Here is a 113,654-nt window from a genome sequence, read left to right on the forward strand (position 1 = left end):
TGAAGCCTATATTCAATTTTATAACGAACATCGACCGCAACGAAGACTAAATAAGCTGCCTCCGGTAGAGTACCGGAGGCAGCTTATAGCCTTGGGTCTTTTTTCAGTGTCTATAAAACAGGGGCTTGACCATGACAAGGGACCGGGCCTATTTGTATATGTTCCGTTGAAATTCCTGCTAAATCCAGCCCTTCTCTTCTGCCAACCGTACGGCTTCGATCCGGCTCTTCACTTCCAGCTTGTTCAGAATTTCCGATATGTAATTGCGGACGGTGCCATAGGAAAGGTGAAGCGTAGCGGCAATTCCCCCCGCACTCTGGCCGGCACCTGCCAGCTTCAGGATCTCCTGTTCCCGGGAAGACAGCGGGTTCTCCTCCCGCAGGCTGCCGAAGACCAGCTCGGGAGACACCTCCCGGTGGCCGTTCATCACCCGGCGGATCGCATCCGCCAGCTTATCCACCGGTTCATCCTTCAGCAGATAACCTTGAATCCCAGCCTTTACGCCCCGCTCAAAATATCCCGGACGGGCAAAGGTGGTCAGGATAATGATTTTGGTGGCAGAGCCCTTAGCTTTCAGAGTTTCTGCTACCTCCAGCCCGCTTTTATATGGCATCTCTATATCCATCAGGCATACATCCGGCTGCAGCCGTTCGATCACTGCAAGCGCCTCTGCTCCGTCTCCGGCTTCCCCAACCACTTCAATATCGTCCTCCAGATCCAGCAGCGAAGCCATGGCCCCGCGCAGCAGACGCTGATCCTCAGCAATCACGATCCGTATCATGCGGTCACTCCATCCTTTCTCTCCTTGACTACTCTCGGGACGATTGCCGTTAAGACAGCCCCCCGCTCTGCTCCTGAGCGAAGCGTAAGCGATCCATCAATCAGCGACAGCCGTTCGGCCATCCCTTTGATCCCGTTACCTTCGCTCCGCCCACGGCCGGTCAGATCCTCGCTGTGCAGACCGACTCCATTATCCTCAATGGTAATCTGGACATCTCCCTCTGTCATGCTAATGGCAATGCGGCACCAGTCCGCTTCACTGTGCTTCACGATATTGGTCACCGCTTCCTTGATGCAAAGACTCAGAATATTCTGCGTCAGGTCGGACACACCCTCCAGCACAGTATCCCCCTCGATCTCGAGGGTAATCTCCGCAGTGCGCAGCATCTCTCCCACTTCAGCCAGCTCTTCGGCTACGGATATGGCACGCATCTCTGACACCAGCTCACGAACCTGCCGCAGCGCCGCGCGTGAAATCCGCTCGATCTCTCTCGCTTCAGCCTGGGTACGACCGGTATCCTTGGCCGCAAGCTTTTCCACCAGTTGACTCTTAAGGGTGATCAGGGACAGCGTATGCCCCAGCGTATCGTGCAGATCCCGGGCAATCCGCATCCGTTCCTCACGTTTGACCAGCTCCTTGATGACCTCATTGGCCTGATCCAGCTCCTTTTCGAGCATTCTCTTGCGGTACAGCGAGCGAATGCCAAATGGAGTGACCAGCATAATAATCATAAAAGGGTAGAGGAACAGCAGATCCCCCACAGCCATCCTCCAGGTAGCCATAATTAACGGGATAATCACCATGGCAGCAAAAGCGGTATAAGCGACTTTAAAATGCTTTTTATCTGTATACCAGCCGATGAAATTTGACGTGAAGAAGCCCATAAACAGATCATACGGCGTATAAGCTACACTCAAAATCACAATAATCAGCATCTGCACCGCCAGCCACAGGGTAAAGTCTCTGCCAGTAACCCAATAGAGCTGACGGTAGGTGATGACGAACAAAACCAGCATGACTGCACCCAGCACCAGCTTGACTCCCTGCTCCTCCTGCAGGTTGATGGCCGGAAACAATAAATACAAGAGCCACATATAAGGGAAAAAGCCGAATCTTTGCGGAAACAACCGGAACTGCCTGCGCGTCATTGTAGATTACACCGCTTCCTGTTTTTTTCGGATATAGACCGATAGTATCATAAATACTGCCAGATATCCGAGCAAAATCAGGATGCTGCTCCACTGCGGGTGATTCCCTGCTACGATCCTCCAGGCCCCATCCCCAAAATTATAGGAAGGCAGCCAGCGGCCAATCCGCTGCATCAGCTTCGGCATAATATCAAGCGGCATCCACATGCCTCCGGCAACCGCCAGCCCCATATAGAGCACATTACTGACCCCGCTTGCCGTATCGGCACGCTTCATGAAACCGACCAGGGTGCCTAGGGCCAGGAAAGGCATAGATCCAGCCAGAATCCACAGTCCGCACAGCAGCCATTGTCCAGCCGTCAGCGTTACGCCGTTCATCAAATATCCCGCGGCAAAAATGCAGAGTACCGAGAACAGATGCATGAGGGTCTGGCCGAACATTTTACCTGTAAAATATACCGAAGACGGCAGCGGGGTGATACGGATAAAAGTATTCCAGCCCTGGGTCCGCTCCTGGACCAGACGAATGCCGAGTGTCATAATGGCCGAACCCATTACACTGAAGGTAGCCATAGACATCAGGTAGTGCGCCTGCCACTCTGAGACATCGTCTTGCCCCGTACTCACTACTCTTGTAAAAATAAAGTAGAACATGATCGGCATCAGCAAGGACCAAATTACATAATAGGGATTACGAAAAATCCGCAGCATCTCCGCTTTGCACTGGCCGGCAATAAGTCTCATCATTTCGCATCTTCCCCCATATTCAATGTTAACTGCTCGAATGCTTCATCCAGGCTTCCCTGGTGAATACGTATGTCCCTCACGGCAAGACCGCCGGTTACTATCGAACGGAGTGTCTCATCCGTATTCTCTGTTGTCACATGGATGCGGCCATCTTTGTCGTAGCAGTCTTCTACAGAGGGCAGTTCCAGCAATTGTCCGCGCAGGAGTTCGGCATTTCCGTCCGGGAGCAAGGATAGCGACTGCTTCACCATTCTTGCCTTGATCTCTGCCGGACTGCCGTCTGCTACAAGAGACCCTTGGCTGAATAGCAAAATCCGGTCGGCAATATCCTCGGCTTCCTGCAGATAATGGGTCGTGAACAGGATCGTTGTGCCCCGGGCGGCCAGCTCCCTCACTGTATCCCAGAAATGGCGCCGGGCCGTGGTATCCAGTCCAACCGTTGGTTCATCCAGGAACAGCAGCTGCGGGTTTCCCGCCAGCGCAAGCGCAAAGGACAGACTCCGCTTCTGGCCACCAGAGAGCTTCTCCGCATAGCGGTTCAGATCCTGTGGAGCCAGCCCTGTCGCCCCCAGCAGAAAATCCATATCCATCGGTTGCGGATAATAGCTGCGGATCAAGGCGATAATCTCCCGGACCTTAAGCCGGTCCATTACACTTACCTCCTGCAGCATAGCCCCGCTGCGCTGCCGCACCGACACATCCCGGGGTGAGCTTCCGAATACCTTCACCGTGCCTTCCGTCGGTTCCAGGAGCCCTAGAAGCATCGAGAGCATCGTTGTTTTCCCTGCACCATTGGGTCCAAGGACCGCTGTAATCGACCCCTTGCCGATGGTAAAGCTGATGCCATCGACCGCCTTTTTATCATTGAAGACTTTGCTGACGCCATTCATCTCAATCACATGGTTCATGCTTGATTCCTCCATTACCGAATGTCTTTGCCGTACTTCCATAGTAATCATTAACAGGAGAGGACATCAGTATGGACTGTCATTTTTTCCGTGTGACAATTGTCATCCGGCTTAGAGCAAGCACAGAGAGCAAGCCCCCTGCTCCGCCGGGCATGTCAAAGAGCCTTCCCGCCAACGTGCAGCGTTGACAGAAAGGCTCCTTCGACTCTATGAGATTGGCAGCCATGAGGCAATCCTGCCCTATTTCTGCATGAACCCTTTTTGCAGCAGGAACTCCTTCATCTGCAGCCGGGAAGGCTGGGCGAGACGCCCTGCCATCATCTCGGACCAAGGCGTATCCTTCTGCCCGCCGGTCCGTTCAAGCATGTAATCCTTCGTAATTTCATCATACAACTTCACCTGTCCTACAGATGCTTCAGCCTGATAGCTGTTATGATGCAGCACAGCCTGGAGCGGAAGACGCGGGCGGATGCCGTTCACTCCGGCGGGATATCCAAGGCACATACCGAATACCGGATAGACCAGTTCTGGCAGTCCCAGCAGTTCAGACACTTCCGCAATATGATTGCGTACTCCTCCGATATAGACAATACCAAGGCCAAGCGACTCTGCGGCAACTGCTGCATTCTGCGCAGCCAGCGCTACGTCAACGGTGGCTACAATCAAATTCTCGGTAGAATCCTCGTAGGATTCGGCTCCCTGCAGATAAGGTCCGCTGATCTCACGCAGACGGTATAGATCGGCACACCAGACCAGGAACACCGGGCACTGCTTAATGTAGGCCTGATCTCCGGATAGCTTGGACAGCTGGGATTTGAGGTCCGGCTCCGTCACAGCAATGACCGAATAAGCCTGGACACTGCTGGAGGTTGAAGCCATCTGGCCCGCTCCGATGATGGCGGCCAGTTGTCCGTCGCTTACCGGCTTGTCCAGAAACTGGCGGACAGAGGTATGCCGGTTCAGCAGCTCAAGCGTTTCGTTATTGGGTTTCATGATCGATTCTCCTCGCTTTGCTCTATTTATAGGGTTGTTCCAGGTTCCTGGCTATCTCCTAATCCTTCAAGGATATTATGAACACAACACAAAGGGAACACAACTGGAACTGATAACAAGGAGATTCACTCTATCCTCCGTTATCCACTTCACCTCTCTAGACAGACAATAGTCCCTTCTGATGAAACCGACTAGGCGTTTGAGAATGGCTTGAAGCTGATACTGCTCGGGATTGAGCAGGTGATAAAAGCGCAGGAGAAGCAGAACGAAAAAAACCGCTCATCCAGTTGTCGGATGGGCGGTTTCGCTTGTATTTCTATTTGAAAAGTACACCAAGCAGGTAATCGCAGTTGATACAGGATAATCCGGCCCGCGGCCGTAATCTACAGCTTCACCCGCTGCAGCCGCAGCGCGTTCAGGACAACCGAGACCGAGCTGAAAGCCATTGCAGCACCGGCGAGCCATGGAGCGAGGAAACCCAAGGCAGCAATCGGAATGCCAATTGTATTGTAGGCCAGTGCCCAGAACAGATTCTGCTTGATGTTCCGCATCGTTCTGCGGCTCATCATGACTGCATCCGGGATGCTCATCAGGTCACCGCGCATCAAGGTGATATCCGCTGCTTCCATGGCCACATCGGTACCGGTACCGACGGCCATCCCGGTATCTGCTGTCGCCAGAGCAGGGGCATCGTTGATGCCGTCGCCGACCATGGCTACTTTGACTCCACCGCTTTGCAGCCTGCGGATCTCGGCAGCCTTGCCTTCTGGAAGCACCTCGGCCAGCACTGTATGGATGCCGGCCTGCTCAGCGATGGCCTGGGCCGTAATCTTGTTGTCCCCGGTAATCATCACCACTTCAATGCCCATTTCATGCAGCTTGGCTACCGCTGCCCGCGAGGTTTCCTTGATGGTATCAGCAACCGCTACAACCCCCGCGATCACCCCTTCCACAGACACAAGCATCGCGGTTTTCCCTTGCTGCTCCAGCTTCGTCATGAGCGGCTCCCATGGACCAGGCAACGCGCCGCCTTCCTCCATCATTCTGCGTGTACCTACGCTCACAGATTGTCCGTCAACCACTGCGGAAATCCCACGTCCCGGAACCGCCTGGAACTGTCCTGCTTCAGGCAATTCCAGACCTCTGGCTTCAGCACCGGCGACGATGGCATCCGCCAATGGGTGCTCTGAGAGCTTCTCCGCAGCCGCCGTAAGGGAGAGCAGACGGTTCTCGGCATTCTCCCGGCCATGCGCTGCTATGCCTGTTGTGGTAAGAATATCCGTCAATACCGGCTTGCCGCTTGTAACAGTTCCTGTCTTGTCGAGCACCACAACCTGAATCCCCTGGGCCGCTTCCAGATGCTCGCCGCCCTTGAACAGGATGCCGAATTCAGCTGCACGGCCCGATCCGGCCATAATCGAGGTAGGCGTGGCCAGACCCAGTGCACAAGGACAGGCAATCACCAGCACAGCAATAGCCTTCTCGAGCGCCTCAGCGAACTGTCCCGGAGCACCCCATACGTACCAGATTACAAAAGTCACTGCCGCAATCGCCACCACAATCGGCACAAAGATCCCGGAGATCACATCAGCGATCCGCTGTATTGGCGCCTTAGAGCCCTGCGCTTCTTCGACCACTCTAATAATTTGCGCCAGCGCGGTATCTCGGCCTACCTTGCGGGCCTTGATCCGCAGCATGCCGTTTTTGTTCAGTGTGGCTCCGATTACACTGTCTCCCGGCTTCTTCTCCACCGGAATGCTCTCTCCGGTCAGCATGGATTCATCCACAGAGGACAGCCCGTCAACAACCTCACCATCCACAGGGATCTTCGTACCCGGCTTCACGAGAACAAGATCTCCCGGAACCACTTCCTCTACAGGAATGCTAAACTCAGCGCCGTCACGAATTACCAGTGCAGTCTTGGCCTGCAGGCCCATCAGGCTGCGGATCGCATCAGAGGAACGCCCTTTTGCCAGAGCTTCGAACCATTTCCCGACCAGAATCAGCGTAATCAGAATCGCACTGGTCTCATAGTACATATCCACGGCATGATTCATTCCGGTCATGCTCAGGGAATCAATCGTCAGATACAGACTATAGAAATAGGCCGCTGAGGTACCCAGCACTACCAATACGTCCATATTGGCGCTGCCGTTCTTCAGAGCCTTATAAGCACTGACATAGAATTGCCAGCCAATGATGAACTGCACCGGTGTCGCCAGCACCAGCTGGAACCAAGGATTCATCAGCAGCTCCGGTGTCCAGATCCAGTCTGTAAAAGAGAAATGGCCTGCCATCGCCCAGAGCAGCGGTAACGAGAGTATTGCAGCAATCATCCACTTATTCCGCTTGCGGAGGATCTCCAGCCCGCGCTGGTCAGCCTGTTCCTTGCGGTCCTGTTTCAGCGTTGCCTTGTACCCGATGCTGCTTACCTTCTCCATTATGTCGGATACGCCAACGTCTCCTGGCGAATACTCCACATGCGCCGTTTCCAGCGCCAGATTCACGTTCACGTCCGCAATGCCCGGCATGCGTCCCAGCACCTTCTCAATCCGTGCAGAACAGGCTGCACAGGTCATGCCTGAGATGTCGAAATCCACGGACTCCTTGCGGGTATCATACCCTAGCGAACGGATCTTCTCCTCGATTTGCGGCACTCCCGCAACTGCTGGATCATAGCCGATTGTTGCCTGCTCCAGCGCCAAATTCACATTCGCCTTCGATACCCCCTCCATACGGGAGAGCCCCTTCTCAATCCGTGCCGCGCAAGCAGAACAGGTCATTCCTGTAATCTGCAGCGTGGTGTGCTTAAGGGCGGGATCAGCTGTCTTCTCCATTTATACGCACCCCCATACCCCTAAGGGGTATAATATTTTGTAAAATAAAAGGCATTGGCGCCTCTGAAATCTCAAGGATTCCCTGCTCCAAGCCTTTATATGCTGATTTTCTATTAGACTACGTCGTATCCCTGATCCTCAATGGCCGCTTTAATTGCGCTTAGGCTCACTTTGTTCTCATCATAATCAACGGCTACCTTCTTAGCCTGCAGATCCACCTTTGCTGTGGCGCCCACTCCGCTTACCGCTTTCTCGACCGCACTCACACAATGACCACAGGACATTCCTTCTACATTTAATGTTGCATTAGACATATTAACCCTCCTAAAAGTTTTGTTAGACTTATTTCATCAGCTTATTAACCGTGATCAGCAGCTCGTCGATAACCTCATGTTCTCCGGCCTCAATCCGCTCGATAATACAACTCTTCATATGCCCTTCAAGCAGCAGCTTGCCGACGCTATTCAGTGCCGCCTGGACCGCCGCCAGCTGGTTGAGCACATCATCGCAGTACGTATCCCGCTCGATCATGCCTTTGACACCGCGGATTTGGCCCTCGATCCGGTTGAGACGGGTAGTGAGCCCGCTCTTGAACTCCGCTGAATGATGACTTTTACGTACACCGGGAGCAGAAGGATGACCATCATTTCCGCAGGAATGTTCCGCGTGCTCCTTCTCATTTGTAGACACAGGAATCAGCCTCCTCAACATCAATATAATATACCCCCCATGGGTATGTCAATACCCAATCTGTCTTTCCTGAACTTTCACGAACAAACCCTATTTTTGTCATGATTTAGCAGGATTTTCCGATTCGGAATCGAATGTATATTTCTGAGGCTCCTTTAAATCCGTTTGGTCGAATTCTACAATTTCACGAACGCAGAGGAGGGGTAGCATTGTTCAAATGCATAACCGGCAACCACTTGAAGAACAAGGGACACTTGTACTCCTTAATAATATGCTCAATCGGTCTGGGCTTGTTTGTAATTTATAGTAAAAGTTCACTGCAGCACTTCCCTTCCGCCACTTGGGGCTGGATTACCGCCATGGCGGGGGCGGCAGTGATTCTGACGATCTTCACCTTTCAGCTTCCTCCACAGGGAAACGGGCTGTCGCTCGACTCCTCTGTTTACTTGGCCTGTATTTTTGTCTATGGCCCTTCCTTCAGTCTTACGGCTCTGCTGCTGAGCTCCCTGATGCTTGTTCTCGTCGAATGGGGGAGAACAGCGTGGTGGAAGCACCTCAATAATTTTGCCGTATACTGCATCATGATTACATCCGCTTCTTCTGTCTTCAAGATGCTCGGCACCGTGCCTGGACCGCTGCTCAGCCACCACCTGGAGGCCTATGTAAGCGCTATGGCTGTATATTTTATCCTGAACACGCTGCTGATCAGCCTCTATTATTTCATTGTTTTTCACAAAAATTTGTACGACACCCTCAAAGGAATGCTGACAGATACCCTCCTGGCCTATTCCAGTACCCTGGTGCTGTCCCTGGTCTTGACCATTCTGCTATATCACAATCACATGGTGGGGCTTGGCTTGTTCCTGTGCCTCAGTATTCTCATCTCCTATGCCTTCAAGCGGCTGTTCAGTATGTACCGCGATATCGAGGAACGCTCCAACCGCGACCAACGGACAGGATTGTTCAACCACAGTTACTTTGAGCTTGCGCTGGAAGAAGAAATGCGCAGTTCGCAAACCGGCGGCAAGGCTCTTTCCCTGGCGATGATCGATATTGATGATTTCAAAAAGTACAATGATCATTTCGGCCATCTTAAGGGCGACGGGTTGATCGTTTTTTTGGCGGAGCTGCTGAAGCGGGAGACCCGGAATACGAGTATTATTCTTTCCCGCTATGGAGGGGAAGAATTCACACTGCTGATGCCCGGCTATGACGCAGCAGCGGCCAGAAATTTTATCGAATCCCTGCGCAAAACGCTCAACCATTCCCGATTTGAAGGCAGCGAAATTTTCCCTCAGGGCTGTCTGGCCTTCTCTGCCGGCATCGCCGCATACCAGCCGGATGTCCATTTCAAATCCGAGCTTGTTGACCATGCAGACCAGGCACTCTACTATGCCAAAAAACAGGGAAAAAACCTCGTTCATGTCTATGGAAGCCAGTCGCTGCTGGAGCAAGACATCGATTTCAGCCAGGATGTGCGGGATATTGAGCAGCAGCTGAACCTGTTCATGTACAAGGATCTGGAGACCTTCAAGCATTCGAAGCGCGTCTTCCGCTATGCGGTAGACATCAGCGAGCTGCTGCAGCTCGACCCTCTCACCAGACGGCAGTTTACACTGGGCGCACTGATTCACGACATCGGTAAGCTGGAGATTCCCTGGGGAATCCTGAACAAAAAGGACAAGCTGTCACCCGAAGAGTGGGAAATGGTCAAATGGCATGTCACCTGGGGCAGAGAAATGGCGTTAACTAATGATAAATTCAAGGAGCTCACCCCCTACATTGAGCTGCATCACGAGCGCTACGACGGCCAAGGTTATCCTTACGGCTTCAAATATGAAGAAATCCCCCGGCTATGCCGGATGCTGACCATCATTGACTCCTTCGACGCCATGACCACCGAACGGCCCTACCAGCCGACGAAGTCATTCCAAGAAGCCATTATTGAGCTTCGCGCCTGTGCCGGCAGCCAATTCGACCCTGACCTGACCGAGCTGTTCATCCAGTACATCCAGAAGCAAGACTCCATCAGTAGTGAAGCGGCGATCCACATAAGCTGAACTATATAAAAATAAAATTGTTGTTATTTATATCCCTCATTATTGCAATACTTAGTTCTACTGCCGTTCTTGTATAAGGGCGGCGGTTATTTGTGTTTTGCGTTTTGTATGATTTCAAGACCTGAACAGAAAAAATTTTTGTTAAAAATGAAGTAAAATAAGGCTTGCTACCCTATTCAAATTTGACTATAATAAGGCTCTCAAAACATTTTCAGAAGGAGTATTCAAACCATGAATAGTAAAGAAAGCAACCTGAAGCTTGTTGTTGTCGGTCTGCTGCTCGGTATTCTAATGTCCGCAATGGACAATACCATCGTAGCTTCAGCTATGGGCACTATCGTCTCCGACCTTGGCGGACTCGATAAAATCGTCTGGGTAACCTCGGCTTATATGGTTATGGTTATGGCCGGAACGCCGATCTTCGGCAAGCTGTCCGATATGTATGGCCGGAAACGTTTTTTCATCTTTGGCCTGATCGTATTCCTGGCCGGCTCTGCACTATGCGGAACGGCAACCAGTATCACACAGCTCAGTATATACCGGGCTATTCAGGGTATTGGCGGCGGGGCACTTATGCCGATTGCCTTCACCATTGTGTTCGATATCTATCCCCCGGAAAAAAGAGGCAAGCTGACCGGACTCTTCGGTGCCGTCTTCGGGATTTCGAGCGTGCTTGGCCCCTTGCTTGGTGCTTATATTACCGACTATGTAGGCTGGCAGTGGGTATTCTACATCAATCTGCCGATTGGTATCGTCGCTTTTATTCTGATCACTGTGTCCTACAAAGAATCCGTCTCCCACTCCAAGCAGCGTATTGACTGGGGCGGCGCCTTCACTCTGGTGGGTGCCATTATCTGCCTGATGTTTGCCCTGGAGCTGGGCGGCAATCAATATACCTGGGATTCGGCTCAGATTCTCGGGTTGTTCGCCGGCTTCGCCGTACTGCTGATTGCCTTCCTGTTCATTGAACGGGTAGCGCCGGAAGCAGTCATTTCCTTCGCCATGTTCCGCAACCGGTTATTTGCAACCAGCAGTCTGCTGGGTTTGTTCTACGGCTCCGCCTTCATTGTCGCCACAGTATACATTCCTATTTATGTACAAGGGGTATACGGTGGTTCGGCTACAAACTCAGGGCTGATCCTCATGCCGATGATGATCGGTACAGTCATCGGCAGCCAGGTTGGCGGACTGCTTACCACCAAGACCAGCTTCCGCAACATTATGCTGTTATCTGCGGTATGCTTCGTGGCTGGAGTGTTCTCCTTAAGCACGCTGACCCCGGATACTTCCCGCCTGATGCTTAATGTGTTCATGGCGCTGACCGGATTTGGTGTGGGTTTCTCTTTCTCCGTGCTCAGTATGTCCTCAATCCACCATTTCGACATGCGTCAGCGCGGCTCCGCTACTTCGACCAGTACCTTTATGCGTTCACTGGGAATGACGCTGGGCATTACAATCTTTGGGATTATCCAGCGCAACAGCTTCACGAATGAGCTTAGTAATGCTTTTGGCGCAGGTGCAGATACTTCGTCCTTCGGAGATCCCCGGTCGGCCTTGACTCCGGAGGCCAGAGCCCAGATTCCTGCTCCTGTGCTGGAGAAGATCACGAATGCACTGTCCGGCTCAATTTCCCATACTTTTATGTGGGCGCTGGTTCCAGCTGTGCTGGGATTTGTTTTTGTCCTCCTGATGCCGGGCGACCGTCTCAAGGTTCACAGTAAAAAGCAGCAACCGGCTGGCAATCAGGGTTAAGCCGTTATGTCCATGAAGATGGTGATTCTCGGTCTGCTGCTGGAACGGGATATGCACCCCTATGAGATTAAGCTGGTAATGAAAGAACGGACGATGGACCAGATGATGAAGCTTCAGATGGGGTCTTTATACTATGCTGTAGACAAAATGGCCAAAGAAGGCCACATTGAAACCGTAGAGGTTATTCACAGCAATGACCGTCCGGACAAGACGATCTACCGCATCACCGATAAAGGCAAGGACCTGTTCCAGCAGTTGATTCTGCAGCAGATCAAAAAGAACGAATTGATCTTCAACCCGCTGTATACTGCGCTTGCGTTCTCCCGTCATATTGATCAAAGTAAGGTCGAGAAGTTGCTGGAGGAACGGATTCGGGAAACCGAACATAAAGTGAATTTTGCCTATCAGGTGTATGAGGAGCATATTGCCATCGTCCCACGCTCGGTGCTTCATGCGATGTATGGCAAATATGAGCATAGTCTTATCGAACTGAAATGGCTGAAGCGCCTCTACGCGGATGTGTCCGAACGGAAAATGAATGATATCGGTACACCGCTTGATTTGTAGCATGCATGCTTAGGTTTGGAAAGAGGCCCCCGGGGGCCTCTTTCCTGTTTACAGGGGAGGAAATCCGTTTATTAATGAGCAAACTGCCGAAAGTGAGGAGAAGCCACATGGACAAAGATAAAAAGCTCCAAGGAGATAACCGTGATCACCCTGAGCAATATCCCACCGAGAACCCCAGTCTGTTCGATCTGGACGAAAGTGAACAGAATGTTGATCCGATCCCCATGGAGGATTTGAATCTGGAGAAGCAGGAAGAAAAAGATAAGGAAGGCACCAAACACCGTTCCTCCAGTGACAAAAAGTACCATACCGGATTCTAAAGAGGTACACTATGCTCAGAGCTGTCATTTTATCGTTACGGAGGGATCATCTTGCTGAGAACGCTGCCACTGAACCAACGCGGAGTCCCGGCCAGCCGCATTGCCTTGGGCTGCATGGGACTTGGCGGAGGCTGGGATCATGAACCGATTACAGCTGAACAAGTAAAGCAGGGCCATGAAGCGGTAGAAGCCGCGCTGGACATCGGCATCAACTTTTTTGATCATGCCGATATTTATACCCGCGGAAAAGCTGAAAAGATCTTCGGACAGATTTTCAAGGACCGTCCGGGCCTGCGGGAAGAGATCATTCTGCAATCCAAATGCGGAATCAAGCTGATCGAACCGGGAGAATCCTCCAATGTCTTCGATCTCTCCCGGGAGCATATCCTGAGCAGTGTCGATGGGACTCTTGCCCGCCTGGGAACGGAGTATATCGACATCTTGCTGCTCCACCGGCCAGATCCACTAATGGATCCCGAAGAAGTCGCCGAAGCGCTGCACCAGCTCAAGGCGGCGGGAAAGGTGCGGCATTTCGGGGTCTCTAATATGAGCGCAGCCCAGATCAAGCTGCTTCAGACTTATTGCGATGAACCCTTCATCGTCAACCAGCTGCACATGAGCCTGGCCAAAATCAGCTGGGTCGATGCCGTGATCAGTGTTAACCGGGAGCCCTGGAAAGATATCACTTTCCCGGAGGGTACCATCGAGCACTGCCGCGCTGAGAACATCCAGCTTCAAGCCTGGGGCCCACTGGCCCAGGGAATATTCAGCGGACGCCCTCTGGACGGGCAGCCGGAGAATATTGTGAATACCGCCGCTATGGTGAAGGCGCTGGCCGAAGAGAAGAATACAACGCCGGAGGCGATTGTCCTCTCCTGGCTGATGAGTCATCCGGCCGCCATCCAGCCTGTGTAAACGTAGGTACGGTTATTATGTCCGTTATAACAAAAATAGCCCCCCAATAAAGGAGGGCTTGTTCTATGTTCATTTAGTGTTACCCGGATTATTCTTAATCAGCTCAAACAGTCCGGTGGAAGCCAACCCCGCAAATGCTCCGGCCCATAGCCGCGGCGCTAGATCCAGATCAGTGAAGATGTAGCCAGCCCATCCAACGATAAGGCCAATAATCAGCCCGATAATAGGCACAAGGTTCTTGGGTACGCTCACCGTGGCCTTAACCATCTGCAGTAGCGCCACAACCACGGCAGACAGCACCGTTGCGAAGATCATCACTTGATTCAACATATCATTCATTTGTCACACTCTCCTTCGGGAATATTAGTACTCGCTTGGTGTTGATAGCATCCGGGTCCATAAACACATTCTTGACCAGTCCTAGCGCCTGTAGGTCGATGGATTTGATATAACTGGTCCCATTAATAATCTTCGTTTCAACCGCAGTTCCATTAATGACGATGGATTTCTTTTCAAACACCCATGTTTTCACGCCCAGAGTAACAAGCACCTGTTTAGCCGGAATCCAGCTGCGTCCGTCAATGATTAGGCCTGGGAAAGGATCATTACTGCCGATCACGATATCAACTGGTTTAACTCCGGCCGGCAACGGTGCGGCTGCTGGAGGGGCTTCTATATAAGTGCGGCCGAAGTATTGGCATATGCCCCGGGCAATCTCTTCCGCACACTCTGACCGGTATGCATCCGACTTTAGCAGCTGCGCTTCTTCTGGATTGTCCATAAATGCACCCTCGATTAGCACGGCTGGCATCTTAGCCTCCCGGGTAATGTGCAGGTTGTTCGTCTTCAGGCCGCGGTTAATCAGCGGCGTACCCTTCACAAGATACTCCTGGATATTCAGCGCAAGCTTCTTTCCGTCCTTGTACCCGTTACGGTAGAAGATTTCTATCCCCTTCGCTTTCGGGTTCCAGGTGCTACCCATGGCGTTAGCATGTACGGACACCATAGCATCTGCTGGGCGGCCGAATCCGTTGGGAATGGTATTGTTCGCCAGGTCTGTGCGCGTCTTCAAGGGTACATCTGAATCACCGGCTGATACATGGAGCACATCGAAGTCATTACGCTGAAGGTGAATGATCAGTTTGTCGATCACCGCGCGGTTGAATTCATTTTCGTGCATGAATGTGCCATCAGGGAACGTTGGTGTTCGCTTACCGGCCGTTTCCATGCCGTGGCCGTCATCTACGGCTATCAATAGTTTCGTCATTAGTTGCTGACCTCCCGGGGCAATAGCCCCCTGTGATTGTTTCGAAAACATACTTAAGTTCCTCGCTAGCGACTTCTTTGAACGCCCAGCACCACGGTATTCTCTTTGGGGTAGAAATGGCTCCCCGCCTAGCTTTGTGATCTGTTTGATGGTCCACGACTTGAATTGAACCTCCTCACTTTGGAAATACGGAAAATGCCTCTCCAGGTAATTTCTGAAGAGGCGCATTCCGCTGATTCGTCCGATTTGATACACACAAAAAATAATTACGGCGTCCCACTTGAAATTGTCTGCCGATTTGTAGAGGAAGTACGGCAGATCATAGAATAAGAACTGCATCATGCTCCACAATCACATCACCGCCATAGAGCAATTTGTTCCTACATTCAAGGCCACAAAAAAGCAGTACCAGATAGAGTGTCTCGTCTGATACTGCTGATTCTAAAAATTCGGCTTCGTCATACTGGATTAGTTCTATCATTTGATTACTCCTGCATCTTGCAACGCTGAATTGATCTCGATGTATATATTATTAATCTGCTTTTGAATCTCCCGGATCTTTTCTGTACGTTGCTTATCTGTCAATGATTTATCTGCGGTAACTTCCTTCTTATAATCACGAAGTCCGGCAAGTTGCTTAGATGCAGATCCCTTAGCAGACGAATTAAGCGCCTTTCTTAGGTCATCGTTATACCAGGAAGGTAATTCCACGCCAGCCTCGTTGTAATTGGCATACGCTTGATTAAGTTTGTCCTTAGCATCATAGAAGTCTTCAGTCAGCGTGTTGCTGAACTGCGGATCTACAATGAAGTTTTTAAGCAACGTATTACGTGTATTCCCCTGACCCAAGTCAGAAGTCAAAGGAAGTACCAACCGCGCCAAGTCTCCTCCATACGACTTAATGATATAATCGACCTTCTGCGGCGACATGTCCAATGACTTGCCTAGCTGTTTAGCTACTGCGCTGGTGCGTTCGTCATACTGATACGGTCTGCTGCGGTCTTGTAATGCTTTAGACACGATAGGAGCGCCGGTAAAGCTTTGGTTTGCTACTGAAGCAACAAACGGTGCTGCCACAGTAGAATTTACCACACCGGCAACGCTTGCTTCTGCGCCTCCACCTTTTGTTAATCCTTGTAACGCTCCGGTTATGAGTGGTGGTGTCCAGGCGTTTGCTAAGGCATCCATAGTTCCCTTGAATGCGTTTGGATCGTTGTCCTTGAAATACCTTAATGCTTCGATTGTCGCTTCTCCAAAGCTGTTGTACGCTGGCTCCATCGGAATACGGACGAATGTACCATCATCGTTTTTCTTGACGATCAGAAAGCGAGTGCGGTCCCGGGCTGGTAGTTGCTGATAGTCCGGATCATCCCTGAATTTTGCATACTCATACAGCTTAGGCAGCACAGCCAATGTGCCAATGGCAGCAACGGTCCGGACTGGGTTATTCTTGAATGCCTGTAGTACACGGTACGTACCTTGAATGGCTGGGTTATTATAGGGTATAAATGCTTCAATATCTCTGCTTAATGCCCCTTTTCGAGAAAAGTTTACAGTTATCTCTCTACCTGCGCTCATAGCTTTTCTTATATTATTAGGTGTAATTTGGTTACCTAAACTTTGTCGCTCAATTTTAGATGCTGCGATACGTGGGGCATTTTCGGCGATATTTCCGATTTCCTCTAGCGCTTTAAAAGGTGCTTTTATTGTCTTCAAACCGATTTTCGCAACATTCTGTGGTGAGAATGTAGGATACCGCGTCATATCAGATATGCCAGTGTTTAAGCGCCGATCTCCCTTAAGTGATGCCGTGTATCCACCTCCAGCACGCCGGTATTCCTGCGCCCACTTCCGTAGACCTGGAATACCCAAGGAATCTCCAATACCACTGAATATTGAATAAACGGTATAAGCGATCTGTTTCGGTGGGTTTTTGGACTGTATAGCCGACTGTGCAAGGTCCATCGTAGCGCCTTTGATCGCAAATGCTGGGGCCAGCAGACCGGTTGCTCCGCGCTTGGTCGCGTTTGAAAATGCGCTCATGGTATCAATAAGGATATTTGAAGCTTGCGGACCCATCCCAATCAGCGTTTTGACAATCTCCGGATCTTCTACCTTGATGTGTACTGGCTCACCATTGACCATAGCCCGGACGATATTGTCGCCGTCCACTTTTGATGTGCTGAATAGGTCTTTAAAGTCTGCGTCCAGCGCCTCTAGGAAGTCATCTTGTCCACCATTTGTGAGTACTTCCTTTAGATTCACCTTACTCTTTGGCTGCTTCACAATTTCTGCAACGCCTTTGAAAGCATCCGGATCTCGCTTAATGGCATCCACCATAGATTGCATCGTGCGATTACGGAGGGCGGCGTTTGTCCATGCTCCAACTGATTCGATAGTTGATTTGCGTGGATCTACGATATTCCGAACAGATCCGGTAGGGCTGACTTGCTGAATCGGTGCCTTTTGACCACTGAATGAAGATTTCGTGGTCTTCTGGATGAAGTTCTTCCCAGGCTTTTCAGAGCGCAGAAACTGCCGGCGCATTGGTGAATAATTCGGATTCTTCTCACGTAGTGCATTGTACAGATCATTCGATATCAATCCTTCTTTGACTCCGATCTCCCGCAGCACATTATCATTGAATTTATCCCATTCCTTTGCAATGTCTTCAAATCCAGGATAACGGGAGTTTAATGTATCGATGCGCTGCTGTACTTTTTCCGGAGTCATTTCCAGGTTCTCAGCATATACACGCTCTCCACGGGACATACGGGTTTTGGCATGTCGCAGCGTGATGTAATCAATAAAATTTTTATCCTGGCCGCGTGCGACCTTTTTGAAAATGTCGTCAAGGCTACTGCCGATTACTTGGCCTTCAAGATTGACAAATTCTTTGCGCACAATGTTGTTGGCAAGGTTATTGGCCCGGGTTGCGTCCATAGCAGATTCATATGTGTCACTACTGATCCGTTTCAACGGGTCCAGGTTATCTACGAGGTTTTGATATGTCGCCCGGGCCTGTGCTGCTGCAGCCTGCTTGATGCCCTGCTTATCGTTCTTGATTCCCCGGCGTACAATCTGGTCGGCAGTATCTACCGGACCGGTACCGACTCTGACCGTACTTCCTCCGGATGAGATGCCCAATCCCTGGTTACCGAACAGGTCCGTGAACATGTCCTGACTCTGCTTTTGAGCCGTTACATCCGGAGCAGCATCTACCAGTGGGACAGATGACTCTGCTTGATTAATACCGGATATTTCAGTAATTTCATTACCTGCATGAACTTTACTTGCAGTTTTCCCAAGTTGAGGATCACTCTTTAATCCCCATAACTCAACTGGAGAATCACCTACGCGAGGTGTTTTCGTAAACGGAATTGGTTTTCCATTGATTCCCCACCGCTGTTCTCTAGAGTTCCATGACAAAAGGTAAATACCATCATCTCTAACCACAATTTTAGGTCTAGCTTCTTTATTAAGTCCAAAATGAGAACCTACCCGAGAAGCTTCATTCTTATCAATATATACAGTCTGTTCTGAAGATTCCTTCAATCCGACATCTTTTGTATCATGACCTTCATGTAGCGTTTTGTTTCGAGTGGTGCGTCCATTTTTGTCGACTGAATAAGTACTTCCCTTAGATGTTTTAAACGTTGTTTTCCCTGAGTTTGGTGACTGATTAGGCTCTTGTCTGCTGATGGATGACACTTCCGGTGAAAGCTTCGTCTGATCAAACTGGCCACTCATGATGTAGTCAATATCGTCCTGTGTTAGATTGTCCACACGGTTCAAAATATCCTGTTCCCTACTGAGTGGCTGGGAAGGAACATTTTCCTGCGCCGGTCGCCGCGGAATAGTAGCAGGTGGCGCTTCTGGTGGCGATGTTATTTCAGCACGCGGTGTTCCTCCGGCACGTCCGGCTACAGTCTGAGGTGCTGCTGCTGGACTAATAACCTGCACTGGATTTCGTTCTGAACTGCTCCGCACCGGATTACCAATGCCGTACATTTCTCTTTGGTTCTGCAGATCGCGAGCGGCACTAACCATTCCCTTTGCCGGTGTAGATGTAGTTTTAGATGGATACGCTAAACTAATCAGCTCATCCAACCCAGGGTCATTGCGATCAGCCATCTGTGACCAAAGGTTCTCAAGCTCAATATCTTCTCGTCCTGGGCTGAATTCACGTTTTTGCGCCTCGCTGATGAGGTTTTCAAACTTCTGTCGGTAAATATTAACCGGAGCACCTTTACGTGCTACCGTAGGGCCCACAGTGTTACCCTGTGGAAGTGCGAGTGGCTCAGGCGTGAAGTCTGATGGGTTAATGATGGGATCATTACCAGCCGGAATATTAGAGCGTTCTGCTGCAGCTGATTGTCGTATGGTTCCACGGCCTTCTGGTAAGGCTAATACTTCGGTTATTGTTTCTTCCGGAACTCCTTTGTTCCTCATATATTTAGCTAATGCAGAACCACCGGTTAATCCAATGCCAGCACCGGCTAAAGTATATGACGCTACATCCTTTAACCTTCCTCCTAATGACTGCTGCTGTCCTGACATTGCCTGTTGCGCTTCATTAGCTGCACCCATAGCAGCACCTAAACTACCTACACCAATGGCACCGCCCACAGCCTTGCTTAATATTGGATTTTGAATTCCACGCGAAGCCAATCCGCCCACGTTAATTCCCAGGTCAGTGAGTCCGCCTAAGGCAGTAGAAACACCCACATTCTTCAGGCGCTGTGAAACGTCCTGCTGATTACCACCAAATCTCTCTTCTGCTTCTTGAACTGCTTGTCTTGGAGCTTCGTATGCTGCACCAGCAGCGGCGCCTCTCACAAGGCTCTGAATGGCGCTAGGAGCGTTCTTAATAATGGGAGCTGCAAGAGCACTACCGGCTTTATAGGCAATTTGACCGCTACCCAGAGAACCTATTACGTCTGCAATCACGCCACCTTTTACATTTTTAGAACGATCAATCTTGTCTTGGAACATATCTCGTGATTCCTGCGGTCCAATCTTTGTAAACATCCGATCTGCTAAGTCGGTTAATCCAAATGTCGCACCAGATTTTACGCGGTCCATGAATGCGTTGAATCCGTTCGCCGCATCTGTGAAGGAAAAGCCTTTATCTTCTGCTGGTTTTTTATCAATCTTAGCCACATTAACCCCGGTATCATTCAAATACTGCTGCGCCGCCATGGGTTCATTCCGTACCGCCTTAGCAAGTTCAGACTGTCGAGGATCTCCGATAAGGATTCCTGTTTGTTTCAGGAGCTCAGGCATTGGTGTGCTTGTGCTTGCGTTTGACATTGCTAGCTCAGTCTGTTTCTGTCTGAATTTATCTGCCCGGCTTGTTACCGATTGTGTTTGTGATGGCGTGGCGGTTAATGTGCCAGAAAGAGCAGAACTGCGGATTTCCGCAGCTCTTTTTCTCTGTTCCTCTATGAATTTTTCGTGTCGGGTTGCCATATTCCCACTTCCTTTAGCTCAACATTTTAAGGGCATCCTGAAGTTCGGATTTGAACCGGTTAACAACACCTTGACGCACAGCGTCGGATGAACTAGCAAAGTATTTCTGTCCGTTGTTCTTTGCTCTCTCTGCATACACCCGCAATATTATTTCTTTGTCACTCATGCCTGGGGTAATACCGGCATTTTTAAACACCGTGGCAGCTCCTCCGGATCCGTGCTGCACAGATGTGGACCACAATACATCCTGCAGCGCCGTTGACCGGTTCGATACATCTAGGCCAGTTGATTTTTCAACCTTGCTTACAGCTGGGGAAAAATGCGAACTTTGAATATAATCATGCTGAAGTTGTTCGAATTTATCCGGATACTTTGCGGCAATTGTTTTCCACGCAGAATCAAACGTGGATCCACCTACTGTTTTTCCTGCAAAAGCGTTGTATATTGAAGGATCTGTCTTCTTGAGATAGCTTAGAAAATTGTTCATGTTACTTTTGATAATCTGATACGATCCATACGACTTGCCGCCGATATCTCCAGGAGTATTTGCAATCGTGCCGGGGTTTCCACTTGATTCGTATTTCCTGGACAAGGCTCCAATAGATGAGCCTGTGGAACCCCGGCTACCTACTCCCCCAGGTATTGTTTGTCAAACGCTGCGATTTCTGCTGGAGTTAGGCCAAGTAATGCCATGACCTGTGTGTCCTGACCGTCCGGAAGTCCAACAGATAATACCTTTTGATACAAGGAATCTTTATCTGCTGATGTCAATGGAACTGGTTTACCCAGGGCATCTGTTTTGGTGAACTCAGATTTCAAAGAGTCATACACTTGATTTGCACTGATACCACTATATTTTGCTGTTTCCGCACTGCCGTTAAGACTATCACCATAATTTAGCCACGCCCGAGAATTTTCATCGTTTGATATCGCAAGATTAGCTTGTTGATACGCTGTTTGGTTCTCTTCAGATAGCTTACGAAGCGCGTAATCTAGTCCGCCCTGTTCTTTGTCATAATCAAACTTAGCTTGCCATTGCGTGTCTCCTATGGAATCTCGTGCCTTTTGGTATGCTTGTTGTTCCAACTGATAGTTCTGGTTAAATTGTGTATTCTGCTGATTGGATGTAAGAGGTGTTCTAGGGTCTGCGGCCTGTCTGTACAGACCTTTCCAGTCAGTTTGAGGAGTGACTGCACGTCCGGTTGTATTAGCCACTGTCGATGCAGCGTCCAAGTTAGCGCCCTTTGTTTGGAGATCCTGAGCCTGGCCACCGAGTGTGCGAATACTAGGATTATTTTGACTTGCCTGTGCAGCCGTCTTATTCGCTGCGTAGAAGCTTGGGTCAATACCTAGTGACTTCAGTTGGTTGCGGATCTGATCGGCCTGTGAGCTGAGCCCTGCACGTTCCTGCGCGGTGATACCCTTTACTTCTGCTTGATTTTTTAGCCCAAGTAGATTTTGAATGGCTACCTTCGCTTCAGCCGGTAGATAGTTACCCGTCAGTTGTCCTTCTGTAATCGGATTCTGGAAGTCCTGCTGGTTGTAATCTTGGTATAGGTTACGCTGGTTTCCTATGCTGTCCTTGTACTGCTGGTAGGCCTGTTGTGCGTACTGTGGCAAGATGTTATTTGCAACGTTCTCTTCACTCTGATGGGCTAACTGGTTAGCAACTGTTTCGGAGTATGAGGACTTCCCTTGGCCCGTTGCACGTAGCTGTGCGTTGGTGTTCTTCTGGTTGACCTGTAAGTTCTGCTGAGCCGCCCGAAGTGCCGCCTGATAAGCCGGATCTGTGTCAGCGTTGTAACTAAACGGTGTATTCACAAGATTAGCCTGTGCTGACAGGGCCTGCTCTGTTCGTGGTTGCGCGGTAGCTGTTACCATCTTCTGTGCGGCTGTTGTTGCTGCTGTCGGAACCGTGGGCACCGATGGTACGCCGGACTTTACATTATTGGCGGCTTTAATGGCCGCAGACGGTAGCCCGGTGGGCAGTGGCTGCTTCGGCATCTGGCTTACACCTGAAAGAGCGCCAACTGCTGCTGACGGTAGAGTCTGTGTCGCTCCTTTTTTGGTTTTAAACGTGTCTACAGCCTTTTTCCAGGATTCTGAATTGAATATGCTGGACATGCTAACCCTCCTTTTCAAATGCAAAAAGGACCCCATATGGAGTCCTATGGCCGATCTATGATTTACTTAAGTGTAACAGGTGTAGGCAATACCTTTTGATTATTTTTGTATCACATTGCCGTATAAAAACCGATATGCTAAGATACAATTAAAGAAGGAGCCGTGCGCTAACACGACTCCCACGTACAATCCGCTATAAGAGCGGTCGGCTTTCGGAAAAAGCGTCATAATAGACCGTTATCCTTCCACGGGGCGGTCTATTTCTTTTTGTTGAAGGAGAGAATAAGAATCACCAGTGTTGAGAATTGAATCATCAACAGTAGCGCATCTTTCACTTCCACAGGCATCACCTCCCTTCCGGGAGATTAGCCGACCGCCCTTATGCCATTGTACTGGATAATTATATCAGACCGTACCTTTGTTTGGTATGGTCTTTTTATTGACCTTGAATCTTGCGATTTTCAATTTCTATCCATCCGTTTTGAGTGGTAAATACTCGCGTTTCACCTGTAATAATGTTGTGTTTTACCGGCATTGTGTCTCCGTTATTCGATCTATATTCCATGTACTTATATGGCGTAGGATAGATCAGGAACGCGAATGCCACCATAAGAATCAGTCCACTGACAACGATGATAGCAGCCTTTTTCATTGTGCTTGCAGCTCTGCGAGTTGGGCTTCAAGAATTTTTATTTGATTTTGTGCATCAGAAACTCTTTTTTCCGCTATAGCTAGATGATCGTTTAAATATTGCAATTTTTCTCCAGTGTAATTACCTGAAGCTATTGATGCTTTCATGGTATCAATAGCTTCATTTGTTACTTTAATTGTCTTTTTATATTGCTCAATTTGCAAATTTATATCTTCAGATGTAAGTTTAGTCGATCTGGTTGGTGTTGCAGTTGGAATTGGTGCTGGAGTTGATGATGCACTTGGAGTTTCCGTTGGAGCTATAGTCTGTACTGGTTCCGTATCACTCAATATTACCACCCCACTATCATATCCGACATTTAACCCTGAAGCTTCTCCGACTACTCTTACAGGGGCATAACTTGTACCATTAATTATTACAGCCGACCCAACATCTTTTCCGTTTAGAGATACAACTGCAGTGCCTTGAACCTTTTGCCCAATCAAAGATTTAATTTCTTCTGCAAAAACAGAAGTTGACATGGTGAGAATTGCGCCAACAAGGAAACCCACAAAATATTTTTTCATGGTAAACTCCTTCACGTTACATTTTTCACCAATATACCATATTAACTATGGACCTTCTAGTGCTTCAAGCCGATCATATATCTCATTTAATTCTTGCTGGAGTGTTTTGCTTTCTTGTTGATTATATATTGCAGCCCAATTATTAAATATTACTGGTGTAGATGTTAGCGTTATTCCATTAGGAGCATAAATCTCCAAATCTCCAAATATTGTACTGAACCTCGCCCTGAGTGTTCCTCCTGTCCAAAATTCAATAGCTGGTGCACCACCATAATCTGGCGTAATTGATACATATGTGTTTGCGTTAAAGTACGCCTTAAATAGATTACCCTCTGAATCCATTTCCACACGTGGATAAGCATTAGCTAGGCTCTGCATCAGAAACTTACTCATGACCACGTAACCAGATTCATACACCCTGAACGCTGCTACTGGTCTGTCTGCATCTCCTGCCCATATTCGCAGATCGTCCACATCTGGATCAGGGTCGCGTTTGCTGGACAAGCCAACTGCTTTGTCCTTGGATGATAGGTCTGTTAAATCTACGTTAAACCCGCCAATCTCTCTGGTATTGCGGCTGTCCATATTACCGTTGATAGTAAAGTCCAGGTCCTTCGCCATCATTGCTACCGTATTGGCTAATTGTTTGACATACCTTTGAAGCTCCTGGACATTATCGGTGTTCGGTGGAGAAGCTATCTTTGGCGCTTGCCATATACCCATAATGCATCCTCCTTAATATAGTGGAAGTTGGCGCTGTTGTCGGGTGTGCTCATGCATCCGCATCCAGCCGGTTCCGTGGAATTTAATCCGGATGTAATTTTCACGAGCATACTTTGCTACGGGAATAATGATCCGTTGTATTTTAATGCCGCCAGTACCTGTTATGCTCTGCATGAGTTCCCAGTCACTGTCTCCACTGGCTGACTTGGAAAATGAAACGTTCAGTGTGCTTCCTGCTGCCAATTCCGCGAAGATAAACATTTTGTACCACCGCATCTTTTGGGCCATGGATGAGTTAGTGAATGGCTTGGTTATGGCATACCAGTTAATGGCCGTACCTCCGTCAGTCATCCCACCCAGCTTAAGCACACGGCCCTGTGAATCTCCTACGTATACTTGATTATCCAGTGTAGCAAACACCAGAGGATTGAAATCGCGCCATACGGACCATGCACCTACGCCAGAACGCGAATCAAAAACTAAAGTGGTATTTGTGTTTGTTTTGAAATAGAGTTTGTCCACGTCAGCGCCGGCGCAAGAATCTGATATTCCAGTCAGGTATCCACCGACAATGTCCGAAAAGTCATTGTCCGGTATCGTACCGCCGCCATAATCGTATATTCCTTGTTCATCAATGATCCGCATCAACCCGCGCTGCGTGGTCCATGACTGGTTGTTCATGATGCCCACATCATCTACGATCAGCCGAACAGTAAAGTTTGAAGGCAGCTCGCCATACATCTCAAATAGAGCATTTTTCATGCCTATGGTCAGCTTGGTTAAACTCCCGGACAACATGATGATACTTTCTCCGCGCATGGATTCTGTATCTTTTGCAAATGAATCTTCTTCAGTACCTTCGAACAGTTCCCATTGTTCTGGCTGATCCAGAGCGCAGGAGTGTAGCTCCTTGCCAATGGCACCCCACAACCTGTTTTGATAGGTCGTGATGTAGTTTAGCCCGGCTGGTGCACCAACTAGATCCGCAATTGTGGATCCATCATATTTTTTTGCGCTAATACCATTTGTTCCAACTAAATTTATTTCAGCGAAGTTTCCCTGAAATACAGTGAATGACCACTTTGCAGTTGTAGATAACCCCGATGCAAGCGTGGTCCATGTGCCGCCGACAAGTTTTCTCCAGGTCCCATCGTTAAAAACCGCATGTATTTCACTCTTCCAGAAGGATAATCCGAGTACCGCAGTGCCGAATGTTCCTAATACGGTGTATCCCGGACGAACGGTAAGCGCTGGGTAATCATCACTGGATACATTGGAAGAATCAGTAAAATAGCTATCGTCAAGCATGAACGGATCATAGGTGTTGATTCCTTGAAAGGTACGAATAGAAGCCGGGGGAAGAATGCCCCCCAGCTGCTGATACTCCGTTTTCCCGTATTGAATGACCATTATGTCACCGCCCCGGCGTAATTCTGTGCAGCCACGTTCCAGGCCGCTTTGTATTGCTGCTCGTAATTCCCTGCTTTAATGGCATCGTCTTGCGTGTTAGCCAAAAACGAAGCCAATGCGGGGATATAAGTCCAGTGATATTCCTCCGGCGCGTCAGGTGAAACTCCAATATATGATTGCGTGAAATTGGCTGTAGCTATTGTGTGAGATCGAACGAACCCGCGAAGCCCAGATTGGTATGGTGGTGGATATAAACTAATTTTATGTGTGCTGTCGCTGAAGCTAAACGTATTTTGCAAAGGGTTTGTAATTTCTGGAGTTAGTTCGCGGTATTTAATTAATCCGCAGAATACTAAGTCAATATTTCTTTTCCTTACGTAAATTCCAAGCGTGTACTGCTCTTGATCCTTTACAGATATAAACTCGTCCATTTCTGGTATCTTTACAACGTTAAAAAAATCTTGATTGATGGAGTTTAGCTGAAGAATCTTGTCTGACAATCCAACTTCATTCGGAACAAGTAAATCAGCTTCAGCGATGATTTCAGTTAATAACATAGTGCACCTCCTTATACTTCAGCCATCCATGACCACTTTAGTGTAAGACCCGCCACAGTTGGATTAGCATAATTAAAATAGATATATGTGGCATCCACAGTTACATTAAACTGGCCTAAATCTCTGGTCTGCGTAGATGCAGCAGAAGCCACGGCATAATTCGGAATAGCGTATAAACCATGGGCAACCTGATACGTATAAGTAGACGATGTACTACCTATGGAAAAGTTTCCTGAATTTTTACCAAAAAGGTCATCCACACGATTATTTTCTTTCTGTGTGCGTGTTCCTGTGTCTGTTATAGGTGTAGTAACGCCACCAAATTGGTTTTTATCAATCCGACAGTTTACTGAATATGTCCCAATATGAACTCCTTCTTTGCAGAGAGAAACATTATTGTTATTGATCTGTATGGAATAGGCGGTGAAGGTAAAATCCTTACCGTTTATATATACAGCAGTTGAAAAATTCCTAAAAAAATTATCATGTATCTTCACATGCTGTACTCCACCAGATCCTGCAGCTGCATCAAGGAAAATTCCCTTGGCGGTCATTGTCGGCGAGGTGTAAACACTGTATGTGAATATTTCGTTATCATGTACAGTGCCTTCGATGGTGTTTCCGTTCTGGCCTGTGATCAAAATAGCAGTGTCTACTTCATCCTTACAAGCAATGTAGTTGTCATGGATGTTAAACCCTCCCCAGTATCTCAGAATGATCGGGGCCTTACAAAAATCAAACATTCCATCTGCCCAGGTAAAAACGCCTCCATTTGCGAACTCCGCACCTATTACGCAAGCAATAGCTTGACAGTTAGAAAAATGGAATCCAGCAAATAGGTCCGGTCTTGTTAGTGAACCGGTTCCATACGCACCACGATAAATGTTAGCAAATATACAGGAAGTGAAATGTAGGTTCATCGCCCCTCCTAATGCATCACCAATCAGTTCAACGCCTACCGCTGTACCAAATGGTCCAAGCCAGGACAACCCTGCAGTAAATATGCAGTTTGTAACTGTACTTTCCCTGGATCCATAGATTTTCAGCAGCGATCCAGCATTACTCTCAGAGTGGAACCACACATTTTGCATCTTGAATGAGGGTATCGCCCCAGCGTTCCATATTTTATTGATGTAAACCCCGTTATTGCTTCCAGTCGTCACGATTTTACAGTTCTCTATGATGATTTTGTGGTCTGTATTAGTATCTGTTTGAATCAATGGGTTCGCACTGCCTTTGATGACCGATGTAAAGCCGTTACCCATGATCGTAAGTGTTTTATTCGCGGTTACTGTTGTATTGATGATGCACGTTGCTGGAATCAATAGTATTCCGCCAGTGGATGGCATCGCCGCAATAGCCGCAGCTACCGCAGAAGAGTTATCCGTCACGCCATCAAACAACCCATAATCCTCAACGTTGAATATTCTGCGGTTAATGAATCGTCGATCAGAAGCGTCTAACCGGTCCTGGAGCCAGCCATATGAGATGTTATACGGAGTACTGTACCTTGCTATTGCTGTTTCTGATCCATCACTCGATCCTGTTACGGAAAGCTTTAGCAATGTCAGCAATGATTCATATGCAGTATCTACTTTGTTTTGAGCTCCACCGGGAGTTTCATACCTTGAGTCCGATTGAGAGGATATCTCTTCAGTGGTCGCATCTCGCCAAGGGACATTAGTCATTATTTTCCTCCTTATAGTTCGGCATCAAATGCAATGCGCTTATTTACAGCGCTTGCGGATAGTCCATATGGTCTAAATGCTGTAAGTGTCGATGACGTACAACGTAATGTTAATATCCGCAATCCGTTCTTTCCTGTCTGTATGGTCAAATCAGTTAGCGCCGACGTGGCATTACCGTCATCTAAGCTGAAATCGGATGGTGTGACAACTAATGTCGGTGCAACTCTCATTTTAGTAGGTAGTACGCAGGTCACTAAAGCAATTGTTGTCGATGCAGCGTATCCAATTCCAACAGTGGCATTTGCATTTACAGCATCTGATATTTCAGTGTAATACCTTTGGCAAGCATACATTTCATCCGCGATGCTACGCTGTGCGAACGATAATGCAGTATCTCCTGCGCTTAGTTGCACCTGTGCGATATCAACCGTACCTGAACCTAAGTAAGTTTCAACACTTGCTGTATTCAGTCGAGCGTTGATTGTTGATCCCCACATATGCGCAATATTCACATCTAACACATCATCATCATTCGTTCCGAACGTCTTTCCTGTGAGTGTATTTGTGGTAAAGGTGTACTGGTATTTAGCCCAAGATGTTGTTAATGAAAATGTCGTTCCGGAAAGAGTTTCTATTGCTGTTGGGCTTCCACCTGTACCATAGTTTTGATTCAACCACACGCCCAGTCGTTTTGAAGCAATGGAACTCCTCGCCCAAAAGGAAAGGGTGACCTTTTTGGATGCCCCGCATAAATACCTTGTCCCATTCTCAATCTTTTGTGAGGTAATTCCGTACGAAGTGGTACCCAAAGACGTTCCCGCACCGCTGAACTGCAATCTTTGAGCGTAGTATGATCCATCTAACTCTCCCGGAGTTATGGCTAATCTGGACTTTGTTATTGTAGGTAGCGTTCCGCCATCTGGAACGTTGAATGATGCCCATCGGTCTGCTAAGTAACCTGTAACAGTAGTGGTTGATGTACCTCTTTGCCATACATCGAAATTCCCATTTATGAGGGCCTGTCTTTTCATGAGTAATGGTATATTTGTGAATTGCGTTTGAATCGCACTTGTGACTCCATCTAAGTATCCAAACTCAGTATTGCTCACAACTCCTGTACCGATCTTAGAGGCATCTATCGCAGCGGACGCATTAACATCAGCGTTGACGATTACACCTGGAGCAATTGCTGTAACTCCATCACCAAGACTGGTCACATCACCGGTATGATTAGGATGGGTGTAGTTGTTGGCGTTGTTAGCGATACCGTCAATCTTCGCTTTGTCTGGACCGGTCATGAGTCCGCTGCTCCCGCCAGCAACTGCCGCAGGGATTACATCTGTTCCTCCTGTAATATGGCTTAGAGCATGTGGACCTGGAAGGGATATTCCCGTTGCTGTGATAATCTTTGTGTTGTCACCATTAGTTACAGTAATTCCTACACCGCCCACAATTTCAGGCAAAGCTTCGATCTCCGCGTCTGTATACTCTTTGGCATCCATAAGCGATGTATCTGCCTTTTGCTGCGCCCCGCCCGGCGTCTCATAGCGCGGATCATCTGTATTTGCTATTTCATCTGAGGTATTACGTCCGCGGTTCCATGTGTATTGATCAGCCATGCAATCACCATCTTTCCTTCACGACATATCGTTCGTAACCGCTTGTGGCTGATGTGTACTCTTTATAAAGTTCTTGATACCTATTGTAGAAGTTTCCGTTGTCCGGCATGATGTCCTTCAACACTCCATACACCAGTAGCATGTCAAAGTCCGGGTCAAAACCGCTACCACTATTCAAGTCATCTATCGTCAGTTCGTTGAGGATCGCGGTGTAAAATACCTTGATTCCGTAGAACGTATCATAGATTGGTGGTGGATATACTCCGATCTGCCCGGAGACAAAATAGTAGTACGGCCCACGCTCACGCTCATCAAACTGCCGTAGGGGAATTCTGCGCCAATCAAGGGCATCATCACCGAATGATTGGTTTGTGTATATGGCTTTGCGTATAGCTACCTCTGTGACGTTGCCAGGAGGGCATATAAGGTCCGTTAGTCCATTACCTGCTTTCAGGTCGAATGCTTGGTTAAGTACGTCAGACTGAGCCTGTGCAGGGCTGAGATTACGCAATAGGCGGTCACGAACCTGTATGATCTTGCGTAGAAGGGATACTACCGGTGTAGTGTTCTCTGGTAACTTTTCAATGATCTCCTCAACAATTTCTTGCACTAACATGTCATCACCCCTTTACGCCGGAACGCGAGGCTTACGGCTTGTACGCTTACCCGTTTGCCCCTCCCGAACAATGTTCTTTTTCATCTCCGTTGTTTGCTGTTTCGGTGCTTCTCTTTCCAGCAACTTCTCTAATAGTTCATTCGTTCTATGCTGCGCTCTGACCAATGCATTTAAAGCATCCAGTTCCATGCGGTAATTTTCCATAGTAATAAAAGAAAAGAGGGAGCTAAAAAGCCCCCTCAGTCCTTGTCCTCCATTCCGCCGTGATTACGGATCCAGTTCACCATTATGTTCCATAGTTCAGCACCCTTCTTTTCAGAAGGGCTCATTTCTTTTGTTATTCGCTGCAAAGTGATGTATGGAACCTTTTCTGACTTCACTTCCGTTTCCCATCCAACCTTCTGCGGGTTACTCATTGCCATCACTTCCTAATCACTTGGATTGTCCACGTGCCAGAAGCTAGGTCGATGGTTCCCGCCGTGGGATTGTAAAAGGAAATCTTGACCGCATTTGCTGCGGATACAAACCCTTGATAGATCACGCCTTGAGTGTCGTATGCCGGTGGGAACACCTCCACACGATCACCCAGGGCTGCACCAGTAACGGTAATGGCCGCAGTTACAGCACCAGTTACAGTCGCCAAACTTGCCGGGTCAATGGTTGCATCAACCCGGATCAAGTTTGTGATGTATTTGGCAGTAGCTTTGCCGATGCTTTTAATACCAATTGAAGATACGTTCATGATAATCCTCCTTATAGTGGGAAATTCCCGTATCCCCAGGCCCAATCAACTGTACCAAACGAGCAGCGTTTCACGACTTTGTATTTAGCGACTTCAGTATCAAAATCAGTGATAGAACCCGTTTCAGGAAGTCGGCGGTTGAACCACTTCATGGCGTTCATCATGCGGGTGGAGTCTGCCAGCACCCAAGCTTTAGGGTTAGTGAAGAATGGATTGACCACGACCTTAATGCTGCCATCGGCATACACATTCAAATTGTGGTCGGATGTTCCAGGTTCATAGTTCATTTTTGATCCAGGGTCAGGCAATCCCGCAATCTGCAGCGCGGTACGTCTCATAGCCGGGGCCACAAATAGAGTATCACCCATTGCAGCCATCAGGTTGCCTTTGTCATCCTTCCAGGACTGCATAGCCACGAAAGCAGCGTCAAAGTTGTCAATGGTAAGATCAAGCACACCCTTGTTGGACTGAGTATCCACGGAGTTTGTAGGGCTGTATGGATGGTCTGTAGCAAACAGCGCTTTACCGTCAGGCAATGCGGCGTTGTACAAACGTCCACGGTAATCCACGGCTGTCGTGGTCTTGTCTCCGTTGTTCAACCATTGAGCGCCTTGCATTTGCTGCGTCTTGTACACGGCATCAGCCAGTGAACGGATACGGTCACGGATAGCAGTCAGTTTCAAATCATCTACGAAGTCACGGTCAATCTCACGGCCCAAGGAGTATTTGGAGTGTGTAAAGTATTTCTGCCAGAGTTGGTCCACATCTTCATACTTGACTTGGTTGTTCGAGAACTTCCAGTCTTCCATCAAACCTTCGCCGCCGATCATTTCAACGCTTTCAGTGGCTTTATCGGACTTTTGTACATCAAACATGGAAGGAATATAGTCCTTTTTGTTAGACATTTCACGCGTATATAGACCGCTAAATACGGATTCGAGTACATTTTTATCCCACTGCAATGCTGTAGTTGGCATTTGTATTCCCCCTTATTAGCTGAATGTCCGCAGTTTAACTTTTACGCGGCATGTAGTTTTATTGGTGTTAACTTCAAGAACGGAGAACGGGCCACCGGTTACGTCAGAAGCCAGTACAGTAAGACCGTCCGTGGATACGTCTGCTGTTGTCATTCCTGGGAGGAATGTTGCGTCAGCTGTTCCAGTGTAAGGAGCATCAAACCAGTCGCCTTCACGTGCAATAACTACCTCAAGGTACTGATCTGTGCCAGCTGCAAGGGTTTGGTTAGCGAAGCCAGCGACTGCCGCGCCGTTTGTTGCTTTGGTCCAGCGACCACTTACGAGTTTCACGGCTTCACCCAGTACGAAAGCTTCAGAGTTGGTTGCCAAGATAGAGCTGATTCGGTGCGTAGGAGCGCCGTAATCGTTGAATGCGAATTTAAACGCCATGGTTGATTACCTCACTTTTTGATATATTTTTTTGCTTCTTTAGGATCAAGACCGAATAATGCAAAGGCATCGCTTATTTCCTTTGGTACAACTGGTTCATCTTCGAAATTAGAGCTATTTCCGACCACTGCAGAGCGTTTATTAAGCCTTTGCTGCTTGATTACGTCTTGCTCAGTACGCTTGCGCTCGTCAGCAATGATTTTGTCGCTGTGTACCAGACGGTAAGCGTCAATAGGGTCATAGTTCCTGTCATGTACTAGGCGCTGCATTTCTGGTGTGAACCACGGTGCAGCAGATCCGTCTTCCGGGAGCTCTTCAGTCAGCTGCGGATACTTTGCAAACAGGTCATGCCAGCCTTGAAGCTTTTCCTGCTCGGCTTGCTGCTGCTTCTGTGCATCCTGTGATACCTTCTCGCGGTCCAAAACAGCCTTGGCTTCGGTAAAGAGTGGATGATTGTCGATCAACTCTTCAATCTGCTTGGGATCGTATCCATCCGCAGCATAGCCATCGATTAATTCCTGTTTCAGTGCGGCGAATTTGCTTTCTTTATCGTTAATGGCTTGCTGTTCCAAACGGTCAAGGTCAGCGACATACTCTGCATGGTCCTTATATCCGTTTAATTTTGCTGCTCGATCCAGTGCGGCTTCGTATTCTTTGGCCCGGCCTTCTACTTTTTCGTAGTTCAGACCCTTACGTGCATATTCAGCCACCTTTTCATCTTCAATAAACACGTCCTCTTTATTGAATTTCACGGTGATTCCCTTGCGTTCCGGTTCCTGATCTATGGGAGGATCTTCCTCGGTCGCGGGTTCTGTCTCTGCTTCAGGTTCTGTGGCCTCAATGCCAAACAATGCTAATGCTGCGCTGACTTCAGTGTCGGCCTGTGGGATGGCGGACGGTTCGACTTCTTCGCTTTGGGGGGCGTTGTTGTCAAGGTTTTCCATGGGTAACACTCCTTTATCGAATGGCTCCTATGGGTGGGAGCGAGGTAAAAAGCAATAGAAAAGGCCACCCCACGACTGGGAACGGCCTGCTATGCTGATTGTTTTGTTAATGCTGTGGCTGCTTTTGCGGCCTCTATATCAACCTTTTGCTGCTGGATACCTTGTTCGAACTGCTTATCTTGCTGCTGTTGCATGGTTTGCTGCTCACTGTACTGTGCAACTTGCTGCTGCAACGCCTGATTCTCCTGTTGCAATTGCTGCGCCTGCATCATGGCTTCCTGCTGTCGCTGTTGCATCTGTGAAGCCTCTTTTATCCGCTGCTGAATGACGTTCATCGGCTCCATGCGACCATTTTGCACCGTGTACCTCACAGCCTCAGCGTCAATCATCGGCATCTGTGTGATGGGGTCCAGCATCTGAAGCATGTTGAAGGCCATCTGAATCCAATACTCTCTATCAACTGGCTTGTCTGCTGCAATGTTTACCTGTATATCAAACATCGGTACATATTCCTCACTGACTTCAATCCGTTCGAATCCACCGTCTTCTAGTGGATTATCAAACTTCGTTGGAACGCTATTGACCAAGCTATTGCGGCTCATACCCACTCGGCGGCCCGTCACACGCGCGATACGTTCAGTCGTATAGAACTGAGCGATTAACTCCACATACTGCGCGTATACCTCTTGTAGCGTCTCCTGTATGGCATCAGTCACTGTATTTAGTCTGGTGCTTGCTGCAGATATCAGCGCCTTAGCTTGTTCACCACTGGTTACATTGCTGCTTGCTTGCCCGTTGGCCGAGTCAAACTGTCCAGGTATCTTCTGCAACATCTCAAGATAATGCTGGATCATGTTGAACACACTAGCCGGAACGTTTATGCCCTGCAATTCCTTCCACCGGTTCATGGCATCCGCTGCAACCGGAAGCATTGCGCCCGGCGTAGAACGTTGTTCTTTCCAAGTGCGCACCTGTTTCGAGTTAATAGCACCTTCCTCGTACACTATCCCGGCGTTTCCTTGCTTCGACATGGTTTCTACTGCAAGTTCAGCAAAGCGATTCAGCATCATTTGAGGCTTAATCATGTCCCGCATGAATCCTTTGCCCCAGATGCTCCCCTCAATAGGAGACAATGTGCGAGCGCTGAACGGGTATTTACCGTGATCATAGACATATGCCTTATGTTCAAGGAAAACGCCGCTGGCGGTCACGTAGATGCAGTGTACGCCCTCCATTTGTCCCTCTGCCTTGGCAATAGCTTCCGATGGGTCCTTACCTTCAGCAATATTGCTTTTGGCTTGCTCTGCAAATAACGCTTTATCTTCTGCTGTGACCATTTTGGGAAGTCCTCTGTACCAATATTCCAGCAGTCCGACAGTGTTCTGATGAGAACTATAGTTTTGCGTAGATGTTGATGTATGGTTGAATGACTCCTGAGATTCAAGTCCAGTATTAAATATGTCAGTGTCGTTTGAGTCCTGGTCAGGCAACACCTTCTTGCCCTGTTTAGGCCAGCGTTCTCGGATATACTCCATCGTTTGGCGTGTATTGATGATGATGGCGCCCATCTTTTGCAGATAGATGAAATCTCTCACCCTCGGATCTGGAAAGAAGCTACCTAATTCCACCGGGATGATATCGTTTTGACCGTCATACCTGAACTTACCTCGTCCACCTTCAACGGTGGGATCATATAAGGTCTGGAGGATCAACGGGCCATGTATGACAGCACTCTTCACGGCCAATACGTACTTTGACCTGAAGCCGATCTGCCTAAGCTCATAAGGGATGAAGTCGTTAAGGTCTTGAGCCTTTTCTTCGTCCCCTTCCTCTTGGGCTTCAAAGTCCGGGAACGGGTCCCATCCTGTGATTTTTCCCAGGATAGAGTCAATCTGAGCGCCTGCAATGTTGTCCACGTTACTAGGCCTCATCTTAATTGCCTGGTCTGAGCGTAATCCCTCCCAGTGGTCACCACGATAGAACCTTGCTTCAAGCCGCCATTGTTCTTCCATCGACTGCCGGTTCTCTTTGAACACCTGATAGTCGCTATCGACCATTGCATATATCCTTTGCTGCTCTGGTGTATTGATGGGTTCCTTCTCAGGCTTAGTGTCTGCATTGCCCATCACACCCGCTAGTATTTCTTTGCCCTTGTCCAGTAATGTCATGTGTCACCTCCTACTGTAGTTCATCCGTTTCTTCCTCGTAATGCACATCATCAGCCCAACTCTTAGGCTTATGCTTAGGGCCTTCCGGCTCTTCCCTTGCTGACTTGTCTAGCTGCTTATACTCCCGGTAGTCTTTTGCCATGAGCTTGTTGGTTAAGCGATCTATGACACGCATCTGATAGCCACTGAAGATCAGCAACATACCGATCACTAGCAATAATGGAACGGTTACCATTCTCCCCACCCCGATATCTTTATACTGGATTCGTCATCATCGTCTTCATCAAAGTTCCTGGGTTTCTTCTCGTCCGGCATCGCTGACCATGGACGTTCATTTCCACTGTTTTGCGGTCGGCTCATACACCAGTACCGCAGCGCATCAGGCACGTGATCCAAAGGGTGGGCTGCAACATCCTCCACCATCTTGTCATCGTGTACCATTGACGGTATCGCCTCGATGGCCTTCACGCATGTGCTGAATATCTTCAGGTTCGCATGCTTGTACATATTGCCCGTTACGTGATCCAATGTATCTGAGGGATGCAGCCACTCTCTCAGGCGCTTCCAGCCGTTCACACGTTCTTTCTTCGCTTGTATCAACGGTACGCCCATATTTCCAAATATCTCAGCTGGTGTGACGTTCTCTGTCTTGGCCCTGTTCCAGAAGCTTGTATCTGCTACGCTGTATTCGTATTCCTCCGCGCCACTGTTCAAACGAACCATTTCCACTTGCTCACTGGTCAGAAGCTTGCTCTTCACAAACTCGCGGTAAAGGTAAGCCGTACCCTTTGGATCAAGCGCCACCCATAGGCACACAAACGGGTCATTGTATCCCTCGTCCATTGCCCTGTACCGTTTCCAGTCCCTAGGAATGTCAAAAGGCTCTACGACGTGTAGAGCCCTGCTGAATTCACTGAAGTATTGACCGGCGAATGTGTCCCAGTCCCCATCAAGCAGCTGTTTACGCTCCTGTTCGGGTAGTTGCATCAATCTCACAATGTAATTCGGATCATTTTGCAGTAGCGCCGGGTTATCCTGCACCTTGGCTGGTATGAAGATACGCCTCGATATGATCGGCGCGCCTGTGTCCGGGTGGTACAATAGACCGCCCTCATCGTCTCTTTCATGGATATGGTGTACTTTCTCCCACTCTCCAATGTCGATGAAACGCTTCTTAACCCACGCATGTCCTACGCTGCCTGGGTTCGTTGTGCTTTTAATGTACCTTGGGTACGGTGTAGATCCCCGTAACCGGGAGAGCATGAATGTATACCAGCCTTCTTCAAAGTGGGTGACCTCTTCCCAGCGGATTACGTCATACTCAGCACCGGCATAGTTTGCTTTGTGCATGTCGCTGTCAAAGTAGGCCAGTTCAATCACTGAGTCGTTGATGAAGATCCACTCATGTTTGGACTGGTTGTACTTGCCCAGCTCCTTAGGGTAAGCCACAATCGTTCTGGCAATGATGGAGCGTTGTAAGTCCGGGAAAGTCCGTCTGAAGATGATCTGCCGGCTGCCAGGATACTCCAAGGCATATTGTAGCGCGTCCCATATCGTAGCTTCGGACTTTCCCCCACCAGCAGCGCCGCCGTATAAGAGTTCATCAATATCATTCGTCTGGTGGTAAAGTATCTGTCTGGGCTGCGGCTCATACGGTATGACTACTTTTGTCATGATTCCACCTTTTTCATATTGGAACTGAAAATAACCTGAAGTGCACCGCCACCTTCACCAGTTACCTCAACCTTATCTTTGAACATGCCATAATGCTTAGCAACACTATCAAGTGCTCCCTTGGCTACAGCTGGATCAACGTCCTCGTTTTTCTCGATGATCTTTTTGTACTTTTCTAGCACCCATTGGACACTCATGCCCGATTCTCGCTGCATTGTGTCCGTTCTTTGTCCGATTTCGGACTGAATGTCCACATTTGTCAACAAACGACTTGCGGCCCGTCTTGCGGCCTCTTCAGTACATTGGTACCCAGCACGCAGATAAGCTGCTGAGCCGTTCATATCCTTCATGTACTCGTTAACGAAGTTTTTCTGCTTATCCGTCAATGCCATTGTGTTCACCTCCCTCTAATCACTTATTTACGATATAACCCCCGTAATTTCGGAGACTCATTATTCACGTAACAACGTAATTGCGTAATAACGAGCTGTTCTTATGCCCCTTCTTGTATTTCTTGACCGGGATTTCAGCCCCGACCTGTGTATCTTGCACTTCCTTTTCCTCTTTTCTGTGCAACATTCGTATGTTTCTGGCTGAGGATATCTATTATCCATCTATCTCACCACCTCTATAAAGATATATATCATTACCATTAATACCAATGCTAGGTAACGTTCTGAATACCTCAATCTGATCCGGCCTCGCTTCGCTTAGTATTTCGGTCGTCTCGATGCAGAGATAAAAACAAAAAAGGCAACGACGACATGTCGTTACCTCTTGTTCGCTCGGGCCATCGGGTATGTGGTCCGAACATATATGCAGATCCACACCACCACTAGGGGTGAGTCTTTCCCTTTCGCGGTGTGTGGTTGTTGCTGAATGTTTTATACACTCAGGCTCTGAGCGTAACAGCATCGGTTGCTAATGGGACTGTAGGGCGGTGCACTCCCGTTTAGGGCAAACCCTGCGGCGTAGGTCGATGCTTTTTCTATGGTTACGACAGAGCCTCAATGTATAAAAGGTAGCGCCAGCGCCGAGTAATGAGATTGTCCAGTGAGGGAGTGTTGGGGAATCGGCGACAGGGGCAGTCCGCGCGTCACTGGTCGCCAATTCCTCATGAAACCATTATATCACGATGCTTTTGCACTTTGTGTTACCTGTTTGTTACCTGTTTCACTCATGTGTCTTCTCAGGTATCCCTCGCTGTATCCGAGTTCAGCAGCTATTACCTTGTAAGACTTACCTTCCATGCGTTTGCACTGTATTACATTCGCCAGCCCGGTAAACTTCACCATTTCGGCTTCCATATCATTTTTGATCTTTTGCAGACGGTCTGTCTCGGCCTGGGCTTTTTCCAACTCACTGACTGCTGCCAAGTATTTCTCTAGCCCTTTATCCAGAGGAATATGCACGTAGTCGCCAGAGGATGACATCTTGCCTGAGAACAGAACGTCATGAGCCAGTTCCACCCGCCGCCTGATCTCCATTTCATGGATCTGCACGATCCGCAGCTCACTGCATATGTCGTTGTATGACTCCTTCCAGTTCATGGTTATCCCCCCTATAGATAATATGAATTACTCCTTAATCACTTCCCACATACTTCCCGGCTCCCACCTTCTCAATCCATCTTGCATGATCAATATGCGGTAGCCTACTCCGAATCCGGGTACAATATTAAACTGGACCTCCATCACTATTGCGATATCCCTGTGATCCCGTTTGTTACGTACCTTATCGCCTTTTTTAAGAGGAGAAGAAGCAGCCATTTAGGCCGCCTCTCCATTTGTTGCTACAAATACGGCATTCATCAACTTTTCTACCTTCAACTCGACTTCCTGGAGTCTTTCTTCAACACTCTTTCCTGCCACTTCGCTACTAGCGTCTGTTTGATCCAGTCCACTGGTTGCGCTGTCCTCTTCACGAAAGGCCGGCGCCGTGTAGGTTACCTCGTCTGAGGAAGTATCGTGTGTATGATCGTCCACAACTTCTTCCGGCCCATTTGCCGCCAGGTATTCGGTTCGAAACGGAATTGCCTCTTCGGCAGTTACCTCCGTATACTTTGTGTCCTTGTATAAAGAGTAATCTTCGAATGATTCATCCGTGTCCGCAAACTTTGCTGTGAATTTCTCGTTACGTTTACCGATGTACTCTACGTCATAAATAACTCTTTTTTCTTTCTTCGCTACTTCTGCTCCATCAAGATTTGTCCGTGTTGGTGTTTTTGGTGCAGTCGCAGCAGTTAATTTATCTGTGAGCTCATCGATTGTCTTCTTCGCTTCCAGCAACTCATTATAAGCATTGTCTCGCTTCGCTGCATGGTCTTCTGCTTGCAATTGCGATTCGTACAGTGCTGCTTTTAATGCGGCGATTTCCGTATCTTTAGCCTCAATAACTTCATTCAGCCGTTGTGTCTCCGCTTCTGAAGTTTCGCTAAGCTTGTTATACCCATCTTCAACATCTTGCTTTTCCTGAATCAACTGTTTAAATGCAGGGATAATTACCGATCTTACAGACACGTGGTCAGCGATAGTGGAGAAGTATGCACCAAGAGGAACTCCAAACAGCGAAATTTCTTCTTCTCCGCGGGCAATTACTGGATCGACAACTGGTTGTTGTGCGTATTTCTCAGCCTGTTGTTCAACCTCTAATTCTTGTTGCAGATCCTCGATGCGTTTTTCAAGCTCGGCAACTTTTTGTTCATTCTTAACGCCATCACGCTGATTTTCTGCATCAAGTTCATACTGTAACTGCTCGATTTGCGCTTGCAATTCCGATATTTCCACGAATATCCCTCATTTCGTTCATATTCTTGACTATTACCTATATTATACACTATTTAATGTTGTTATTGTACTATTATCTTTGTTTTACTTGCGTTTTCTCACTGTTTAATCATGCCGTTTTGCGATTGATCAACCGTCTTTCCGCGAACTTATAATCGTCCGTTTTAAAGCCTATAGGAGGCTCATACAGCGCTCTTAGGTTACGCTGATGTATTTGCTTGTCCAACGTGATGATCGTGCCTCCACGGGTTCCGTACTCGCTGATGAGCTCATAAGATTCGCCTAGGTTGATCCATGCTGCTATCATGCGCTGACCTCCTTGATATAAAGATCTGGATGAAGGTTCATGAACAGTTTCCTTTTCAGCAAGTAAACGGGAGTCTTAACTCCTTTCACATCCTCAATCTCCTGGTGGCCGTCTGCATACGTTACAAGGAAGTCTGCCCTATACGTGATAGCTTGTACGCGCTTGCCTGTGGCCTTGTGCTTGAATCCGGGCATTAATACGTATGATGGCTGCAAAACTACCTCTGTGACCTCTCCAGCGCGTTGTAGGAGCATTAGCTCACGGTACCTTGTAGCCTCTGCTTTACTGTCGAAGGTGATGCCACTAACTTGCGTCTTTTTCGCTCCGTACTTGCTTCGCATCCTTTTTCCCGCCTTTCTTACCGCTCATGTAGTGACTTTTATTCCGTGGCGCTGGGTTAAGTGGTCCGTACTTCGCCCAATCCCCTGCGGTCATTTGGCGAGTGATGCATTCGCTGTGTACGGTTGCCCGGTTCGGCGGTGGGAAACTGGATGTTACCGGCATAGGGGTGATACGGCGGTGTTTCTTTTGGGCGCTACTCATTGTTTATTACCTCCATTCTCTTCACCATTCGCTTAAGGTTATCGTTTGTTGATTCCATTTGCGCTTGCATCACAGACAACATATTTGCCATTTTGTTTATATCTTCTTGGTAGGTATTGGTGTCTGGCTGTACTGGTGTGGGGTAAAAATGGCCTGAACTCACATAACTCACAACATCGTTAAATGCTTCTGCTTTTCCTTTGAATAAGGATGGACTAAGTGTCTGTGCAGCATTTGCATAAGCTTCATCTTCTCTGATTTTCAGCCATTCCAGTAGCTTTTCGCTGTCTATTAGTTTAGACATTGTCTGTTTCCTCCCCCAACTTCTTTTTCACAAAACCGCAGATTGTCTCGATTGCATATGCTTCATAATCGAATTTCACGCTTTTCAGTTCATCATGAGTTACGATGTACGTGGCACCCAGCTTAGACCTTTCGTTGAAATACACCTCAAGTCTGATCTCATACCCTTCTTGTCTATGCGCATGTACTTCTAACAGTCTTCCTTTTTCGTCTGGATGCTTCGGTAGTAACTCATATGTTTTCTTCAACTCATTGATCATGTGGGTTGTTCCTTTCTTTATGGGGAGCCAGATCCTATACGGCCTCCGGCTCCGCCTGAGTATTTCGGTCGATACGATGGCCTGACGGCCCTATTGCATCAAACTACTGTCATCCCAGCGTTACCTACGATAGTCCATAAGCCATCCGGGTAAACATCCAGCCAGTCACCCAGTCCAGTGATGTTATTCTCGACAGCAAGCCCCCTTACACCAGCCTTATTCCTAGTTTTAATAACCAGCGCCATCTCTCCAGTTTCCTCGTCCTTCAAAACATCATGTTCCTGGATAAGCTTGCCTGCTGTGTCGTGTCTTGGTTCAACGATTCTGCTCATTCTGTGGTCACCTTCCCGTTCTCGTCGTATATATCAAATAACTCATTTGTTGCCTTGAGTGTGAATTCCCGAAGCTTAAGGATTCGCTTAAGTTCTTTGCACTGGTACACCTTCATGCCTTGATAACGTCCATCAATCCCACTAAAGCTGGCACGGTAGAACCGGGAGAGGTCACGGGCCTTGTAGATGGCCTGGTCCTCGCTCATGAACTTCCTCTCGGGAATGGTGGTCCCATCGGTTTTAGCTATCTCCGGGATTGTATGCTCTTCCGGTTCCTTGCGTAAGTAGTACATATCCTCTTCTCCCCCTTAATCTATTCCATAAGTTCTTGTGCGTACTGAAGTTGCTCTTGCGTGATCTCCACATTCACTGGCTCGTAATGTTCGCACACTGCACCAAAATCCAGCGAGATAAACGGATCTGGCCCCCACTTCTCAGTAAGCACACGTTTCAACTCAGCATGCCATTTCTTGTGTTCCTCAAAATCCGCGGTTGTCGGAGCGATCTTGTCTTTGCGAATAATCATGTAGCCGTTCTGGATATTGTCCAAAGTAACGTCCAGGTTTTCATCGTCCCAATCCCCAACATCAGCGTTTGCTGCAAGGTATCTTTCCGCATTCGTCTTGTTGCGCATCACCATTACTGTAAATTTATCCATTCCTCTTCTCCCCCTTATACCTCTAGTAGTTCTGGATTCTCGTAGATGTTGCCGATGATTTCAATAAATTCTAGAGATGGATACAACATAGACAAGCCATTGAACATTCCGGTTTCTTGCAGTTTGAATCCATCGTTGTGAAAAACTACTTTTCTGATGGCTAAGTTATGTGTTTCGTGAAACTCACGATGCACAATATCCCCTTCGTAGATCTCCCGGCCGTTCTTGTCCTTTAATCCGGTGTATTGCATGACTTCAACTTCTCCCCATTTCCACAAGAACCGGTCGCAGTCAGTGATATGAAATGGATTGATGCTAATACAATTCTCCATTACTTTTCTTTTCGGGTCCCACGCCCGGAACTTAATCTCTCTGCTCATCGTGTATCGTCTCCTTTGATTGGGGTCTCAGCCCCCTTATAAGTTAAGCCCTATACGGCCTCCGCTAAGCTAAGCTGATTCGGTCGCTACGGAGTCCTAACGGCCGTTATGAGAATAGCTCTGATAAGATCCAATCATTGTTTTGCTTTTGCTGCTGATAATATTCCGTCTCTTTGCCCTTTTCCGTAAGTAGGTATCCCCAATACGGCGGGTATACTTCTTCTTCATCCGGGATACTAAAGCACTTTAATTCGACCATTCCTTTATCCCGGAGAATATGGACTTGCTTGCGGGTTTGATATTTGCTTGCTTTCAATAACCTCGATAGGTTCGCAATATTGATAGCTCCGCCGATTGGGTTCCAACTCAGTGCCAGATCAACAAATTTCGCATATACAGTTTCTTCAGTGACTATCTCTTCCCTTGTGAGTGTCATTGGGCTTCCTCCCCTACCGGTTCATATGTTGCTGTGAAAATATCTGACTTGCATGGGTAAATATCGCCATTCACGCCGCGAATGATGTAATCTCCTGGACTCGCTTGCTTTACTCCTTCCAGTGTTCTTATCTGCATAAACGTCCCTCGTTCTTCGGTATAAAACCAAACATCACCTGACTTTATCTTTTCAATAACCCATTCCGGGTCTTCTGTTTGATCTGGTCCACCGGTCCATATAAATGCCTCGATTACTACTGGTTTTTTACGAAATTTCATGTTTGTTCCTCCCTTAGTGGGAGAGGAGGGATACTCCTACTCCCGATCTGTTTCGGCCCCCGGCTAAAGCCTGGGTTTATTCCGCCGGATGGTGGCCTATCGGCCTAGTGCATCATCTATCGCTTTTATCGCAGCCATGATTGGGTAGATCTGCCAAGGAACTACGGCATTACCTAGGCCCTTCAGGCGGCCTACCCGGTTCTTTACACCGGTTGCTACTCTTGGTGGCTCCCAGTCATATTGTTCTGCTCCTTGTCCTGCGGGCCATCTATGTCCGTCCAGCCTTCCGGAAAACCCATCAAGCACTCTAACCAAGTCGGATTCAATTGACCAGTCTGCGTCCCCTGAATGTTCACAGTTGCATGCAAGTCTGGCGTTCTCCTCTCCCGTTCTGAGGGACAATCCCCTCTTAAACTGGATTTTGGTGTTGGCCACATCTTCTGATGATGAACTGCTCCTGGCAAAGCGAAATTCCCTTTGCTGTCTCGCTGGTTTGGTCCGCCTTTTTCCCCATCGCTCGCCTTCGGAGTTGGCCACAACGAAGATGCGATCTCTGCGTTGTGGGGCACCGACGGCCGCAGCTGGAATAACAAATGATTGTGCTGTGTAGTTCGCGTCTGCCAAGTCAGCAAGCACATCGTCGAGCCCCAAAGTGATGTGTCCAGCAACATTCTCGCCAATGAACCAACGGGGCCGGATTTCATGTATAAGTTCGATAACAAATGGCCAGAGGTGACGGTCATCTTCTTTGCCTTTTCGTTTCCCGGCGTTACTAAAAGGCTGGCAAGGATATCCGGCGGAAATAATGTCAATTGTTCTCCCATCTCCAATGATTCCATCTTCAATCAACCTCGCTTTTGTCAGTGTCTTCACATCATCGTATATGGGGATGCCAGGGAAGTTCTTTTGCAATACCTTCACTGGATATGGCTCTCTTTCACAAAACGCCACTGTCTGCATGCCAGCCCAGTGAGCTGCTAAATCAATGCCGCCGATTCCACTGAACAGGCTTAAGTGATTCATGTCTCCCCCTGTAGCGTGATATATGCCGCCTCTGCCCTCTCTCTGAGCGTGGGGTTCGCTAACTGTCCGGCTTCTTCTATGCTGATCCTTGCTCCTGCGTTCCATCCTTGTACTTCAGCAATGTTTCTCATAAACTCAATTGGGTTCTTGCTGTATGCTGCTGTCTGTACCTCTAGAGAGGCAGCAGGGTCAGTGCAGGGGCTGAAGAATTTCAATCCCTTAACTGCGGATGGATCTTCATACCTCACAACAAGCTCATGGCTGACACTAAATTCCTCAGCGTATATTTTGTATCCGCATAATTTAGCAAGTGCCACATCTATCTGTTTGTTGGTCATTGTCTGTACCTGTGTCATGGCTGTGTCTCCCCTTCCTCGCCTTCCCACTCAAAAGAATTACTTCGCCATATATTTCGGTCATCAGTCATTTCTTCAAGTTCCGACTCCAGCCAGGCTATGGTCTGCCTCGCTTCAAACAGTTCTAAACCCTTTTCCCTCGCTATATCGTCGGCTGCCTGCTGCGCGTTTTCTCGGCTTAATTCCAGTTTTTCAATGTACAACTGCTTTCGGGCTATGGTCTGTTGTGCCTCAGTTAACAATCTGCCGTTTCTGACATTCTCGGCGCTTTCTCTGAAATACTCTTCCTTATACGCCTCTTTCTGTTGTTGTGCCTCTTCTAGAGCAGCCAGCAGATCTATAATTGCTTCTTTTCCTGACAAAATATATTTTCTGTCTGTAATTCTTGCGCCTTGTAATGCAAACAAGAATTCTCCACGACTCATAACTACTTGCTCATGTTTGTCAAAGACCCATTCTCCTCCTGATACTGCAGAAACCATTTGTTTGATCTCTTCTATCCGTTCTGGTGTCATCTATATCTCTCCTTCGTTGTTAGAGGATGTATTAAGGGCTTTACGGGCGATATCTCCGTTATCTCTTTCCACGAATGTCAGAGGACTTCTACCGTCTGTAAAATAGTTATCTTCATCTGCGTAGAACGCTAGAGCTTTGTCCTTTTCTTCTAGGAAAGATAGGAGGTGAACTGCGTCTTCTTTGCTGATTACGATTGTTTGTTCATTGTGCTGGTTCGCCATCGAAATTCTTTTGTATATCTTCTCTGTTAGTTTATTCATGGGAACCCCCATACCCTTTACGGCCTTCACTTCGTTGAGTGGATTCGGTCGATTCGTAGATATTACCTAGAACCGTATACTTCTTATCTTGGTACAATGGTTCTGAAAGGTTCTTTGTAAACCTATCTGGCGTGTCGCTGGCTTTTCCACTGCCAGTGAAATATGAATCATACGAATAGTTTTCATCAGTTTTAACAATCAAGCATCTGATTTTCTTTGTGCTGATTCCCACTGCGTATATTCCCATCTCTACAACTCCTGTAACTTCTTTATCTCCGTATACAGAATAATCGTTGTAGGATCGTCCTTGTCTTACTCTCCGTGTTCCTGTCTGCACATTCATGGTGTGTTTTACGATATCCCCATCTTTAACATCCGCGCCCAACTTTACCTCTTCCATTCCCTTCACCCTCTCACCTTCTATAAGCCCCGTAGAGTGCTCCTATTTTAGATACTACCAAATACCTGTAGATACGTTTATAACGTCTGTGTGGGGCTTGTATTAGCTGTGCGCGCTACTTTCGTTCCTCTTGGTGGATCTTACCCGACAAGCAACTCTGGCACACCTTAACTTTCAATCCGGCAGCCCCCATAGTTGCAGGTCTTTTTCCTTCCCATCCGCATCCTTCTTTCTCACAAACCCATACCTTCATCCCTGTTCCCTCCCTTGTCCCATATCCAAAATGTATCGTTGTCCACCGATCAGCAGCACCGTTGGCAGATTCACCTTCGCGTTGTACCGTTTCACCTCAGCCAGTACTTCGATCCGTTGCCCTATTTTTAGATCCAGCTCTTTTAGCTCTTTCACGTGCTTCACGCTCCTTTATGATCTGTTCCATCATTTCATCCAGGCGCTGCTTGATATATTCCTCGCGGTATTCCTTGGTTACTCCGATCGTTGTGGCTTCCCGGCGCATCATGGTGAGAAGCATGTCCTGCGTTTCCAGGTTCTCTTTCAGCAGCCATCGGAAGGATTCAAACGTCTTTGGCGTCTCGCTGCTGTTCTTTTTGTTCTGCCGGTATTCTGTGGTTAGTTTTGGAGTTGGCATGTGTTCACTCCTTTTCTCGCGCATATAGTGGCTTTGTAAACTCCGTTAACCACCTAAGCCGATTCGCTTTCTATCACAAATACATGACTTATGGATTCTTCGTACTCATTCATCCCCCATTTAACTTGCTGCGTGGTAAGCATGGGGAACATTTTCCGTAACTCCTCGTACTTCAGTGTCCTTCCATACTCGTTTAAGTGGTTTACCATCGCCGCATACACTGACAAATATGTTGGACGGGAGTCATATTGTACGGTTTCAGGTGCATATGACAGTGAATCACTGATCTTGTTGTATTTCTCAACTGCCTTACCACGCCTTGCATCATCAGGTCCAATAGCTTCGATGAATTGAGCGCCTTTCACTAATTGCGCAAGCTTTTTTTCTCGTAGCAGTTCAATCATGTTTCCAATCCGGGTAGACACGTCCTCGCCTAGAAGCAATTCCCGGTATTCGTCCTCCATCAGCACCCCACTTTTCAAGGCTGACTTAGCTAACCGGTTGAACACTTCATCCCAGCTCATAAAACCTCCTTATCGGTAATCACTTATTTTTTGAGTCACTTTATCAAATCTCAGGTTTGCCCTGCCAATCTCACCATTTCGGTGCTTTACAATGTCCATTTCTACCAGCCCAGGAAATTTAGTATCTGAGTTGTAATATTCATCACGGTAAGCCAGCATAATTACATCTGCAGACGTTTCTATTCCTGTGCTCCCGGCAAGGTCACTTATCTTTGGCCTTTTGTCCTCCCGGGAAGCAATCGCCCGTGATACTTGCGAAAGACCCATAACGTGGCAATCATCATCAAGTGCTGATTTTCTGAGCTTCCGGCATATCCTTGCAATCGCGCTGCCGCCGTTGTCGTTCGTCTCTCCGGTTTCCCCTACATCCTGGATGTAATCGACCACTACAAAATCTAACCCTTGTTTGCGCTTCAGGTATTTGATCTTGTCGCATATCTGGTCTGCAGTTAGCCCGCGGGTATCGTCAATGTACAAGCTTTTTAACTGATCCTTGAAGTTCGGGATTTTCTGATACTGCTCTTTGTAAAGTCGGCCCATCTTCAAATCTCTGCTGTTCACCTGCATGAGGTTCGCCATCATCCGGTTATAAAGGTCGCGCTTAGACATTTCGAGAGAGAACATCGCACATTTGTATTTCGCTGCATTCATTCGCAGTAGCATTTCTATGACGATTGCCGTCTTCCCCATGCTGGTGTAACCGCCCAATACACTGAAGTGCTGCCGGTGCAGACCAGTTAAGATATTGTCGATGGACGATAGCCCCGTGAGCATTCCGAATGCTTTGCTGGGATCCTCGGCAATTTCCATGATGTACTGGAACCACTTTTCAACATCACCGGCGGTGTCTGAAATGTCCTCGCCATCGGATGTTTGCAAGTACATGATGTCCTTTTGTGCCTCTCGCAAGATATCATCTGCATCCATGGTTCCAAGCTTGGACATCATTTCCGTTCCAATCACGTACAGGTCCCGTTTAATCCGTGTGCGCTTCATTTCTTTAATCAGTGATGGCAGCCGGGCTTCGTTGAAAAATGTTTCCTTGAGCATCTTCACATCTTCCAGCCGTTCTACCGGACACTCTCTTGACCGGATCACTCCGGCGAAGGTCAGACCTTCTGATTCATCTACATTCCGCATCACACGGTACAGCCACTCGTAATCCAAGAATAATTCCGGTTTTAAAAGTGGCAAGCACTCTCTGAATAAATCTGGTTCGTTTAGAAATATGCCCAGTGTTTCCTCATGCGCTTCTAGGGTCCGTGCCCATTCGTTTTTCATATTCAGCCTCCAAATACGGATCAATAGGTGTTGGTTCTACAAGTGTCGGCATCGGAGATATGACTTTAGGTCTTAAAGCCTTACTCCATTCCTCATTCCATGCTTCTTGATTCACAAATGTCGATCCATCCTTAAATGATCTGTCTTTTGTTTTGCATGCTTCTGTGTACTCTTGAGTACCTTTGATGATTTGGCCTATGGTGATCTTCCCTTTTGCTATCTTTGGATAAACAGTGCTTGTCCATTTTTTCTTTGCTGATTGCTTACCAACTTTTTGAGGATACACTTCCCAAAATTGTTCAAACGTTCTGTCGCATTCTTCAGAATCGACAATATCTTTTATAGTTCTGTTAGGTACGGTACTGTTACCACCGCCGTCCCGTGTCTCTTCCTGCGCTTGTCCCGCGGGACACTCCTGTGACTTCCTTCGGTACTCCCTTTTCCTGTCCGTCTCCTTTTTTCTACGATCAAGAAGCCGCCCAATGTAATCATGCCAGTCGTGTATAAATAACTGTCCGGCAACTTCATCAACAAATCCAGTTTCGTGCAGTGCTTGCAATAGTTCTGCAGCGTCTCCACTCCACATCATTTCATCAGCAATGTCTTCTGGTTCTAATACGCTAAGGTTACCGTCTGGTAAATTGTCCATCGCCCACCACCACAACAAGTGAAGGTGACCAATCGTTGCAGGTATATCTATTTTCAACTTTCTTGCAAGTCGTTTAGTTTTAATGTGCCGTCCTAATCCTTGATGACTTTCGATCCAGGCCATTTCTTACACCGCCGTTCGTTCCGGCGTGAAAATCTTCTTATCAGCTTTTTCCTCGATAGCCCCCAGAATGAACTCCTGCATTGAAATCCCTTTTTCAACACAATACAGTTTCAGTTCCTTATGGAGTTCTTCGGAAAGTCGCAGAGGATAAGATTTCGATTTCATGACTTCAACCTCCCTTTATTCTTTGAGTTAAATATATCACTATACCGTTAATAAATCAACGATAACGTTAAACTTTAGCTTATACCGTTTACTTATAAGTGGTTATGATTATGATAGGTATAGGTGATAAGTGATGATAAAAAGCAATCTTGCTATGCTTATGGCGGAAAAAAAGATCCGCAGTATCAACAAATTGTCGAAAGAAACGGGTGTGAGCGGTCCAGCGCTGGCACGAATTTATGACGGCACGAATGTACGTATCGACTACTCCACCATTGAAGCGCTCTGCCGTTTCTTCGACTGTAAAATCGGTGACCTTATAGAATATATTCCAGACTAAGCACTCTTTAACTGCTGCAACTCAATACAAAGCGATGCAATCTTGTCTTTCGAAAACTGGATCATATGCTCGTTGTGCTGCTGTCCTCCGTAGTCGCCGTACTTGATCGATTCCGCTAAGGCTAAGGTATAGACGGCTACGGAATCCTCCCATACGCCAATTTCAGCGGTGATGAGTTCTTTTCGTGTCATGTGCTCACCACCCCGAATAAATCAACTTGTCCCTCATAGTCCTCTGCATCAACGATGTACTTGCGCTCCAGCCATCCTGCCGGGGCGTTTTTGCCGTAGTTAAAGAATTGCTGCTGCACCGGCGCGCCTGGGATCCTGTCGGGATTCGCTGCGGCTGCTGTCTCGGTCCATACCCAGAAGGTTCTTGCGGTCACACGTGGGCCACTGGTCATGCGCTCACTCCTTTCTTCTGCTTCCTCCGCGCCCGGACTTCTCCGTCCAGCGCATCAGCAAGCTTTCGCAACTTTTTGCCTGTCGCACACTTGGTATTGCAATGTTTCTGCAGCCGGTTATAGGATGGGTGCGCCCATTTGTTGTTTACTTTCTTCGGGCACACCTTGCATACCGATAGGAGCTTGTCCATGTCTTGCAGTGCGTCTTTGCGGTTCATGCTTCCTCCTTGTACTGAATCCGATCAAGTTCATCGAACCAGAAGTTTTCACCGTATTTTTCACGCTGCAGCTCAATGTATTTGTTCAGTACTGAGTTTTTCTCGTGAATCATATTGTGGCAGTAGTTGCAGACGCGAAGCCCGTTTTCTTTAACGCCCCGGCCGGATCTGCTCCGGGGCATGATGTGGTGTGTTTGAGTACCACGGCTGACATTGCAAACCTGGCACAGGCCGTTGGATTCTTTCTTGAGCTGTTCGACAACGCTATGAGGGAATTCTGCTCGTTTGGCACGGGATGGCGTTTTCTGGTGGTGGTCAAGGATGTGCTTTCGCCACTCTGCTACCGGCTTCTTTAGCTTCTTTCGCATGGTCACACCTCACATCGCGTTTAGTTTGTTGATGAACACGCTGGCTTCAGACTTCGTCAACTCCTTGATGCTCTCCCGGCCAGGGATGGCTGAAATCATTGTTCTGAAATCATCCTCAGAGATTCCCTTGTCACTTTTGATCTTGTGGCAGTACTTAATCTGAGCCACACTGATAAGTGCTGCTGTCCCCGATGAAATGGACGGTGTGTTTGTTCCACTCGCCTGTCTTGGAGTGCTTGGCGGGGCTGCAGGAGCCTGTGCTGGTGTACTGGCATGTGTTGCTTTCTCTCCGTCATCGTCCTCACCGGTGTTAAGCGACAACATGGCAGATAAGCTGTAGCGCCGGGCGTATGTTGTGCAGCTGCCGATTCCTTGCGGATCGTTCTTCACGGGCTTCATGGTCAACGGTTCGGACTCTATAAACTCTCCAGATTCATGCACCAGCATCGTACGCAGCGTGTAGTGCTCACCGTCACCTCCAGGGAACTGCATGATCACCAGTCCATGCTTAGCCAACAACGGCCGGACCTCGTCAATAATGGTGTCCAAGGTGGCGTATTCGTTTTTGAAATGAGGGTTTTTTGCATCTTTTTCGATGATTTTTACCTCAAGATTGAACGCAACCAGCGCTTTTGCAATGTTTACAATGCTTTCGCTCTTATTGCACATTTCTATCACCGCACTCTCTGATTATTTGACTTGTCCGTCTTCGATTTGGATACCTACTTTACCGCTATCGTCAACAATCTCGATCCACACTTGATAATCCTGGTCCTGAGCCATTTGTTGAATGAGCGCAAGATTGTCAGAGTCCAACAAGCTACCGTCAATAATGCGGATCACGCGCAACTGCGGATTAAGAGCCATAGCCATAGCCATAGAAACTTTCAAGCGCTCGGCGGCAGAACATTGTTTGAACGGGATTCCATTGAAGGTGATTCCGTCTTCATCGAAGCTCAGGCCATCAATCGGGAAGCTAGCAGATTGCAGCGTGTCTATTTTCGTCTGGTCAATATCAGCCATTTGTTTAGTAAGGAATTCAGAGGATTTTTTGCACTCTGCAATTTCGTCCTGTATGCGCAAACGGTTCTTGTGGTGCCGTATTTGTTTATTCAGAGTTTCAATATTCTGAAGCTTTTCTTCCAATGCAGTTGTATCACCGTCAACAAGTTCCTCAACCTCTGCCTTGAGTACTTTTCCGGTTTCACACATTTCTGCATAGGATTCCTTTCTGCTAACAAGCTTCTGCTGCAGTAACAAAAGTTCTGCTTCAATTGATTTTATTTCTTCATGTGATCTTGTGGCTTCTGCGCGGAATCGCTCCAATTCATTACGCCGTGCAGCATTAACTCTATTTTTGTTGTGTATGAAAGTGATCTCAGACAGTACTTCGCTGGCGCTTAACTCTTCAGCCGGAGTATCTTTTTCAGTAAAAGGAATCTCCGACAGCGCACCTTCCAACTTTTTAGCATCGTTGTTGATAAATGTGCGTTCCTCGTACAATCCCTTACGCTCTGCATCAAGCTTGGAGAAATCCACGCCCACAAGCTCCTGCAAGGCTTCCTTCTGCTTTTTAGAGTCAAGGTTAGAGAATGACAAAGGATCGAATGATAAGCGACCTACAAGGTTATCCAGCATTGTCTGAGGCGAGCTGTATTTCGCTCCATCCTTTGCAGTAACTTCAAGAGTCGTCTTGTCTCCCTTCCATTTACGAGTGACCACGATATCGTCCAGATCCACACGAACAACGGCTTGATCTGCTCCATCGCGGATAGGTTTATCTGTACCTTTCAACGCTACCTTCCCTGAAATCGCCGCCCAAATGGAGTCAAGTACTGATGTCTTCCCCTGCGCGTTCTTTCCGCTGATGATTTGAAAGTTTTGATCCGGCTCGATTTCGACAGCTTTCAGACCTTTAAAGTTCTCAGACACTAATTTGATAATTTTCATTTGATATCAATCCCTCTCGATTTGGGTTTATTTGTATTGGTGTTGCGCGTTTTGTTCAATGTAGTCATTCGCCATAGCGACTTGCCGCTGTAAATCCGCGTTCTCTGATTCAAGTTGTTGGATATATTCTTGTAACTGTTCCCAGGATTCAGGCATGTTCCATTCCTCCTAAAGTTGTGATAAAATGGACGTACAATTAATTTTCAAAGCGTCTTTCTAGAGCAGCCTGTGCAAGGGCTGCTTCTTTGCGTCTTTTGGCCTTAATGAAGTTAAGCGCGTATACTACGTAAAGTGGGCCTGTCAGATTCCCTCTCTCCTTCGCCATCTTTGCCATTTCGATGAATACTCTCGGATCCGTTGGTTCTACCATCCTCCTTTCCTCCCTTCGCGTAATGTTCGATTATGTCCAGTACCGTCTTAAGCAGATTCTTTCAGCTCTCTTTCTACATCTTCCCGGAATGCGGTGAGTTCGTTGTATTCGGCAAGTGGCATGATAAAGGTGGGTGTGTATCCTCTGAAGTGTAGTGACAGCAGTAGGCTTTCGTAGTCCGGCGCCGACCAGCAGAAGTGTCTACCACACTTGGTATCAACAATGTATTCTTTTGTCTCAGCTTGCATCGTCAAACCCTCCGATCTCTCTCACGAACGGCTTGATGCTGCTCGTCATGGCCTCTTCCATGCAACTCTTGCAATGTGGCTGAAGAATGTCGTATACCTCATACTCGGCTTCAGCGCCGCAGCCGCAAGTTGGTGTGAAGATGCGTATTTGCTTGGGCTTGTCCGGTTTGCGGAATGGAATAACCAAGGTGAATTTTGGTAGGTCCTCGCGTCTTTTAGCCACTCTTATTCTCTCCCTTCAGTTTGGCTTGCTCGACTTGCTGTTTGATCTTCAGCAACAGCGCCGGTGATAAGTTGTTCACGTTGGGCTGTACCTGTTGTCCAGGCTGCATGTAGATGACGTTCATGGCGCGCCTCCTTGTAAAAATATTCCTTTATAGCAGGATGTTGTCGGTGTAATATGGAATGAGTGTGGTTTATTTTGAATTCTGATTCACGAACATTTCTAACAACTTGAAATACATTGAGTAAGATTTACCTAACATCTTTGCGTGAGTGACTGGTTTCCCTGATTCATATTTCCTTAACTTGCTTTCTGAAACTCCAATGTTTTCAGCGAGATCAGACAGGGAGATTGTCCACTTTTCTCTAAGTTCTTTAGCTGCTAATCCTTGAGTTTCCCAATATGACTTGTTATCTCTCATGTACTTGATTCGTGATGGTTCACAATCAAAGTGGTAAGCTACTGTTCCATCACTGCTAATTTCAAGTGAATTCCTGTCTGTTTTCTTAACAACTAAGTAGCAGGTTGGGCATACTCCTAAGATGTTGCTTTCATCCATGTTAGATAGCCTCCTCTTTTTTCTTTGGATACCATCCAGCGATAACTTTTAGGGCCTGTTCAAAATCTGAACGCTTGATTTCGTTATAGCTCGGAACATTAAAATGGTCATTGACTGCGGTGTATATGCTTTTGAAGTGTGGATGCTCGTATCCTTCGCGGTTAAGTTCACCTTGTCTCCGGCGTACAGCTTGTTGAATTTCGGACCGTTGCGTCTTGGTCAGAACAACTTCTCCATCTACTACTAATGAAAGGTGAGATACTTGTTGGCGTAATTTTTCGTTTTCGACTTTCATTTCTTTCATGCTGACTAATGAAGCAATTAAGATGTCTTCTATGGTTTGTGGCACTGGTGATGGGATGTTAGCACGCTGCAATTGTTCGGTTTTATTGAAGTAGTCGTCTACCAACGTCTCGTAAGCTTCCCAGGCCTTATCTGTACCAAGTGACTTGGCGTGTAGCAAAGCTCCCTTTACAGTCCAAAGATACAAGGATGGAGAATGTTTTAACTGGTCGTCAATTTGATGATTAGTCTTAAACTCCTTAAGTTCTTGTCCAGATAAAACAAAATAGTGTTTTCCTGCCGTATATCTGACTTTATTTCTTGTGTAGTTTTGGCTAATTGCTTTTGCGTCTGTTCCATACGACTCTGCCAACTGGCTGCTTGTCAGAACACGATGTTCGTTTCTTTCAATAACTTTTAACTGATTCATAAATAATCACTCCTAAGCTGTTTTATTTTGGTTACTTTTGTAACCATTATTAATAAAAAAAATATCATCGAAATTTAAATCTAAAGTGTCACAGATTTTCTTAGCCATAATAGGGCTTGGGTTTCTATTACCCTTGATGATCTGGCTCATGTAAGGACCGGATATATCAGCAGAAATTGCGAATCCCCGCTGACTAAAACCTTTACTCATCAAGACTCGACGGAATGCTTTAGGGTCTTTAAATTCAATCTTCATAAGGTTTCTCCCTTCTTGGTTACTTTTGTGTGTTTACTTCTGTAACCAAAATATACTACATAGTGATTACTTTTGCAACCACTTTTTTATTTTATGTTTTTATTATGTTTGCAATTGTGTCTATAATATTGAAAGAGGTGGTTACATTTGAATAATGTAGAATTTGGAAAATATCTTCGAGGAAAGAGGAAAGAACGTAAACTCACCATTAGACAACTTGATACTTACTCAGGAGTGTCACACTCATACATTTCTCAAATAGAAAGGGGGAATCGAGGCATACCTTCTCCGGATATTCTTAAAAAGCTTTCAAAGCCATTAGGTGTGGATTATGAAGAGTTAATGGTAAAGGCTGGGCATATCGATTTATTGAAATCAGATTTAGATGGTGATTTAGCAAATATTATTGATGAGAATTTCGTAGATATGGTTAACACCATGATTGAAGAGTTGTTTTCAGGGGAGAAATTAACGGTAGAAGATTATGAAAAAGTTGGTTTATCCGAAGAAGATCCATCATTATATGAATATGTGAAGTCACTTTCTTTCGCTGAAAAAGTCGAATTCATAAAAGATTCCATGATTGATGACGATCACAAATCACTAAATTCATTTCAAAAACAATTCAATTTTATTACAGGTAGAAAAGAAAAAATAATTCTTGATTTATCAGACGATTCAATTGTTGATAAATTACTAATGACATATGAAGGCATGGAATTAACTAATGAAGAAAAACTAGAATTTTTAGCTATAGCCCGAGGAATTTTTTCCGCTCGTCGAGCTTTAAAAGAAAAGAACTAATTTGTCTTTTCAGTTCTTCTGGTAAATCATCAATATTTTGAAAAGTTTTTTTCACATCTATCTTTATTAAGTCATCAGCCATTTCAACATCTCCCAGTAATCACGATGTTTAGTCTATTTTACGGGAACATTAGTTCTTATGCAATGAAAAATATGTAATATTTGTGAGGCTCGACTATGGGTTATAAACCTGGTCGTTGCCTAATCTCAGACCATCTTAATGATCTTAGGGAAAATCAACAATGGCTTAGCGATAAAACAGGAATTAGCAAATCCCAAATATCCGATTACGCGAATAATCGTAGATACATGTCATTGGGAACAGCTAAGACTATAGCTGAAGTTTTAAAGTGCCATATTGATGATCTATATAAGTTCGTCAGAGATTAGGATTGAGCAGCACCGCTGCTCCGACCCGGATCAAAGTACAACAACTCGCGTACTCACGATTACATATTAGTTGTGAATAATATCACCTTCATGTTTTAGCGATTTACTTTATGCAATTAATATACCAGAGTAAAAAAGAAAACGCTGTCGAAAAGTGACGAACGAAAGTACAGTTGACCACCACTATGGGGGTTGACTTTTAAGTTTATACCTGTTTTGAAACGTCTACGTGTGTTCCATCCGTGAAAAATATCGTAGATCCATTATGGTCCTTGGCCTTGATGCTCTCTACTTTGTTTATATTGATGCAAGCCGACTTCCCAGCAAGCTCAAACCCGTACTTTTCGCATACTCTTGCGATATCGGTCAAAGTAGTAATAGCTAAATAAGATCCATGAGAAGTATGGAAAGCTAGTACTTTAGTGGAATTTTTGGTTCTATCCCACAGATCGATATAGTTCACTTCATCTATCAAGTCGATTTCTACAAAATCCGAATCATCCCCGACTCTATTGAGCATTTTCACTGTTAGTAATTTCATGATGTCTCCTTCTACCCGTTACACAGGTAGTTAAATCATACTTTAGTTTGATAAAGTAATCATTGCGCAAAATATTACAGGGTAAATATTCCATACTCAATCCGGGTATGGTCTTTTTATTACCCCTACCCTACAATACAGACAAGGAGTGATATAGATGAAGATAGACGGCACAACCGGCAGTGGTTTACGAGTTGCGATCTATACCCGTGTGAGTACGGACCACCAGGCAGAGGAAGGGTTTTCGATGGAGGTCCAACACGAAAAACTGATGGAATATATCAACCGTAACAAGCTAACGCTGTTCAAGTTTTATTCCGATCCTGGAGTAAGTGCAAAAAACCTAAATCGACCTGGAATTAAGGAACTGCTGCGGGACTTTGATGACGATCTATTTGACATCATCCTCGTGCATAAACTGGACCGGCTGACACGTAATATCGGGGACCTGCACAATCTCGTCGAAATGATTAATGAAAGAAAAAAGAAATTGATTTCCTATACTGAAGATATTGATACCTCTACTCCTGCCGGCCGCATGTTTGTGTATTTTTTGGGTGTTATTGCTCAGATGTACCGGGAGAACCTGGGAGAAGAAGTTACCAAGGGTATGCGCAAGCGTGTTGAAAAGGGAATGCACAATGTAACCGTTGACCTATATGGTTACACCAGAGACGCGAACGGGGATTTAGTGATAAAGGATGATGAAGCTCAATGGGTAAAATGGGCTTTTGAAAATTATGTGTCAGGAATGGGATCGACACAGTTATCAATCCAACTGAACAACATGGGAGCTATTCGTAATCGCGGGGGACGTTGGGAACAAAGCAATATAATTAAAATGTTAGAAAACAAGCACTACATCGGAAAAGTACACTGTAAATTCAAACGAGATGATGAAACAACAATAAGTGATGGTAAACATGAGCAAATCATATCCGATGAGTTATTTGAAAAGGCCCAGCGCGTACTAGAGCGGCGCAGAGAAGGCCTGATATCCATGAACTCATATGATTATATATTTGGTGGTATCGTGAAATGTGGAGTGTGTGGGGCTTCATATATCGGCAGGTACTCTGTTACTAAAAGCGCAAAAAAAACGATAAATCGACAATATGTTTGTTCAAACAACGTGAAGCATAAGACATGTGACCAAAGTGGTATTTCCGAAATTAAATTAGCAAAGCTATTTTTCAAATCAATCAAACTCATTGGTAAAAACTATACACGAAAAGATATGCCAAAAAAGGAACGTAGTGAATTTGAAGAAATCCAAAAAGCAATTAAGGCCAGCGAAGAACGCCGAGAACGTTGGCAGCTGGCCTATGGTGATGGGAACATGCCTTATGATGATTTCAGCAAGCGCATGCGCACCGAAATGGAACGAATACAGGAGTTGGAAAAAAAGTTGTCCACAATTCCTCAACAGGCTGTAAGTTTTCTTACTCCTGAAGATGCAATTAACCAAATCAATGAATTGCAAAAGAATTGGAACTATCTCGATCAATCAACTAAAAAAGAAGTTGTACAATCATTATTCCAACAGATTGTAATTTTAAAGACTGGTGACTCATGGGAAATAGTCAAAACTATACTATCTTGACTGTACTTACGTAGTAACAAGCCAGCCTGTCATCGGTACGGTCAACCCGCAGCGGATCGCCGCCTGCAAAGATGCGGACAGACTGGAGCTGTCCCGCAGGGAATGGTATGACCTGTACGTCAGCTCACGCGGCGAGAAGCTGCCTTAAGACTTGTATGACTTATCTGCTGACAGCAGTGTTTGCTCCCTTATCTTCATAGAGACTGACCGCCCTGAGGGGTTGGATAATACTCTACCTCTAGCCCTGTACGTCATAATCGACCGCTCTTTAGGCGAATTAATCCCCTGACAAGAGTCGTGCTTTTCGCACGGCTCTTTTTCAGCTCCTCCCCACCACGCTCTCCACCAAACAAAAGCCCCCACTACTTTGTTCTTTATTAAGAACATTTTACGAAAAACAGCGATTTAGACAGCTATAAGCAGATAAATATATGATTTATGGTCTTTATTGCGAACATTCAGACGAAATTAACATTTTTCTTTTGGCCGGCAGACAGTGTATGATTTCCTTACGAAAACGTTCTTAATTAAGAACGAATATAGCGAATAATATCAATAGGAAGTTATGAGAGGGGGGCCCGCCTCTGTACCCCAGATCCGCCAAACGGCGTAAAAGAAAAAACCAAAAGAATGCTCTTCGTATCCTGCAATCCGGAATGGCCATATCCGTTCTTCTGCTGTACACCTCCGGCCAAGTCGGCAGTACTTACGGAGGGTTTAACGGTACTGCAGAGACAGTCAGCACCATTGGTTTTTGTAGTGTGTTCCCGGATTCCATCAAGCAGCTGCTCAATGAATTGGAAGAACATCTCCAGGCTGCTGAAGCTCTAAAAGCAACTTTGAAAGGTTACAGTTCCCCATCCGGCTTAACAGGCCTGTCTGGAATCGAGTCTATGTCTTTGGAAGAACTTGATCTGGCGGAGAACGAAATTTCAAAGCAGGTTACTGATCTTCAATCTGAACGGAGTGCTATCGAGGGGCAGCAGGCCGCCAACCGTGAGATTTGGAACGGGATTCACGCAGAGATCAGCGCTGCTGCTGCAGTTGTGGCACAGATTGGAGGATATATGATCGAGCTCGATCCCAATTGTATGGAAATCAGGGATAAGCAATTTTTTGACGAAATGCAGAACAGCCTTAGTCAAAGCGGCGTGCTCTCCGAATCCTTTACGGCTTCCATAGCGGCAATCCTTCGTTATCTCGAGTCCATCCAGAACCGCAATACTCCATTACCCTTAACGGTTAATGAAGCTGTCTACAACCCATTCAATTCCAGCCTGGAAGAACCGTCAGAGCTCTTTCCAATCCTGACTGCTTTCAACCAGCCAAAGGAAGAGTTATCCATAGAGCTGATGTCTGCCTATGACAAGCTGGAGGCAGAGCTGAACAGTGCAATTGAGACGACAACAGCTAGCATATCAGGACTGGAGCAGCAGCAGCAGTTGATCAGCCAGACCCGCGTCAAGCGGCTTGAAGAGATCGAGAAGGCCCGCCAGGAAGAACTGGATAAGGCCAAGCTGGAGGAAGAATCCAAGGCAGCCCTCGAGAAACAGCAGAAGGAAGACGAAGAGAAGGCCAAAGCGGAAGCCTCTTCCAAACCGGAAGCATCACCTACACCTGAGCCGAAAGCTACTCCTACACCTGAGGCCTCTCCTAAGCCTGAAACCGTTAAGGAACCTGAAGCCAGCGCCACTCCGGCACCTACTGCGGGCGACCAGATTACCCCTTTGGATGGGGATGTGGTAGAGATACCTTCCGAACAACCCCAGGCAACAGAGTCTCCGATGACAGGTCCGCAAAAGACTGCATCACCTTCGGAGCCACAACTCAATAAAGGTGGAGACTGACATGCTTATCAAAAAAATAATCAGCCAGATATTATCCGCATTGATGATTTTGATCTTTGTGGTACTGCTAGCAGCTGTTGTAGTGTCCAGGGCCTCGGGAGGCGAACCCACCCTTTTTGGATATGAGATAAAATCGGTGCTTTCCGGTTCAATGGAGCCTGGTATTCAAACCGGATCCATTGTCGCCCTGAAGCCCGGAGGAGATATGACCCGGTTCAAAAAAGGGGATGTCATTACCTTTCTTAGCGAGGGCAATATTCTGATCACTCACCGTATTGTGGATGCTTCAGCCAAGAATGCTAACGGCGAGGTCATCTATCATACAAAAGGCGATAATAATGACGCTGCGGATATGACACCCGTAAGTTCCGGAAATATCGTGGCCGAGTACACCGGTGTTACCGTTCCTTATATAGGATATGCCATGAATTTCGCAGCCTCCAAAGCAGGCAGTGTGGTTCTGATGATCGTACCTGGATTACTGCTCCTGCTCTATGCGCTCTACAGCTCATGGAAAGCTCTTACGGCTCTTGAGAAAAAGAACACCCCACTTCTGGAGACACCTCCGGGAACTGACACACAGCCCTGATCCGGTTGTCCGCTTCCGCTTACGAAACGGAAGATACAATATATACATTTATCATTCGCTTCACAAATCAAAGGAGGAATATGAATATGGGTATCAAAAAAACATTGGGTTTTGGTATGGCGTCGGCAGCACTCGGTTTGTCTTTGATTGGGGGAGGTACCTTTGCATATTTCAGTGACACCGCTACAAGTACAGCAACCTTTGCGGCCGGCACACTGGATCTGAACTCGGATCCCTCCGTCATCGTAGATATCCCTAACCTGAAACCGGGTGATACTGTAACCAGATCCTTCAAGCTCAAAAATGACGGAACCCTTGATATCGGCTCTATTCTGCTCAAAACTACCACAGAGGTTACCGATACCCTCGGTGACAACAACGGTGTAGATCTCAGCAAATTCATCAAGGTCAAATTCCTGAAGAACAATGATAAAGGAACAATTCTCACACCGGAAGTTGTCGTGTACGAAACCACACTGGATGCCCTGAAGAGCCAAACCCCTGATCTTGTAAACAATACCGGCCTGGATCAGATCTGGACAGAAGCCGATGGTATCAAAGCCAATAGCAGCGATAGCTTTACGGTTAAGTTCGAGTTCGTAGATAACGGTGAAGTACAGAATTACTTCCAGAAGGATAAGCTGAAACTGACTTGGAACTTCGAAGCGAAGCAAGGCCCTAAAAAAGATTATTAATCCACAGCCGACTGCAATCTGAAAGCAGCCTGTTCTGATTCCGGTTCCGGAGCAGAATAGGCTGCTTTTGCCCCTTATTACGTTGATTTTTGTCCATTTTACGGAAATTTGTTATACTGACAAGTGGAAACGGCTGCGCATTCCTTTACAAGCGTATAATTCCGAAGCAGCAATACCCCGTATTGCTTCAGGGGTCCGTTTCAGCGAGAAATATAAGGATGATGATGGTGCAGAACCTAATCCTCATATTTTAACAAAAAGTACGGAGGGGCGTTGCAATCGTGCCGGATAATATGGGAAGTCGCATCCACGAGCTCCGTCTGGAAAAAGGCTGGTCTTTATCCGAATTGGCGGACAAGGCAGATGTGGCAAAATCATACTTAAGCAATGTAGAAAGAAATATTCAATCCAACCCCTCAATTCAATTTATCGAAAAAATCGCCGATGCGCTCCAGGTGTCTATTCACAGCCTGCTCTACGGCGACCCTTCAGAAACTGACGAATCCCTACTTGATGGCGAATGGTTCCGGCTCGTTCAGGAAGCCATGGCTTCCGGTATAAGCAAGCGGGAATTCAAAGAGTTCCTAGATTATCAAAAATGGCGTCTGGAGCAAAAGGATCAATAATGGCCGTTTGTTCGTAAACGATACAGAAAAGGGCACAGCGTATGACCGCTATGCCCTTTTCTGTATGTATTCCCGCAAAGTGAACGCCCCTACATCGCCTGCAACGCTGACTTTTCTCTTAAAAACCGGCGGATTTCATCCGCATCAATGCCTGCCTTCTTCGCCGACATCAGCAAATACACCCATTCTAGATCCAGATCACCCATCAGCAGTTCTCCGTCATTTCCCTGGTTGGACTTTTCCAAGATATCTCCTCCTAGAATATTTGCGTCCCCAGGCAGTCCAGCCGTCGTAGTAGATAGAGAATTCTACATTAGACCCGAGACTTTGTGTCCCTGCCTTTCAGCAGGTTTACCCTTTACTGGATCCTTTACATGAAAGGATCTGGTTAGAAATAAATGAAACCGTTATCCGCAACTACATTATATAATATCTTACAAGAAAAGTGTGTCGATTTCTGGGAATTTTTTTAGTGTAAGTAGTGCAAAAGAATAGTTTTTTTGCTGGGATTTGTCCAAGAGCTATGACTTTAGAAAGAGTTTTAGGAGCATATACGGTTATACATGGGTAATTATTACCGTAGAGTTCGATTCAGAACCACCTTCTGGCAACCGATATCTCTTTTTCATCATTCATGGACTGAATCATGCCGTTTTGCGAACGGATTCCCCGAAAGTATGAATTGATTACATGCCTTGAAAGTAGCACAATAAGATGAGGAATGAAACCGCAAACATCGCAGCTCCACCCATCGCTCAAGCCACATGCGGCACGTGGAGTTCATCCGTTAGGAGGATGTATTCATGGCAGTAAAAGAGCCCTATAACGAATCCATTTGGAGTAAGTATCACGGCCCCAATCTGGGCTACATTCAAGAGAAATATGAGCAATTTGTTCATGATCCATCATCCGTAGAACATCATTACCGCGATTTATTCACTATATCCGGCCCTCCTCCGCTCGCTCCGGATACCGCTGCGGACCCGCAGCCTGCTCTTTCGGGAGGCACCGAGTGGCTTCGAAAGGCCGTACGAGCTTCCAAGCTAATCACCAATATTCGTATATATGGCCATATGGCCGCCAATATCGATCCGCTGGAGCAGGGGAACAACCCCATGGCGAAGTGGCTGGATTATGAGACTTATGATCTGACCCGCGAGGACCTGATTGCCTTGCCTGCTTCGCTGATCTGGGAGAATTCACCGCCGGATGTCCATACCGCGTGGGATGCCGTTCACCGGATGCGTCAGGCGTATACGCAGACTATTGCCTACGAGTTCGGACATGTGCATGACGAACAGGAGCTTCGCTGGCTGAACAGCCAGGCGGAATCCACCAGCTCTCCTGCTCCACTGAATAATACCGAACGCAAGGAACTGTTGAACCGTCTGATCCAGGTGGAGCAGTTCGAAACCTTCCTGCATAAGACTTTTGTCGGCCAGAAACGCTTCAGCCTGGAAGGCAATGACGCGCTGGTGCCCATGCTGGACGAGATTGTCCGTGCCGCAGCGCATGATGGCGCAGAGCATATTCTAATGGGTATGGCCCACCGCGGGCGTCTGAATGTGCTGGCTCATATACTCGGCAAACCTTATGATATTATTTTCTCGGAATTCCATCACTCCCCGAACAAGGAGCTCTTCCCTTCTGAAGGCTCCATGGGGATTAACTATGGCTGGACCGGCGATGTGAAATACCATCTGGGTGCTGACCGTGCCGTACGCGAAGGCGAGACTGTCCGGACACGTATCACCCTGGCCAATAACCCGAGCCATCTGGAATTCGTCAATCCTGTCGTTGAAGGATTCACCCGTGCAGCCCAGGAAGACCGGAAATCTGCGGGTTTGCCGCAGCTCGACACGAACAAGGCCATGGCCGTGCTGATGCACGGGGATGCCGCATTTCCGGGTGAAGGAATTGTTGCGGAAACGCTCAATATCGGCAAGCTCAAAGGGTACTCCAACGGTGGTACGGTGCATATTATCGTCAACAACCGGATTGGCTTCACTACCGAGAGTGAAGATTCCCGCTCCACCCATTATGCCAGCGACCTTGCCAAAGGCTATGAAATTCCTGTGGTTCACGTCAACGCCGATGATCCGGAAGCCTGCATCTCGGCTGTCCGCTTGGCCTGTGCCTACCGCAACCAGTTCAAAAAGGATTTCGTAATCGATCTGATCGGATACCGCCGCCACGGCCATAATGAGATGGATGATCCAGAGACCACTCAGCCGATCGTATATGGCAGAGTGCGGAACCATCCGACCGTCTACCGTGTCTATGCAGAGCGCCTGCAGCGGGAGAAGCTCATTACAGCAGATGATGTGAACCAGATGAACACGGATGCCGAGAAAGTGCTGCAGGAAGCCTTCGATCTGATGAAGGAGGGCAAGCGCAAGAACGGTGAAGCCAAGAACTCTGTGCCGCTTGAGACGGAGGTAACCCAGCCGCAATCTACCGCGGTACAGCTGGAATCGCTCCAGCAGATCAACCGTGAGTTGCTGACCGTACCGGACGGCTTCAAGGTCTATCCGAAGCTGGAGCGGATTCTGCAGCGCCGCAAGGATGCGCTGAATGACGGGGAACGGGTGGACTGGGCACTGGCCGAAACCCTGGCATTCGCCACCATCCTGAAGGATGGAACACCGATCCGCCTGAGCGGTCAGGATTCCCAGCGCGGGACCTTTGCCCACCGCCATCTGGTGCTGCACGACAGCGAGACCGGCGCGCTGTTCTCTCCGCTCCACCAGCTCAGTGATTCCAAGGCCTCCTTCGGGGTGTATAACAGTCCCCTCTCGGAAGCCTCGGTACTTGGCTACGAATATGGCTACAATGTATTCGCGCCAGAAACCTTCGTAATCTGGGAAGCACAGTATGGTGACTTCGCCAATGCTGCCCAGGTTATCATTGACCAGTTCATTGCTGCCGGACGCGCAAAATGGACACAGCGCAGCAATCTGACGATTCTGCTGCCGCATGGTTATGAAGGGCAAGGCCCTGAGCACTCCAGCGGCCGGCTGGAACGGTTCTTGCAGCTCTCTGCTGAGGAGAACTGGACCGTGGCGAACCTTAGCTCCGCTGCGCAGTATTTCCACCTTCTGCGCCGCCAGGCTGCCTTGTGCGGCAAGGGCGATGCCCGTCCGCTCGTGATCATGGCTCCGAAGAGCCTGATCCGTAACCCGCGCAGCACCTCCGCTGGAGCTGAGCTGGCCTCCGGCGGATTCCAGCCTGTACTGCCCGAGCCGCTTCTTGGCGGTAGCCCGGGAGAGATCAAACGGCTGGTCGTGTGCAGCGGCAAGGTGACCCTTGATCTGCAGACCGAGCTGGAAGCTGCCAAGGATCAGGATTGGTCCTGGCTGCATATCCTCCGTCTGGAGCAGCTCTATCCGTTCCCCGAACGGGAACTGGCGGCACACTTAAGCTCGATGGGTTCCCTTACCGAGATCGTGTGGCTTCAGGAAGAACCAAAGAACATGGGCGGCTGGAGTTATGCTGAGCCCCGGCTGCGGGCTATCGCCCCGCAGAACGTCAAGGTTCAGTATATCGGCCGTCCGGAGCGTTCCAGCCCGGCCAGCGGTTATGCCGATGTGCATACTTTTGAGCAGCGCCGTATAGTAACAGAAGCCCTGAAATTGAATTCGCAAGTACAAGCGGCTGTACCGTCCTCCAGATAGAGGACGGTGTCACGATAACGTAAACTATACTATTTGGGGAGGTAAGGGCCTGTGTCCGAAATTAAAGTACCCGATTTGGGCGAATCTATTTCCGAAGGAACCATTTACAAATGGCTGGTAAAAGAGGGCGATACGGTCGGCCAGGGGGATGTGCTGGCTGAGCTGGAGACTGACAAGGTCAACCTGGAGATCAGTGCGGAGGAGGACGGCGTCATCTCCTCCATTCTGCGCCAGGCCGGCGAGAATGTAGCCGTCGGCGAAGCGATCGGCATCATCGGCGCCGGCACGGCAGGCGCCGATGCGCCGCAGAACACTGCGGCCGGCAAGCCGGAGGCTCCTGCTGCAGGCAGCGAAGCTCCGGTCGCCGCCGCACCGCAGGCCACGGCGCCAGCCATTCCCGCCGCACCGGAAGCAGCGGCGGCAAGCTCTGCGGCCCTGGCTTCGCCGGGGGCGCGCAAGCTTGCGCGGGAGCGGGGCATCGACCTCGGCGAGGTCAGCGCCCGCGACCCCATCGGCCGGATCGCTACGGCCGATGTGAAGGGCCATGGCGCAGCCGGGCCGGAGGCCGCTGCGCCAAGCGCTCCGGCAGCGGCGGCCACGCCTGCGCCGGTGAAGCCTGCGGCGGCAAGCTCTGCGCCGCAGGAGGATGGCAAAGCCGTCGAGCGCAAGCGCATGTCGCGCAGACGGCTGACGATCGCAAGCCGCCTCGTCGAGGCGCAGCATACAGCGGCTATGCTGACCACCTTCAACGAGGTGGACATGACCGCGATCCTCGACATCCGCAAGCGCCGCAAGGATGCCTTCAAAGAGAAGCATGATGTCGGACTCGGCTTCATGTCCTTCTTCACCAAAGCGGTGATCGGCGCACTCAAGGCCTACCCGCTGCTGAACGCAGAGATCGACGGCGAGGATCTCCTGATCAAGAAATACTATGACATCGGCATTGCCGTGTCTGCCAAAGAAGGCCTCGTTGTGCCGGTCGTCCGCGATGCGGACCGGCTCAGCTTCCCGGAAATTGAACGGAAGATCGGTGAGCTGGCTTCCAAGGCCCGCACGAATACGCTAAGCCTGCCAGAGCTGCAGGGCGGCACCTTCACAATCACCAACGGCGGGGTATTCGGCTCGCTGATGTCGACACCGATCCTCAATACACCGCAGGTTGGTATTCTCGGCATGCATAAGATCCAGCTCCGTCCAATCGCCCTGGACGAAGAAAGAAGCGCCAACCGTCCGATGATGTACATCGCACTGTCCTACGATCACCGCATCGTGGACGGCTCGGAAGCCGTAAGCTTCCTAGTCAAGGTCAAAGAGCTGCTGGAAGATCCTGAGTCGCTGCTGCTGGAAGGCTAGTCTTCAATCAGATACCCGGCAAGCATAATCATCTCCTATCGAAGAGGCATACATGGACAGCTTCAGTCCATGTATGCCTCTTTTCTTATCGCTATATCCGCTATAAGCCCATTTACCGAACGAGTCCCCGTCCCCAAATGAACCGTTTCTCCTCCACCTAAGCGTGGGTCGGGTTCATTTTGGGGTTTTTCAAATTATTCTGCTTGATGGGCCAGCTTATGATCTTGTACAGTGAGTTCTGCTTATATAAAGCCTATAATGAAAGTAAGGTATGAAATTCATGGAGGTGCTGATGCTGCGGATACATCATGAAGAGGATTTGCTGCAGGCGGTGAAAGAAGATCACTGGATGATGGATATTTTGGCGGCTGTAAGGGAGCTGCAACTAACGGACTCCTGGGTATGTGCCGGATTCGTCCGCTCCAAGGTCTGGGATATGCAGCATAACTTTGCAGAGAGAACACCCTTAGCGGATGTGGATGTGATCTACTACGACCCGGACGACACCCGGGAGGAAGTCGAGAAGGACTGGGAAGAGAAGCTGCGGAGTATGCATTCTTCGATTCCCTGGTCGGTCAAAAATCAGGCGAGAATGCATAGCGTGAACTCCCTCCCCCCATACACCTCCTCCACGGACGGCATGTCCAAATTCCCCGAGACAGCGACCGCGCTGGGTCTTGCTATGGATGAACACGGGGAGCTTAGGCTGGCCGCACCGTATGGAGTCTCGGATGTGATCCATATGATCGTCCGACCCTCCCCGCATTTCAGGGCCAACCGGGAGCTGCATCCGATCTATGAGACCCGGATCGCCAAGAAGAACTGGCAGCAGATCTGGAATCAGCTTCAAATCCTTCCCATACAGGATTAATCAACCTTCCCCCTGGCTTCCGGCCGCTACCTGCCACCCCACGATTACTCTCGCCAGCGAGCGTTCTGGTATCCCCAAAAAAAGAGCTGCCTCATCGCCAATTACTTGTGCATGAGGCAGCTCTTCTTATGATGGTTACTTTCGATCTATAATTAAGACCCGATCTTACTCCAGCATACCGCGGGCAATCCAGACCCCGGCCGCTCCGGCCTGGGCCAATCCGCGGGTGATGCCTGCTCCGTCACCGCCGCAGTAGAGGCCGGAAATTTCTGTTTCCAGCTTCTCTGTTAATTTCGGCCGGGCTGAATAGAACTTCGCTTCCACGCCGTAGAAGAGCGTATGCTCAGAGGCAATACCCGGGGTGACTTTCTCTAAGGCCTCTACCATTTCAATCAGACTCTTCATCGTTGTATACGGAAGCACCAGACCGAGGTCACCAGGTACTGCTTCCTTCAGCGTAGGTTCCAGGAATCCTTCCTTAATCCGGGTTTCGGTGGAGCGCCGTCCGCGCAGAATATCCCCATATTTCTGGACAATGACACCGCCGCTGGACAGGTCGTTGGCCCGCTTGCAAATCTCCCGCGCATATTCGTTCGGCTTATCAAAAGGCTCCGTAAAGGTATGCGAGACCAGCAGCGCAAAGTTGGTATTCATTGAGCCCAGCGCAGGGTCCTTATAGGAATGCCCGTTGGCCGCCATTACTCCGCTATGATTTTCCACGACAACATGACCGGAAGGATTACTGCAGAATGTACGGACACGTGTGCCTACAGAGGTATTGAAGATGAACTTTCCTTCATAGAGATGCTCATTAATTTCCCGCATTACGACGTCCGACGTTTCCACTCTTACACCGACATCGACCTGATTGTTGTACATCTTAAGCCGGCGCTTCTTCAGTACATCCGTCAGCCACGCCGAACCATCACGCCCCGGGGCGATCATCACCTTACCCGCCTCATAGCTTTCGCCACTCTTCAGCACAATGCCTGTAATCCGGTGTTTGCCCTCTTCTTTAGCGGTTATGATATCTTGAACCTCAGTTTTGAACTGCATATCTATGCGTGTCTTCAAATATTCATATATGGATTTCAGGATTTCCAGGTTCTGTTCAGTTCCGAGATGGCGTACCTGTGCCCGCAGCAGCTTCAGCCCGGCGGCATATCCGCGCTGCTCGATGTTCCGGATGCTCTCAGTTGTCGGATCAGTAATAGCCGGTGTAGCCCCATGCTCCAGATTGATATCATCTACGTACTGGATCAGCTCCAGCACCTTGGACGGTGCCAGATAATCGGTCATCCACCCGCCGAATTCCGTGGTGATATTGAACTTGCCATCGCTGTAGGCACCCGCTCCCCCAAATCCGGCGGTAATCGAACAGGCAGGCAGACAGCCGGCGAATTCCTTGCGTCCCGAGGCTGGAGGGCAAAGTTTGATTTTCTCCTCTAGAATGGGGCAATTGCGCCGGTAAATGTCATGTCCCTTATCTACCAGGAGCACCTTCAGTTCAGGGGCTTTATGCGTCAATTCATAACAGGCAAAGATTCCGGCTGGTCCGGCACCCACAACAATCACATCATATTTACTCATCGGCTTCTCTGTTCCTCCCAAGATGAAACGGGCCTCGCGGCGCCCTAGCAAGAGCGGTATCCGTTTCTGCGGTAATTATAGTTCTTCTATAACGCAGCACAAAAAAATCCTGACCACTTCATAGGTATGCTAAAAGCACCCTATCCGTAGCCAGGAATTTACGGTTCCCTGTAGAAACCCCCAAACCTTATCATTGAGGATATACGAACAGCTAATCACTGATTTATCAGCCAATAGGAATATTACAGAACATATGCGAATGTGTCAAGGGAGTTTAATGTATATAATTCGTGTTTTCGACTTCATATGCCTACTAATTATTAAAAGTGAAAAGAACACATCCCTAAACACGAACATTGTAGTACACCTGCCTTGAACTTGTTGGCGAAATATAACTCAGACAGATGACTTCAGACTCCGATATATAGTACAAACGCCTCATTAACTCATTGGAGGAAAAGGGAGAGTTTTGTCGAATCTATAGATACATTGCCACTGGAAAAGAGGAACATCCTATGCATATTCCACCGCCATCTCCTCACCAAACGTACTGGAACAGGCTGATCCTTAATGCATTCTGGGTAGTACTGCTTGTCTATCTGGCCACTCAAATCACTATCTCCCTATCCATGCGCGGGGAACACCCTTACTATTCAAGTAATAGCTTCTTGATCCATAATGTACTGATTCCTGACATTATCCTCTTGAGTTTCTTGCTTACCCTGGAGGCCATTTATAAATGGCGTCCTCTGTTATCAGAACTTTCTATCATTATTGCCAGCCATTTGATCGCCCTGCTGATAATCATAAATACCAGTAACACATTCCATGTGAAGCCGCTGATCATGCTCATCCCTTTGCTGGTCTCTATGTTCTATTTAAAAAGCAGCTATTTAAAAGTCACGTCCACTCTTTGTCTAATGTACATGATCCTGCTGTTCCTTAATACATCTGCCGCTGACTATATCGTGCACATCCAGAATATTATTATTGCCCTGATCCTAACAGGGGCTGCTCTTGCAGGTTTCGGTATCATTGCCCGTGGGCATGAACTAATGCAATCTCTGGAGAACTCGCTTAAGTCGGAGCAGGAGCTGCGCATTCAGAATATCATTATGGACCGGCTGTCCAAGATTGATCCTTTGACAGATCTGTATAACCACAAAACCTTTCACGAATATCTCGGCTGGCTGATTGAGCACCAGCAGAGTAATCCGTTTCCGATGCAGCTGGCTATTCTGGATATCGATAATTTCAAAAAAGTGAATGATGAATATGGACACTGGGTCGGAGATATTGTGCTGAAACAGGTTGCCGCGACGGTCCTGAAGCATATAGGTGCAGATGATTTTGCCGCCCGATATGGCGGAGAAGAGTTTGCAGTGATTTTGACGGCCAAGAAGCTGGAGGATTCCCACAAGATCATGACGCAGATTCTGACAGCCATTGCCGAGATGCCCATTGCCGAAATGGAGGGCGCTTCGATCACCGTAAGCATCGGCATGCATGACTACACGGGCAAGGACTCCAAAAGCTCCACCTTCCAGCGGGCGGACGATGCACTGTACGAGGCTAAAAATTCAGGAAAGAACAAAGTTGTTGTTGCCTGAACACCACTGCTCATACATTCTAGATCTTTATAGTTTTCTTGCTTTGATTACAAAAGTTACAGGAAGCATCTTTGCTTTTTTGGCAAAATCACTATTGTCGTCCCGTGCCTGTATGATGTCATCATCCGACTCCTCAATCATTTGCTCTACTACAAATCCCGCTTTGGAGAGCGCATTGATGTAGGTTGATAGTTTGCGGTCCGATAAGGTTAGCGTACCTTCTTCAAGGGATACCGAATACCAGGATTCATCAAAGTAACATTTTTTAAATTCAAGCCTATTATTTTCTGCAGCAACACATTTGTGTATAGGATGAGACCAGCTGAAAATAAATGCGCCGTCTTTCTTCAGGTAAGAAGCGATCCGTTGGAAAGTACCCTCAAGGTCGGTGGTCCAGCCTATGGCATAAATCGAATACACGAAGTCAAAATAATCTTCCGGCAGTCCGCATTCTTCTTCCATAGGCGCACAGATCAATGTTGCTGAAAGACCACACGACGTCAATGTTGTGTGGTCTTTTCGATCTGTTTGTCTGATATATCCATACCCCATAGTTCAGAGGCTTGGCGGTCCCCCAGATACTGCAAGGATTGACCGCTTCCACAGCCGATCTCCAGTATCTTTTTTCCCGAGATCTCGCCAAAAAGCTGACATTTTTCTTCAGAGACAAATGCTCCATATAACGGAAGTGCAGTTGCCCCTAAGACTTCATTTCCTTTGGTATCCCAAAAGATGCTGTTTGTCTTATGTATAGATTCCTTGTCCATGTCGACCGCGATAGCGCTCCCAACCTCGCCAGCACCTATAATATTTGTTCTATAAGCAGTATTCTTGTCCATGCCGTTACCATCTCCCACTACCTAAAATATCTCACTGCGGTCTGTTATCCTTTCTTCATTCCTGAAGAAAAATAGCGGCAGGCCAAGGACCTTATTCGTCCAAGGCTGCCGCAATTTATATAGCTGGCTTGTCTAACCTTATTTTCTTTTTACTGCAGATATCCGGGTCCATGGCGTCTCTGAGGCTCCAGTAGCTCAATGACTTTGTGCTGCGGCACCGGACGGCTAATGAGATAACCCTGTACTTTGTCACAATCCGCTTCCTTCAGGAACGCCAGCTGGTCGGCATCCTCCACACCCTCAGCTACAACCTCCAGGCCCATTTTATGCCCGAGAATGATGATGGTCTGCACAAAGGATTGGCTGTAGCCCTTCTCCACCAGCGAGTCGATGAAGATTTTGTCCATTTTGAGTGTGGAGATCGGCAATTGCTGCAAATAGCTCAATGAAGAATAACCTGTTCCAAAGTCATCTAGAGCAATGCGGATCCCGCGCGATTTCAGGAATTCCAGCTTGCTAACTGTGTTTTCAAAAGATTCCATGAAGATCGACTCCGTAATTTCAAGCTCCAGACAGTTGGCTGCAAGGCCGCTTTCCCTCAGACTGTCCAGCACAATCTCCACAAAATCCTCCTGCAGCAGCTGAATAATAGATATGTTTACTGAAATTTTGTAGGGTAAGCCCGTCCGGTCATTTATGCTTTTCGTGAAATGGCAGGCCTCTTTAAGCACCCATTCCCCGATATAGATTATTAGTCTCGAATCTTCGGCAATTTTGATAAAGGATAGCGGGGATACAAAGCCCAAGACCGGACTGTTCCAGCGGATCAGCGCTTCAAAGCCCGAGATAAGACCTGTCCGGATATCCACCTGCGGCTGGTAATGCAGCTCAAATTCATTGTTAATCATCGCACTGCGCAGATGTTTCTCAATGTTCATCCGTTCATTGAACGGCATATGCATCGACTTGTCATAAACCACGAAGGTACTTTTCCCTTCCTCTTTGGCTCTATACATGGCAACGTCGGCACTCATCAGAATCTCTTCGGTAGTCTCACCGTCCTCCGGGTAGAAGGAAATCCCTATGCTCACGGAAACATACAAATTACTCTCTCCAATGAGAAATGACCTGCGGAAGGACCGAAGAATACGCTCTGCCAGTTCCAGAATCTCTGCGCGGTCCTCTGCATCTTGGATAAACACCACAAACTCATCACCGCCAAGCCGGGACAGCATATCCCCTTCGCGCACAACCGACTGCAACCGTTCACTGGCCTGACGAATCAGAATATCTCCGGATTTATGGCCCAGCGTATCATTGATATATTTGAAATTGTCCGTATCCACGAACAGTAACGCTGCCTTACCTTCAGGACGCTGGAAATAACGCTCCATGGTCTCCAGCAAAAGAATACGGTTAGGCAGATTACTGAGAGAATCCATATACGCCAAACGGTGCATATTCTTCTGATTCTCCAGCAGCATATCATATTGGCCTACAAGCTCATCCTTAGTAGCTGTCAGCTGCTCATAAGTAGCTTCAAGCTCCTGGTAACTGTTGCTCAGCTGGAATTCGGCCTGTTTCCGCTTGCTGATATCTATCAAGGAGCCCAGGAACATCCTAACTTTATCTTTGTGTTCTATAAAAGCCTTACCGCGCACTTCAAACCAGATGTAACGGTTATCCTTAGTACGCATCCGGTACTCCAGTTCATAGATAGGGGTCAATCCGGCCAAATGATCTTGCCGGGCTTTGTGTGCAGGCTCCTGATCATCGGGATGGATGATGCTGAGAGCACCGCCCTCATAGCTGTTGATCTCTCCTTCCGTGTAGCCCATGACCTCATACCAGCGCTCTGACATTCTATACATACCACTCTCGTAATCAAGCTCCCACATATACGCACCCGAGCCTTCTGAGGCGAGCCGGAACCGGCGTTCACTTACGCTAAGCTTGCTAAGTTGATCCTTCAACTCCTCCTCAGTCGCCGACAGCTCTTCGTAGGTAGCCTCCAGCACTTCATAACTGTGCTGCAGCTTGAGCTCGTTCTGCTTGCTCTCCTCAATATCCACCCCGACCAGCACGAATATATCCTCGGCCTGCGGGTCCATTCCCCGGATCAGTGTCGTCCGGAACGAGAAATATCGCGCTTCGCCTGAATGTTCCGGAAGCTTCAGTTCCACATTACTTACGTAATCCTTATGTACGGCTCTGATCAGAAGCTCTCTTAGCATTTCTGTCCCCCTACCCAGGCCAGAAATCTCATCGAGGCTCACATCCAGCACATCCTTCTCGCTAAGTCCGGTCATCGCAGCTGCATATTGATTGAACCGTACTACCCGCTTATCCGCATGCACTGCCCACACGATCATACCACTGTGTTCAATGACATCCCCGAAGAACTCCTGTTCGGAATGAATGGTCCGCCGGAGATGCCTGATATATACCCTGATCGCAACAATCCCCGTGATCAAGAGGAATATACCAATTAGCATTCCAGATATCATCCGGCTGCGAATCATCGATCTGTAGTGATCGGAATGGGTGAAAAAATATTGCTGATACAGCTCTTCAAAAGCCCCTGACCGCTCAAGCCGGTCCAACCGGCGGTTAATATAGGAGACGAGCTGCGGTTCCGACTTGCTGACGCCGTAAGCGACATCCAAGGGGTATAAACCATTTATTTTCCGGACTATATTGCTGGTCAAGCCCTGTTCAACGATTAAATAGTCGACCACTCCCTGATTCTCAAAAAGCAGGTCAATTTCACCTTTCTGCAGGGCTTCCAGCGCTTCTGGTACGGTTGCATATTCTATGTATTGTGAAACATCTGTCTCATTGCGCAGAATGGCCTCGGAATATTGATCCTTGCCGACGCCAACTATGTAATTCTTTAGAGTGTTCAGCTTAACTTTTTCTTGGAGCGTCTTGCGGGAATACACAGATATATAGCTTTTGAATACGGGCTTGGAGAAGAGGATCTCTTTCTTCCGTTGCTCGGTTATGGCCATAAGACCTGTGGTATCTATTTCTCCCCGCGTCAGCCGCTTATATGTATTTTCCCAATCGCCGGTACTATAATGAACCAGATACTCCTGCTTCTCAAATATCATACTCGTCAGGTTCATATCGAAGCCGGTCAGGTATCCGTTCTGCATATACTTGTAGGGCGGATAATCAAGTTCTGCCTGGTATCGTATTTCCTGTCTTTCGGCATGAGCGTATGCAGGGGGCGCAAGCATGAGCATAATGCTAATTAGAAGCAAGAATGTATACCGCTTCATCGCAATTCTCCTTTTTCCAGAATAGTAGAATATGTATGCTTCACGCCATCAGTTGTACCAAACTTTATTCGACAAAAAACGTTTTATTTCCTGCTGGCAGCTCCTGCAATTGCGAGAAATTATGCAAATCCTGCTGAATGCCAGCTCTATCAAAAAAAATGTAAATCCTTTATTTTTTATATTGCTTTTTAGGTAAAAAATGTGGATAATAGCAATAACGGTTGATAATGATTATCATTATTGAAATAAAGGAGACTGAACAACCATGAACGCAGCCACAACCCGGACGACACTTAAGGTTGACGATTATCTGGATCTGCTCAATCTTGCTGTAAAAGTTGGAGATTTGAAATGGCAAAAAGAAATCAAATCCCGATTACAATATATACTCTGTCTGCAAACCAGATAGCAGTTCTGCAGTTACGCCGTATTCCCCTTGAGGGAATACGGCTTTTTTGGTTCTTCGGATGCCGCATCTCAAGCAAGTGGGCGTAAGAGGTTTAATGATGTAGTATAATTATCAGCATAATATACAGTACACTAGACAACCTTCAGATCGGAGCGTGCCACTTTGAAAAAAATTTTTGTCTTATTCCTGATGTTAAGCCTCCTAGGGATGCCTAATATGTACGCGGCGGGAATTCCTGCACAGCAGGGTATGGTTACCGATAAAGCCGGTCTGCTCACCCGTCAGGAAGCGGCTGACATTGCAGCTATTGCTGAAGGTGACCTCTATACCCTTCGGGTGTTGACCGTGAATTCCCTGAACGGGGCCATGGCTTCCGCCTATGCCACAGACGTATACAACTCTTGGGACTTAAAGCCGCGGGATGTCCTCCTCCTTATCTCTGCCGAAGATCAGCAGGTTGAACTGAACTTCCTGAACCCCGGGCTTCAGGGATATATTGATTCCTGGGCGCAAGCGCACGGCGGAGCTGTGGGAACTGCAGCTATTTCAAAAATACTGGATACGTACTTCATTCCTTATGCACAGAAGGGCGATTTTGCCGGAGGCATCCGCTCCGTGATTAAGGAGCTCCATTCCTTAGCATCGGGACGTGAAGAGAGCAGCAGTTCAGGCGTTGGGCTGCTGAAGCTAGCCGCTATCGCCATTGGAGTTGTATTGCTTGCACTCGTGCTATATGTGCTGTTAACTGGTCTTCGCAGAAGAAGACAGCTTAGTAGCCAGCAGGAGCAGTTGGCAGACCTAATGGTACGAGCCAATCATGCCCTCGAATCCCTTCAGCCCTTCCAGGGTATCGTTCAGGGGAAGTCCGGAGAAATGGTTGAGGGAATCTCCAAGCGGCTGTCTGCCCAGCTGGTGGAAATCTCCGCATTGCAAAGCTCCGGCCAAGGCTCTTTGCCCCCGTTCTACCGTTTGAAGGCGCTCAAAGAAGCTAACTCAGCACTGCAGCAAACCGAAGCGGCCTTCCGTTCCGAGCTTGAAGAAGAAGAGAAGCGTATTGCTGTAATCAGTGATGCCGACCGCAACGTGAAACAGCAGATTACAGAGCTGAAGAAGGATGCGCCCGAATTGAGCGAGCATCTCCAGAGCGCAGTGAAGGAGACCGGCTATGCGCTGGAGGAAATCGCTGAGGATCTGCAGGAACTGGCAGAAGAAACCGCCAAAGCGGATGAACTGGAGCTATTCGACCCGATTGCGGCACAGGACATGACCGAGCAAGCCCAGAAACGGCAGGAACAGATTGAGCAGGATCTGCGGGATGTTGATATTTACGACGATAAACGAAATGAATTCCCTGGGGTCGTAGCAGCTGCGCGCAGCAAAATCGCCACACTAATCGAACAGAACTCTCTCCACAATATGAAGGTAAGACCTTATGACAGTCTGGACCAGGCCGCCGCAGCCGCAGCAACGCTTGAAGCGCCTCTGCGTCTTGGAGACATGGATGAGGTACGCAGAATTGCTGCCCAAATGGATGCTTTGCTTGGCGAAGCTGTCGCGATGACGGAACGGCAGGCAATGATCCGCAAGAATAACCTGAGAGATCTGGATACCATTCGCGGCCGCTGGAACGGGCTGTCTGAGCGCCGCAATGAGCTGCAGAGTCAGATCGCTGAAGCCCGGAGCCGATTCGCGGAGCATCATCTAAGCCCGCTTGAAGAAGCACTTGAGACAGCAGGAGCGCAGCTCCGGCAGGGTGCAGGTGAGGTACCGCAGATTGAAACCTGGACCAGCGACCAGCGGGGGGAATATGATAATGCCCGCAGCGGTCTGGATCGGCTGCTTCAGCTCCAGGAGGAGACTGTACAGAAATTCGATCAAATTGGCGGGAGTCTGAGCACATTGAATCAACGATTGTCTGAGATTACCCGGCTTATGTCTGAGGGGCAATCACAGGTAGATATGGCCCAGAGCCGGTTGCATAGCAAAGGAATCGTCTCCAGAAGCCGATTCGAGCTCTCTCTGCTGCCGGAGTATGCTGAACTGGAACAGCGGCTGGCTTCCCGTCCTTACAACCTTGATGAGCTGGAAGCGGCAGGACGCTCCTATGCTTCCCGGATCTCCTCTTTCGTAGAGGAAGCGAACCGGCTTGTACGACAGAAAGAAGAAGAGGAGCGTCTGGCACAACTGGCCATACTGCAGGAACAGCAGCGCCGGGAAGCAGCGCGCCGGCACTCATCCTCTTCGGGTGGCGGATTCGGCGGAGGCAACTCCTCCGGCGGCTCCTCATGGGGAGGCGGGGGAGGCAAATCCGGAGGGAACTCCTCCGGCGGCTCCAAATGGTAGAACACTAGCAGAATCGACAACACCTCCGCACGATTTCTGGGCGGAGGTGTTGTTTTTTTCCGGAATGCACTATATCAGTTGAATTTGTAAAATGAACAAGAGAAGTACGGCTGGAATTAAGGCTATCCTACTGCTGCCGTATCTCTGTGATAAAGTGCTCAAAAGCCGGAGATAGCCTGCGCCCATTACGGTAGATGAGCTGGATATAAAATTCATCTTGCTTCCCGCTCAGAGGTATTCCGCGTAATACACCGGAGAGCAGTTCCTCTTCAATGGCATAGCGTGGCAAGAAGGCTATCCCCCACTGATGCCGCACCGCCTGCTTGATGCCTTCAAGATTACCGAATTCCATGTCTATACGCGGAGCAACGCCTGCTGCCTTGAGCTCGTGCAGCAACTGCCTGCGGTATGTACAAGTATCCTCCGTCAGCACTAACGGCTCGTCAGCCAACAGGTTGGGAGAAACCTCTGTTTTCTCAGCAAGCGGATGCCCCGGATGGGTGACCACATATAGCGGCTCCTGGCGCAGCGGCAGAGCGGTAAGCTCATCAGACAAATACGCCACGTCAAAGATCAGTCCGAAATCGGCTGATTTATCTTTGACCGCCGTAATAATCCCTTCCTCCGAGCCGGGCTGAACACGAAGCTGCACCTCCGGATAGCGGATTCTATAGCGGTGAAGCCGATGCGGCAGGTAATACGCTGCAAGGGTCTCTATGGACGCGATGTTCAGTATGCCCCTGTCCCCGCCAGCTATCATGCCTTTAGCCTCTTCACTAAGCGCCAGCATTTGCCGGGCATACGGCAGAAGGTTATTCCCCGCAAATGTCGGGATCATTCCCCGTCCTGAACGCTCGAGCAGGACCGCCCCGTACATCTCCTCCAGCTTGGCAACTTGCGCTGTTACACTCGATTGGGCATAACCCAATTTCTCTGCTGCCCGCGTGTAACTGCCACTGGATACTACTTCACAAAAGGTCCGCAAATAGGTAAGTTCCATTGCATTTTTCTCCCGAACTATCGAAATTTTCGATACTTATTCTCGAATACTATAGATAACTGTAATTATAGAATCATTATACAATATAGCCAACCCTATAATCCCCAAGGAGGAATCTTTATGAACCTTACACCCAAATCACAGGTATTGGCTACACCAGCAGCCGAACCTGCAGCAGCACTGAACTATTTCACAGCCAAAAGCTCCTTTGAAACCGATGTGGCCGATGTGGCGTTTGATCTGCAAAAGGGCATCACTGGGTTTACGCTGGTGGATGTCCGCGACACCCGTTCCTATGAGGAAGCCCACCTGCCGGGAGCCGTGTCCTTGCCTTCGGGCCGCTTTGGCAGCAGCCCCCCTGAGTTCTCCGAAGGAGAAGTCCTGGTGCTCTATTGCTGGGGTCCTGCCTGTAACGGAGCCAGCAAAGCCGCCGCCAGACTGGCTGCCCAGGGCTACCTCGTGAAGGAAATGCTCGGAGGCATTGAGTACTGGCGCAAAGAAGGCGGGGCCCTGGAAGGCACGCTTAGGGAGAAAGCGCCGTTATACTATACGATGCAGGTATAGGCGCTCTATCCACCCTGATTGGCAGACAGCTATTTCCTGCGGAAATGGAAATGGCGTAACAACAAATAAGCCCGTCCTCCACGGTTAGGTGGAAGCGGGCTTATTGGGGGTTTAGACTTAGACTGATGCCCATAATGCGGCCGGTCAGTACTCTAGAGAGCCGATGACCATGAGGCTGAATCTCTCTTTATTAGTGCGTATCCTTAGGCTCATCGTGGTGCTCATCCAGAAACGGCTTATTCACATAATAATACATAACGCCCATCAGCACGCCTCCACCAATCAGATTCCCCAAAGTGACCGGAACCAGGTTGTGCACAACACCGCCCCAGGAGATCGTACCGGGATGATCCAGCACGAGTGCAATCGCAAACGTACACATATTGGCGATACTGTGCTCGTAGCCGGAAATGAAAAAGCAGAAGACGAACAGAACCATAGCGAACATTTTGGCTCCATCGCTTTTCATCGACATAGGGACAAAAAAGGCCAGACATACCAGCCAGTTACAAAGAATCGCCCGGAAGAATAATTGCATCGTTGGAGCTTCCATCTTATGAGCCACCACATTCAGCAGAAATCCGTTCACACTAGAATCATAGAACAACCCTGTCAAAAAAATCAGCAGCGCAAACGCCGTAGCCCCGAGTATATTACCGATGTAGCTGATGACCCACATCCGCACAACCTCAGTCCACTGCATTTTGCGTCTTAAGGCGGCATACGTGTAATAAAAGGTGTCTCCGGTGAACAGATCGCCTCCACCATAGGAGATCAGAATGATGGCCGCTCCAAACGTAATGGCAGCCATCGGATACGTCATCGGCGAATGCTCCATGTAGAAAAAGTTACCGGTTTTGAACGCTACGATGACGCCGAATCCAATGAACATGCTGGCCAGCATTGCTCTGGCGATATAACGGAGAATACTTTGCTTGTAAATCTTCTGTTTTTTCAGAGCCAATTTCTCAACTTGCAGCAGCGCCTCGTTCTCCATGTGACCTCCGCAGTAACTTCGTATTTTCAGCAATGTGAGGCTGATGGACAGCCTCCAGGTTATTATACCCAATAAACCGCTGGAAATTGCTTGAACCACGGATTATTTTAAAATTTATTTGAATTCAACGGAGAACCCTGCACTGCTGCTTTAATTGTCATCGCCCGGATCGTTCAACCTGACAATAGACTGTGCCTTTTCATTGCTGGCTACGACGATAAGCACCAGTATCAAACACCCCAGAATCATCCGCTTATCCCCACTTCCTCCGTATGCCGCCTCAGTGACAACTTATGTGGAGGAGAAGGGGAATATGATTGAATACCAAAAAGCCCACTGATTACTCAGCAGTCTCTCGCTATAAATACATTCCTCTTAATTACAAGGATCTCAGTTCAAAAAGCTGCTAAGCTGACTGTCCGTACCCGCCTGCTTCAAGGCCTGCGGCTGTGCCCCCTCATTCAAACCGAGGCGGTTGTTCAGCTGCGTATTGATGGTTGTCATTTTGGATGTATAGTCCTGACAGCTCTCAATGATCCGGCGGTTGGATTGTTCAGAGGTATCCAGAGCGCTCAGCAGATCGCCAATAGCCTGATTAACAGCTTCGAGCGACATAGAAGGCTTGGAGAGCAGTTCTGTCGTTTTCTCCGTAGTGGTGCGCAGCAGACGCGCATTCTCCTTGAATTGATCCTCTATCGTCTTATTCGTAGCTTCTACTGCAGAGATGACATTCTCCTGATCGGCCAGGGACATGGCTATCATCGCCGACACTGTGATCAGATTTGAGGTCTTATCAATCGCGTTGTTTACAGAATCGATCAGCTTATCGTTGTTATCGTTGATGATATCGGTAGCAGCAATCGCCTGGTTGTAGAGGAGAATCATTTCGGTCATGGATTGGATACGGACCATAACCTTGCGCAGCCCGCGTTCCAGATACGCCTTGCGGAACTCATTTTCGGGCTTGGCGATTTCAACCTCGAACAGTTCCTTCAGTTTGTTACCGAAGGCGATTTTGGTCTGCAGATTATAGATTTCCTCCATAGAGGTACGTTTGAGCTGGCGCATATTGACGATGCTCTCTTCGAGCGTATCGCGTCCGTCACGTAACCCGGTTACGATCGCGTCAATATTCGTGCGGACGGACTGATACTTGTATACGTAATTTTTGAGCGGGCTCTTGCGGAGCATTTTGCCAAAAAAGCTGACGTTCTTGCTCTGCTGGAGTGTCTCACACTCATTGCGCAGCTTCATAATCATATTCGGCACTTCTACCCGTTTGCCGGACATCAGATCATTCACCGGGCGGTCCAGCAGCTTCAGAGTCTGCCCGGCCTTCTCCTGTGTCTTCACTCCCAGCTTGCCGATATCATCCATCAAGGAATCCAGGGCAACGGTGTCTGTCTTGGCGACCTTCTCAATCAGTTGCGAAGCTTCTTCTACAACCTTCTGTTCATCTTCTTTTTTGAGCTCAATCAACTGCGTGGACATGGGCTTCCCTCCTCCTATAATTCGGAACTGCTATAACGCTGATGAATCAGTTCCGCCTTGGTCTGAAGTTCCATCAGGTCTTTATGCTCGATCGTTGAGGCGATATCCGAAATCTTGGTATCAACATCACGCAGACCGTTCAGCAGCATTCTCCGGTTTCTTGTCTTGGCTTCACCGCCCAGGCGCAGAAACGGATTGATCACACCATTGAGGTCTTTCAGCACCAGTCTGCGGACGGTATGATTAATCTCCCCATTGCCCAGCTCCTGCAGCAAAGGAATGATTCGCTGCAGCCTGGCAAAGAGCGCCAGTGACTTCTCGACAATCTCATTGTCGAGCGTATCCTTCTGCCCTTCAGAAATAATCATATCCTCCAAAATGCTCAGATACTCGACCACTGGAGCGAATTCCGCCCCAATCTGAATCCCGGCTCTCTCCCGTCCGGCAAAAGCTTGTCCCTCTGCAGCCGCAGACCCGCTTGAAGCGCTGGCTGCCTCATGGCTGCGGACTGCAGGTGAAGGGGCGGTCGCTTCTTCCCCATCCCGCTGTCCGGCGGGAAGGACCTCTGCCGGCAAGTTAATCCGCTGCCTGCCGCCCATAATCGCTACTCCTGCACCGGCTACCGGCAGCAGCAGAGAGATCATCTCAGGTACAAAAGCACTTGTCAGCAAGGCAACAACATAGCCTGCTCCACCGTACAATAATACTTTCTTTTGCATTTGCATTGTTCTCACCTCTTGTGAGCAGGCTTATGAACTGCCGCTCTAGTTCACGGCATCCGTGATAACGGATTCACCGTTTATTCTCATGATCAGCGGCTGCTCCACATGGCTGGCCAGCACATTACCGGCGAATCCTGCTGGCTGAACCTCACCGCCCAGTGCGCTCTTGACCGCCAGGTACGGAAAATTAATTCCTGACAGACAGGAGATATGCAGCCCGCCGGACATCCGGGGATTAATCTCAAGCAGCTTGGGGGTCGTGCCGCTATACTTCATTTGGATATTGAAATTGTAGGGAATCCGGTAAGCCTCGGCTACCCGTGAAGCTATTTGCTCCAGCTCAGGAATATGCTCCATCAGTCGCAAGCGCCCGCCAGCCTTACGGCGCGGCACCGCTGCCAGCAGTCTGCCATTCTCGTCGGCCAGGCAGTCAATGCTGTACTCCAAACCTTCAAGAAGCTCCATCACCATCAGATTCGGAAAAGAATCCGCACTGGAGAGTATCCGGTGCGCATCCTCAAATGATATGTATGGCGTAACATGGCCAAAAAGCTCCTCCAAAGGATCGCGGGTATTGTCAATGATACGGAAGCCAAGCCCGCCTTCGGTTTCGGTCGGTTTGAAGCACACCCGATACCCTTTGCCTACAAGATCTTCATAAGCAACCTGGAACTGCTCTGCTGTGCTGACCACGTGGTAATGCGGGATCGTCATAATACCCGTCTCTTGGACACTTTCATAGAATTTGCCCTTGTCCATAATTCTCTCCAGCAGGTCCAGATCACGGCACACAAGCACTTTTGTGCCTATGGCATCGAACATAGAGGCGTGCAAGGCGATATCCAGCATGTGCAGCCGCGGAATAAAAATATCAATCTCATTACTGCGGCAGAAATCTACACAGAACTGCACATATTCGATCCCTTCCAGCTCCGGTTCCGTTCCGGCAACATCAGCGCCTTGCAGCGACATATGCCGGATGTCGGGGTGGGTAGCGAAGATTTGAACAGGGATGCCGTCCTCATTGTTGCGGATGAGGTTCATATAATGAAAAGCCACAGAAAACCACCGATTAAAATAAATATTTACCTTTTTCATTGTGGCCCAACTCCTAGTGCTGTCAAATTATTGTACAGCCTCTGTACATATTCCATAATCTCATCCCCGGCAAATACACCGGCCTTCTTCGTAAAAGGATAATCTAAGTTTACTAGACCTGCCTGCTGCTCGGCAAATATTTCTCCGTGGCATGGGGCTATAGCGTAATCGGCGCTTGCAAGCAGGCTTTTGTCCAGCAGGGAATCGCCAGAAGCGACCATTGGCTCAGAATGAACGGTACGCCGCACATGGAGGATAGCATCGCTTTTGTTGACTGCCCAGGGGACTACGTACAGCTTGCGGCCCTGAAGCGAGACCTTCCAGCCCATTTCATCCAAATGTTCCGCCATTCTTGTAATTTCATCAAGCGGCAGCAAATCACGATGAACAACGAATGTGTAGAACAGCTCATCGCAATACCGCTCACTGATAATCCATTCTGCCCGAACCACAGACCGTACAAGCTTCCGGGCTTCCTCAGCGGACGCTGACCCCTGTTCTACCAGCCTGCCTAGAGCTGTCCGCCAGTCTTGATCCACTACCCCGTTCACCAGAATGTTTCCGCCATTGCTGGTTATTGCATAATCCGGAATGACCGTATCCTGGAACAGGTTAATCCGCCTGTACTGCGCCAGAGTCCGTGTGGTTACCGGCATAAATATAATATGGGCTGTAAGCTCCTTAAGCAGCTCTAGTGCATGCTGCGAAATATAAGATGCCGTTCTCCCGTCGATTACCTCGGCCGGAACAAGCCCCGGTGAAGCCTCAGAAACGCCTAATGCACTAGGGGAGTAGATCAAAGTTCGGTCCAGATCGCTGGCGTAGATCATTCGCTCTCCCCTTTCAGGGGCTTGATAATCCCGCAGCAGGAATAGGTAAGGCCGGGGAACACCTCAACTTGAACACCGCGGTCCTCCGCCAGCAGCAGGATATGGCGCAGATTCGGATTGTCCATAGTATCGACAAGAATTTTCCACGGTACTCTGCGCAGCAGTACACGGGTGGTCTCGCCGACCCCGGGCTTCACCAGATTAATGTCCGCTATACCGAACGTTTCCTGAATGCTCTGAATGTCACGCAGCCCCTGCCATGTAATCTCAGGAGGAGAAGCCAGCATGCCTGCAGCAACGGCCCGTGCTTCCTCGATTACAGAAGGGTAATACGGTGTAATCGCCTCAACGAACACATTCGAGAGGTCCGTCTCCAGCCATTCCTTATAAAACTTTGCACCATGGAATTCCTCTGGTCCAATAAGGTCGTCCCGCAGAACAGTGCGGCTCATAAGGCCTGACACCGTAGAGTTCAGACACGCGCTCGGAACCAGATAATCCTCCCGCGTCCCAAAAGTACCCGAACAATGCCCCGGATCGGCAAGTACTGCCAGATCATCACTAAGAAGAATTCCATATTTCTGGTACATGCTGCTGCAGGCCTCTATCAATACCCGGCGGATGGCGCCTTTGCCAGTCCAGCCGTCAATGAATTGCAGCTTGGCATCCGTTCCGTGCTGCTGCAGTATATAGAGGATGGCATTCTCGTCAATACCTTTGCCCCGGATAATCGAAATGCTGTAATGAGGCAGGTTCACTCCGTAACGCTCAGCGATATAGCGTTTAATCAGCACTCCAATAGGAGTACCCGCTCTCGCCAGTGACACCAGCACCGTACCCTCAGTCCCCCGCTGGGCTACAATCATTTCGGAGACCACTGCGACCGCCCGTGCCACCTTCTCTGCCGATTGCTGAAGTGTCTCATGGAACAGTTCAATATACTGGGCTGTCGGCTGATATTCAACCGGGAGCATTTCTGAATAATGCACACCGGACTGGATCGCCTCTTCCCGTTCAGCAGTCGCACGCTCCAATGACACATCGCTGAGATCCTTAAGCAGGAACGTAACATCGGCCGGGGAATAACTGCCCAGCGGTACAGGAGATGCTATTCTTTTATTCATGATCTCATCAAGTTCTGTTCCCTTCATCCAATCAGACCTCCCTCTTCCGTATCCGGGGCAAGTATGACCAGATGCACCTTGTTCCCTGCCAGCCGCTTCAGAATATCCGTCATCGGTTCAATCCTCCGGAGCGGCACGTCACGCTCAAGCAGCACAAAAATATCATCATACTGGCCCGGGTCCACATTATAGATATAATTCGAAATTCCAGGATCGCCTGCTGAAGGATACGCTGCTGCGCTGTGTACACCATAGTCCGGACGCCGGTCGGGATGAATCGGGCTGCGGGTAGAAGATTGATACTTCACCCCTTCACCCATCTCGGCCGCAATTCTCATGGGCAGATACATGAACTCGCCAACGCCAAGCACAAGCGCAGTTGCTCCTTCACGAAGAGCTCGAAGCTGTGATGCTACCCGTGAAGCCCCTTGGTCCAGTTGTCTGTTATCCCGGGACTCCAATCCAAAACGGCCACTCTGTCTCAGATAGGGTGAAGCATTGATTTCTCCTAAAGAATCCGTGGAGGCCACGTTCAACCGTTCGAGACCATCCTGCACATACGTGAGGATCACCGGAGCCTCAGCGGTAGCGGAAGGATGAAGTCCGGAATCCACCAGGTCGAGCTCAGGTGTGCCTGTTACTTCAATCGTTCCCTGCAGCAAACTTAAGGCCCGAATACGGATGCCCAGTTCCTGTTCCAGATTACGGTAAGCCTGAATATTGGAGTCGCTGCGCCAATCCAGCAGTGAAGCAACTACATACTCCTTACGCGGAAACTTGGACTGGATATCACGAATGGTATTAATCGCTGTATTGCCTGTAGTAATTTCATCGTCCACCAGCACAATCGGTTCTTCCCCGGACAGCAGCTCAGGATTCAAGGCATAACATAAATGATCAACCGCGTGAGAATGCTCTTCCTCAAAGCTGACTACCGATACAAGCTCCGGAATAGCTTCACGGGTAGTATGAATATATGAGGCACCTGCAGCAAACATGTTGTACATGCTATGACCCAGGGCCGTAGCCGTCTCCGCAAAGCCGATGAACAAAACACGCTCAGGAAGAACCAGCCGGGCTTCGAGCAGATCAACATAAGCCTCTTCCGCATGCTCCGGATGAATCAGGCCTTGAACCGCTTGATTCAGAAGTTTGTCCATCACCAAGTTATCCGCAGCTTCTCCGCTCATCTCCCGGTAGAGCAGCAGCGCCAGCGCAGCTCCGCTGAGCAGCGGAGTATATGGATTCACAGGAATGTGCTTACCAAGCACCTTGCTGACAAAGAGGAACGAACGTTTTTTATTGATGCGGGCTGCCATGGAGAATAAGGTGGCAACCGGCATATGAAAAGGATTGGAGGTCTCAGTTACCTTGACCTGCAGGTTCTTGACGATATTAAACGTGTGTGTATTCGTTCTCGGGCAGTAGTCCGACAAAATGCTGTTGTTCATGTAACACCCCGTATATTTGAGATCGTAGTAAGATACGTTTTGCCCAGTTCAAATGCGGCTTAATTTCATTCATCTTGTTGTAGTATTCGCTTTTGAACACACCACGGCTTCCATCATTGCTCTCCACAATACTCAAGGCGTCCACATATTCCTCGTGCATGACGGTATACATAGCCTGTACAGGTCTAAGGTGGGAGGGGTGAATGATCGTTTTGCCGACAATTCCGTTCTCCTTATCCAAAAGCACTTCACGGATAAGCCCATCTACTGACCTGCTAATATAAGATTCACGAATTTCGCGGCCCTGTTTACCATAGGTGTCTTCAAAGGGGGTCTGTCTAAGCTGGGGACGCAGTACCCGGTGTTCCTTACTCCCAAAATATTCCCATACAGGTCCCGAGATAACATACCCTTCCTCCACCCGGCCGAACACATTGATAATATCCGAGATGCAGTCGCGGATCGGTGTCAGATCGTAAATACTGATATCGGGACTACGCCGCAGCCCGAACAGGCTGGAGAAGTCAGTCGCCCCAATGCGCACATTCAGCACATAATCACGGTATTCTCCCAGTAAAGCGCGGATGCCGAGCAGGGTGTCCAGCCGGCTTTCCCGGTAAATAATCGGTGCACTCTCCAGAATCGGCATTCCGTACAGCACAGGCGCCGAATAACTGCGGGAGCTGTTATAATCAGCAATGGCTTCGAAATATTCCACACCGTTCTCCAAGGTAAACTTCGGGAAAACAAAGCCGGTCAGCAGGGTAATCAAGCTCCCCAGCCGGAAAATCAGCTGCTGCAGCTGCTCCGGATTACGTACACGGATGAACAGCAGCGGAAGACTGTTCCGTAGATCGGGCTCATTGTCGGCATACGCAGACAGGAAAGCAAGATGTCTAACCACAGACTCCTCGGCAAAATCAACCTCACCGTCGCCAATCGCATCTTCCAGATCCATAATTACTGTCACCAAGCCCGAAGCCTTGAGCTTCAAAATATCTTCAGCGACACTGGAGCGGGTTGCCGGCATATACAGAGCAGCTCCAACAGCATTAGCCAATAGCTCCTTGGGTGTACTGGAGTCAAACGAAACAGGCGGAGAATAGAATAAGGACGTTTCTTGCTCTTTGGTCAGATAATCGAAGTATCTCAAGGCCTTTCCCCCTTATCGGTTCACGAAAAACCGCTATACAACAAATAAACCTCTCCTTATAAAGAGCAGTAGAACCGGCTGTGCCGTCCTCTCGGGGACGGCATCCGGCTTTCTCAAATACAAGCAAAGGGTCAAGCTATAACCTATACGATTACCCGGCAGATGAGGGAGGCGGACCTTCCCTGTGCAACCCCCACCCCATATAAAACACTTTCGTTCTTCTTTTGCTTCCACATGCTTAAGCCTTGCGGTTGGCTTCTCTTTTCTTCTTGCCGGAGCTGTATAAGATCGTTCCCACAAACACTGCGATCAGGATGGTGAAGAACACCACATGTGGCATTTCATAGCCAAGAGCTCCCGCCAGCATCTTGCCGGCAATAATAGCAATGAGCAGAAACGCGGTTTGCTCCAGTTCAGGGAATCTTGCAATCAGCTTCAGGAACAGCTGCGCCACTCCACGCATCATCAACACGCCGAGGATACCACCCAGGAAGAGCACCCAGACTTTATTGCTAAGACCAAATGCAGCAATGACACTATCAATACTGAAGGCAATATCCATTAACTCAACCAGGAGTACAGTCTTCCAGAAAGAGGTGCCTCTGTTCTTCGTCTCGCCCTCCTCGCCACCGCCTTTAAACAATCCTTTGTAGGCAATATAGAAGAGGTACAGCGCACCTGCAACCTTAACCTCCCAGAATCCAATCAGATAGGTTCCGAGGCCAATGGCCAGGAATCTGAATAAATAAGCCCCAAGAATCCCGTAGAACAATGCCTTCTTCTGCTGCTCTTTCGGTAAATGCTTGACCATAACCGCAAGCACGAGCGCATTATCTGCGGAGAGCAGACCTTCCAGCAGCACCAGACTCCCAATGATCCCCCAGCTTACAGGGTCAGAGAGCGTGCCTACAATATCGCTCCATGAGAAGAAATGCCCATAGTTATCACTAATACTCCTAAAAAAATCGCTGAACCAGTCCATTCCAATATGCCTCCGGTAAAATAGTTTATTTGCTGCCTGCTACCCACTGCAGCCCCCATCCATACGCCTGGTCCATCTCACGATGTCCGCTGAAGTATTGTACGAGTCTTTCAATACTGAACGTTTCATTTCCCACATTCTGAATCATCGCTATGGCGCACATTCCCTTATGGTTGTTATGCTCGTCCAAATTCACGACAATGTCCGGACCTCCAACCTGGGTGATGGTAACCACACCATCTGCCTCAGACCAATGGGTAACCCCTTTGTAGATAAAAGCGAATATCAAGACCCGCTTGATCTCCGCAACCTTACCTCCGTTTATACGCAAGTTCTCTCCTGAGGTTACAGAACCTGTCCGGTCGTCCCCATCCAGCATGATGAAGGGAGGCTGCTGAAGATGTCCAAAAGCATTGCCAAGCGCCTGAACAACACCCTTCCGGCCATCCTTCAGTTCATAAAGACAAGCTAGATCCAGATCCACACCGCCCTTGCGGCTGAACAGCCCGCCGCCCTGTTTCTGATTCCAGTTGAGGTTGACCAGAATCTCCCCAAGACCAGAGGCTGATTTCTTCAAGTTGATGGAATCACCCTTTTTCTTCAGCTCAATCTTCTTCAGATTGAGATTCAGCGGCGGAGATGCGACAGGGGGCTGGGGAACCGGGATCTCCGGCACTGGCGGCACGGGCACCTTTTCCGCGACTGGTGTAGAGGAAGCCGGCGGCGGTTCCTCAGATACCTCAATACCATAGTTGCTGCAAAGCGCCGGCAATCCTCCGTCAAAGCCCGCCACAACAGCGCTGAATTTCCATTCACCGCTGTATCTATATAATTCTCCTACCACAACAGCCGTTTCTACGGAGAAATGATTTCCAAGATTACATCGCAGGATTTCCGCACCTGTCGTCCGGTTCAGAATCCGGCAATGCGCTTCACTCATTTGCCCGAACATCTGCTTGCGGTTCTCGCCGTCATAGAGTGTAAGCGTAAATGCGATTTTCATAATGCCTTGTGGAATCTTGCCAAGCTCAACCTCGAACTGCTTGCAGCCCCCTGCAGCCTGACCGGGCACGTCCTTATAGCGGATATAAGAGGTGGACGAATTATTGTAGAAGATAAGATCATCGTCCCCGCGCACCTTGCCCTGAGCATCCAAGAGGAATGCGGAAGCGTCAATTTCCATTGAAGAAGGGGCTTGCCATACAATCTCTACTACCATTTGATCCAGTCCCGGGTTGCCTTTGGTCAGATCTGCTTTCTGCCCTTTCACTACTTGAGTACTCATTCTTACGCCACCTTTATGAATGGAGAAGAGTATAAAAAGGGCAGGATCGTTAATGATCCCGCCTTTGAAGCTTCTATTGCGCGTCCAGTCCGTAGTTCCTGCACAAGGCACTAAGGCCGCCGGCAAAACCGCTTCCCACCGCCTGGAACTTCCAATCCGCGCCATGGCGGTAGAATTCGCAGAACACAACGGCAGTTTCTGTTGAGAAATCCTCGCCCAGATCAAACCGCAGAATCTCACGGTCACTGGAGGCATCCACGACACGCACAAATGCGTTGGATACTTGTCCAAAGTTCTGGAACCTTGCTTCATAATCATAAATCGTTACCGTAATCCCGATACGTTCAATGTTGGCAGGAACCTTGCTGAAATCAACCAGGATCTGCTCGTCATCCCCATCGCCTTCCCCTGTACGGTTATCTCCCGTATGGGTTACAGAGCCAGCACCACCGGATGGATTGTTGTAAAAAACAAAATCATCCTCGCCTTTGGCTTTGCCGTCCTCATGGAGCAAAAAGGCTGAAGCATCCAAGTCAAAATCCTTGCCGCCGCTATACTTGTTCGTATCCCAGCCGAGTCCCACAACTACCTTCGTCAGACCCGGATTCGTCTTGGTAAGATCTATCCGCTGTCCTTTGGAAAGACTGATCGTCACTGGCAATAACCTTCTTTCGTGAATAATATCTTTTACGGAGGCAGGATTTTATTGCAGTCCGTAATCTCGGGTCAAGCCGGCAAGACCATCCTTGTAGCCGCTACCGATCGCATTGAACTTCCACTCTGCACCGTTGCGGTACAATTCGCCTACCACTACACCTGTTTCAACAGAGAAGTCTTCTCCCAGGTCAAAGCGGATCAATTCTTCGCTGTTGGCATCATTTACGATACGCACATAGGACCGGGATACTTGTCCGAAATTCTGGCTTCTGGCTTCCGCTTCATAAATAGTAATGGTAAATGCCACTTTATCTACATCTGCCGGAATGTTCAGCAGGTCCACTTGAATTTGCTCATCGTCTCCGTCACCTTCACCTGTGCGGTTATCGCCGGTGTGTACAACGGAAGCATTCTCGTTCTGTTTGTTATTGAAGAAGATGAAGTTAGTCTCTTTATCTACTTTACCATTGGCATTCGTCAAAAAGACGGAAACGTCCAAGTCGAAATCTTTACCGCCGTCGTATTTATTGGTATCCCAGCCGAGGCCGACTGTGATTTTGGACAATCCCGGGTTTGTTTTGGTCAGATCGATCTTTTGACCTTTGGATAAATTAATCGCCATGAATAGAAACCTCTTTTCTTATATTGGAATTAGATGTAACGTTCAGCCAATTGGTTGATATGTGCTGCGTGTGCTCCCTCGCCGATAGCTGCGAATTTCCACTCTTCGCCATACCGGTAGAGTTCTCCGCAGATCAGTGCTGTAAAACCTGTGTAATTGTCTGTCAAGTTGAACTTGATCAGTTCGGCATTGCCTGTGGCATTAATAACCCGGATATACGCCGATTTAATCATTCCGAAATCCTGCTTGCGGTTCACGGCATCATAGATGTTGACTACGACCAGAACCTTGTGCACATCGGCAGGAATTGCCTTCAGGTTCACGTTGATCTGCTCGTCGTCTCCGTCACCCTCACCTGTCAGGTTATCCCCGGAGTGAACAACGGAGCTGTTCGGATTCTGCTTGTTGTGGAAGCAGACCAGATTCAGCTTGTTAGTCAGCTTGCCATTCTCGTTCAGGAGCAGTGCTGAGGCATCACAGTCTACATTCGCCTGCTTCTTGACGCCGAAGAAACCGCGTGCCGGCTCAGCCGGGTCCCAGCCCAGTCCAACGATCACACCGGACAGTCCGGCATTTCCTTTTGTTAAATCAATCTTCTGACCTTTTACTAGATTAATACCAGCCAAATTAACGTACCTCCGTTTCGGAAAGAATCACAGCTGTAAGTCTCACTTGTGGGTGTTATACCAGTGATACGACTCAAAAGCAAATACGTTTCATCCGTTTCGGACGAACTTCAAATGTGCTTACAGGCTGAATTCACTTGGACTAAGTCCCAGTACGCTGCAAATGTTCCGCACAACCGCTTTTTCCTGCTCGTCGAAATCACCGTCAGCCGCCCCGATAGCAGAGCATACGCCTACAATTACGCGTCCAATTTCAGGTTTGTTGCTGAATTTGGCGATGGACTTCAGCGCTTCCTGCTTACCGATCTCCGGAGAAAACTCGAAATTGCTGACATAGAAGTTGAACTGGTTAATGACATCTCTCATGTCAAATACCTTCAGTTCATTACTGAGATTCATATATCCGGCCATTTTATTCTTTTCGGCTTCCTCAATTTTGCCATCTGCAGCAGCTACCAGAGCGCAGCCTGCGACAACCGCGTTCATGAAATCTTTATTTTTAAACTTTTTCACCTGTTCAGTCAGTCCGGTTTTTGTGGTGTTCAACCAGTTTTTAAATGTGCTCATCGTATTCTCCTTCTATCATTAAGTGATGATAAACAAAAGATATTCCAGAGCCTCCTCTCCGCCGTTTCGACAGACATTTACTTAATGTTCCATATCCAAGTACTTACACTTCTAATATAACCGATTAAACGGGAAGATTCTAGTTTGCCAGATTTTCACAGGACCTTGGACAAGAAGGCTTGTGTACGCTCATGCGTTGGATTGCCGAACAGCTGCTCAGGAACCCCCTCCTCGACCACCACACCCTGCTCCATAAACAGTACACGGTCTCCCACCTCTCGGGCAAAGCCCATCTCATGAGTCACTACCACCATTGTCATCCCTTCACGCGCCAAATCCTTCATTACGGCCAGCACCTCACCGACCATTTCCGGGTCAAGCGCAGAAGTAGGCTCATCAAACAGCATAATCTTGGGCTCCATGGCCAGCGCCCGCGCAATCGCAACCCGCTGGGCCTGACCGCCGGAAAGGGAGGCCGGGTAGACCTCCGCCTTTTCCCTTAAACCGACCTTATCCAGCAGCTCCAGCGCCTTCCGGCGGGCTTGCTCAACAGGCCATTTGCGGACTTGAATAGGGGCGAGCATGATATTCTCGATTACTTTTTTGTGGGGGAACAGATTGAACTGTTGAAAGACCATGCCAAGCTCTGTGCGGATATCGTTAATCCTGGTGGTTGTGGCCATTAAGGACGTACCTTCTATAATAATGTCACCCTCTTGCGGCTGCTCCAGCAGATTCAGGCAGCGCAGAAAGGTCGATTTGCCCGAGCCCGAAGGCCCGATCACCACCACTACCTCCCGGATGTGAATATCGACATTGATGTCAGTGAGCACCTTGTGCGCCCCGAATGATTTGTGCAAATGTCTAACTGAGATCATAGGCTCCATATGCGATTACACCTTCCGTTCGATATAATTGAGCAGCTTGCTGAGGGAATACGTAAGGATGAAATAGATCAATGCGGCGGTCAAATACGGCTCCCATATCCGCAAATACTGGCCTTTCATCGTGTTGCTCCAATACATAATCTCCGGTGCGGCAATCAGTGCGAGCAGAGAGGAGTCCTTGACCAGAACTATGAATTCATTCCCGAATGCAGGAACCATCCGTTTGATGGCCTGAGGCAGAATGACAAAACGCATCGCCTGAAATTTGGTCATTCCGAGCGAAACTGCCGCTTCCCGCTGCCCCGGATCAATCGACTGGATGCCTGCACGGAAGATCTCGGCGGAATAAGCGGCAGAGTTCAGGGAGAGTGCCACAAAAGAAGTCATTAGCACATTGGTGCTGCCGTAAAACGCCGGAATCACCCCAAAGTGGACAATCAAAATCTGCACATACAGCGGAGTCCCGCGGAAAAAGTTGATGTAACAATGAAACGGCCAGCGGAAATACGCTTTGGGCGCCATTTTGCCAAATCCAACGATCAGTCCCAATATAGAACCAAAAATAATCGAGGCGATAGATACGCCAATCGTAAAAGCCGTACCCTTTAGCAATACCGGTATATAATGAACAATGATGTCGACTCTGAAATCCATAGGACTCTTCCCTTCTCTTCAGCTTAGATCTTGTTCTCCCGTTCAAAAAAAGAAGCATGCGCAATAGCAATCATTACGCATGCCTGGTTGTTCTTTCGCTTACTCTGCGTTCAGGAGGGTCTGGGTATCCGGCTCTTCACCGAACCAGGTTTTGTAGATTTCGGCGTATTTGCCGTTCTCAATTATTTTCTTGATCGCCGGGTCAAGCTTGGCTTTCCATTCACTGCCTTTAGGATAAAGAATGCCATAATATTCGGAGCCGAAATTTTCTTTATCGATGATACCTGTCAATTTCTCTTTCGGGTTGTTCTTGATATATTCGTTGACGATGGCGATATCCGCCACCACCGCGTCCGCTCCGCCGCCGTTCAGCTCCATCAAGGCTACCGCATTGCTGTCGTAACGCTTCAGATTGGCGTTATCGACACCCATAATTCCGCTCATCAGATCATCCGCCGTAGTTGCCGCCTGCACAGCCACCTTCTTATCCTTCAGGTCAAGCGCATTCTTGATATCGCTACCTTCCTTAACCATAATCATGTTGGTGGATTCAAAATAAGGAATGGAATAATCATAGGTTTCTTTCCGCTCGTCTGTAATGGACACCGAGGACAACCCGGCTTGGTATTCCGTACCTTGTTTCACACTGCTCAGCATAGTATCCCAGCCTGTGTTGGTAACGGTATAGTCGATGCCGGCTTCTTCCATAACCGCCTGGATGAAATCAATGTCAAAGCCCTTGATTTTATCTGTATCCATATATTCCATCGGTGCGTAGCTTGCATCACTGGCGAATTTGATTGTCTCTCCGCTGGCACTGCCGCTGTCCGCACTATTATTGGAACCACACCCCGCTACTGCAAATACCATTAATGACACTATAGCTGACATTATCCATTTATTTTTGCTCCCCATTCTTCAATCCCCCTACTTATTTGTAAAATACTTAAGGAGATTTTATCAGAACAGAAGGTATATGACAATTAACTTTTCTTTATTATGTAATATTATCTAACATTAAATTTATACATCAGCTGGAAGGTACCCGTTTCAGCGAGAAATAGAAGGATGATTTACAGCGTCAAACCTATATTTTCCGGTGTATATTTTCAATAAAAAAAACACCGCCAGAAGATGTAAATCCCGGCAGTGCCTTTTCTATTCAATATTTCCCTCATTGTTATCTTTCATTAACGTGGTCAGGTTAGAACGTCAAATCCCCGTCATACGAGGCGATTAACCGGTAGAGCTCCGGACGGCGGTCGCGGAAGATTCCCCATTCAATCCGGCCAACCTCCAAGGCATCGAGATCGAATTCACTAACCAGGACAGTCTGCTCATCCCTTCCGGCCTCGACAATCTTGTTACCCTGAGGACCGGCGATAAATGATGAACCGTAGAAGTTAATGCTGGACTCTTCATCCGTTTCTTCTCCGATCCGGTTCGAGGCCACGACAGGAATCAGATTCGCTGCCGCGTGACCCAGCATGCAGGTCTGCCAGTGATCCTTAGAATCTATCGATCCGTCCTGCGGCTCTGAACCGATGGCTGTAGGGTAGAATAAAATCTCCGCCCCCATCAGGCTCATCACCCGCGCAGCTTCGGGGTACCATTGATCCCAGCAGACGCCGACGCCAATCTTGGCATAACGGGTATTCCATACTTTAAAGCCGGTATCTCCGGGATTGAAGTAGAACTTCTCTTCATAACCGGGACCATCCGGAATGTGGCTCTTGCGGTACTTGCCCAGTACCGTGCCATCGGCATCAATCACAGCCAGGGAGTTGTAACGGGCGTAGTTCTTCTTCTCATAAAAGCTGATCGGCAGCACTACCTGCAGCTCTTTCGCTACAGCTTTGAAATGGTTCACTGCTTTGTTCTGCTCAAGCTCAGTTGCATAGGCATAATAGTCCGATTTCTCCTTCTGGCAGAAATACGGAGTTTCAAACAGCTCCTGGAGCAGAATAATCTGCGCGCCTTGGGCTGCCGCTTCTCTAACCAGGGTTTCGGCTTTGCGGATATTCTCATCAATGTCACCGGAACAGCTCATTTGTGTCGCGGCTACTTTTACTTTTCTCAAGATTCTGTCCTCCTTACGAATTCTATGACTTCCGGGCAGGCATCTGCTGTGTGGTGCAGTGTACATTGCCGCCTTCACCAATCACGGCCATTCCGTTCACTGTGCGGATTCTCCGGTCCGGGAACAGCTCGGCAAGCTTCTGTTCGGCAAGCTTATCTGTATTCGCAGCCGTTCCTCCGAACACCGGCAGGATAATCCCGCCGTTCACAAAATAAAAATTCAAATAGCTGAGCGTCAGACGGCTGCCCTCAAAATCCGTACGAGGCGGCTGCTGGATCGTGATGATCTCCAGTTTCCGTCCTTTGGCATCCACGGCATTTTCAAGAATGCGCAGATTCTCCTGGGTAATGCCGTAATTCTCATCCTGCGGGTCATCGCAGACCTGGATGATCACCTTGCCAGGTGCAGCGAAGCAGGCAATATTGTCGACATGCCCGTCGGTTTCATCCCCGCTCAGACCGCGTGTCAGCCAGATAATGGACTCTGTACCTGTATATTTACGCACATATTCTTCAATCTCTTCCCGGCCCAGCTCCGGATTACGGTTCTTGTTCAGCAGGCATTCCTCTGTGGTAAGGAGTGTTCCCTCCCCATCGGTATGAATAGACCCGCCCTCCATGACCAGCGGGGCATCGTAACGGGTAACCTGCACCTGCTTCAGAATCTGTGGAGCCACCTCATCATCCAGGTCCCAGGGGGAATATTTGCCGCCCCAGGCATTAAATTTCCAGTTCACACCTGCAAGTGATCCATCCGCACCCTTTACAAAGGTTGGGCCGTTGTCACGCAGCCAGGCGTCATTATGCCGGACCGGCAGCAGCGTAACATTGTCTCCCAGAGCCAGCTTGCCCACCTGTTCCAGCTCTTCCGGGTTCACCACTACGGTCACCGGCTCGAACTCGGCAATGGCACGGATAATCTCGGCATAGCCGCCGCTTACAGCTTCATAATTGTCCGGAAACACCATGGAGGCCTGGACCGGCCAGGAAATAAAGGTACGTTCATGCTCGTCCCATTCGGGTGGCATGATATAGTGTAGGTCTTTGGGATACATTCTTATAGTTACCTCTGCTATTCATATTTGGAGCGCTCGGGTCTCCCGGCAAAGCTCCTTACCCATCATACAATAATATAGGGTTGCGCTCAATTGCCGCACAAACAAATCCCCCTGGGAAAATCCAGGGGGATCAGGGTCTTGCCGTATTTTATAGCTTGATCTGTTTCACTATATTTCCTGCAAAGTCCTTAATGATGAAAGCTCCATTCTCCAGAATCCCGTAGGAATTGGGATGGTTCTCTTTGGGCAGGGAGATGGAGCCGGGATTCAGCACCGTGATACCCTCTTTGACCTCCGCTACGGGCAGATGGGTATGCCCCTGGATAAAAACATCGCCCGGTGCCAGCTGCGGCAGATGGTCGATGCTGAAGCCGTGTCCATGGGTGGCATAGATTTTCCGGCCTTCATGGAGGATCAGTACATAGTCGCCCATCATCGGAAAATGCAGCAGCATCTGGTCGACCTCGGCGTCACAGTTGCCGCGTACGGCCACCAGTGATTTGCCGTAGGCATTCAGCCTGTCGGCTACTCCCTGGGGATCATAACCATCCGGCAGCGGATTCCGCGGGCCGTGATACAGGAAATCCCCCAGTACAACAAGCGTATGCGGCTGCTCTTCTTCCACCTTCATTAGTGCCTGCTCCAGCCAGTGCAGTGATCCATGAATATCCGAAATGAACATTAGTTTCATGATATATTCCCCTTTTCCTTAATGGTCTATAAGTTGAACTTTTGATTACCCAATTGGCCTTGGTCGTGACTGCGGTGAATGTTTGGACTTCCGACCGCTGTTATGTTTGGATTTCGTGATTTAAACCGTTGTTCACGGGTGAAATCCAAACATAGTCCGCGCTTACGATGCCAGCTTTCCTGCGGAAAGCTCTTAGTCGGTCGCTACCACTCCGTAAGTATCCAAACTTCACCTACGCCACTTCTGACCTTTGGTAGGTCTTTCGTTCATCTTATATAGATTGTCCTATGTATCTATTTATCTTAACTCTCCTTGGGTCTCTAACGCAAAGCGGGCGCCCGCGGGGCGCCCTGCATTTTACGTTCTAATCTACTATGGCTTAAGGCAGATTCGAGGAACCCATCAGGAACCGGTCCACTTCCCGGGCAGCCTGCCGTCCTTCATTAATGGCCCATACCACAAGGCTCTGGCCGCGCCGTATATCTCCAGCCGCGAACACACCCTCCACATTGGTAGCCTGTGTTCCGAACTCTGCTTTGGCGTTGGAGCGCTCATCACGTTCAACTCCAAGCTGCCCCAGCACAGTCTCTTCCGGTCCGGTGAACCCTAAGGCAAGAAGTACAAGCTGTGCCTGTATGACTTCTTCACTGCCTGGAATCTCAACCGGAACCATCCGGCCCTGTTCATTCCGGGTCCATTCGATGCGTACGGTATGCAGCTCCTGCACATGTCCGCCGTCGTCACCGACAAATCGCTTCGTATTCACAAGATAACGGCGCGGATCTTCCTTATACAAGGCCGCTGCTTCCTGCTGGCCGTAATCCACCTTCATCACCTTCGGCCATTCCGGCCAAGGGTTGCTTGCCTGTCGGGTAAGTGGTGACTGCGGCATGATCTCCAGTTGGACCACACTGTGGCAGCCGTGACGGATGGAGGTAGCGACGCAGTCTGTACCTGTATCCCCGCCGCCAATAACGACCACATCTTTGCCGGCTGCAGAGATGTATTCGCCGTCTGCGAGGCCGGAGTCGAGCAGGCTCTTCGTGTTCAGCGTCAGAAATTCCATCGCCTGATGGATGCCGTGCAGCTCACGCCCTTCCAGCGCCAGATCACGCGCCTGCGTAGAGCCGCCGCACAGCACCACTGCATCATTCTCTGCTTTCAGCTGCGATGCTTCAATATCCCTGCCGATCTCGGTCCGGGTAACGAAGGTAATGCCTTCTGCTGCCAGCAGATCTACGCGGCGCTGCACGGTTTGTTTGTCCAGCTTCATATTCGGGATTCCGTAGGTCAACAGACCGCCGATACGGTCCGCACGTTCGTATACTGTTACACTATGTCCGGCTTTGTTAAGCTGCGCGGCACAGGCAAGACCTGCAGGACCGGAGCCGACTACAGCGACTTTTTTGCCGGTACGGCTAAGCGGCGGTTGGGGAACGATCCAGCCCTCGGCAAAACCTCTGTCCACGATGGCTTTCTCAATCGACTTGATCGTGACCGGGTTGCCATTCATCCCCACAGTACAAGAACCTTCACAAGGTGCAGGACAGACACGTCCGGTAAACTCCGGAAAGTTATTGGTCTTGTGAAGCCGTTTCAGGGCAACCTCCCAGTTGCCGCGGTATACCATATCATTCCATTCCGGAATGAGATTATGCAGCGGACACCCGGAAGCCATCCCGGAGAGCAGCCGCCCCACATGGCAGAACGGTGTACCGCAATCCATGCAGCGAGCACCCTGCTCCTTCAGCTTCTCCTCGTCCATCTTCTGCGAAAATTCATTCCAGTTCTTAATCCGTTCCAAAGGCTCGCACTCCGCAGGAGTCTGCCGCTGATATTCAAGAAATCCTGTTGCTTTACCCATACCTGTCATCCTCCGAGTCTCTCTAATTGGCCGCCGAATAACCAAAGGCGGCATTGTTGCCCCATTCGGCTCCAAAAAGACAGTTACTCTCTGTCACCGACTGATTATTTGTCACTGTAAAGCAGCAAAGTAAGACGCTGTGTCAAGGCGGTTTCCCGCCTGAAATGACTCTATAATATCATTGATCCTGCATAGCTTAAATGAATAATGTCACATTTTTTAAATAAAATTTCGGGTGTTGTCCAGTTGCAAGAAAAAAGGCTCCTCCCAGGGCAATGAGGCCATGGGAAAGCCCTTATTTGTAGCCTTTATTTCTATCAGGTCAAGATCAAACCAGATTCCAGAACATCGCAGTATTCGCCACAGCAATAATGGTAAACAAAATGGTGTTCAGGAAGGAGGCGAGCCATACATTGTTCGTTTTTTCAAAAATTTTACGGGCATATAGAGCTGCTACTAAAAGAATAGGCACCATAGCGAACAATAGAATGCCGTTCAAGGATTGCCCTGGATATAAAGCTACTCCAGTAATGAAATCTTTGCCATAGTGAGCTGCCATCCAAAGAATAAGTCCGCCTACATTGAGAATAACGGACAGCATGTATCCTCCTTTTTGGCCCCGGGTATTCGCATTCAGAGCTACAACACTGACAAAGTAGTAGATCAGGAAAAATGGCATGTAGCGCAGTGCAGTAATCAAATGCTCGGTTTCAAAGGTACGCACTGCAAAGGTCCAAATCCGGAAGTCCGTGCCCGCTACCGCCTGTACTGCGAATAAAAGCAAGTATCCTGCAGCGACTGCAATAATTGCGGTACAAAGGCTGGCGACAATGGTGATGATATCCAGATGTATGCCATAGCCGCTGAATTTCGTACCGGCCTGCTTCTTGGAGAAGAAGTAGAAAGCAAATGTTATGAAGGCCATAATAAGCCCGGAAGCAACCGCCCAATAGGCAATCTGGTTCGTAGTAGGTTCATTAAAGTAAGAGCCGGTTGTAAGGATATGATTCGCATTTTTAAAGATGATCCACATCACCAATGATACTACCGCCAGCACTGCACTACCCGTACTCAAATTCTTCATTTTTGCAGCGGCATCCGGGTTAGCCTTTTGATTATTTGCCAGAATGAAGCCTGCACCGGCTGCCACCAAGCAGACTACCGCCAGGATCACGGAAATCACACTCAAGTTATTCATCCCGTCTGCTTCTTTATCCATTAGTGTCGGGAACAAAATAGCCGGGATCAATGTACTGAACACGATTGCAGCCCAATATACGGACTTTTGAATACCAGTTGAAGGTGCGCTGACAGTTGCTATGGATGGTGTGACCGAACGCTTCAGGAACGGAACCTTGAGCAGCAGGCTTATAAGCGGAATCATGAGCAGGAAGAAGCCGATTAAGGCAATGAAGTTGCCCGCTTCTTTCATCCACCAAATCTGATGTGCCGAACCAAGATCAGCATTCGACTGGGCGGGTGAGGTCACACCCTTAAATGTATGGGCATAAAAATCAATTATATTTGCGGTTGCAGCTGTAGAAAAGTGATTCCATGGATGAATCTCATTTGGTGTAAACAGAATATGCTCACCCGTCTGCGAAGGACGTACTACCTTATCCTCGAGCTTCAGATCACCGGACTCTACCGTATAGAACTTACCGGCCTCCCCGGTTTGAATATCCGCTGAAAGCCCAAGGAAGGCTTTACCAGAGACAGTTGCTGCGAAATCTTTGTCTGTTACGGTACCTTTTACTTTCAGCTCTGCTGCACTTTTTTCCGGGTCAGACTTATTGAAGAAGAATTCATCGTACTTGCCTGCAATCATCCCAACCGTACGGTTTCCAAATGCTGCTTGCATCTGGTCTTGGGGAGCAACCGCCGAAGAGTAAGAGAAGTCCGCACCCGCAGTAATCCCTGCATAGATCATCCGCTGACCCGTCTGCAAAGCGTTTAGCTCATCCATATACATCGCCAGCAAGGAGGAGAATCCACCCATAGAGTGGCCGCTGACAGCGACATAGGCGTTGCCTTTATCGTCTTTTTTGGTATAATCCTGGGCGAAAATATACTTTGATGCATCAAATTGTGAATAAATCCAGAAAGTGCTGAACAGATCCTTTACAGGGATGTCACTCTCCCACCGGGAGTCACCGTGATCATACATATCCAAGGCTAGGACGATATATCCTCTTCTGGACATTTCGATCGCAGGCGCATCTTGCATTTCTTTAGTGTTCAGGTAACCATGTGTCGTAATAATAACGGGTCTGGGATCATCAGCTCCTGCTCCTTTAGGCATGTAGAGCAACCCTGAGAGCGTTCCGTGGTCTGCCTTGAATTTAATTTCTTTGACCTTCACGGAGTAAAACGAAGTATTGAACAGGCTGGCAAGGAAGCTTCCAAGGAGGATCAGTACTAAAGATAAGGCCAGTAACCCATTCGGTTTTTTGACGATCGAAACCATTTTTCTCATCATTGTAGCTCCTTTGTATTTAAGCTAAAAAACATACAACCCAAACCCCGAAATGTAAACGCTACCAAAACTTCAACTAAAGTATATAGCAGGTTGTTATTCTTGATAGTGGAATATCCTAACTAATAATTATAATTCTCAATCGTAATTATTTGCACTGGATGTAAAGAATGGTATCCTATTGTTACAAGTTGCTCAGGAGGTGTAGTTCTTTTGATACATGAATCATTACGTATTAACAAAATTTTGGACCTGAAAAAATGGAAGCGCCTTCAAGACTCGCTGGCTACTGTCACCAAACTGGCCATTCTAACGGTTGATTATAAAGGCATTCCTGTCACTACCCACAGCAGCTGCCAGTCGTTCTGCCAAAATGTACGAAAGGACCCTGATCTGCTGCCCTATTGCCAAAAATGTGATTCGCGCGGCGGTCTGGAAGCGGTTCGGTTGAATGCTCCTTACGTGTATCTGTGCCATTTTAATATCGTAGACATTGCTATTCCTATCACCGTTGATGATAAATACCTCGGCGCTGTCATGGCAGGACAAGTGAAGCTCTCAGATCCTGAGAATGGCATTGATCTGGAGCAAATTGTAACCTCCAAGAATAAATCCTTGCACCTGCTCACAGGGAACCCCTTAAAAGAACACTATGATAATATTCCAACCATGACTTATGAAGAAGTCGTAAAAATATCCAATATGTTATTTCTGCTGTGCAACTATATTATCGAGGAGGCCCTCAATAAAAATCTGCTTGTTGAAATGTTCGAGAAAGCGTCCGGCAACGATGAAACTCTAAACATCTCCACCATCTTGCCTGGCTACACCATTAAAAATATTGAATCTGTAAAAAAAGAAATGACTAATGCTATCGCTGATGCCTATCTAAAAAACACTTCAAATGATACAACGATTTGTACCAACTCGGTTCTCCAACCGGCCTGTGACTATATTCACCATAATAGGAGTGAAAATATAACGTTAACGCATATGGCTGAGCTTTGTCATATCAGCCCCAGCTATTTCAGCAGGCTGTTTACCAAGGAGACGGGAGAGAACTTCACGACTTATCTGGCACGGCTCAAGATCCAGTGGGCTAAACAGCTATTGGAAGTAACCGATATGCCAGTTGCCCAAATCAGCGATGAGCTTGGGTTCAATGAACCGGGTTATTTTATTAAAATTTTCAAAAAATTCGAAGAAATTACGCCCGCCGTCTATCGTAAGTATTATAGAGAGAAGTAGGCTACATAAGTAAAAAGGTGACATCTCCATATAACACGCCCCCTTTATCCAGCACAAAAAACGAGGGTGCCGCAAGCCAGTTACAGCTTGCGGCACCCCATCTATGCCTGAACGGCCAGAACGACCATACCAAGACCTGTAACGGTCAGCCGCCCGTATGTTTGGAGGACTGCCAGTTCTTCCCCAAGCAGCGGCTCCCATGCTCCCAGCGGTGGTAACGTAAACTTCGATCCACCCGGATTGGCATTGTAGACTACGTACAAGTGCTTCGCCGGATCGCCTCCGGCATGCTCACGCAGCGTATATGCCACAGTACCCGCAGGCGCTTTTTCGAAGAATAGCTTGGCGCGGATTTCCTCGGCACTGTGCATGCGGAAGGCGGGATGGGTCCGGCGCAGCAATATGAGCTTTTTCATGTAAGCAACCTCGTCCGCATAAGCGGCACAGCGCTCCCAATCCAGCCAATTGATCTCTACCGGTGATTTATAGCTGTTCTCCACACCTTTTTTGGTACGCATAAATTCCTGTCCGGCATGAAGGAACGGTATCCCCTGGCTCGTCAGCACCATGGCTGAAGCCAGGCGGTGCATTGCCCTGCGCTGCTTGTCGGTCACTCCGGCAGAGGATAGGACGATTTTGTCCCACAAGGTATGATTGTCATGGCATTCCATATAGTTCACGCACTGCCGGGGTTCGTCGGCGAACTGGCCTGTGGTCTGTCCGTATACCACTCCCCCGGTGATGCCTGTCTTCACCGCCTGCTCCAGTCCCGATCTGCCGCCGATAAACCCCGGTTCCTCATGCCTGAAAATATTACCCTTCACCGCATCCCGAAAACCATCGTTAAAATGTCCGATTCCTGGCAGTGCGTCTGCGTTGCTCTGGTTAGCCAAGCGTTCCATGGCAAGCTCGGTCTCCATGATCCAGCCCTCACCGATGGTCATGATGGAAGGGTCCATCTCATCCAGACGCCGGCGGATTTCTGCCATTGTGTCAATATCAATCAGGCCCATGAGATCAAACCGGAAGCCGTCCATATGATATTCTTTGGCCCAGTAGAGGACCGAATCTACAATGAACCGGGAGACCATCGTACGCTCGGAAGCCACATCATTGCCGCACCCTGAACCGCCTGACAAGCTGCCGTCCCGCTTATAGCGCAGATAATAGCCTGGAACCAGCTTCGTGAAATTCACACGGTATCCGTCATACACATGGTTATAGACCACATCCATGATTACACGCAGACCACGGTCATGCAGCGCCTGGATCATGGTTTTGAGCTCTGTAATGCGCACACCAGGCAGATAGGGGTCAGTTGCATAAGAACCCTCAGGGGCATTGTAATTCTTCGGATCATAACCCCAGTTATAGTGCGGCTGATCCAGCTTAGTTTCATCCACACTCTCTGTGGCGAAGTCATACACCGGCAGCAGCTGAACATGCGTCACTCCAAGATCGGCAATATGATCCAGCCCGGTCAGAATTCCCCCCGGACCGCGTGTTCCGCCTTCAGCCAGACCTAGAAATTGTCCTTGGTGGGCAATCCCGCTGGCCGGATGAATGGATAAATCCCGCAAATGAAGCTCATAGATGACTGCATCTACAGGACTTGCCAAAGGCGGCTTAGCTTCGGTCCATCGCTCCGGATCCGTACGGCGCAGATCAATAATCGCCGCTCTGTCCCCATTCACACCTACAGCGCGGGCGTAAGGGTCTGCGGCTTCATTCCACTGGTCACCGATACGCACGCGATAAGTATACAGCTTGCCCTCCAGATCACCGGAGACCGTCAGCCTCCAGGTCCCCCTTATCTCCCGGGTCATGGGCAAGCGGTCGCCGGCGGTCTGCTGCCAGGAGTCATAGAGAACAACCTCCGCCTCCTGTGCGGTAGGAGCCCACAGACAAAAGGCTGAGTAGGCAGCAGTATAGTTGAGGCCCAGATCATCCCCATCATAGCTGAACAGCCGGTCAAAATCCTGGTCGAATACAGAAATGCCCCCGGTTGCTGCAGGATCCCCGTAATAGATGGTTTCTTCCATTTCCCTTTGTACTGACAAATCCCTCTGTCCCCTTTACCCTTTATTAATTGGATATTATAACCTGATTATCCACCTTGCGCAAACGTTTGTACAGAGCGATTTATGGATCGGAACGGGCGGGGTCAGAGCCCTGCTCTAACTCTGTTCCCGCTGCGTTTCGTGATCCTTCATTCTATGTTCAGCGCTATCATGGTAAGAATGCCCCGATTCGGATAATAAGGAATATGGCGTATACTATTATCCTGAACAATCAACGCGGGTCCTGTGGCCGCCTCTGTCACGTCGTAACCGGTTCCCAGCACCCAGTGATAATCATAGGCATATCTCCCCCTCCAGCGGAGGCTGAACCACTTATCAAACTTCACGGCTACCGGACGCCCAGCATCAATCTCCGCCCGATACCTCTGCATGTCATTAAAAACGGATACTAAACCCGGCTGGTCCCTGTTCTTTGCACGCGGGAGTGCAGCACCGATATAAGCCTGAAGGCCTTTGGCGAAACTGCGTGCACTCATCCCCCACGGAGTCCCCCCGTAATGGCTGTATATATAATTTATATGTGCTGCTTTGGATTTAAAATGATCCGAACCCGGAATATTCCCGTAACCTCTCCTGGTGTGCCAATATTCGATTAAAGCGGCCATGGCCGCCGGCCCGCAGGCAGAGCCGGGCGAAGCTACGCCCGGCTCCCACTGTGTATAAGGCTCCACTTCCAGCCGATGTTCAGATCTTTCCGCGCTCATAGGGATATCTTTTCCTTCCGTTCCCTGAGTATCCGCTCAATGTCAGAGGCCAGAAACGGCTTGCTGACGAAGTCTTCCATACCTGCAGACATGCAGCGTTCCCGGTCCTCGGGTCTGGCATAGGCAGTTACCGCAACGATGAATGGCTGGTGGCGGGCTGGAGCCTCCTCCCTGATTCTGGCCGACGCTGTAATTCCGCTCATCACGGGCATCTGGACATCCATAAATAAGAGATCATACGGACGCTCTAGAACGGCCTCTAACGCCTGCTGGCCATTCTCCACCAGATCCGCCCTATATCCCCGTTTCTCCAGCATCGTAAGTAAAAGCTTTTGATTGACCGGGTGGTCCTCTGCAACCAGAATCCGCAGAGGACCGTACTTCGCTTCAGGCAGAGCAGGAGTGAGGCCATCTACAGACAATATGCCGCTTGAATCCGTATGGACACCATCATTCTGCGCTTTGGAATCTATGGACTGCCGATTATCTTCCGCCCCATTCACTTCCCATTCCTCATCGGTAACGACAGGAAGGGTGAAGTAGAAGGTTGATCCTTCGTTCTCTGCGCTCTCCACTCCTATCGCTCCGCCCATAAGCTCGACGAGGCTTTTGCAAATTGCGAGCCCCAGGCCTGTTCCCCCATATTTGCGGTTAATGGAAGGATGCAATTGGGAGAACGATTGAAACAGCAGCGGCTGCTTGTCAGTTGGAATACCGATTCCGGTATCCTGCACACTGAACTTCAGATTCAGCTTCCTTGCATTCGGGCAATATTCCGTTTTGACAGCAATAGAGACCTGGCCTTCTTCGGTGAATTTGACTGCATTGCTGACCAAATTAACAAGCACCTGGCGAAGCCGGTCTGCGTCTCCGATGATCAGCTCCGGAACATCCGAGGCGATCTGGCTGGATAGCCGGACATTCTTCTCCCCGGCTTTAGGTGCAAACAGTTCGGTAACCATCTCCATGACTGATTCCACACTGACCGGTTCATGATTAAGCGTCATTTTGCCGGCTTCGATTTTGCTGAAATCAAGAATTTCATTGAGAAGATACAACAGCGAAGCGCTGCTCTGGCTGATGATCTCCGCATAACCACGCTGTTCCTCATCGAGCTCCGTCTCCGCCAGCAGATCAGTCATCCCCATAATTCCATTCATCGGGGTCCGCAGCTCATGGCTCATCACCGCCAGAAACTCGGACTTGGCCTGGTCCGCCTTCTCGGCAGACTCCTTGGCGCGGATAATCTCCTGCTCATCGGTAATGTCCCGGAATACGACAACTGCCCCTTTGCGCTCTCCCTTGTCGAACAGCGGTGTTGCCCGATATTCTGCAAGAAAGCTGGAGCCATCCTTGCGCCACAATACCGCATCCATGCTGCGCTTAGACTCTCCTGTCCGAATAACCCTGAGCAGGGGTGAATCCTCAGGCCGGTAATGAACGGCATCCGAAGCCGTTTGCCGGATATGGTCCAGATAAGAACGGCCCATAATCTCGTCATGCTCAAACCCGAGCATCCTTACTCCCGCCGGATTGATAAAAGTGACTCTTCCTTCGGTATCCAGACCAAATATGCCTTCGGACACCGCATTTAGGATCAGGGTGTATTCATTGCTCAGCTTCTCTATTTGCTCGGTATACCGGGTGCGCTCTGTTATGTCACGTGAAATCCCGTACACTCCCACTACCTGCTTGTCGACAATAATCGGGATGTTGATCGTATTGATTTCGATATGATGTCCATCTTTATGGATCAATGTCAGATCATAGCTCTGGGGCTCGCCTTGACTGGCCAGTGTGAAGTGATGCAGGGTCTTCGCGATATCCTTTTCATGTACAACAGGTCCAAAATACATTCCAATCAATTCATCCATGGTGTAGCCTGTCAGTTCCTCCAGATTGGAATTCGCTGTCAGATAATCCCCTTGCAGGTTCATGGAATAGACCGCCGATGGATTATACTCGAAAAGAGACTTGTAGCGCTGCTCGCTCTCCTGAAGCATGGATTCAAAACGCTTGCGCTCCGTGATATCACGGCTGACAGAAATAATCTCCAGAATCCGGCCATGATCATCATAAATGTAGCGGCTATTCGTCTCAAACCAGGCATAACTTCCATCCTTGCGGCGGTAACGGAAAGTGACTACGGGAATGCATCCGGAATGCTCGCTATCGGACATCGTCACCTTCAACCGCTGCTGGTCATCGGGGTGCAGATAATCAAAGGCACTGGTCCCTACCATCTCCTCAGGCTCGTAGCCCAGCAGGGACCGGCTGGCGGAAGAACAATAGACAAAGACATTCCCTTCTACGGATTGACGCGAGATCAAATCGATAGAATTCTCCGACATCAGCCGGTAATTCCGCTCGCTTTCTCTTAACTGAAGCTCCATCTGCCGCCGTTCAGTAATATCCTGCATCATGCCGATAAGCTGCACAGGCTTGCCGTCAGGACCGCGCATGACATCCCACTGAATGTGAACATCTAGCATGGCAGTATCAGGAAGAATCAAACGGTAAGAGGTTTCACCGGATTCTCCCTTTTCCACAGCCCGTTCGACTCCTGCAGTCAGTACCGCCATGTCCTCCGGGTGTACCAGGGACAAGAAGTTCTCGTAATTCACGTTCTTTCCTGTACTATAGTGGAGAATCCGTTGCAGCTCTTCCGAGAATGTCAGCCTTTGTCTGGACAGATCCCAGATCCAAGAGCCTATTTTGGCGACCTTCTGGGCAGCGGCTAAGGCTTCTTCATTCTGCTTGCGGCTGTGTACGTTACGGCCAATCCCCATGATCCGTACCACTTCACCATTCTCATCACGGATCATATGAAAAGAAGATTCGAACCATAGATAATGTCCCTCTTTATGGCGGAGCCGGCGGAGATTGACTTTATTCTCCAGGAGACCTTGGGATTGGTTATCCAAGCCTTCAATATCATCAGGGTGATAGAACTCCAGCCGGTTCTTACCAATTACTTCTTCCGGGGTAAAGCCGATTTGCGGCAGCGAGGACGGAGAGATGAAACTCAGCGTTCCATCGGGCTGGGTGATGGAAATCATCGTTTGCTCATCTTTTATAAATAAATCATACAGATCGCGGCTGTCCACGGTCAGCTGATCGGCAATTATACGATCGGTGATATCTTGGGCGTACACAATAACATTCCGGGCCTGTCCCGCCGTCGCCTTGACGAAAGTGAGCAGAAGAAATACCGTACGTCCCGAACGGGTCTGGAATTTCTTCTCCTTGATGAGGGAACCGGCCGCTGATGAGGCAAGTTCTTCCATTAGGCGGTTGTGCATTTGGTGCCGTGCTTCCTCCCGCGAAGCAGAAGTATTATACAGCAACCCCTCGTCCAGGAACTCCTGTTCACTGCAGCCGAGAATATGACAGAAAGCAGGATTTACTTTTACCCATTTGGCTTCTTCGGAAGACAGTACTCCCATCCCCACCGGAGACATCATGAATGCAAGATCCATAATTCCGCTGTTGTCGTTATCCAATTCATTCAAGCCTCCCTCATCTCGAGCTGCTGCTAATGCAGTCCCACTGATGTATATTACCCAAGTATACGATAAGAGAAGTACAGAAAGAAATTCGCCGCACCTTCAAATAAGAAAAAAATAAATTGAAAATATTGACGGATCTAGGAGGTTCATCTATAGTTTAAGTTAATATTGTATTCGTGACCTGTTACCGGAAGCACCCGTAATGAAGGCTTATTAGCCTTTGCTGCGGGTGCTTTTTTTGTGTGGTCTGGTACAGGCTGACGGATGACTACCAAGGAGGAGAATAATGACTGTTCTTAAACATGCTGTCCTGACGTTTCTGGCGCTGCTGCTTCTATCACTGCCCCTTGCAGGTCTAGCCGGAGCTTCCGGAACTGAGCTGACCCCTTCGATTCAGGCTGCTTTTGATTTAACTGCTGCGGTTGCCGATTCTTCAACCCTAACCAAGCTGAAGAGCCAATACAGCGAACTGTCCGCATTGTCGGCGCAATATGACAGCAGAGAGGAGCAAATCCGCAAGCTTCATGAGGACAATGCGCAGTCGCTCATAGCCGTGAAGGAGCAAATCAAGAATATTGACCAGACTACTGTGGCCCGGCTTACTGCTGCTGTTGCCAGCACCAAGAACCGCTATCAGCCGCTCTTTGACCAGTATAGTGCGCTTAATACCCGCATCTCCCTGCTCAAGGGTCTCAAGGACAAGTCCTTAAATTCTGTACTGCGTACCCAGTCTGATGCCATGAAAATCCTCGTCCAGATGGCACGTCAGGATATCCGTGACCAGGAAGCACAGCTCAAAGCCGCCAAGGAGATCCGGAGCAAAAAAATAGCGGCGGTACGCAAGACCCTGGCCGGGATCGAAAGTCCGCAGACATCGATCAAGACCCAGAAAAGTGTTGCCGCTTCACTGAATACACGCCTGACTGCAGATTGGGGCGACTTCAAATCGGCCATCCGTAAGAAGAATCCCGCTTTGACCGGCACCTCCTTGACGTTATTACTCTCCGGTCACCGTCTGATCGCTGCCAGCAAGCAAAAGATTATCGAGCTCGAACAAAAGGTCGCCGCTATAATCACAGCAGCCTCCAAGCAGATCACATCCTGATCCTATCCGGATGCCCATGAATGTGTCTTCCGCCTGCACACCGGCATATGTTAGGTAAGAGGCACTGCCAGCGGGATGAAGGAGGCTTACATCTATGCATATCTGTATGATTGCACCGGAACAGTATCCGGTGCCGGGAGATGGCTCTGTCGAAATCTGCATCTGGGCTATTGCCAGAAAACTGGCCAGCAGGCATACAGTGACCATAGTGAGCAGACAGGCTCCTGGACTCCCCGAAGCCGATGAACTGGAGCAGGTGCGCATGATTCGCCTGGCTTCAGGTACACCCGGACGTTATCTCGCTTCGGTGCTGGACTACCTTGAAGGAGAGCATTTCGATCTGATTCAGATCGACAACCGCCCCCGGTTGATGGCCGCCGTCAAACGGCATCATCCGCACACACCGGTACTCCTGTTTCTCCACTCCTTGACCTTTGTGCCTGCAGAAACCCGGATTGCCCGCAGCCTGGCCAGGGCTGATCTGATCGCGGTTAACAGCCGTTCGCTGCAGCACCGGCTCGCCCGGCGGTTTCACGGTTTAGGCGGACGTATCAAGGTGGTTCCGCTGGGTGCAGACCTGACCCGGTTCTTCCCGGCAGAGCTGCCGGAAAAGCAGCAGGCCCGCAGAGCTTACCGCCTGGCTCCGGTCTTCACCGTCCTGTTCGTCGGACGGATCATTCCCCGTAAGGGCGTGCCAACATTAATTAGAGCTATGCGCCTGCTCAATATGCGTCTGCCGGCACAACTGATTATCGCCGGTCAAGGCAAGCCGCGCTATATCCGGCAGCTTAAGGCCATGTCCCGGCGTCTGGGAGTCCGCGCCCTCTTTACCGGCAAGATCGCCCATGAAGATATTCATGGTCTGTATCAGGCGGCTGACCTCTTCGTCTGCCCCTCCCAGCGGCATGAATCCTTCGGGCTGGTCAACGTGGAGGCTATGGCTTCAGGACTGCCGGTTATCGCCTCGAACAACGGCGGGATCCGCGAGATCATCGTATCCGGCCATAACGGATATTTGGTGGACCGTTACCGCGAGGCGGCTCCGTTCGCCAAATACATGCTGCAGATAGGCCGCCAGCCCCTGCTGGCCGCCAGAATGGGACTGCAGGGGCGGAGTGACGCGCTGCAGAATTTCGGATGGCAGCATACAGCGGCAGCAATGGAGGAGCTGTACCGTGTTCTTTTGCCATATGAAGAGAAGGAATACAAAGAAAAGAATCGTATGGATCCCCAGCTACGCGACAATGTGTAACAAGGAATTTGTGATGATATTCGCAGGGATACTCCTACAGTTAATATTATACTCAGATTGTAAACGTTGCCATTATGCGAATGGATCACTAATAAGGGCACCTAGACATTGGCAACCCCCTACAACACATTATTCGCTGTAGAAAGGGTGCATCGTTATGTTAATGATCAAAGCTATAGTAAGACCCGAGAAAGCGGACGCCGTCATGGCTGAACTGCTGCTTGCCGGCTTTCCCTCCATCAGCAAGATGGATCTGCTCGGCCGGGGCAAACAAAAGGGAATTCAGGTTGGCACCAATCATTATGATCAAATCTCCAAGAAGCTGCTGATGATCGTCATTCAGGATGATGAGAAGGAAGATGTTATCAGTATTATTATGAGAACGGCAAGAAGCGGTGAGCAAGGCTCTTTCGGTGACGGCAAAATATTTGTACTGCCAGTGCAGGAAGCCTACACAATCAGCAACGGCAAAAACCAGCTATAGGCCACTTGGCCAAAGATGATAAGCACACACGCAAAAGGCAGCAATGCGTATCCGGGATCGGATCTGATCCAAGGGATACCGCTTGCTGCCTTTTTGTATTCTTC

Annotated in this window: 122 protein-coding genes, 2 pseudogenes and 2 riboswitches; of the genes and pseudogenes, 25 read left to right on the forward strand and 99 right to left on the reverse strand. The window is 48.7% G+C overall.

Features of this window, described 5'->3' with window-relative positions; translation table 11 throughout:
• Positions 1-178: 178 nt before the first annotated feature.
• The 8 genes from AC0MA3_RS20960 to AC0MA3_RS20995 form a co-directional block, all read right to left on the reverse strand.
• Positions 179-781 (reverse strand): response regulator transcription factor, encoded by a 603-nt coding sequence (locus tag AC0MA3_RS20960; RefSeq protein ID WP_474657603.1) that lies wholly within the window; start codon positions 779-781, stop codon positions 179-181.
• Positions 778-1,929 carry a sensor histidine kinase gene (locus tag AC0MA3_RS20965; RefSeq protein ID WP_474657604.1) on the reverse strand — a complete coding sequence of 384 codons (1,152 nt, stop codon included), beginning with the start codon at positions 1,927-1,929 and terminating at the stop codon, positions 778-780. Before AC0MA3_RS20965 ends, AC0MA3_RS20960 begins: the two co-directional genes overlap by 4 nt.
• 6 nt (positions 1,930-1,935) lie before the next feature.
• Positions 1,936-2,673 (reverse strand): ABC transporter permease, encoded by a 738-nt coding sequence (locus AC0MA3_RS20970; protein ID WP_379158750.1) that lies wholly within the window; start codon positions 2,671-2,673, stop codon positions 1,936-1,938.
• A complete protein-coding gene (locus AC0MA3_RS20975; RefSeq protein WP_474657605.1) occupies positions 2,673-3,584 on the reverse strand; it encodes an ABC transporter ATP-binding protein in 912 nt (303 codons plus the stop codon). The genes AC0MA3_RS20970 and AC0MA3_RS20975 overlap by 1 nt, the downstream gene beginning before the upstream one ends.
• A 240-nt stretch (positions 3,585-3,824) precedes the next feature.
• The gene (nfsA, locus tag AC0MA3_RS20980; RefSeq protein WP_474657606.1) at positions 3,825-4,577 is read right to left on the reverse strand and encodes an oxygen-insensitive NADPH nitroreductase; all 753 of its coding nucleotides are present in this window, start codon (positions 4,575-4,577) and stop codon (positions 3,825-3,827) included.
• Between the two features lie 383 nt (positions 4,578-4,960).
• The gene (locus AC0MA3_RS20985; protein WP_474657607.1) at positions 4,961-7,414 is read right to left on the reverse strand and encodes a heavy metal translocating P-type ATPase; all 2,454 of its coding nucleotides are present in this window, start codon (positions 7,412-7,414) and stop codon (positions 4,961-4,963) included.
• 113 nt (positions 7,415-7,527) lie between these two features.
• Complete coding sequence (locus AC0MA3_RS20990) at positions 7,528-7,728, reverse strand: copper ion binding protein (protein ID WP_379158127.1); 201 nt, start codon at positions 7,726-7,728, stop codon at positions 7,528-7,530.
• 28 nt (positions 7,729-7,756) lie between these two features.
• Entirely contained in the window at positions 7,757-8,125 is a 369-nt protein-coding gene (locus AC0MA3_RS20995; RefSeq protein ID WP_474657723.1) for a metal-sensitive transcriptional regulator, read from the reverse strand.
• 188 nt (positions 8,126-8,313) lie between these two features.
• On the opposite strand from AC0MA3_RS20995, the gene AC0MA3_RS21000 reads away from it, so the two are divergent.
• From AC0MA3_RS21000 to AC0MA3_RS21020, 5 genes are all read left to right on the forward strand, one after another.
• Positions 8,314-10,164, forward strand: coding sequence for a bifunctional diguanylate cyclase/phosphohydrolase (locus AC0MA3_RS21000; protein WP_474657608.1), 1,851 nt, complete (start codon positions 8,314-8,316; stop codon positions 10,162-10,164).
• 231 nt (positions 10,165-10,395) lie between these two features.
• Entirely contained in the window at positions 10,396-11,916 is a 1,521-nt protein-coding gene (locus AC0MA3_RS21005) for an MDR family MFS transporter (RefSeq protein ID WP_474657609.1), read from the forward strand.
• A 6-nt stretch (positions 11,917-11,922) separates the two neighbouring features.
• Positions 11,923-12,483, forward strand: coding sequence for a PadR family transcriptional regulator (locus AC0MA3_RS21010; RefSeq protein WP_474657610.1), 561 nt, complete (start codon positions 11,923-11,925; stop codon positions 12,481-12,483).
• A gap of 107 nt (positions 12,484-12,590) precedes the next feature.
• Positions 12,591-12,803: a hypothetical protein gene (locus tag AC0MA3_RS21015; RefSeq protein WP_379158112.1), complete on the forward strand. Its 213-nt coding sequence runs from the start codon at positions 12,591-12,593 to the stop codon at positions 12,801-12,803.
• A gap of 51 nt (positions 12,804-12,854) precedes the next feature.
• The gene (locus AC0MA3_RS21020; protein WP_474657611.1) at positions 12,855-13,718 is read left to right on the forward strand and encodes an aldo/keto reductase; all 864 of its coding nucleotides are present in this window, start codon (positions 12,855-12,857) and stop codon (positions 13,716-13,718) included.
• A 69-nt stretch (positions 13,719-13,787) separates the two neighbouring features.
• On the opposite strand, the gene AC0MA3_RS21025 is transcribed toward AC0MA3_RS21020, so the two are convergent.
• The 46 genes from AC0MA3_RS21025 to AC0MA3_RS21250 form a co-directional block, all read right to left on the reverse strand.
• A complete protein-coding gene (locus AC0MA3_RS21025; RefSeq protein ID WP_474657612.1) occupies positions 13,788-14,057 on the reverse strand; it encodes a holin in 270 nt (89 codons plus the stop codon).
• Complete coding sequence (locus tag AC0MA3_RS21030; RefSeq protein ID WP_474657613.1) at positions 14,050-14,985, reverse strand: N-acetylmuramoyl-L-alanine amidase family protein; 936 nt, start codon at positions 14,983-14,985, stop codon at positions 14,050-14,052. Before AC0MA3_RS21030 ends, AC0MA3_RS21025 begins: the two co-directional genes overlap by 8 nt.
• 319 nt (positions 14,986-15,304) lie before the next feature.
• Entirely contained in the window at positions 15,305-15,466 is a 162-nt protein-coding gene (locus AC0MA3_RS21035) for a hypothetical protein (RefSeq protein ID WP_474657614.1), read from the reverse strand.
• Positions 15,463-20,457 carry an LPD38 domain-containing protein gene (locus tag AC0MA3_RS21040; protein WP_474657615.1) on the reverse strand — a complete coding sequence of 1,665 codons (4,995 nt, stop codon included), beginning with the start codon at positions 20,455-20,457 and terminating at the stop codon, positions 15,463-15,465. The genes AC0MA3_RS21035 and AC0MA3_RS21040 overlap by 4 nt, the downstream gene beginning before the upstream one ends.
• A gap of 13 nt (positions 20,458-20,470) precedes the next feature.
• Positions 20,471-21,049, reverse strand: a complete 579-nt coding sequence (locus AC0MA3_RS21045) for a VgrG-related protein (RefSeq protein ID WP_474657616.1) — start codon at positions 21,047-21,049, stop codon at positions 20,471-20,473.
• Positions 21,050-21,084: 35 nt separating this feature from the next.
• On the reverse strand, positions 21,085-22,581 hold the full coding sequence (locus AC0MA3_RS21050; RefSeq protein ID WP_474657617.1) for a hypothetical protein: 1,497 nt from the start codon (positions 22,579-22,581) through the stop codon (positions 21,085-21,087).
• Between the two features lie 257 nt (positions 22,582-22,838).
• Complete coding sequence (locus AC0MA3_RS21055; RefSeq protein ID WP_474657618.1) at positions 22,839-22,928, reverse strand: putative holin-like toxin; 90 nt, start codon at positions 22,926-22,928, stop codon at positions 22,839-22,841.
• A 301-nt stretch (positions 22,929-23,229) separates the two neighbouring features.
• Positions 23,230-23,799: a hypothetical protein gene (locus AC0MA3_RS21060; protein WP_474657619.1), complete on the reverse strand. Its 570-nt coding sequence runs from the start codon at positions 23,797-23,799 to the stop codon at positions 23,230-23,232.
• A 45-nt stretch (positions 23,800-23,844) separates the two neighbouring features.
• Positions 23,845-24,522, reverse strand: coding sequence for a hypothetical protein (locus AC0MA3_RS21065; protein WP_474657620.1), 678 nt, complete (start codon positions 24,520-24,522; stop codon positions 23,845-23,847).
• Between the two features lie 12 nt (positions 24,523-24,534).
• On the reverse strand, positions 24,535-25,932 hold the full coding sequence (locus AC0MA3_RS21070) for a hypothetical protein (RefSeq protein WP_474657621.1): 1,398 nt from the start codon (positions 25,930-25,932) through the stop codon (positions 24,535-24,537).
• Positions 25,932-26,489, reverse strand: a complete 558-nt coding sequence (locus tag AC0MA3_RS21075; RefSeq protein WP_474657622.1) for a hypothetical protein — start codon at positions 26,487-26,489, stop codon at positions 25,932-25,934. The genes AC0MA3_RS21070 and AC0MA3_RS21075 overlap by 1 nt, the downstream gene beginning before the upstream one ends.
• 11 nt (positions 26,490-26,500) lie before the next feature.
• The gene (locus AC0MA3_RS21080) at positions 26,501-28,177 is read right to left on the reverse strand and encodes a hypothetical protein (RefSeq protein WP_474657623.1); all 1,677 of its coding nucleotides are present in this window, start codon (positions 28,175-28,177) and stop codon (positions 26,501-26,503) included.
• A gap of 11 nt (positions 28,178-28,188) precedes the next feature.
• The gene (locus tag AC0MA3_RS21085) at positions 28,189-29,796 is read right to left on the reverse strand and encodes a hypothetical protein (RefSeq protein ID WP_474657624.1); all 1,608 of its coding nucleotides are present in this window, start codon (positions 29,794-29,796) and stop codon (positions 28,189-28,191) included.
• 4 nt (positions 29,797-29,800) lie between these two features.
• Positions 29,801-30,412 carry a phage adaptor protein gene (locus AC0MA3_RS21090; protein ID WP_474657625.1) on the reverse strand — a complete coding sequence of 204 codons (612 nt, stop codon included), beginning with the start codon at positions 30,410-30,412 and terminating at the stop codon, positions 29,801-29,803.
• A gap of 239 nt (positions 30,413-30,651) precedes the next feature.
• The gene (locus AC0MA3_RS21095) at positions 30,652-30,828 is read right to left on the reverse strand and encodes a hypothetical protein (protein ID WP_474657626.1); all 177 of its coding nucleotides are present in this window, start codon (positions 30,826-30,828) and stop codon (positions 30,652-30,654) included.
• Positions 30,829-30,833: 5 nt separating this feature from the next.
• Positions 30,834-31,154, reverse strand: coding sequence for a hypothetical protein (locus tag AC0MA3_RS21100; protein ID WP_474657627.1), 321 nt, complete (start codon positions 31,152-31,154; stop codon positions 30,834-30,836).
• A gap of 11 nt (positions 31,155-31,165) precedes the next feature.
• Positions 31,166-32,131: a Mu-like prophage major head subunit gpT family protein gene (locus AC0MA3_RS21105; RefSeq protein WP_474657628.1), complete on the reverse strand. Its 966-nt coding sequence runs from the start codon at positions 32,129-32,131 to the stop codon at positions 31,166-31,168.
• Between the two features lie 15 nt (positions 32,132-32,146).
• Positions 32,147-32,560, reverse strand: coding sequence for a hypothetical protein (locus AC0MA3_RS21110; protein ID WP_474657629.1), 414 nt, complete (start codon positions 32,558-32,560; stop codon positions 32,147-32,149).
• Positions 32,561-32,571: 11 nt separating this feature from the next.
• Positions 32,572-33,504 carry a hypothetical protein gene (locus tag AC0MA3_RS21115; protein ID WP_474657630.1) on the reverse strand — a complete coding sequence of 311 codons (933 nt, stop codon included), beginning with the start codon at positions 33,502-33,504 and terminating at the stop codon, positions 32,572-32,574.
• Positions 33,505-33,593: 89 nt separating this feature from the next.
• On the reverse strand, positions 33,594-35,672 hold the full coding sequence (locus AC0MA3_RS21120) for a portal protein (RefSeq protein WP_474657631.1): 2,079 nt from the start codon (positions 35,670-35,672) through the stop codon (positions 33,594-33,596).
• Positions 35,673-35,682: 10 nt separating this feature from the next.
• The gene (locus AC0MA3_RS21125) at positions 35,683-35,907 is read right to left on the reverse strand and encodes a hypothetical protein (protein WP_474657632.1); all 225 of its coding nucleotides are present in this window, start codon (positions 35,905-35,907) and stop codon (positions 35,683-35,685) included.
• On the reverse strand, positions 35,901-37,346 hold the full coding sequence (locus tag AC0MA3_RS21130; RefSeq protein WP_474657633.1) for a terminase large subunit domain-containing protein: 1,446 nt from the start codon (positions 37,344-37,346) through the stop codon (positions 35,901-35,903). Before AC0MA3_RS21130 ends, AC0MA3_RS21125 begins: the two co-directional genes overlap by 7 nt.
• Positions 37,343-37,738, reverse strand: a complete 396-nt coding sequence (locus AC0MA3_RS21135) for a terminase small subunit (RefSeq protein WP_474657634.1) — start codon at positions 37,736-37,738, stop codon at positions 37,343-37,345. Before AC0MA3_RS21135 ends, AC0MA3_RS21130 begins: the two co-directional genes overlap by 4 nt.
• Before the next feature lie 738 nt (positions 37,739-38,476).
• Positions 38,477-38,896, reverse strand: coding sequence for a hypothetical protein (locus AC0MA3_RS21140; RefSeq protein WP_474657635.1), 420 nt, complete (start codon positions 38,894-38,896; stop codon positions 38,477-38,479).
• A 219-nt stretch (positions 38,897-39,115) separates the two neighbouring features.
• Complete coding sequence (locus AC0MA3_RS21145; RefSeq protein ID WP_474657636.1) at positions 39,116-40,132, reverse strand: hypothetical protein; 1,017 nt, start codon at positions 40,130-40,132, stop codon at positions 39,116-39,118.
• 109 nt (positions 40,133-40,241) lie between these two features.
• Positions 40,242-40,439, reverse strand: a complete 198-nt coding sequence (locus tag AC0MA3_RS21150) for a hypothetical protein (RefSeq protein ID WP_474657637.1) — start codon at positions 40,437-40,439, stop codon at positions 40,242-40,244.
• Positions 40,436-40,780 carry a DUF1064 domain-containing protein gene (locus tag AC0MA3_RS21155; protein WP_474657638.1) on the reverse strand — a complete coding sequence of 115 codons (345 nt, stop codon included), beginning with the start codon at positions 40,778-40,780 and terminating at the stop codon, positions 40,436-40,438. Before AC0MA3_RS21155 ends, AC0MA3_RS21150 begins: the two co-directional genes overlap by 4 nt.
• Before the next feature lie 194 nt (positions 40,781-40,974).
• Positions 40,975-41,286 carry a hypothetical protein gene (locus tag AC0MA3_RS21160; RefSeq protein WP_474657639.1) on the reverse strand — a complete coding sequence of 104 codons (312 nt, stop codon included), beginning with the start codon at positions 41,284-41,286 and terminating at the stop codon, positions 40,975-40,977.
• Positions 41,279-41,545: a hypothetical protein gene (locus AC0MA3_RS21165; protein WP_474657640.1), complete on the reverse strand. Its 267-nt coding sequence runs from the start codon at positions 41,543-41,545 to the stop codon at positions 41,279-41,281. Before AC0MA3_RS21165 ends, AC0MA3_RS21160 begins: the two co-directional genes overlap by 8 nt.
• Positions 41,546-41,643: 98 nt before the next feature.
• Positions 41,644-41,877: a hypothetical protein gene (locus AC0MA3_RS21170; RefSeq protein WP_474657641.1), complete on the reverse strand. Its 234-nt coding sequence runs from the start codon at positions 41,875-41,877 to the stop codon at positions 41,644-41,646.
• A complete protein-coding gene (locus AC0MA3_RS21175) occupies positions 41,874-42,170 on the reverse strand; it encodes a hypothetical protein (protein WP_474657642.1) in 297 nt (98 codons plus the stop codon). Before AC0MA3_RS21175 ends, AC0MA3_RS21170 begins: the two co-directional genes overlap by 4 nt.
• Before the next feature lie 20 nt (positions 42,171-42,190).
• Positions 42,191-42,535 (reverse strand): hypothetical protein, encoded by a 345-nt coding sequence (locus tag AC0MA3_RS21180; protein WP_474657643.1) that lies wholly within the window; start codon positions 42,533-42,535, stop codon positions 42,191-42,193.
• 14 nt (positions 42,536-42,549) lie between these two features.
• Positions 42,550-42,915, reverse strand: a complete 366-nt coding sequence (locus tag AC0MA3_RS21185) for a YopX family protein (RefSeq protein ID WP_474657644.1) — start codon at positions 42,913-42,915, stop codon at positions 42,550-42,552.
• Positions 42,916-43,021: 106 nt separating this feature from the next.
• Positions 43,022-43,351, reverse strand: a complete 330-nt coding sequence (locus AC0MA3_RS21190; RefSeq protein WP_474657645.1) for a hypothetical protein — start codon at positions 43,349-43,351, stop codon at positions 43,022-43,024.
• Positions 43,348-43,629 (reverse strand): hypothetical protein, encoded by a 282-nt coding sequence (locus AC0MA3_RS21195; RefSeq protein ID WP_474657646.1) that lies wholly within the window; start codon positions 43,627-43,629, stop codon positions 43,348-43,350. Before AC0MA3_RS21195 ends, AC0MA3_RS21190 begins: the two co-directional genes overlap by 4 nt.
• Positions 43,630-43,725: 96 nt before the next feature.
• On the reverse strand, positions 43,726-44,652 hold the full coding sequence (locus tag AC0MA3_RS21200; RefSeq protein WP_474657647.1) for a DNA cytosine methyltransferase: 927 nt from the start codon (positions 44,650-44,652) through the stop codon (positions 43,726-43,728).
• A complete protein-coding gene (locus tag AC0MA3_RS21205) occupies positions 44,649-45,008 on the reverse strand; it encodes a hypothetical protein (RefSeq protein WP_474657648.1) in 360 nt (119 codons plus the stop codon). Before AC0MA3_RS21205 ends, AC0MA3_RS21200 begins: the two co-directional genes overlap by 4 nt.
• Positions 45,005-45,523: a hypothetical protein gene (locus AC0MA3_RS21210; protein ID WP_474657649.1), complete on the reverse strand. Its 519-nt coding sequence runs from the start codon at positions 45,521-45,523 to the stop codon at positions 45,005-45,007. Before AC0MA3_RS21210 ends, AC0MA3_RS21205 begins: the two co-directional genes overlap by 4 nt.
• Positions 45,524-45,784 carry a hypothetical protein gene (locus AC0MA3_RS21215; RefSeq protein WP_474657650.1) on the reverse strand — a complete coding sequence of 87 codons (261 nt, stop codon included), beginning with the start codon at positions 45,782-45,784 and terminating at the stop codon, positions 45,524-45,526.
• Positions 45,777-46,193 carry a hypothetical protein gene (locus AC0MA3_RS21220; RefSeq protein WP_474657651.1) on the reverse strand — a complete coding sequence of 139 codons (417 nt, stop codon included), beginning with the start codon at positions 46,191-46,193 and terminating at the stop codon, positions 45,777-45,779. Before AC0MA3_RS21220 ends, AC0MA3_RS21215 begins: the two co-directional genes overlap by 8 nt.
• Positions 46,194-46,433: 240 nt before the next feature.
• Complete coding sequence (locus AC0MA3_RS21225; protein ID WP_474657652.1) at positions 46,434-46,592, reverse strand: hypothetical protein; 159 nt, start codon at positions 46,590-46,592, stop codon at positions 46,434-46,436.
• The gene (locus tag AC0MA3_RS21230) at positions 46,534-46,833 is read right to left on the reverse strand and encodes a hypothetical protein (RefSeq protein WP_474657653.1); all 300 of its coding nucleotides are present in this window, start codon (positions 46,831-46,833) and stop codon (positions 46,534-46,536) included. The genes AC0MA3_RS21225 and AC0MA3_RS21230 overlap by 59 nt, the downstream gene beginning before the upstream one ends.
• A 53-nt stretch (positions 46,834-46,886) precedes the next feature.
• Positions 46,887-47,357, reverse strand: a complete 471-nt coding sequence (locus AC0MA3_RS21235; protein ID WP_474657654.1) for a hypothetical protein — start codon at positions 47,355-47,357, stop codon at positions 46,887-46,889.
• Positions 47,358-47,366: 9 nt separating this feature from the next.
• Positions 47,367-48,638 carry a replicative DNA helicase gene (locus AC0MA3_RS21240; RefSeq protein ID WP_474657655.1) on the reverse strand — a complete coding sequence of 424 codons (1,272 nt, stop codon included), beginning with the start codon at positions 48,636-48,638 and terminating at the stop codon, positions 47,367-47,369.
• Positions 48,601-49,410, reverse strand: a complete 810-nt coding sequence (locus AC0MA3_RS21245; RefSeq protein ID WP_474657656.1) for a hypothetical protein — start codon at positions 49,408-49,410, stop codon at positions 48,601-48,603. The genes AC0MA3_RS21240 and AC0MA3_RS21245 overlap by 38 nt, the downstream gene beginning before the upstream one ends.
• A 3-nt stretch (positions 49,411-49,413) precedes the next feature.
• Positions 49,414-49,575, reverse strand: coding sequence for a toxin-antitoxin system HicB family antitoxin (locus tag AC0MA3_RS21250; RefSeq protein ID WP_474657657.1), 162 nt, complete (start codon positions 49,573-49,575; stop codon positions 49,414-49,416).
• A gap of 133 nt (positions 49,576-49,708) precedes the next feature.
• Here AC0MA3_RS21250 and AC0MA3_RS21255 point away from each other — a divergent pair, with 133 nt between their 5' ends.
• On the forward strand, positions 49,709-49,915 hold the full coding sequence (locus AC0MA3_RS21255) for a helix-turn-helix domain-containing protein (RefSeq protein ID WP_474657658.1): 207 nt from the start codon (positions 49,709-49,711) through the stop codon (positions 49,913-49,915).
• Here the strand turns inward: AC0MA3_RS21255 and AC0MA3_RS21260 are convergent.
• The 14 genes from AC0MA3_RS21260 to AC0MA3_RS21325 all read right to left on the reverse strand — a co-directional run bounded on the left by AC0MA3_RS21260 (position 49,912) and on the right by AC0MA3_RS21325 (position 55,221).
• Entirely contained in the window at positions 49,912-50,106 is a 195-nt protein-coding gene (locus tag AC0MA3_RS21260; RefSeq protein ID WP_474657659.1) for a hypothetical protein, read from the reverse strand. The two genes, AC0MA3_RS21255 and AC0MA3_RS21260, sit on opposite strands and share 4 nt — an antisense overlap.
• Positions 50,103-50,318, reverse strand: a complete 216-nt coding sequence (locus AC0MA3_RS21265) for a hypothetical protein (protein WP_474657660.1) — start codon at positions 50,316-50,318, stop codon at positions 50,103-50,105. The genes AC0MA3_RS21260 and AC0MA3_RS21265 overlap by 4 nt, the downstream gene beginning before the upstream one ends.
• Positions 50,315-50,536: a zinc-finger domain-containing protein gene (locus AC0MA3_RS21270; protein WP_474657661.1), complete on the reverse strand. Its 222-nt coding sequence runs from the start codon at positions 50,534-50,536 to the stop codon at positions 50,315-50,317. Before AC0MA3_RS21270 ends, AC0MA3_RS21265 begins: the two co-directional genes overlap by 4 nt.
• Complete coding sequence (locus AC0MA3_RS21275) at positions 50,533-50,904, reverse strand: HNH endonuclease (protein WP_474657662.1); 372 nt, start codon at positions 50,902-50,904, stop codon at positions 50,533-50,535. The genes AC0MA3_RS21270 and AC0MA3_RS21275 overlap by 4 nt, the downstream gene beginning before the upstream one ends.
• Positions 50,905-50,913: 9 nt before the next feature.
• A complete protein-coding gene (locus AC0MA3_RS21280) occupies positions 50,914-51,573 on the reverse strand; it encodes an ERF family protein (RefSeq protein WP_474657663.1) in 660 nt (219 codons plus the stop codon).
• Between the two features lie 21 nt (positions 51,574-51,594).
• Positions 51,595-52,854, reverse strand: coding sequence for an AAA family ATPase (locus tag AC0MA3_RS21285; RefSeq protein WP_474657664.1), 1,260 nt, complete (start codon positions 52,852-52,854; stop codon positions 51,595-51,597).
• Positions 52,855-52,881: 27 nt separating this feature from the next.
• Positions 52,882-53,010, reverse strand: coding sequence for a hypothetical protein (locus AC0MA3_RS21290; protein WP_474657665.1), 129 nt, complete (start codon positions 53,008-53,010; stop codon positions 52,882-52,884).
• A 40-nt stretch (positions 53,011-53,050) separates the two neighbouring features.
• Positions 53,051-53,224, reverse strand: a complete 174-nt coding sequence (locus AC0MA3_RS21295) for a hypothetical protein (protein ID WP_474657666.1) — start codon at positions 53,222-53,224, stop codon at positions 53,051-53,053.
• 47 nt (positions 53,225-53,271) lie between these two features.
• Complete coding sequence (locus tag AC0MA3_RS21300; protein WP_474657667.1) at positions 53,272-53,472, reverse strand: hypothetical protein; 201 nt, start codon at positions 53,470-53,472, stop codon at positions 53,272-53,274.
• Positions 53,462-53,695, reverse strand: a complete 234-nt coding sequence (locus tag AC0MA3_RS21305; RefSeq protein ID WP_474657668.1) for a hypothetical protein — start codon at positions 53,693-53,695, stop codon at positions 53,462-53,464. Before AC0MA3_RS21305 ends, AC0MA3_RS21300 begins: the two co-directional genes overlap by 11 nt.
• Positions 53,688-53,819, reverse strand: coding sequence for a hypothetical protein (locus AC0MA3_RS21310; protein WP_474657669.1), 132 nt, complete (start codon positions 53,817-53,819; stop codon positions 53,688-53,690). The genes AC0MA3_RS21305 and AC0MA3_RS21310 overlap by 8 nt, the downstream gene beginning before the upstream one ends.
• A gap of 69 nt (positions 53,820-53,888) precedes the next feature.
• Positions 53,889-54,254 carry a helix-turn-helix domain-containing protein gene (locus AC0MA3_RS21315; RefSeq protein ID WP_474657670.1) on the reverse strand — a complete coding sequence of 122 codons (366 nt, stop codon included), beginning with the start codon at positions 54,252-54,254 and terminating at the stop codon, positions 53,889-53,891.
• Position 54,255: 1 nt separating this feature from the next.
• The gene (locus AC0MA3_RS21320; protein ID WP_474657671.1) at positions 54,256-54,966 is read right to left on the reverse strand and encodes an ORF6N domain-containing protein; all 711 of its coding nucleotides are present in this window, start codon (positions 54,964-54,966) and stop codon (positions 54,256-54,258) included.
• 12 nt (positions 54,967-54,978) lie between these two features.
• Positions 54,979-55,221: a helix-turn-helix transcriptional regulator gene (locus tag AC0MA3_RS21325; RefSeq protein WP_474657672.1), complete on the reverse strand. Its 243-nt coding sequence runs from the start codon at positions 55,219-55,221 to the stop codon at positions 54,979-54,981.
• 147 nt (positions 55,222-55,368) lie between these two features.
• Here AC0MA3_RS21325 and AC0MA3_RS21330 point away from each other — a divergent pair, with 147 nt between their 5' ends.
• Together AC0MA3_RS21330 and AC0MA3_RS21335 are read left to right on the forward strand one after the other, a co-directional pair.
• A complete protein-coding gene (locus tag AC0MA3_RS21330; RefSeq protein ID WP_474657673.1) occupies positions 55,369-56,025 on the forward strand; it encodes a helix-turn-helix domain-containing protein in 657 nt (218 codons plus the stop codon).
• A 177-nt stretch (positions 56,026-56,202) separates the two neighbouring features.
• Positions 56,203-56,415, forward strand: a complete 213-nt coding sequence (locus AC0MA3_RS21335) for a helix-turn-helix domain-containing protein (protein ID WP_474657674.1) — start codon at positions 56,203-56,205, stop codon at positions 56,413-56,415.
• 205 nt (positions 56,416-56,620) lie between these two features.
• On the opposite strand, the gene AC0MA3_RS21340 is transcribed toward AC0MA3_RS21335, so the two are convergent.
• Positions 56,621-56,956, reverse strand: a complete 336-nt coding sequence (locus AC0MA3_RS21340; protein WP_474657675.1) for a LytTR family DNA-binding domain-containing protein — start codon at positions 56,954-56,956, stop codon at positions 56,621-56,623.
• Between the two features lie 157 nt (positions 56,957-57,113).
• Between AC0MA3_RS21340 and AC0MA3_RS21345 the strand changes: the two genes are divergently transcribed.
• The 6 genes and pseudogenes from AC0MA3_RS21345 to AC0MA3_RS21370 all read left to right on the forward strand — a co-directional run bounded on the left by AC0MA3_RS21345 (position 57,114) and on the right by AC0MA3_RS21370 (position 62,316).
• Positions 57,114-58,559, forward strand: coding sequence for a recombinase family protein (locus tag AC0MA3_RS21345; protein WP_474657676.1), 1,446 nt, complete (start codon positions 57,114-57,116; stop codon positions 58,557-58,559).
• A 22-nt stretch (positions 58,560-58,581) separates the two neighbouring features.
• Positions 58,582-58,707, forward strand: a pseudogene (locus tag AC0MA3_RS21350) (aldo/keto reductase); the annotation flags it as partial.
• Positions 58,708-59,215: 508 nt separating this feature from the next.
• Positions 59,216-60,406 (forward strand): hypothetical protein, encoded by a 1,191-nt coding sequence (locus AC0MA3_RS21355; RefSeq protein ID WP_474657677.1) that lies wholly within the window; start codon positions 59,216-59,218, stop codon positions 60,404-60,406.
• A gap of 1 nt (position 60,407) precedes the next feature.
• Positions 60,408-60,995 (forward strand): signal peptidase I SipW, encoded by a 588-nt coding sequence (sipW, locus tag AC0MA3_RS21360; RefSeq protein ID WP_379158103.1) that lies wholly within the window; start codon positions 60,408-60,410, stop codon positions 60,993-60,995.
• Between the two features lie 86 nt (positions 60,996-61,081).
• The gene (locus AC0MA3_RS21365) at positions 61,082-61,690 is read left to right on the forward strand and encodes a TasA family protein (RefSeq protein ID WP_379158100.1); all 609 of its coding nucleotides are present in this window, start codon (positions 61,082-61,084) and stop codon (positions 61,688-61,690) included.
• 293 nt (positions 61,691-61,983) lie between these two features.
• Positions 61,984-62,316, forward strand: coding sequence for a helix-turn-helix domain-containing protein (locus tag AC0MA3_RS21370; protein WP_474657724.1), 333 nt, complete (start codon positions 61,984-61,986; stop codon positions 62,314-62,316).
• Positions 62,317-62,405: 89 nt separating this feature from the next.
• On the opposite strand, the gene AC0MA3_RS21375 is transcribed toward AC0MA3_RS21370, so the two are convergent.
• Positions 62,406-62,561 (reverse strand): anti-repressor SinI family protein, encoded by a 156-nt coding sequence (locus tag AC0MA3_RS21375; protein WP_379158091.1) that lies wholly within the window; start codon positions 62,559-62,561, stop codon positions 62,406-62,408.
• A gap of 28 nt (positions 62,562-62,589) precedes the next feature.
• Positions 62,590-62,682: riboswitch (cyclic di-GMP riboswitch) on the reverse strand.
• 437 nt (positions 62,683-63,119) lie between these two features.
• On the opposite strand from AC0MA3_RS21375, the gene AC0MA3_RS21380 reads away from it, so the two are divergent.
• From AC0MA3_RS21380 to AC0MA3_RS21390, 3 genes are all read left to right on the forward strand, one after another.
• Positions 63,120-65,990, forward strand: coding sequence for a 2-oxoglutarate dehydrogenase E1 component (locus AC0MA3_RS21380; protein ID WP_474657678.1), 2,871 nt, complete (start codon positions 63,120-63,122; stop codon positions 65,988-65,990).
• A 51-nt stretch (positions 65,991-66,041) separates the two neighbouring features.
• Positions 66,042-67,343, forward strand: a complete 1,302-nt coding sequence (gene odhB / locus AC0MA3_RS21385; RefSeq protein WP_474657679.1) for a 2-oxoglutarate dehydrogenase complex dihydrolipoyllysine-residue succinyltransferase — start codon at positions 66,042-66,044, stop codon at positions 67,341-67,343.
• Between the two features lie 271 nt (positions 67,344-67,614).
• A complete protein-coding gene (locus AC0MA3_RS21390) occupies positions 67,615-68,214 on the forward strand; it encodes a nucleotidyltransferase family protein (RefSeq protein WP_474657680.1) in 600 nt (199 codons plus the stop codon).
• 165 nt (positions 68,215-68,379) lie between these two features.
• Here the strand turns inward: AC0MA3_RS21390 and AC0MA3_RS21395 are convergent, their stop codons facing one another.
• The gene (locus AC0MA3_RS21395; protein ID WP_474657681.1) at positions 68,380-69,804 is read right to left on the reverse strand and encodes an NAD(P)/FAD-dependent oxidoreductase; all 1,425 of its coding nucleotides are present in this window, start codon (positions 69,802-69,804) and stop codon (positions 68,380-68,382) included.
• A gap of 127 nt (positions 69,805-69,931) precedes the next feature.
• A riboswitch (purine riboswitch) is annotated at positions 69,932-70,031 on the reverse strand.
• A gap of 288 nt (positions 70,032-70,319) precedes the next feature.
• Here AC0MA3_RS21395 and AC0MA3_RS21400 point away from each other — a divergent pair.
• Positions 70,320-71,414 (forward strand): GGDEF domain-containing protein, encoded by a 1,095-nt coding sequence (locus AC0MA3_RS21400; protein WP_474657682.1) that lies wholly within the window; start codon positions 70,320-70,322, stop codon positions 71,412-71,414.
• A 27-nt stretch (positions 71,415-71,441) separates the two neighbouring features.
• Here the strand turns inward: AC0MA3_RS21400 and AC0MA3_RS21405 are convergent.
• Positions 71,442-72,253, reverse strand: a pseudogene (locus AC0MA3_RS21405) (class I SAM-dependent methyltransferase).
• A 149-nt stretch (positions 72,254-72,402) separates the two neighbouring features.
• Positions 72,403-75,537 carry an EAL domain-containing protein gene (locus AC0MA3_RS21410; protein ID WP_474657683.1) on the reverse strand — a complete coding sequence of 1,045 codons (3,135 nt, stop codon included), beginning with the start codon at positions 75,535-75,537 and terminating at the stop codon, positions 72,403-72,405.
• Positions 75,538-75,802: 265 nt separating this feature from the next.
• On the opposite strand from AC0MA3_RS21410, the gene AC0MA3_RS21415 reads away from it, so the two are divergent.
• Together AC0MA3_RS21415 and AC0MA3_RS21420 are read left to right on the forward strand one after the other, a co-directional pair.
• A complete protein-coding gene (locus tag AC0MA3_RS21415) occupies positions 75,803-75,946 on the forward strand; it encodes a hypothetical protein (RefSeq protein ID WP_178382584.1) in 144 nt (47 codons plus the stop codon).
• A 216-nt stretch (positions 75,947-76,162) separates the two neighbouring features.
• On the forward strand, positions 76,163-78,289 hold the full coding sequence (locus tag AC0MA3_RS21420; protein WP_474657684.1) for a TPM domain-containing protein: 2,127 nt from the start codon (positions 76,163-76,165) through the stop codon (positions 78,287-78,289).
• Positions 78,290-78,416: 127 nt separating this feature from the next.
• On the opposite strand, the gene AC0MA3_RS21425 is transcribed toward AC0MA3_RS21420, so the two are convergent.
• On the reverse strand, positions 78,417-79,289 hold the full coding sequence (locus AC0MA3_RS21425; protein WP_474657685.1) for a LysR family transcriptional regulator: 873 nt from the start codon (positions 79,287-79,289) through the stop codon (positions 78,417-78,419).
• Between the two features lie 120 nt (positions 79,290-79,409).
• Here AC0MA3_RS21425 and AC0MA3_RS21430 point away from each other — a divergent pair, with 120 nt between their 5' ends.
• Positions 79,410-79,853, forward strand: coding sequence for a rhodanese-like domain-containing protein (locus AC0MA3_RS21430; RefSeq protein ID WP_474657686.1), 444 nt, complete (start codon positions 79,410-79,412; stop codon positions 79,851-79,853).
• 190 nt (positions 79,854-80,043) lie between these two features.
• Here AC0MA3_RS21430 and AC0MA3_RS21435 read toward each other — a convergent pair whose 3' ends face one another.
• The 22 genes from AC0MA3_RS21435 to AC0MA3_RS21540 form a co-directional block, all read right to left on the reverse strand.
• Positions 80,044-80,850 (reverse strand): formate/nitrite transporter family protein, encoded by an 807-nt coding sequence (locus AC0MA3_RS21435; protein WP_379158747.1) that lies wholly within the window; start codon positions 80,848-80,850, stop codon positions 80,044-80,046.
• 390 nt (positions 80,851-81,240) lie between these two features.
• The gene (locus AC0MA3_RS21440; RefSeq protein WP_379158057.1) at positions 81,241-82,341 is read right to left on the reverse strand and encodes a toxic anion resistance protein; all 1,101 of its coding nucleotides are present in this window, start codon (positions 82,339-82,341) and stop codon (positions 81,241-81,243) included.
• Between the two features lie 14 nt (positions 82,342-82,355).
• Positions 82,356-83,066 carry a hypothetical protein gene (locus AC0MA3_RS21445; RefSeq protein WP_474657687.1) on the reverse strand — a complete coding sequence of 237 codons (711 nt, stop codon included), beginning with the start codon at positions 83,064-83,066 and terminating at the stop codon, positions 82,356-82,358.
• 39 nt (positions 83,067-83,105) lie between these two features.
• Positions 83,106-84,161: an ATP-grasp domain-containing protein gene (locus AC0MA3_RS21450; protein WP_474657688.1), complete on the reverse strand. Its 1,056-nt coding sequence runs from the start codon at positions 84,159-84,161 to the stop codon at positions 83,106-83,108.
• Positions 84,158-84,991, reverse strand: a complete 834-nt coding sequence (locus AC0MA3_RS21455) for an HAD family hydrolase (RefSeq protein ID WP_474657689.1) — start codon at positions 84,989-84,991, stop codon at positions 84,158-84,160. Before AC0MA3_RS21455 ends, AC0MA3_RS21450 begins: the two co-directional genes overlap by 4 nt.
• The gene (locus AC0MA3_RS21460) at positions 84,988-86,142 is read right to left on the reverse strand and encodes a cysteine protease StiP family protein (protein WP_474657690.1); all 1,155 of its coding nucleotides are present in this window, start codon (positions 86,140-86,142) and stop codon (positions 84,988-84,990) included. Before AC0MA3_RS21460 ends, AC0MA3_RS21455 begins: the two co-directional genes overlap by 4 nt.
• Complete coding sequence (locus AC0MA3_RS21465; RefSeq protein WP_474657725.1) at positions 86,139-87,434, reverse strand: phosphoribosyltransferase family protein; 1,296 nt, start codon at positions 87,432-87,434, stop codon at positions 86,139-86,141. The genes AC0MA3_RS21460 and AC0MA3_RS21465 overlap by 4 nt, the downstream gene beginning before the upstream one ends.
• Positions 87,435-87,510: 76 nt before the next feature.
• Entirely contained in the window at positions 87,511-88,719 is a 1,209-nt protein-coding gene (locus AC0MA3_RS21470; RefSeq protein WP_474657691.1) for an HpcH/HpaI aldolase/citrate lyase family protein, read from the reverse strand.
• A gap of 238 nt (positions 88,720-88,957) precedes the next feature.
• Complete coding sequence (locus tag AC0MA3_RS21475) at positions 88,958-89,701, reverse strand: TerC family protein (protein WP_474657692.1); 744 nt, start codon at positions 89,699-89,701, stop codon at positions 88,958-88,960.
• A 25-nt stretch (positions 89,702-89,726) separates the two neighbouring features.
• Positions 89,727-90,986, reverse strand: coding sequence for a TerD family protein (locus AC0MA3_RS21480; protein ID WP_474657693.1), 1,260 nt, complete (start codon positions 90,984-90,986; stop codon positions 89,727-89,729).
• A 73-nt stretch (positions 90,987-91,059) separates the two neighbouring features.
• On the reverse strand, positions 91,060-91,641 hold the full coding sequence (locus tag AC0MA3_RS21485; protein WP_474657694.1) for a TerD family protein: 582 nt from the start codon (positions 91,639-91,641) through the stop codon (positions 91,060-91,062).
• Between the two features lie 48 nt (positions 91,642-91,689).
• Positions 91,690-92,265 (reverse strand): TerD family protein, encoded by a 576-nt coding sequence (locus AC0MA3_RS21490; RefSeq protein WP_474657695.1) that lies wholly within the window; start codon positions 92,263-92,265, stop codon positions 91,690-91,692.
• A gap of 29 nt (positions 92,266-92,294) precedes the next feature.
• Positions 92,295-92,891, reverse strand: a complete 597-nt coding sequence (locus AC0MA3_RS21495; RefSeq protein ID WP_379158028.1) for a TerD family protein — start codon at positions 92,889-92,891, stop codon at positions 92,295-92,297.
• 120 nt (positions 92,892-93,011) lie between these two features.
• Complete coding sequence (locus AC0MA3_RS21500) at positions 93,012-93,458, reverse strand: tellurite resistance TerB family protein (protein ID WP_379158026.1); 447 nt, start codon at positions 93,456-93,458, stop codon at positions 93,012-93,014.
• Between the two features lie 155 nt (positions 93,459-93,613).
• Positions 93,614-94,336, reverse strand: a complete 723-nt coding sequence (locus tag AC0MA3_RS21505) for an amino acid ABC transporter ATP-binding protein (protein ID WP_474657726.1) — start codon at positions 94,334-94,336, stop codon at positions 93,614-93,616.
• Between the two features lie 15 nt (positions 94,337-94,351).
• A complete protein-coding gene (locus AC0MA3_RS21510; protein ID WP_474657696.1) occupies positions 94,352-94,999 on the reverse strand; it encodes an amino acid ABC transporter permease in 648 nt (215 codons plus the stop codon).
• 99 nt (positions 95,000-95,098) lie between these two features.
• Positions 95,099-95,914: a transporter substrate-binding domain-containing protein gene (locus AC0MA3_RS21515; protein WP_474657697.1), complete on the reverse strand. Its 816-nt coding sequence runs from the start codon at positions 95,912-95,914 to the stop codon at positions 95,099-95,101.
• Positions 95,915-96,203: 289 nt separating this feature from the next.
• Positions 96,204-97,079: an N-carbamoylputrescine amidase gene (gene aguB, locus AC0MA3_RS21520; RefSeq protein WP_474657698.1), complete on the reverse strand. Its 876-nt coding sequence runs from the start codon at positions 97,077-97,079 to the stop codon at positions 96,204-96,206.
• A gap of 22 nt (positions 97,080-97,101) precedes the next feature.
• The gene (locus AC0MA3_RS21525) at positions 97,102-98,133 is read right to left on the reverse strand and encodes an agmatine deiminase family protein (protein WP_474657699.1); all 1,032 of its coding nucleotides are present in this window, start codon (positions 98,131-98,133) and stop codon (positions 97,102-97,104) included.
• A 151-nt stretch (positions 98,134-98,284) separates the two neighbouring features.
• Positions 98,285-98,827 carry a phosphodiesterase gene (gene yfcE, locus AC0MA3_RS21530; RefSeq protein ID WP_474657700.1) on the reverse strand — a complete coding sequence of 181 codons (543 nt, stop codon included), beginning with the start codon at positions 98,825-98,827 and terminating at the stop codon, positions 98,285-98,287.
• Positions 98,828-99,206: 379 nt separating this feature from the next.
• Complete coding sequence (locus AC0MA3_RS21535; protein WP_474657701.1) at positions 99,207-100,691, reverse strand: glutamate synthase subunit beta; 1,485 nt, start codon at positions 100,689-100,691, stop codon at positions 99,207-99,209.
• A gap of 328 nt (positions 100,692-101,019) precedes the next feature.
• On the reverse strand, positions 101,020-103,167 hold the full coding sequence (locus AC0MA3_RS21540; protein ID WP_474657702.1) for an alpha/beta hydrolase family protein: 2,148 nt from the start codon (positions 103,165-103,167) through the stop codon (positions 101,020-101,022).
• Positions 103,168-103,380: 213 nt separating this feature from the next.
• Between AC0MA3_RS21540 and AC0MA3_RS21545 the strand changes: the two genes are divergently transcribed.
• On the forward strand, positions 103,381-104,415 hold the full coding sequence (locus tag AC0MA3_RS21545; protein ID WP_379158001.1) for a PocR ligand-binding domain-containing protein: 1,035 nt from the start codon (positions 103,381-103,383) through the stop codon (positions 104,413-104,415).
• A gap of 101 nt (positions 104,416-104,516) precedes the next feature.
• Here the strand turns inward: AC0MA3_RS21545 and pulA are convergent, their stop codons facing one another.
• From pulA to AC0MA3_RS21560, 3 genes are all read right to left on the reverse strand, one after another.
• On the reverse strand, positions 104,517-106,475 hold the full coding sequence (gene pulA / locus AC0MA3_RS21550; RefSeq protein WP_474657703.1) for a type I pullulanase: 1,959 nt from the start codon (positions 106,473-106,475) through the stop codon (positions 104,517-104,519).
• 149 nt (positions 106,476-106,624) lie between these two features.
• Positions 106,625-107,200 carry a C39 family peptidase gene (locus AC0MA3_RS21555; RefSeq protein WP_474657704.1) on the reverse strand — a complete coding sequence of 192 codons (576 nt, stop codon included), beginning with the start codon at positions 107,198-107,200 and terminating at the stop codon, positions 106,625-106,627.
• Positions 107,197-110,703 carry a PAS domain S-box protein gene (locus AC0MA3_RS21560; RefSeq protein WP_474657705.1) on the reverse strand — a complete coding sequence of 1,169 codons (3,507 nt, stop codon included), beginning with the start codon at positions 110,701-110,703 and terminating at the stop codon, positions 107,197-107,199. The genes AC0MA3_RS21555 and AC0MA3_RS21560 overlap by 4 nt, the downstream gene beginning before the upstream one ends.
• Before the next feature lie 292 nt (positions 110,704-110,995).
• On the opposite strand from AC0MA3_RS21560, the gene AC0MA3_RS21565 reads away from it, so the two are divergent.
• From AC0MA3_RS21565 to AC0MA3_RS21575, 3 genes are all read left to right on the forward strand, one after another.
• Entirely contained in the window at positions 110,996-111,814 is an 819-nt protein-coding gene (locus tag AC0MA3_RS21565) for a hypothetical protein (protein ID WP_474657706.1), read from the forward strand.
• Positions 111,815-111,908: 94 nt separating this feature from the next.
• Positions 111,909-113,066, forward strand: coding sequence for a glycosyltransferase family 4 protein (locus AC0MA3_RS21570; protein ID WP_474657707.1), 1,158 nt, complete (start codon positions 111,909-111,911; stop codon positions 113,064-113,066).
• A 157-nt stretch (positions 113,067-113,223) separates the two neighbouring features.
• Positions 113,224-113,550, forward strand: coding sequence for a P-II family nitrogen regulator (locus tag AC0MA3_RS21575; RefSeq protein WP_474657708.1), 327 nt, complete (start codon positions 113,224-113,226; stop codon positions 113,548-113,550).
• Positions 113,551-113,654 lie beyond the last annotated feature (104 nt).

This window comes from Paenibacillus sp. LS-5 (genome assembly GCF_056121505.1).

What these genes read in the sequence shown, in the direction of transcription:
- AC0MA3_RS21030 (WP_474657613.1), bottom strand. Translation starts at nt 14,985, where the DNA reads ATGACGAAACTATTGATAGCCGTAGATGACGGCCACGGCATGGAAACG.
- AC0MA3_RS21110 (WP_474657629.1), bottom strand. Translation starts at nt 32,560, where the DNA reads ATGGCGTTTAAATTCGCATTCAACGATTACGGCGCTCCTACGCACCGA.
- sipW (WP_379158103.1), top strand. Translation starts at nt 60,408, where the DNA reads ATGCTTATCAAAAAAATAATCAGCCAGATATTATCCGCATTGATGATT.
- AC0MA3_RS21340 (WP_474657675.1), bottom strand. Translation starts at nt 56,956, where the DNA reads ATGAAATTACTAACAGTGAAAATGCTCAATAGAGTCGGGGATGATTCG.
- AC0MA3_RS21575 (WP_474657708.1), top strand. Translation starts at nt 113,224, where the DNA reads ATGTTAATGATCAAAGCTATAGTAAGACCCGAGAAAGCGGACGCCGTC.
- AC0MA3_RS21015 (WP_379158112.1), top strand. Translation starts at nt 12,591, where the DNA reads ATGGACAAAGATAAAAAGCTCCAAGGAGATAACCGTGATCACCCTGAG.
- AC0MA3_RS21475 (WP_474657692.1), bottom strand. Translation starts at nt 89,701, where the DNA reads ATGGACTGGTTCAGCGATTTTTTTAGGAGTATTAGTGATAACTATGGG.
- AC0MA3_RS21135 (WP_474657634.1), bottom strand. Translation starts at nt 37,738, where the DNA reads ATGGCATTGACGGATAAGCAGAAAAACTTCGTTAACGAGTACATGAAG.
- AC0MA3_RS21035 (WP_474657614.1), bottom strand. Translation starts at nt 15,466, where the DNA reads ATGATAGAACTAATCCAGTATGACGAAGCCGAATTTTTAGAATCAGCA.
- AC0MA3_RS21295 (WP_474657666.1), bottom strand. Translation starts at nt 53,224, where the DNA reads ATGGTAGAACCAACGGATCCGAGAGTATTCATCGAAATGGCAAAGATG.
- AC0MA3_RS21250 (WP_474657657.1), bottom strand. Translation starts at nt 49,575, where the DNA reads ATGAAATCGAAATCTTATCCTCTGCGACTTTCCGAAGAACTCCATAAG.
- AC0MA3_RS21025 (WP_474657612.1), bottom strand. Translation starts at nt 14,057, where the DNA reads ATGAATGATATGTTGAATCAAGTGATGATCTTCGCAACGGTGCTGTCT.
- AC0MA3_RS21525 (WP_474657699.1), bottom strand. Translation starts at nt 98,133, where the DNA reads ATGTATCCCAAAGACCTACACTATATCATGCCACCCGAATGGGACGAG.
- AC0MA3_RS21380 (WP_474657678.1), top strand. Translation starts at nt 63,120, where the DNA reads ATGGCAGTAAAAGAGCCCTATAACGAATCCATTTGGAGTAAGTATCAC.
- AC0MA3_RS20995 (WP_474657723.1), bottom strand. Translation starts at nt 8,125, where the DNA reads ATGTTGAGGAGGCTGATTCCTGTGTCTACAAATGAGAAGGAGCACGCG.
- AC0MA3_RS21255 (WP_474657658.1), top strand. Translation starts at nt 49,709, where the DNA reads ATGATAAAAAGCAATCTTGCTATGCTTATGGCGGAAAAAAAGATCCGC.
- AC0MA3_RS21365 (WP_379158100.1), top strand. Translation starts at nt 61,082, where the DNA reads ATGGGTATCAAAAAAACATTGGGTTTTGGTATGGCGTCGGCAGCACTC.
- AC0MA3_RS21455 (WP_474657689.1), bottom strand. Translation starts at nt 84,991, where the DNA reads ATGATCTACGCCAGCGATCTGGACCGAACTTTGATCTACTCCCCTAGT.
- AC0MA3_RS21010 (WP_474657610.1), top strand. Translation starts at nt 11,923, where the DNA reads ATGTCCATGAAGATGGTGATTCTCGGTCTGCTGCTGGAACGGGATATG.
- AC0MA3_RS21400 (WP_474657682.1), top strand. Translation starts at nt 70,320, where the DNA reads ATGCATATTCCACCGCCATCTCCTCACCAAACGTACTGGAACAGGCTG.
- AC0MA3_RS21205 (WP_474657648.1), bottom strand. Translation starts at nt 45,008, where the DNA reads ATGACACAGGTACAGACAATGACCAACAAACAGATAGATGTGGCACTT.
- AC0MA3_RS21260 (WP_474657659.1), bottom strand. Translation starts at nt 50,106, where the DNA reads ATGACACGAAAAGAACTCATCACCGCTGAAATTGGCGTATGGGAGGAT.
- AC0MA3_RS21005 (WP_474657609.1), top strand. Translation starts at nt 10,396, where the DNA reads ATGAATAGTAAAGAAAGCAACCTGAAGCTTGTTGTTGTCGGTCTGCTG.
- AC0MA3_RS21090 (WP_474657625.1), bottom strand. Translation starts at nt 30,412, where the DNA reads ATGTTAGTGCAAGAAATTGTTGAGGAGATCATTGAAAAGTTACCAGAG.
- AC0MA3_RS21095 (WP_474657626.1), bottom strand. Translation starts at nt 30,828, where the DNA reads ATGAGTAACCCGCAGAAGGTTGGATGGGAAACGGAAGTGAAGTCAGAA.
- AC0MA3_RS20975 (WP_474657605.1), bottom strand. Translation starts at nt 3,584, where the DNA reads ATGAACCATGTGATTGAGATGAATGGCGTCAGCAAAGTCTTCAATGAT.
- AC0MA3_RS21540 (WP_474657702.1), bottom strand. Translation starts at nt 103,167, where the DNA reads ATGAGAAAAATGGTTTCGATCGTCAAAAAACCGAATGGGTTACTGGCC.
- AC0MA3_RS21050 (WP_474657617.1), bottom strand. Translation starts at nt 22,581, where the DNA reads ATGTCCAGCATATTCAATTCAGAATCCTGGAAAAAGGCTGTAGACACG.
- AC0MA3_RS21105 (WP_474657628.1), bottom strand. Translation starts at nt 32,131, where the DNA reads ATGCCAACTACAGCATTGCAGTGGGATAAAAATGTACTCGAATCCGTA.
- AC0MA3_RS21120 (WP_474657631.1), bottom strand. Translation starts at nt 35,672, where the DNA reads ATGACATTACTGGACAAGGGCAAAGAAATACTAGCGGGTGTGATGGGC.
- AC0MA3_RS21270 (WP_474657661.1), bottom strand. Translation starts at nt 50,536, where the DNA reads ATGAACCGCAAAGACGCACTGCAAGACATGGACAAGCTCCTATCGGTA.
- AC0MA3_RS20970 (WP_379158750.1), bottom strand. Translation starts at nt 2,673, where the DNA reads ATGAGACTTATTGCCGGCCAGTGCAAAGCGGAGATGCTGCGGATTTTT.
- AC0MA3_RS21435 (WP_379158747.1), bottom strand. Translation starts at nt 80,850, where the DNA reads ATGGAGAACGAGGCGCTGCTGCAAGTTGAGAAATTGGCTCTGAAAAAA.
- AC0MA3_RS21425 (WP_474657685.1), bottom strand. Translation starts at nt 79,289, where the DNA reads ATGGAACTTACCTATTTGCGGACCTTTTGTGAAGTAGTATCCAGTGGC.
- AC0MA3_RS21490 (WP_474657695.1), bottom strand. Translation starts at nt 92,265, where the DNA reads ATGGCGATTAATTTATCCAAAGGTCAAAAGATCGATCTGACCAAAACA.
- AC0MA3_RS21430 (WP_474657686.1), top strand. Translation starts at nt 79,410, where the DNA reads ATGAACCTTACACCCAAATCACAGGTATTGGCTACACCAGCAGCCGAA.
- AC0MA3_RS21280 (WP_474657663.1), bottom strand. Translation starts at nt 51,573, where the DNA reads ATGTGCAATAAGAGCGAAAGCATTGTAAACATTGCAAAAGCGCTGGTT.
- AC0MA3_RS20985 (WP_474657607.1), bottom strand. Translation starts at nt 7,414, where the DNA reads ATGGAGAAGACAGCTGATCCCGCCCTTAAGCACACCACGCTGCAGATT.
- AC0MA3_RS21535 (WP_474657701.1), bottom strand. Translation starts at nt 100,691, where the DNA reads ATGGGTAAAGCAACAGGATTTCTTGAATATCAGCGGCAGACTCCTGCG.
- AC0MA3_RS21060 (WP_474657619.1), bottom strand. Translation starts at nt 23,799, where the DNA reads ATGAAAAAATATTTTGTGGGTTTCCTTGTTGGCGCAATTCTCACCATG.
- AC0MA3_RS21300 (WP_474657667.1), bottom strand. Translation starts at nt 53,472, where the DNA reads ATGCAAGCTGAGACAAAAGAATACATTGTTGATACCAAGTGTGGTAGA.
- AC0MA3_RS20990 (WP_379158127.1), bottom strand. Translation starts at nt 7,728, where the DNA reads ATGTCTAATGCAACATTAAATGTAGAAGGAATGTCCTGTGGTCATTGT.
- AC0MA3_RS21155 (WP_474657638.1), bottom strand. Translation starts at nt 40,780, where the DNA reads ATGCGAAGCAAGTACGGAGCGAAAAAGACGCAAGTTAGTGGCATCACC.
- AC0MA3_RS21510 (WP_474657696.1), bottom strand. Translation starts at nt 94,999, where the DNA reads ATGGATTTCAGAGTCGACATCATTGTTCATTATATACCGGTATTGCTA.
- AC0MA3_RS21130 (WP_474657633.1), bottom strand. Translation starts at nt 37,346, where the DNA reads ATGACAAAAGTAGTCATACCGTATGAGCCGCAGCCCAGACAGATACTT.
- AC0MA3_RS21265 (WP_474657660.1), bottom strand. Translation starts at nt 50,318, where the DNA reads ATGACCAGTGGCCCACGTGTGACCGCAAGAACCTTCTGGGTATGGACC.
- AC0MA3_RS21235 (WP_474657654.1), bottom strand. Translation starts at nt 47,357, where the DNA reads ATGAGCTGGGATGAAGTGTTCAACCGGTTAGCTAAGTCAGCCTTGAAA.
- AC0MA3_RS21065 (WP_474657620.1), bottom strand. Translation starts at nt 24,522, where the DNA reads ATGGGTATATGGCAAGCGCCAAAGATAGCTTCTCCACCGAACACCGAT.
- AC0MA3_RS21190 (WP_474657645.1), bottom strand. Translation starts at nt 43,351, where the DNA reads ATGACACTCACAAGGGAAGAGATAGTCACTGAAGAAACTGTATATGCG.
- AC0MA3_RS21080 (WP_474657623.1), bottom strand. Translation starts at nt 28,177, where the DNA reads ATGACTAATGTCCCTTGGCGAGATGCGACCACTGAAGAGATATCCTCT.
- AC0MA3_RS21195 (WP_474657646.1), bottom strand. Translation starts at nt 43,629, where the DNA reads ATGAAATTTCGTAAAAAACCAGTAGTAATCGAGGCATTTATATGGACC.
- AC0MA3_RS21125 (WP_474657632.1), bottom strand. Translation starts at nt 35,907, where the DNA reads ATGGTAACCGTTCCATTATTGCTAGTGATCGGTATGTTGCTGATCTTC.
- AC0MA3_RS21075 (WP_474657622.1), bottom strand. Translation starts at nt 26,489, where the DNA reads ATGTTATTAACTGAAATCATCGCTGAAGCTGATTTACTTGTTCCGAAT.
- AC0MA3_RS21320 (WP_474657671.1), bottom strand. Translation starts at nt 54,966, where the DNA reads ATGAATCAGTTAAAAGTTATTGAAAGAAACGAACATCGTGTTCTGACA.
- AC0MA3_RS21140 (WP_474657635.1), bottom strand. Translation starts at nt 38,896, where the DNA reads ATGAACTGGAAGGAGTCATACAACGACATATGCAGTGAGCTGCGGATC.
- AC0MA3_RS21185 (WP_474657644.1), bottom strand. Translation starts at nt 42,915, where the DNA reads ATGAGCAGAGAGATTAAGTTCCGGGCGTGGGACCCGAAAAGAAAAGTA.
- AC0MA3_RS21335 (WP_474657674.1), top strand. Translation starts at nt 56,203, where the DNA reads ATGGGTTATAAACCTGGTCGTTGCCTAATCTCAGACCATCTTAATGAT.
- AC0MA3_RS21150 (WP_474657637.1), bottom strand. Translation starts at nt 40,439, where the DNA reads ATGATAGCAGCATGGATCAACCTAGGCGAATCTTATGAGCTCATCAGC.
- AC0MA3_RS21085 (WP_474657624.1), bottom strand. Translation starts at nt 29,796, where the DNA reads ATGGCTGATCAATACACATGGAACCGCGGACGTAATACCTCAGATGAA.
- AC0MA3_RS21345 (WP_474657676.1), top strand. Translation starts at nt 57,114, where the DNA reads ATGAAGATAGACGGCACAACCGGCAGTGGTTTACGAGTTGCGATCTAT.
- AC0MA3_RS21465 (WP_474657725.1), bottom strand. Translation starts at nt 87,434, where the DNA reads ATGGCAGCCCGCATCAATAAAAAACGTTCGTTCCTCTTTGTCAGCAAG.
- AC0MA3_RS21355 (WP_474657677.1), top strand. Translation starts at nt 59,216, where the DNA reads ATGGCCATATCCGTTCTTCTGCTGTACACCTCCGGCCAAGTCGGCAGT.
- AC0MA3_RS20960 (WP_474657603.1), bottom strand. Translation starts at nt 781, where the DNA reads ATGATACGGATCGTGATTGCTGAGGATCAGCGTCTGCTGCGCGGGGCC.
- AC0MA3_RS21285 (WP_474657664.1), bottom strand. Translation starts at nt 52,854, where the DNA reads ATGAAAATTATCAAATTAGTGTCTGAGAACTTTAAAGGTCTGAAAGCT.
- AC0MA3_RS21450 (WP_474657688.1), bottom strand. Translation starts at nt 84,161, where the DNA reads ATGAAAAAGGTAAATATTTATTTTAATCGGTGGTTTTCTGTGGCTTTT.
- AC0MA3_RS21165 (WP_474657640.1), bottom strand. Translation starts at nt 41,545, where the DNA reads ATGATCAATGAGTTGAAGAAAACATATGAGTTACTACCGAAGCATCCA.
- AC0MA3_RS21310 (WP_474657669.1), bottom strand. Translation starts at nt 53,819, where the DNA reads ATGAACGTCATCTACATGCAGCCTGGACAACAGGTACAGCCCAACGTG.
- AC0MA3_RS21040 (WP_474657615.1), bottom strand. Translation starts at nt 20,457, where the DNA reads ATGGCAACCCGACACGAAAAATTCATAGAGGAACAGAGAAAAAGAGCT.
- AC0MA3_RS21115 (WP_474657630.1), bottom strand. Translation starts at nt 33,504, where the DNA reads ATGGAAAACCTTGACAACAACGCCCCCCAAAGCGAAGAAGTCGAACCG.
- AC0MA3_RS21170 (WP_474657641.1), bottom strand. Translation starts at nt 41,877, where the DNA reads ATGAGCAGAATCGTTGAACCAAGACACGACACAGCAGGCAAGCTTATC.
- AC0MA3_RS21160 (WP_474657639.1), bottom strand. Translation starts at nt 41,286, where the DNA reads ATGTCTAAACTAATAGACAGCGAAAAGCTACTGGAATGGCTGAAAATC.
- AC0MA3_RS21230 (WP_474657653.1), bottom strand. Translation starts at nt 46,833, where the DNA reads ATGCCAACTCCAAAACTAACCACAGAATACCGGCAGAACAAAAAGAAC.
- AC0MA3_RS21565 (WP_474657706.1), top strand. Translation starts at nt 110,996, where the DNA reads ATGACTGTTCTTAAACATGCTGTCCTGACGTTTCTGGCGCTGCTGCTT.
- AC0MA3_RS21215 (WP_474657650.1), bottom strand. Translation starts at nt 45,784, where the DNA reads ATGAATAAACTAACAGAGAAGATATACAAAAGAATTTCGATGGCGAAC.
- AC0MA3_RS21245 (WP_474657656.1), bottom strand. Translation starts at nt 49,410, where the DNA reads ATGGCCTGGATCGAAAGTCATCAAGGATTAGGACGGCACATTAAAACT.
- AC0MA3_RS21410 (WP_474657683.1), bottom strand. Translation starts at nt 75,537, where the DNA reads ATGAAGCGGTATACATTCTTGCTTCTAATTAGCATTATGCTCATGCTT.
- AC0MA3_RS21505 (WP_474657726.1), bottom strand. Translation starts at nt 94,336, where the DNA reads ATGATCTCAGTTAGACATTTGCACAAATCATTCGGGGCGCACAAGGTG.
- AC0MA3_RS21275 (WP_474657662.1), bottom strand. Translation starts at nt 50,904, where the DNA reads ATGCGAAAGAAGCTAAAGAAGCCGGTAGCAGAGTGGCGAAAGCACATC.
- AC0MA3_RS21290 (WP_474657665.1), bottom strand. Translation starts at nt 53,010, where the DNA reads ATGCCTGAATCCTGGGAACAGTTACAAGAATATATCCAACAACTTGAA.
- AC0MA3_RS21175 (WP_474657642.1), bottom strand. Translation starts at nt 42,170, where the DNA reads ATGTACTACTTACGCAAGGAACCGGAAGAGCATACAATCCCGGAGATA.
- AC0MA3_RS20965 (WP_474657604.1), bottom strand. Translation starts at nt 1,929, where the DNA reads ATGACGCGCAGGCAGTTCCGGTTGTTTCCGCAAAGATTCGGCTTTTTC.
- AC0MA3_RS21440 (WP_379158057.1), bottom strand. Translation starts at nt 82,341, where the DNA reads ATGTCCACGCAGTTGATTGAGCTCAAAAAAGAAGATGAACAGAAGGTT.
- AC0MA3_RS21555 (WP_474657704.1), bottom strand. Translation starts at nt 107,200, where the DNA reads ATGAGCGCGGAAAGATCTGAACATCGGCTGGAAGTGGAGCCTTATACA.
- AC0MA3_RS21515 (WP_474657697.1), bottom strand. Translation starts at nt 95,914, where the DNA reads ATGGGGAGCAAAAATAAATGGATAATGTCAGCTATAGTGTCATTAATG.
- AC0MA3_RS21460 (WP_474657690.1), bottom strand. Translation starts at nt 86,142, where the DNA reads ATGAAGGGAACAGAACTTGATGAGATCATGAATAAAAGAATAGCATCT.
- AC0MA3_RS21180 (WP_474657643.1), bottom strand. Translation starts at nt 42,535, where the DNA reads ATGGATAAATTTACAGTAATGGTGATGCGCAACAAGACGAATGCGGAA.
- AC0MA3_RS21315 (WP_474657670.1), bottom strand. Translation starts at nt 54,254, where the DNA reads ATGGATGAAAGCAACATCTTAGGAGTATGCCCAACCTGCTACTTAGTT.
- AC0MA3_RS21415 (WP_178382584.1), top strand. Translation starts at nt 75,803, where the DNA reads ATGAACGCAGCCACAACCCGGACGACACTTAAGGTTGACGATTATCTG.
- AC0MA3_RS21390 (WP_474657680.1), top strand. Translation starts at nt 67,615, where the DNA reads ATGAAATTCATGGAGGTGCTGATGCTGCGGATACATCATGAAGAGGAT.
- AC0MA3_RS21570 (WP_474657707.1), top strand. Translation starts at nt 111,909, where the DNA reads ATGCATATCTGTATGATTGCACCGGAACAGTATCCGGTGCCGGGAGAT.
- AC0MA3_RS21370 (WP_474657724.1), top strand. Translation starts at nt 61,984, where the DNA reads ATGGGAAGTCGCATCCACGAGCTCCGTCTGGAAAAAGGCTGGTCTTTA.
- AC0MA3_RS21210 (WP_474657649.1), bottom strand. Translation starts at nt 45,523, where the DNA reads ATGACACCAGAACGGATAGAAGAGATCAAACAAATGGTTTCTGCAGTA.
- yfcE (WP_474657700.1), bottom strand. Translation starts at nt 98,827, where the DNA reads ATGAAACTAATGTTCATTTCGGATATTCATGGATCACTGCACTGGCTG.
- AC0MA3_RS21070 (WP_474657621.1), bottom strand. Translation starts at nt 25,932, where the DNA reads ATGGTCATTCAATACGGGAAAACGGAGTATCAGCAGCTGGGGGGCATT.
- AC0MA3_RS21480 (WP_474657693.1), bottom strand. Translation starts at nt 90,986, where the DNA reads ATGAGTACTCAAGTAGTGAAAGGGCAGAAAGCAGATCTGACCAAAGGC.
- AC0MA3_RS21200 (WP_474657647.1), bottom strand. Translation starts at nt 44,652, where the DNA reads ATGAATCACTTAAGCCTGTTCAGTGGAATCGGCGGCATTGATTTAGCA.
- AC0MA3_RS21445 (WP_474657687.1), bottom strand. Translation starts at nt 83,066, where the DNA reads ATGCAAATGCAAAAGAAAGTATTATTGTACGGTGGAGCAGGCTATGTT.
- AC0MA3_RS21100 (WP_474657627.1), bottom strand. Translation starts at nt 31,154, where the DNA reads ATGAACGTATCTTCAATTGGTATTAAAAGCATCGGCAAAGCTACTGCC.
- AC0MA3_RS21420 (WP_474657684.1), top strand. Translation starts at nt 76,163, where the DNA reads ATGTACGCGGCGGGAATTCCTGCACAGCAGGGTATGGTTACCGATAAA.
- AC0MA3_RS21240 (WP_474657655.1), bottom strand. Translation starts at nt 48,638, where the DNA reads ATGAAAAACGAATGGGCACGGACCCTAGAAGCGCATGAGGAAACACTG.
- nfsA (WP_474657606.1), bottom strand. Translation starts at nt 4,577, where the DNA reads ATGAAACCCAATAACGAAACGCTTGAGCTGCTGAACCGGCATACCTCT.
- AC0MA3_RS21500 (WP_379158026.1), bottom strand. Translation starts at nt 93,458, where the DNA reads ATGAGCACATTTAAAAACTGGTTGAACACCACAAAAACCGGACTGACT.
- AC0MA3_RS21055 (WP_474657618.1), bottom strand. Translation starts at nt 22,928, where the DNA reads ATGCCTGTGGAAGTGAAAGATGCGCTACTGTTGATGATTCAATTCTCA.
- AC0MA3_RS21325 (WP_474657672.1), bottom strand. Translation starts at nt 55,221, where the DNA reads ATGAAGATTGAATTTAAAGACCCTAAAGCATTCCGTCGAGTCTTGATG.
- AC0MA3_RS21395 (WP_474657681.1), bottom strand. Translation starts at nt 69,804, where the DNA reads ATGAGTAAATATGATGTGATTGTTGTGGGTGCCGGACCAGCCGGAATC.